This is a genomic window from Paeniglutamicibacter selenitireducens, assembly GCF_051550675.1.
Classification (GTDB): Bacteria; Actinomycetota; Actinomycetes; order Actinomycetales; family Micrococcaceae; genus Paeniglutamicibacter.
Map to the genome: position 1 here is coordinate 228,479 of NZ_JBPULF010000001.1, position 110,340 is coordinate 338,818.

Annotated in this window: 117 protein-coding genes and 3 tRNA genes (1 of these 120 running past the window's edge); 68 read left to right on the top strand and 52 right to left on the bottom strand. The window is 67.2% G+C overall.

The genetic code is table 11. The annotated features are described in order from the left end of the window. Both ACSYDW_RS00975 and ACSYDW_RS00980 read left to right on the top strand, forming a co-directional pair. Nucleotides 1-529, top strand: the 3' portion of a protein-coding gene (locus tag ACSYDW_RS00975) for an endonuclease/exonuclease/phosphatase family protein (protein WP_438336833.1). It extends 512 nt beyond the left edge of the window; the window shows 529 of its 1,041 coding nt (coding positions 513-1,041); its start codon lies beyond the left edge, outside the window; it ends in the stop codon at nucleotides 527-529. A 98-nt stretch (nucleotides 530-627) separates the two neighbouring features. Beyond that, nucleotides 628-2,352, top strand: coding sequence for an HNH endonuclease (locus ACSYDW_RS00980; RefSeq protein ID WP_438336834.1), 1,725 nt, complete (start codon nucleotides 628-630; stop codon nucleotides 2,350-2,352). A gap of 530 nt (nucleotides 2,353-2,882) precedes the next feature. On the opposite strand, the gene ACSYDW_RS00985 is transcribed toward ACSYDW_RS00980, so the two are convergent. From ACSYDW_RS00985 to ACSYDW_RS01040, 12 genes are all read right to left on the bottom strand, one after another. Then, nucleotides 2,883-4,628 (bottom strand): alpha/beta hydrolase, encoded by a 1,746-nt coding sequence (locus ACSYDW_RS00985; protein WP_438336835.1) that lies wholly within the window; start codon nucleotides 4,626-4,628, stop codon nucleotides 2,883-2,885. 52 nt (nucleotides 4,629-4,680) lie between these two features. Continuing rightward, entirely contained in the window at nucleotides 4,681-5,472 is a 792-nt protein-coding gene (locus ACSYDW_RS00990; RefSeq protein WP_438336836.1) for an SDR family oxidoreductase, read from the bottom strand. Nucleotides 5,473-5,510: 38 nt separating this feature from the next. Next, nucleotides 5,511-7,094 (bottom strand): FAD-dependent oxidoreductase, encoded by a 1,584-nt coding sequence (locus ACSYDW_RS00995; RefSeq protein WP_438336837.1) that lies wholly within the window; start codon nucleotides 7,092-7,094, stop codon nucleotides 5,511-5,513. A 100-nt stretch (nucleotides 7,095-7,194) separates the two neighbouring features. Continuing rightward, nucleotides 7,195-8,472, bottom strand: a complete 1,278-nt coding sequence (gene cobA, locus ACSYDW_RS01000; protein ID WP_438336838.1) for a uroporphyrinogen-III C-methyltransferase — start codon at nucleotides 8,470-8,472, stop codon at nucleotides 7,195-7,197. Nucleotides 8,473-8,579: 107 nt separating this feature from the next. Further along, a complete protein-coding gene (locus ACSYDW_RS01005; protein ID WP_438336839.1) occupies nucleotides 8,580-9,581 on the bottom strand; it encodes an ABC transporter permease in 1,002 nt (333 codons plus the stop codon). Then, nucleotides 9,571-10,293 carry an ABC transporter ATP-binding protein gene (locus ACSYDW_RS01010; protein ID WP_438336840.1) on the bottom strand — a complete coding sequence of 241 codons (723 nt, stop codon included), beginning with the start codon at nucleotides 10,291-10,293 and terminating at the stop codon, nucleotides 9,571-9,573. The genes ACSYDW_RS01005 and ACSYDW_RS01010 overlap by 11 nt, the downstream gene beginning before the upstream one ends. Continuing rightward, complete coding sequence (locus ACSYDW_RS01015; RefSeq protein WP_438336841.1) at nucleotides 10,290-11,474, bottom strand: ABC transporter substrate-binding protein; 1,185 nt, start codon at nucleotides 11,472-11,474, stop codon at nucleotides 10,290-10,292. Before ACSYDW_RS01015 ends, ACSYDW_RS01010 begins: the two co-directional genes overlap by 4 nt. 84 nt (nucleotides 11,475-11,558) lie before the next feature. After that, nucleotides 11,559-12,992 (bottom strand): sulfate adenylyltransferase subunit 1, encoded by a 1,434-nt coding sequence (locus tag ACSYDW_RS01020; RefSeq protein ID WP_438336842.1) that lies wholly within the window; start codon nucleotides 12,990-12,992, stop codon nucleotides 11,559-11,561. Beyond that, a complete protein-coding gene (cysD, locus tag ACSYDW_RS01025; protein ID WP_438336843.1) occupies nucleotides 12,992-13,921 on the bottom strand; it encodes a sulfate adenylyltransferase subunit CysD in 930 nt (309 codons plus the stop codon). The genes ACSYDW_RS01020 and cysD overlap by 1 nt, the downstream gene beginning before the upstream one ends. A gap of 76 nt (nucleotides 13,922-13,997) precedes the next feature. Continuing rightward, nucleotides 13,998-14,726 (bottom strand): phosphoadenylyl-sulfate reductase, encoded by a 729-nt coding sequence (locus ACSYDW_RS01030; RefSeq protein WP_438336844.1) that lies wholly within the window; start codon nucleotides 14,724-14,726, stop codon nucleotides 13,998-14,000. Beyond that, complete coding sequence (locus ACSYDW_RS01035; RefSeq protein WP_438336845.1) at nucleotides 14,723-16,438, bottom strand: nitrite/sulfite reductase; 1,716 nt, start codon at nucleotides 16,436-16,438, stop codon at nucleotides 14,723-14,725. Before ACSYDW_RS01035 ends, ACSYDW_RS01030 begins: the two co-directional genes overlap by 4 nt. A gap of 76 nt (nucleotides 16,439-16,514) precedes the next feature. Continuing rightward, nucleotides 16,515-17,276, bottom strand: a complete 762-nt coding sequence (locus ACSYDW_RS01040) for a sirohydrochlorin chelatase (RefSeq protein ID WP_438336846.1) — start codon at nucleotides 17,274-17,276, stop codon at nucleotides 16,515-16,517. 184 nt (nucleotides 17,277-17,460) lie between these two features. Here ACSYDW_RS01040 and ACSYDW_RS01045 point away from each other — a divergent pair, with 184 nt between their 5' ends. Further along, nucleotides 17,461-18,213: a helix-turn-helix transcriptional regulator gene (locus ACSYDW_RS01045; protein ID WP_438336847.1), complete on the top strand. Its 753-nt coding sequence runs from the start codon at nucleotides 17,461-17,463 to the stop codon at nucleotides 18,211-18,213. An 85-nt stretch (nucleotides 18,214-18,298) separates the two neighbouring features. Continuing rightward, on the top strand, nucleotides 18,299-19,636 hold the full coding sequence (locus tag ACSYDW_RS01050; RefSeq protein ID WP_438336848.1) for an amidase family protein: 1,338 nt from the start codon (nucleotides 18,299-18,301) through the stop codon (nucleotides 19,634-19,636). A gap of 41 nt (nucleotides 19,637-19,677) precedes the next feature. Here ACSYDW_RS01050 and ACSYDW_RS01055 read toward each other — a convergent pair whose 3' ends face one another. Next, a complete protein-coding gene (locus ACSYDW_RS01055; protein WP_438336849.1) occupies nucleotides 19,678-20,043 on the bottom strand; it encodes a DUF488 domain-containing protein in 366 nt (121 codons plus the stop codon). Nucleotides 20,044-20,105: 62 nt separating this feature from the next. Next, on the bottom strand, nucleotides 20,106-21,326 hold the full coding sequence (locus tag ACSYDW_RS01060; protein ID WP_438336850.1) for an ROK family protein: 1,221 nt from the start codon (nucleotides 21,324-21,326) through the stop codon (nucleotides 20,106-20,108). 249 nt (nucleotides 21,327-21,575) lie between these two features. On the opposite strand from ACSYDW_RS01060, the gene ACSYDW_RS01065 reads away from it, so the two are divergent. Together ACSYDW_RS01065 and valS are read left to right on the top strand one after the other, a co-directional pair. Beyond that, nucleotides 21,576-23,288, top strand: coding sequence for a glycoside hydrolase family 13 protein (locus ACSYDW_RS01065; RefSeq protein WP_438336851.1), 1,713 nt, complete (start codon nucleotides 21,576-21,578; stop codon nucleotides 23,286-23,288). A gap of 206 nt (nucleotides 23,289-23,494) precedes the next feature. Then, complete coding sequence (gene valS / locus ACSYDW_RS01070; RefSeq protein ID WP_438336852.1) at nucleotides 23,495-26,122, top strand: valine--tRNA ligase; 2,628 nt, start codon at nucleotides 23,495-23,497, stop codon at nucleotides 26,120-26,122. Nucleotides 26,123-26,544: 422 nt separating this feature from the next. On the opposite strand, the gene ACSYDW_RS01075 is transcribed toward valS, so the two are convergent. The 10 genes from ACSYDW_RS01075 to ACSYDW_RS01120 all read right to left on the bottom strand — a co-directional run bounded on the left by ACSYDW_RS01075 (nucleotide 26,545) and on the right by ACSYDW_RS01120 (nucleotide 34,550). Next, nucleotides 26,545-27,162, bottom strand: a complete 618-nt coding sequence (locus ACSYDW_RS01075) for a mycothiol-dependent nitroreductase Rv2466c family protein (protein WP_438336853.1) — start codon at nucleotides 27,160-27,162, stop codon at nucleotides 26,545-26,547. 63 nt (nucleotides 27,163-27,225) lie between these two features. Beyond that, nucleotides 27,226-28,518 (bottom strand): ATP-dependent Clp protease ATP-binding subunit ClpX, encoded by a 1,293-nt coding sequence (gene clpX / locus ACSYDW_RS01080; RefSeq protein WP_438336854.1) that lies wholly within the window; start codon nucleotides 28,516-28,518, stop codon nucleotides 27,226-27,228. Nucleotides 28,519-28,675: 157 nt separating this feature from the next. Continuing rightward, nucleotides 28,676-29,335 carry an ATP-dependent Clp protease proteolytic subunit gene (locus ACSYDW_RS01085; protein ID WP_438336855.1) on the bottom strand — a complete coding sequence of 220 codons (660 nt, stop codon included), beginning with the start codon at nucleotides 29,333-29,335 and terminating at the stop codon, nucleotides 28,676-28,678. A 44-nt stretch (nucleotides 29,336-29,379) separates the two neighbouring features. Then, nucleotides 29,380-29,973 carry an ATP-dependent Clp protease proteolytic subunit gene (locus ACSYDW_RS01090; protein WP_438337314.1) on the bottom strand — a complete coding sequence of 198 codons (594 nt, stop codon included), beginning with the start codon at nucleotides 29,971-29,973 and terminating at the stop codon, nucleotides 29,380-29,382. A 283-nt stretch (nucleotides 29,974-30,256) separates the two neighbouring features. Then, nucleotides 30,257-31,624, bottom strand: a complete 1,368-nt coding sequence (tig, locus tag ACSYDW_RS01095) for a trigger factor (RefSeq protein WP_438336856.1) — start codon at nucleotides 31,622-31,624, stop codon at nucleotides 30,257-30,259. Between the two features lie 85 nt (nucleotides 31,625-31,709). Next, nucleotides 31,710-31,784 (bottom strand) — tRNA-Pro (locus ACSYDW_RS01100). Between the two features lie 259 nt (nucleotides 31,785-32,043). Beyond that, nucleotides 32,044-32,778 (bottom strand): lysoplasmalogenase family protein, encoded by a 735-nt coding sequence (locus ACSYDW_RS01105; protein WP_438336857.1) that lies wholly within the window; start codon nucleotides 32,776-32,778, stop codon nucleotides 32,044-32,046. 97 nt (nucleotides 32,779-32,875) lie between these two features. Then, nucleotides 32,876-32,949 (bottom strand) — tRNA-Gly (locus tag ACSYDW_RS01110). A gap of 123 nt (nucleotides 32,950-33,072) precedes the next feature. Continuing rightward, nucleotides 33,073-34,041, bottom strand: coding sequence for an Fpg/Nei family DNA glycosylase (locus ACSYDW_RS01115; protein ID WP_438336858.1), 969 nt, complete (start codon nucleotides 34,039-34,041; stop codon nucleotides 33,073-33,075). Between the two features lie 35 nt (nucleotides 34,042-34,076). After that, the gene (locus tag ACSYDW_RS01120; protein ID WP_438336859.1) at nucleotides 34,077-34,550 is read right to left on the bottom strand and encodes a ribose-5-phosphate isomerase; all 474 of its coding nucleotides are present in this window, start codon (nucleotides 34,548-34,550) and stop codon (nucleotides 34,077-34,079) included. Nucleotides 34,551-34,886: 336 nt separating this feature from the next. On the opposite strand from ACSYDW_RS01120, the gene pepN reads away from it, so the two are divergent. From pepN to ACSYDW_RS01140, 4 genes are all read left to right on the top strand, one after another. After that, complete coding sequence (gene pepN, locus ACSYDW_RS01125) at nucleotides 34,887-37,430, top strand: aminopeptidase N (RefSeq protein WP_438336860.1); 2,544 nt, start codon at nucleotides 34,887-34,889, stop codon at nucleotides 37,428-37,430. 110 nt (nucleotides 37,431-37,540) lie between these two features. Then, nucleotides 37,541-38,014, top strand: a complete 474-nt coding sequence (locus ACSYDW_RS01130) for an OsmC family protein (RefSeq protein ID WP_438336861.1) — start codon at nucleotides 37,541-37,543, stop codon at nucleotides 38,012-38,014. A gap of 3 nt (nucleotides 38,015-38,017) precedes the next feature. Beyond that, nucleotides 38,018-38,719, top strand: a complete 702-nt coding sequence (locus tag ACSYDW_RS01135; RefSeq protein ID WP_438336862.1) for a DNA alkylation repair protein — start codon at nucleotides 38,018-38,020, stop codon at nucleotides 38,717-38,719. Between the two features lie 200 nt (nucleotides 38,720-38,919). Next, complete coding sequence (locus tag ACSYDW_RS01140) at nucleotides 38,920-39,393, top strand: globin (RefSeq protein WP_438337315.1); 474 nt, start codon at nucleotides 38,920-38,922, stop codon at nucleotides 39,391-39,393. A gap of 66 nt (nucleotides 39,394-39,459) precedes the next feature. On the opposite strand, the gene ACSYDW_RS01145 is transcribed toward ACSYDW_RS01140, so the two are convergent. Beyond that, on the bottom strand, nucleotides 39,460-40,119 hold the full coding sequence (locus ACSYDW_RS01145) for a DUF8185 domain-containing protein (protein WP_438336863.1): 660 nt from the start codon (nucleotides 40,117-40,119) through the stop codon (nucleotides 39,460-39,462). 153 nt (nucleotides 40,120-40,272) lie between these two features. Here ACSYDW_RS01145 and ACSYDW_RS01150 point away from each other — a divergent pair, with 153 nt between their 5' ends. Beyond that, the gene (locus ACSYDW_RS01150) at nucleotides 40,273-41,157 is read left to right on the top strand and encodes an acyl-CoA thioesterase (protein WP_438336864.1); all 885 of its coding nucleotides are present in this window, start codon (nucleotides 40,273-40,275) and stop codon (nucleotides 41,155-41,157) included. Nucleotides 41,158-41,228: 71 nt separating this feature from the next. On the opposite strand, the gene ettA is transcribed toward ACSYDW_RS01150, so the two are convergent. Continuing rightward, on the bottom strand, nucleotides 41,229-42,911 hold the full coding sequence (gene ettA, locus ACSYDW_RS01155; protein ID WP_438336865.1) for an energy-dependent translational throttle protein EttA: 1,683 nt from the start codon (nucleotides 42,909-42,911) through the stop codon (nucleotides 41,229-41,231). 125 nt (nucleotides 42,912-43,036) lie between these two features. Then, on the bottom strand, nucleotides 43,037-43,543 hold the full coding sequence (locus ACSYDW_RS01160) for a single-stranded DNA-binding protein (protein WP_438336866.1): 507 nt from the start codon (nucleotides 43,541-43,543) through the stop codon (nucleotides 43,037-43,039). A 178-nt stretch (nucleotides 43,544-43,721) separates the two neighbouring features. On the opposite strand from ACSYDW_RS01160, the gene ACSYDW_RS01165 reads away from it, so the two are divergent. Further along, complete coding sequence (locus tag ACSYDW_RS01165) at nucleotides 43,722-44,567, top strand: aldo/keto reductase (RefSeq protein WP_438336867.1); 846 nt, start codon at nucleotides 43,722-43,724, stop codon at nucleotides 44,565-44,567. A gap of 22 nt (nucleotides 44,568-44,589) precedes the next feature. Here ACSYDW_RS01165 and ACSYDW_RS01170 read toward each other — a convergent pair whose 3' ends face one another. After that, nucleotides 44,590-46,986: an ATP-binding cassette domain-containing protein gene (locus tag ACSYDW_RS01170; RefSeq protein ID WP_438336868.1), complete on the bottom strand. Its 2,397-nt coding sequence runs from the start codon at nucleotides 46,984-46,986 to the stop codon at nucleotides 44,590-44,592. 94 nt (nucleotides 46,987-47,080) lie between these two features. Continuing rightward, nucleotides 47,081-48,268, bottom strand: a complete 1,188-nt coding sequence (locus ACSYDW_RS01175; protein WP_438336869.1) for an MFS transporter — start codon at nucleotides 48,266-48,268, stop codon at nucleotides 47,081-47,083. 247 nt (nucleotides 48,269-48,515) lie between these two features. On the opposite strand from ACSYDW_RS01175, the gene ACSYDW_RS01180 reads away from it, so the two are divergent. Then, nucleotides 48,516-48,591: transfer RNA gene (locus ACSYDW_RS01180), tRNA-Arg, on the top strand. Nucleotides 48,592-48,690: 99 nt separating this feature from the next. On the opposite strand, the gene ACSYDW_RS01185 is transcribed toward ACSYDW_RS01180, so the two are convergent. The 3 genes from ACSYDW_RS01185 to ACSYDW_RS01195 form a co-directional block, all read right to left on the bottom strand. Beyond that, complete coding sequence (locus ACSYDW_RS01185; protein ID WP_438336870.1) at nucleotides 48,691-50,028, bottom strand: tyrosine-type recombinase/integrase; 1,338 nt, start codon at nucleotides 50,026-50,028, stop codon at nucleotides 48,691-48,693. Nucleotides 50,029-50,122: 94 nt separating this feature from the next. After that, nucleotides 50,123-50,527 (bottom strand): ImmA/IrrE family metallo-endopeptidase, encoded by a 405-nt coding sequence (locus ACSYDW_RS01190; RefSeq protein ID WP_438336871.1) that lies wholly within the window; start codon nucleotides 50,525-50,527, stop codon nucleotides 50,123-50,125. Nucleotides 50,528-50,593: 66 nt separating this feature from the next. Further along, complete coding sequence (locus ACSYDW_RS01195; protein ID WP_438336872.1) at nucleotides 50,594-51,205, bottom strand: hypothetical protein; 612 nt, start codon at nucleotides 51,203-51,205, stop codon at nucleotides 50,594-50,596. A 206-nt stretch (nucleotides 51,206-51,411) separates the two neighbouring features. On the opposite strand from ACSYDW_RS01195, the gene ACSYDW_RS01200 reads away from it, so the two are divergent. The 43 genes from ACSYDW_RS01200 to ACSYDW_RS01410 all read left to right on the top strand — a co-directional run bounded on the left by ACSYDW_RS01200 (nucleotide 51,412) and on the right by ACSYDW_RS01410 (nucleotide 83,004). Beyond that, nucleotides 51,412-51,708, top strand: coding sequence for a helix-turn-helix domain-containing protein (locus ACSYDW_RS01200; protein ID WP_438336873.1), 297 nt, complete (start codon nucleotides 51,412-51,414; stop codon nucleotides 51,706-51,708). Continuing rightward, entirely contained in the window at nucleotides 51,705-52,028 is a 324-nt protein-coding gene (locus ACSYDW_RS01205) for a hypothetical protein (protein ID WP_438336874.1), read from the top strand. Before ACSYDW_RS01200 ends, ACSYDW_RS01205 begins: the two co-directional genes overlap by 4 nt. 12 nt (nucleotides 52,029-52,040) lie before the next feature. After that, a complete protein-coding gene (locus ACSYDW_RS01210; RefSeq protein ID WP_438336875.1) occupies nucleotides 52,041-52,334 on the top strand; it encodes a helix-turn-helix domain-containing protein in 294 nt (97 codons plus the stop codon). Continuing rightward, nucleotides 52,331-52,642 (top strand): hypothetical protein, encoded by a 312-nt coding sequence (locus tag ACSYDW_RS01215; protein WP_438336876.1) that lies wholly within the window; start codon nucleotides 52,331-52,333, stop codon nucleotides 52,640-52,642. Before ACSYDW_RS01210 ends, ACSYDW_RS01215 begins: the two co-directional genes overlap by 4 nt. A gap of 169 nt (nucleotides 52,643-52,811) precedes the next feature. Continuing rightward, nucleotides 52,812-53,093, top strand: a complete 282-nt coding sequence (locus ACSYDW_RS01220; RefSeq protein ID WP_438336877.1) for a hypothetical protein — start codon at nucleotides 52,812-52,814, stop codon at nucleotides 53,091-53,093. Next, nucleotides 53,094-54,602: a ParB/RepB/Spo0J family partition protein gene (locus tag ACSYDW_RS01225; protein ID WP_438336878.1), complete on the top strand. Its 1,509-nt coding sequence runs from the start codon at nucleotides 53,094-53,096 to the stop codon at nucleotides 54,600-54,602. Continuing rightward, nucleotides 54,602-54,988 carry a hypothetical protein gene (locus ACSYDW_RS01230; protein ID WP_438336879.1) on the top strand — a complete coding sequence of 129 codons (387 nt, stop codon included), beginning with the start codon at nucleotides 54,602-54,604 and terminating at the stop codon, nucleotides 54,986-54,988. Before ACSYDW_RS01225 ends, ACSYDW_RS01230 begins: the two co-directional genes overlap by 1 nt. Next, a complete protein-coding gene (locus ACSYDW_RS01235) occupies nucleotides 54,982-55,332 on the top strand; it encodes a WhiB family transcriptional regulator (protein ID WP_438336880.1) in 351 nt (116 codons plus the stop codon). The genes ACSYDW_RS01230 and ACSYDW_RS01235 overlap by 7 nt, the downstream gene beginning before the upstream one ends. 176 nt (nucleotides 55,333-55,508) lie before the next feature. Next, nucleotides 55,509-55,775, top strand: a complete 267-nt coding sequence (locus ACSYDW_RS01240) for a hypothetical protein (protein WP_438336881.1) — start codon at nucleotides 55,509-55,511, stop codon at nucleotides 55,773-55,775. A 64-nt stretch (nucleotides 55,776-55,839) separates the two neighbouring features. Continuing rightward, nucleotides 55,840-56,259 (top strand): hypothetical protein, encoded by a 420-nt coding sequence (locus ACSYDW_RS01245; protein WP_438336882.1) that lies wholly within the window; start codon nucleotides 55,840-55,842, stop codon nucleotides 56,257-56,259. Nucleotides 56,260-56,270: 11 nt separating this feature from the next. Further along, entirely contained in the window at nucleotides 56,271-56,924 is a 654-nt protein-coding gene (locus ACSYDW_RS01250) for an OTU domain-containing protein (protein WP_438336883.1), read from the top strand. Nucleotides 56,925-57,327: 403 nt separating this feature from the next. Beyond that, the gene (locus ACSYDW_RS01255) at nucleotides 57,328-57,669 is read left to right on the top strand and encodes a DNA methyltransferase (protein ID WP_438336884.1); all 342 of its coding nucleotides are present in this window, start codon (nucleotides 57,328-57,330) and stop codon (nucleotides 57,667-57,669) included. A gap of 333 nt (nucleotides 57,670-58,002) precedes the next feature. Then, the gene (locus ACSYDW_RS01260) at nucleotides 58,003-58,716 is read left to right on the top strand and encodes a hypothetical protein (protein ID WP_438336885.1); all 714 of its coding nucleotides are present in this window, start codon (nucleotides 58,003-58,005) and stop codon (nucleotides 58,714-58,716) included. 3 nt (nucleotides 58,717-58,719) lie between these two features. Then, complete coding sequence (locus ACSYDW_RS01265) at nucleotides 58,720-59,820, top strand: HNH endonuclease (protein WP_438336886.1); 1,101 nt, start codon at nucleotides 58,720-58,722, stop codon at nucleotides 59,818-59,820. Beyond that, nucleotides 59,817-60,155, top strand: coding sequence for a VRR-NUC domain-containing protein (locus tag ACSYDW_RS01270; protein ID WP_438336887.1), 339 nt, complete (start codon nucleotides 59,817-59,819; stop codon nucleotides 60,153-60,155). Before ACSYDW_RS01265 ends, ACSYDW_RS01270 begins: the two co-directional genes overlap by 4 nt. Next, entirely contained in the window at nucleotides 60,148-60,888 is a 741-nt protein-coding gene (locus ACSYDW_RS01275) for a hypothetical protein (protein ID WP_438336888.1), read from the top strand. Before ACSYDW_RS01270 ends, ACSYDW_RS01275 begins: the two co-directional genes overlap by 8 nt. A 130-nt stretch (nucleotides 60,889-61,018) precedes the next feature. Next, entirely contained in the window at nucleotides 61,019-61,303 is a 285-nt protein-coding gene (locus ACSYDW_RS01280; protein ID WP_438336889.1) for an HNH endonuclease, read from the top strand. A gap of 5 nt (nucleotides 61,304-61,308) precedes the next feature. After that, the gene (locus tag ACSYDW_RS01285) at nucleotides 61,309-61,833 is read left to right on the top strand and encodes a hypothetical protein (protein ID WP_438336890.1); all 525 of its coding nucleotides are present in this window, start codon (nucleotides 61,309-61,311) and stop codon (nucleotides 61,831-61,833) included. A 130-nt stretch (nucleotides 61,834-61,963) separates the two neighbouring features. After that, complete coding sequence (locus ACSYDW_RS01290; RefSeq protein ID WP_438336891.1) at nucleotides 61,964-62,497, top strand: hypothetical protein; 534 nt, start codon at nucleotides 61,964-61,966, stop codon at nucleotides 62,495-62,497. 26 nt (nucleotides 62,498-62,523) lie between these two features. Further along, nucleotides 62,524-63,084, top strand: coding sequence for a terminase small subunit (locus ACSYDW_RS01295; protein ID WP_438336892.1), 561 nt, complete (start codon nucleotides 62,524-62,526; stop codon nucleotides 63,082-63,084). Further along, nucleotides 63,071-64,675: a terminase large subunit domain-containing protein gene (locus ACSYDW_RS01300; RefSeq protein ID WP_438336893.1), complete on the top strand. Its 1,605-nt coding sequence runs from the start codon at nucleotides 63,071-63,073 to the stop codon at nucleotides 64,673-64,675. The genes ACSYDW_RS01295 and ACSYDW_RS01300 overlap by 14 nt, the downstream gene beginning before the upstream one ends. Nucleotides 64,676-64,755: 80 nt before the next feature. Further along, entirely contained in the window at nucleotides 64,756-64,926 is a 171-nt protein-coding gene (locus ACSYDW_RS01305) for a hypothetical protein (RefSeq protein ID WP_438336894.1), read from the top strand. Beyond that, nucleotides 64,926-66,314 (top strand): phage portal protein, encoded by a 1,389-nt coding sequence (locus ACSYDW_RS01310; protein WP_438336895.1) that lies wholly within the window; start codon nucleotides 64,926-64,928, stop codon nucleotides 66,312-66,314. Before ACSYDW_RS01305 ends, ACSYDW_RS01310 begins: the two co-directional genes overlap by 1 nt. Further along, nucleotides 66,315-66,935 carry an HK97 family phage prohead protease gene (locus ACSYDW_RS01315; protein ID WP_438336896.1) on the top strand — a complete coding sequence of 207 codons (621 nt, stop codon included), beginning with the start codon at nucleotides 66,315-66,317 and terminating at the stop codon, nucleotides 66,933-66,935. Between the two features lie 67 nt (nucleotides 66,936-67,002). Further along, nucleotides 67,003-68,250 (top strand): phage major capsid protein, encoded by a 1,248-nt coding sequence (locus tag ACSYDW_RS01320; protein WP_438336897.1) that lies wholly within the window; start codon nucleotides 67,003-67,005, stop codon nucleotides 68,248-68,250. A gap of 109 nt (nucleotides 68,251-68,359) precedes the next feature. Next, nucleotides 68,360-68,935, top strand: coding sequence for a hypothetical protein (locus ACSYDW_RS01325; protein ID WP_438336898.1), 576 nt, complete (start codon nucleotides 68,360-68,362; stop codon nucleotides 68,933-68,935). A 9-nt stretch (nucleotides 68,936-68,944) separates the two neighbouring features. Then, a complete protein-coding gene (locus tag ACSYDW_RS01330; RefSeq protein WP_438336899.1) occupies nucleotides 68,945-69,298 on the top strand; it encodes a hypothetical protein in 354 nt (117 codons plus the stop codon). Beyond that, nucleotides 69,298-69,570 (top strand): HK97 gp10 family phage protein, encoded by a 273-nt coding sequence (locus tag ACSYDW_RS01335; RefSeq protein ID WP_438336900.1) that lies wholly within the window; start codon nucleotides 69,298-69,300, stop codon nucleotides 69,568-69,570. Before ACSYDW_RS01330 ends, ACSYDW_RS01335 begins: the two co-directional genes overlap by 1 nt. Next, nucleotides 69,563-69,997 (top strand): hypothetical protein, encoded by a 435-nt coding sequence (locus tag ACSYDW_RS01340; RefSeq protein ID WP_438336901.1) that lies wholly within the window; start codon nucleotides 69,563-69,565, stop codon nucleotides 69,995-69,997. Before ACSYDW_RS01335 ends, ACSYDW_RS01340 begins: the two co-directional genes overlap by 8 nt. Before the next feature lie 69 nt (nucleotides 69,998-70,066). Further along, nucleotides 70,067-70,879 (top strand): phage tail tube protein, encoded by an 813-nt coding sequence (locus ACSYDW_RS01345; RefSeq protein WP_438336902.1) that lies wholly within the window; start codon nucleotides 70,067-70,069, stop codon nucleotides 70,877-70,879. Nucleotides 70,880-70,983: 104 nt separating this feature from the next. After that, the gene (locus tag ACSYDW_RS01350) at nucleotides 70,984-71,376 is read left to right on the top strand and encodes a hypothetical protein (protein ID WP_438336903.1); all 393 of its coding nucleotides are present in this window, start codon (nucleotides 70,984-70,986) and stop codon (nucleotides 71,374-71,376) included. Between the two features lie 95 nt (nucleotides 71,377-71,471). Then, nucleotides 71,472-71,750 carry a hypothetical protein gene (locus ACSYDW_RS01355; protein WP_438336904.1) on the top strand — a complete coding sequence of 93 codons (279 nt, stop codon included), beginning with the start codon at nucleotides 71,472-71,474 and terminating at the stop codon, nucleotides 71,748-71,750. Between the two features lie 15 nt (nucleotides 71,751-71,765). After that, the gene (locus ACSYDW_RS01360; protein WP_438336905.1) at nucleotides 71,766-75,953 is read left to right on the top strand and encodes a phage tail protein; all 4,188 of its coding nucleotides are present in this window, start codon (nucleotides 71,766-71,768) and stop codon (nucleotides 75,951-75,953) included. A gap of 59 nt (nucleotides 75,954-76,012) precedes the next feature. Then, on the top strand, nucleotides 76,013-76,810 hold the full coding sequence (locus ACSYDW_RS01365; RefSeq protein ID WP_438336906.1) for a hypothetical protein: 798 nt from the start codon (nucleotides 76,013-76,015) through the stop codon (nucleotides 76,808-76,810). A gap of 9 nt (nucleotides 76,811-76,819) precedes the next feature. Beyond that, nucleotides 76,820-77,788 carry a hypothetical protein gene (locus tag ACSYDW_RS01370; RefSeq protein WP_438336907.1) on the top strand — a complete coding sequence of 323 codons (969 nt, stop codon included), beginning with the start codon at nucleotides 76,820-76,822 and terminating at the stop codon, nucleotides 77,786-77,788. Nucleotides 77,789-77,796: 8 nt separating this feature from the next. Continuing rightward, nucleotides 77,797-78,885, top strand: coding sequence for a hypothetical protein (locus ACSYDW_RS01375; protein ID WP_438336908.1), 1,089 nt, complete (start codon nucleotides 77,797-77,799; stop codon nucleotides 78,883-78,885). Between the two features lies 1 nt (nucleotide 78,886). Beyond that, a complete protein-coding gene (locus tag ACSYDW_RS01380; protein ID WP_438336909.1) occupies nucleotides 78,887-80,626 on the top strand; it encodes a hypothetical protein in 1,740 nt (579 codons plus the stop codon). A gap of 17 nt (nucleotides 80,627-80,643) precedes the next feature. Then, nucleotides 80,644-80,904, top strand: coding sequence for a hypothetical protein (locus tag ACSYDW_RS01385; RefSeq protein ID WP_438336910.1), 261 nt, complete (start codon nucleotides 80,644-80,646; stop codon nucleotides 80,902-80,904). Beyond that, nucleotides 80,901-81,101 (top strand): hypothetical protein, encoded by a 201-nt coding sequence (locus tag ACSYDW_RS01390; RefSeq protein WP_438336911.1) that lies wholly within the window; start codon nucleotides 80,901-80,903, stop codon nucleotides 81,099-81,101. Before ACSYDW_RS01385 ends, ACSYDW_RS01390 begins: the two co-directional genes overlap by 4 nt. Further along, nucleotides 81,094-81,516, top strand: coding sequence for a hypothetical protein (locus tag ACSYDW_RS01395; protein ID WP_438336912.1), 423 nt, complete (start codon nucleotides 81,094-81,096; stop codon nucleotides 81,514-81,516). Before ACSYDW_RS01390 ends, ACSYDW_RS01395 begins: the two co-directional genes overlap by 8 nt. Before the next feature lie 6 nt (nucleotides 81,517-81,522). Further along, nucleotides 81,523-81,879 carry a hypothetical protein gene (locus tag ACSYDW_RS01400; protein ID WP_438336913.1) on the top strand — a complete coding sequence of 119 codons (357 nt, stop codon included), beginning with the start codon at nucleotides 81,523-81,525 and terminating at the stop codon, nucleotides 81,877-81,879. A 27-nt stretch (nucleotides 81,880-81,906) separates the two neighbouring features. After that, a complete protein-coding gene (locus ACSYDW_RS01405; protein ID WP_438336914.1) occupies nucleotides 81,907-82,650 on the top strand; it encodes a peptidoglycan DD-metalloendopeptidase family protein in 744 nt (247 codons plus the stop codon). Nucleotides 82,651-82,659: 9 nt separating this feature from the next. After that, the gene (locus tag ACSYDW_RS01410) at nucleotides 82,660-83,004 is read left to right on the top strand and encodes a hypothetical protein (protein WP_438336915.1); all 345 of its coding nucleotides are present in this window, start codon (nucleotides 82,660-82,662) and stop codon (nucleotides 83,002-83,004) included. A 70-nt stretch (nucleotides 83,005-83,074) separates the two neighbouring features. Here ACSYDW_RS01410 and ACSYDW_RS01415 read toward each other — a convergent pair whose 3' ends face one another. The 3 genes from ACSYDW_RS01415 to ACSYDW_RS01425 all read right to left on the bottom strand — a co-directional run bounded on the left by ACSYDW_RS01415 (nucleotide 83,075) and on the right by ACSYDW_RS01425 (nucleotide 84,248). Next, nucleotides 83,075-83,269, bottom strand: coding sequence for a hypothetical protein (locus ACSYDW_RS01415; protein ID WP_438336916.1), 195 nt, complete (start codon nucleotides 83,267-83,269; stop codon nucleotides 83,075-83,077). Then, nucleotides 83,266-83,445 carry a hypothetical protein gene (locus ACSYDW_RS01420; RefSeq protein ID WP_438336917.1) on the bottom strand — a complete coding sequence of 60 codons (180 nt, stop codon included), beginning with the start codon at nucleotides 83,443-83,445 and terminating at the stop codon, nucleotides 83,266-83,268. Before ACSYDW_RS01420 ends, ACSYDW_RS01415 begins: the two co-directional genes overlap by 4 nt. Nucleotides 83,446-83,774: 329 nt before the next feature. Continuing rightward, complete coding sequence (locus ACSYDW_RS01425; RefSeq protein ID WP_438336918.1) at nucleotides 83,775-84,248, bottom strand: Ltp family lipoprotein; 474 nt, start codon at nucleotides 84,246-84,248, stop codon at nucleotides 83,775-83,777. Nucleotides 84,249-84,376: 128 nt separating this feature from the next. Between ACSYDW_RS01425 and ACSYDW_RS01430 the strand changes: the two genes are divergently transcribed. Continuing rightward, nucleotides 84,377-84,667, top strand: coding sequence for a hypothetical protein (locus ACSYDW_RS01430; RefSeq protein ID WP_438336919.1), 291 nt, complete (start codon nucleotides 84,377-84,379; stop codon nucleotides 84,665-84,667). A gap of 123 nt (nucleotides 84,668-84,790) precedes the next feature. Continuing rightward, nucleotides 84,791-85,348, top strand: a complete 558-nt coding sequence (locus tag ACSYDW_RS01435; RefSeq protein WP_438336920.1) for a hypothetical protein — start codon at nucleotides 84,791-84,793, stop codon at nucleotides 85,346-85,348. A gap of 353 nt (nucleotides 85,349-85,701) precedes the next feature. Here the strand turns inward: ACSYDW_RS01435 and ACSYDW_RS01440 are convergent, their stop codons facing one another. After that, nucleotides 85,702-86,148, bottom strand: coding sequence for an Lrp/AsnC family transcriptional regulator (locus ACSYDW_RS01440; RefSeq protein ID WP_438336921.1), 447 nt, complete (start codon nucleotides 86,146-86,148; stop codon nucleotides 85,702-85,704). Between the two features lie 183 nt (nucleotides 86,149-86,331). On the opposite strand from ACSYDW_RS01440, the gene ACSYDW_RS01445 reads away from it, so the two are divergent. Then, the gene (locus tag ACSYDW_RS01445; protein WP_438336922.1) at nucleotides 86,332-87,111 is read left to right on the top strand and encodes a LysE family translocator; all 780 of its coding nucleotides are present in this window, start codon (nucleotides 86,332-86,334) and stop codon (nucleotides 87,109-87,111) included. 83 nt (nucleotides 87,112-87,194) lie between these two features. On the opposite strand, the gene ACSYDW_RS01450 is transcribed toward ACSYDW_RS01445, so the two are convergent. From ACSYDW_RS01450 to soxR, 3 genes are all read right to left on the bottom strand, one after another. Further along, complete coding sequence (locus ACSYDW_RS01450) at nucleotides 87,195-87,824, bottom strand: superoxide dismutase (protein WP_438336923.1); 630 nt, start codon at nucleotides 87,822-87,824, stop codon at nucleotides 87,195-87,197. Between the two features lie 51 nt (nucleotides 87,825-87,875). Beyond that, a complete protein-coding gene (locus tag ACSYDW_RS01455; RefSeq protein WP_438336924.1) occupies nucleotides 87,876-88,394 on the bottom strand; it encodes a flavin reductase family protein in 519 nt (172 codons plus the stop codon). Nucleotides 88,395-88,469: 75 nt separating this feature from the next. Beyond that, complete coding sequence (gene soxR, locus ACSYDW_RS01460; protein WP_438336925.1) at nucleotides 88,470-88,940, bottom strand: redox-sensitive transcriptional activator SoxR; 471 nt, start codon at nucleotides 88,938-88,940, stop codon at nucleotides 88,470-88,472. Between the two features lie 123 nt (nucleotides 88,941-89,063). On the opposite strand from soxR, the gene ACSYDW_RS01465 reads away from it, so the two are divergent. From ACSYDW_RS01465 to ypfJ, 5 genes are all read left to right on the top strand, one after another. Then, nucleotides 89,064-90,098: an AI-2E family transporter gene (locus ACSYDW_RS01465; protein ID WP_438336926.1), complete on the top strand. Its 1,035-nt coding sequence runs from the start codon at nucleotides 89,064-89,066 to the stop codon at nucleotides 90,096-90,098. 141 nt (nucleotides 90,099-90,239) lie between these two features. Beyond that, nucleotides 90,240-90,863 carry a biotin transporter BioY gene (locus ACSYDW_RS01470; RefSeq protein WP_438336927.1) on the top strand — a complete coding sequence of 208 codons (624 nt, stop codon included), beginning with the start codon at nucleotides 90,240-90,242 and terminating at the stop codon, nucleotides 90,861-90,863. 58 nt (nucleotides 90,864-90,921) lie between these two features. Further along, complete coding sequence (locus ACSYDW_RS01475) at nucleotides 90,922-91,635, top strand: energy-coupling factor ABC transporter ATP-binding protein (protein ID WP_438336928.1); 714 nt, start codon at nucleotides 90,922-90,924, stop codon at nucleotides 91,633-91,635. After that, nucleotides 91,632-92,258 (top strand): CbiQ family ECF transporter T component, encoded by a 627-nt coding sequence (locus tag ACSYDW_RS01480; RefSeq protein WP_438336929.1) that lies wholly within the window; start codon nucleotides 91,632-91,634, stop codon nucleotides 92,256-92,258. The genes ACSYDW_RS01475 and ACSYDW_RS01480 overlap by 4 nt, the downstream gene beginning before the upstream one ends. 54 nt (nucleotides 92,259-92,312) lie before the next feature. Then, on the top strand, nucleotides 92,313-93,215 hold the full coding sequence (ypfJ, locus tag ACSYDW_RS01485; protein ID WP_438336930.1) for a KPN_02809 family neutral zinc metallopeptidase: 903 nt from the start codon (nucleotides 92,313-92,315) through the stop codon (nucleotides 93,213-93,215). An 86-nt stretch (nucleotides 93,216-93,301) separates the two neighbouring features. On the opposite strand, the gene ACSYDW_RS01490 is transcribed toward ypfJ, so the two are convergent. From ACSYDW_RS01490 to ACSYDW_RS01510, 5 genes are all read right to left on the bottom strand, one after another. Then, the gene (locus ACSYDW_RS01490) at nucleotides 93,302-93,646 is read right to left on the bottom strand and encodes a metal-sulfur cluster assembly factor (protein WP_438336931.1); all 345 of its coding nucleotides are present in this window, start codon (nucleotides 93,644-93,646) and stop codon (nucleotides 93,302-93,304) included. A 2-nt stretch (nucleotides 93,647-93,648) separates the two neighbouring features. Next, nucleotides 93,649-94,407: a Fe-S cluster assembly ATPase SufC gene (sufC, locus tag ACSYDW_RS01495; RefSeq protein WP_438336932.1), complete on the bottom strand. Its 759-nt coding sequence runs from the start codon at nucleotides 94,405-94,407 to the stop codon at nucleotides 93,649-93,651. A gap of 69 nt (nucleotides 94,408-94,476) precedes the next feature. After that, nucleotides 94,477-95,754 (bottom strand): Fe-S cluster assembly protein SufD, encoded by a 1,278-nt coding sequence (gene sufD / locus ACSYDW_RS01500; RefSeq protein WP_438336933.1) that lies wholly within the window; start codon nucleotides 95,752-95,754, stop codon nucleotides 94,477-94,479. 2 nt (nucleotides 95,755-95,756) lie between these two features. Next, nucleotides 95,757-97,217 carry a Fe-S cluster assembly protein SufB gene (gene sufB, locus ACSYDW_RS01505; RefSeq protein WP_438336934.1) on the bottom strand — a complete coding sequence of 487 codons (1,461 nt, stop codon included), beginning with the start codon at nucleotides 97,215-97,217 and terminating at the stop codon, nucleotides 95,757-95,759. Further along, nucleotides 97,214-97,999, bottom strand: coding sequence for a helix-turn-helix transcriptional regulator (locus ACSYDW_RS01510; protein ID WP_438336935.1), 786 nt, complete (start codon nucleotides 97,997-97,999; stop codon nucleotides 97,214-97,216). Before ACSYDW_RS01510 ends, sufB begins: the two co-directional genes overlap by 4 nt. Nucleotides 98,000-98,156: 157 nt before the next feature. Here ACSYDW_RS01510 and ACSYDW_RS01515 point away from each other — a divergent pair, with 157 nt between their 5' ends. The 3 genes from ACSYDW_RS01515 to ACSYDW_RS01525 are packed head-to-tail and all read left to right on the top strand — an operon-like array spanning nucleotide 98,157 to nucleotide 100,828. Beyond that, on the top strand, nucleotides 98,157-99,113 hold the full coding sequence (locus ACSYDW_RS01515) for an ABC transporter ATP-binding protein (RefSeq protein WP_438336936.1): 957 nt from the start codon (nucleotides 98,157-98,159) through the stop codon (nucleotides 99,111-99,113). Further along, nucleotides 99,103-99,876 carry an ABC transporter permease gene (locus ACSYDW_RS01520; RefSeq protein ID WP_438336937.1) on the top strand — a complete coding sequence of 258 codons (774 nt, stop codon included), beginning with the start codon at nucleotides 99,103-99,105 and terminating at the stop codon, nucleotides 99,874-99,876. Before ACSYDW_RS01515 ends, ACSYDW_RS01520 begins: the two co-directional genes overlap by 11 nt. A 19-nt stretch (nucleotides 99,877-99,895) precedes the next feature. Then, nucleotides 99,896-100,828 carry a COX15/CtaA family protein gene (locus ACSYDW_RS01525; RefSeq protein ID WP_438336938.1) on the top strand — a complete coding sequence of 311 codons (933 nt, stop codon included), beginning with the start codon at nucleotides 99,896-99,898 and terminating at the stop codon, nucleotides 100,826-100,828. Between the two features lie 115 nt (nucleotides 100,829-100,943). Here the strand turns inward: ACSYDW_RS01525 and ACSYDW_RS01530 are convergent, their stop codons facing one another. The 7 genes from ACSYDW_RS01530 to ACSYDW_RS01560 form a co-directional block, all read right to left on the bottom strand. Then, nucleotides 100,944-101,525, bottom strand: coding sequence for a dihydrofolate reductase family protein (locus tag ACSYDW_RS01530; protein WP_438336939.1), 582 nt, complete (start codon nucleotides 101,523-101,525; stop codon nucleotides 100,944-100,946). Between the two features lie 134 nt (nucleotides 101,526-101,659). Further along, nucleotides 101,660-101,938, bottom strand: coding sequence for an HPr family phosphocarrier protein (locus ACSYDW_RS01535; protein ID WP_438336940.1), 279 nt, complete (start codon nucleotides 101,936-101,938; stop codon nucleotides 101,660-101,662). An 82-nt stretch (nucleotides 101,939-102,020) separates the two neighbouring features. Then, nucleotides 102,021-103,709, bottom strand: coding sequence for a putative PEP-binding protein (locus ACSYDW_RS01540; RefSeq protein ID WP_438336941.1), 1,689 nt, complete (start codon nucleotides 103,707-103,709; stop codon nucleotides 102,021-102,023). Continuing rightward, nucleotides 103,706-105,781, bottom strand: coding sequence for a PTS fructose transporter subunit IIABC (locus tag ACSYDW_RS01545; protein WP_438336942.1), 2,076 nt, complete (start codon nucleotides 105,779-105,781; stop codon nucleotides 103,706-103,708). Before ACSYDW_RS01545 ends, ACSYDW_RS01540 begins: the two co-directional genes overlap by 4 nt. Next, nucleotides 105,778-106,764, bottom strand: a complete 987-nt coding sequence (locus ACSYDW_RS01550; protein WP_438336943.1) for a 1-phosphofructokinase family hexose kinase — start codon at nucleotides 106,762-106,764, stop codon at nucleotides 105,778-105,780. Before ACSYDW_RS01550 ends, ACSYDW_RS01545 begins: the two co-directional genes overlap by 4 nt. After that, complete coding sequence (locus tag ACSYDW_RS01555; RefSeq protein WP_438336944.1) at nucleotides 106,761-107,540, bottom strand: DeoR/GlpR family DNA-binding transcription regulator; 780 nt, start codon at nucleotides 107,538-107,540, stop codon at nucleotides 106,761-106,763. Before ACSYDW_RS01555 ends, ACSYDW_RS01550 begins: the two co-directional genes overlap by 4 nt. A gap of 747 nt (nucleotides 107,541-108,287) precedes the next feature. Then, nucleotides 108,288-108,449 (bottom strand): hypothetical protein, encoded by a 162-nt coding sequence (locus ACSYDW_RS01560; protein ID WP_438336945.1) that lies wholly within the window; start codon nucleotides 108,447-108,449, stop codon nucleotides 108,288-108,290. 362 nt (nucleotides 108,450-108,811) lie between these two features. Between ACSYDW_RS01560 and ACSYDW_RS01565 the strand changes: the two genes are divergently transcribed. Further along, complete coding sequence (locus ACSYDW_RS01565) at nucleotides 108,812-109,168, top strand: YciI family protein (protein WP_438336946.1); 357 nt, start codon at nucleotides 108,812-108,814, stop codon at nucleotides 109,166-109,168. A gap of 97 nt (nucleotides 109,169-109,265) precedes the next feature. Here the strand turns inward: ACSYDW_RS01565 and ACSYDW_RS01570 are convergent, their stop codons facing one another. After that, a complete protein-coding gene (locus ACSYDW_RS01570) occupies nucleotides 109,266-110,249 on the bottom strand; it encodes a heme o synthase (RefSeq protein WP_438336947.1) in 984 nt (327 codons plus the stop codon). Nucleotides 110,250-110,340 lie beyond the last annotated feature (91 nt).

The window sequence follows — 110,340 nt, forward strand, 5'->3', positions numbered from 1 at the left end:
CACGGTCCAGGTGCCCGAGGGCGGCGCCGCCGGGGCCGCGACCTTCTCCCGGTTCCCGCTCACGGTCCGCGACGTGCCCGGGGTGGCTGCCATGGCGTTCGGGAACCCCACCACGGCGTTCACCGTTCCCGGGCCGGACGGCGGGGAACGGCGCATGGAGATCACCAATGTGCACACCTTTCCCCCGCTGCCCGATGCCGTCGACTCCTGGCGCCACGACGTCGGCGCACTGGCCTCGGTGAATGCCGCGGGCGGCACCCGCATCCTGGCCGGGGACTTCAACGCGACCTACGACCACCGCGAGTTCCGCGACCTGCTGCGCTCCAATGCCGACGCCCCGCTGGCCGACGCCTCCACGGGCGGTTTGGCACGCCTGCAGCCGACCTGGCCGCGCGACCGGGCGTATTCCCCCGGCATCGTGATCGACCACGTGCTTACCTCCTCCGACGTGTCCACCTGCGGATACGCCACCTTGCGGATCCCCGGCAGCGACCACGCGGCGGTGCTGGTGACGCTGAACGTCGGCTGACCCGGGCACGCGCAGCTCCCCCCAAACCCGACAGCACTTATCCACATTCCCCACGCCGTGTCCCCCACCGGGGCGCGCCATCGCCCATGCTTGCTGTCATGACCAACCAGCAGGACCTCGCGGAACAGATCGCCGCCGCCATCGATGCCGCCGTCTTTACGCACGCGAACCGGGATGCCGCCGAAGACGGGTTGCGGCTGCTCGCCGTCCTGAAGCCGGCCTTCCGGGTCATCCTCGACAGGGCCGCGGCGGCCGTCGGCCCATCGCAGGTCCGCGCCGCGGCCTTCGTCTCCCTCACCGAGGACCTCTACAGGATCGCCGGCTACGGCCAGGTCCTCGCCGCCGCCCGCGCCACCGACGCCGACCTGCACACCATCACCGAGGCCCCGCTGGCCGAACTCAACGCCCTGCTCGCCGACCCCGCGGACTTCCTCTCCGGGGCACGGGAGCTGCCCGCCGATGAAACCAACCGCCCCGGCCGCAAACCGCTGTACCGCGACGAAGCAGAGTTCCTCAAGAACCAGCAGCACCTCACGCACTTCCAGGCCCTGCACCGCGTGGAAACGGCGGCCAACCTGCTGCCGCACGCCGGCTTCAATGGCCGGGAGGTCCCGCCGAAGTTCCCCCTGCTCGGCAAGGTGTTCAGCGACGCCACCGCCGATCCGCGGACCGTGGCCGGGCTCGCGAAGAAACTCGAGGCCATGGGTCCGGAGATCGGCAAGCAGGCCGACCCGGATGAGGTCGCGCGGCGCTTCGAGGCCGAGCTTGCGGACGCGGTGGCCACCCGGAATTCACAGGGCACTGCCATGCTGCTCAAGGACCAGGCCCGCCGGCTCGATGCGGGCATCGTGGAGCGCCGCGAGGAATCGGAGTCGATGTTCATCGGCGCGTACTACCTCGGGCACAGCCACAAAGGGTACGAATACAGGCTCATCACCAACGCCGAGGGGCACGAGCTGCTGGCCACCGCTGCCGACATCCTCAACAACCCCACGACCAAGGCCGGGACCACGCCCGCGCCGGAATCCGACACGCCGCCGCTTCCCATCCCGGAGTGGGCGGTCGACCCGGCCCTTCCGCCGGACATGCGGCCGGTGGAAGGATTCGGCGACACGACCGGGGTCCGGAACGGGTCTGCCGGGCTCGAGCCGGGCGTCGAGGTGCTGCCCGGGGAGACGCTCGACCAGGCGTACGCCAGGCAGCGCGCCCAGCGCCTGCACCAGTTTGTCCTCGACTCGATCCGCATCGTCACCACGAGCGGCGGAAGATCCGGGGACACAACCAGGGACAACTGCGGGGAACTCGGCGGGCAGATGCCGATGCTGCCGCACTTCTCCCTCACGGTGACCATCGACTTCAAGAGCCTGACCGGGGAACTGGAAAACGCGGGGGTGACCGACCACGGGCAGGAGATCTCGGCCTCGAATTGCCGGCGCATCGCCTGCAATGCGGGAATCATCCCCATCGTGCTCAACGGCAAGGGCGTCCCGCTGGAACTCGGACGGACCCGGAGGTACTTCAACCGCGCCCAGCGCCGCGCGATCGCAGTGAGGGACAAGGGATGCTGCAATCCGGGATGCTCGATGCCGTTGAACCGGACCGAGGCGCACCACCTTGACGAGTGGAGCGCGGGAGGCAGGACCGATGTCTCGCGCGGATGCCTGTTGTGCGTTCGGTGCCACGTGGCCCACCACGCCGGGCACTTTCGCATCGTGATGCTCAAGGGGCTGCCCCATGTCATCCAGCCGAAATCTGTGGACCCGTTGCAGATACCCCGGCGCAACTGGATTTTCCATCCCGCTGCGGAACCCCAGGCCGCTTGAACTGGGCTGGTGCCGGGCGCGTGCCGGGATCCGCCAGGAAGCAGCGCAAAGCCCGCGACGGGCACACCTAAAACAGCAACCCGTAAGGTTACCCGACCGTTCAGGGCCGGGTAACCTTACGGGTTCGGGTGCACGGCACCGTTTCAGGGCAACCGTCACGCTCCAAGGCTTAGCTCAGCACCGTGTTTTCGATTTTCCAGGCGCTAAGCCGCGGGTACACCCAGAACGAGTAGATCCCAGCGTGATGATGCACAGCAGGAACCACTTGATCCACAGCCCGAAGATCCCCCAGCCGCTTCCCTTGAAATACATGGGCCGCCCCAGCAGGTAGGTGTTTTCGCGCGCCAGCGCTCCACCAGAACCACCGCGAACGGGTAGCAAATCCCCAAGGTCGCAACCGTGATCAGCATCCCGAGGAGCTGGGTTCCAAACCAAGTCGCGGCGCCTCCGCGGAACTGGAATACCGCGGCGCCCGGCGGCAGCGTTCCCAGCGGGATGCTCCCAGCGGCGCATCCGGCACCTCCGGGTGGCTACTCCCAGATGGGGTCGTGCGTGTCGATCTGCGCAATGACCGACTGGATCGATGCCAGCTGCGCCTCGCTGCGCCCATGGCCCGGCAGCACCTGCGCCCAGCCATCGACCGCGACGTCCCCGAAGTTGTGTCCGTGGCTCGGCGGTACGGCCTCGCTGACCAGCATGTCGGTGACCAGGTGCAGGAAGGTGACGCCCGGGATCCAGCGCATGGAGTCGCTCACGTCGGCTCCGCGGCCGCCCGATGCCGCAGGCCCGGCCAGCCACTCGGGGCGCCGGAGGATGACAGCGGGGTCCAGCCAGGTGATCGGGTCGGTGGCGTGCTGCAGGTAGCCGATCCGCGGCTGTCGCCATGATCCGCCGAGCGCGGCGAAGTCGCCGGGCTTGGACTGCCAGCGTACCTGCTCCCCCTCCCGGTACACCGGCTGCCAGACGGGGCTGCCGGGATCGCGGTTCGCCTGCAGCCCGCGCCAGGGCTGCGAGTTGGACGGCGGGCCGGTGAACAGCGCTGCATCGGTGCGGGCCAGCAGGTCGTCGAGGTCCTCGAAGCCGCCGGCCATGCCCTGCGCGCCCAGGCTCAGCCCGTAGACCGCAAGCTTGGGCCGCTTGCCTTCAGGCAGCTGCTGCCAGCGGTCGTGGACGGCGTCGAAGAGCGCACGGCTGGATTCGGCCGCGAGCTGCGGGTCGAACAGGAAGGAGACCCAGCTGGGCTGGAACGAGTACTGCATCGAGGCCGTGGCGGTCCTCCCGCCGTACAAGTACTCCAGCGACGCGATGGCCTGGGGTTCGAGCCAGCCGGAGCCCGTGGGCGTGGCCACGAGCAGCACGTCGCGCTCGAAGCCGCCGGTGCGGACCAGCTCATCGACAACCAGCGCGGCACGCGCGTGGACGTCGGTCCCCTGGGACAGCCCCGCGTAGACGCGCACGGGTTCCATGGCGGGCACGCCGGTGACATCGGCAATGTTTGCGGCGCTTGGCCCGCCGCCGGCGAAGGCGCGGCCCTGCCTGCCCAGCCCGTCCCAGTCGACCAAGGACCCTGGCCCGCCGGAGCGGGAATCAAGCAACGGCCGCACGCTCCCGGCGAGGGTCCCCGCATCGCGGTCCGCGTAGATCCCGCCGACGGCGGCGAGCCCGGCACCGGTCAGCCCGGCAACCAGGGCCAGCACAGTAATCACTCCCGTGGCCCGCGAGGCCCAGCGCGCCCGGGCTTCGGTACCGCCCCGGCGCGCCACGCGGCGGCCGACCAGCGCACGCAGCGCGCCGATACCCCGGGCGATGCCGTAGAACACTGCCATCGTCGCAAACGTGCTCAGCAGGAAGGCGGCGTGTCCGGCGCCGTCGACCGGCTCCATCTCCACCAGTTCGCGGACCCGGTTCTGCCAGGAAACCACCAGGGCCCCGTAGCCGAGAACGTAGGCCAGCAGCCCGATCCCCACCGCCGCGGGGACGATGGCCGAGCTCCGTGTCCTGTCGCCCCGGAGCTCGGCTTCGGCGGCGGCTGCGACCCGTGGGTTCGTCCGCGGGAACTTCCCGGCGAGTTTCCCTGCGAGAACCCGCCACAGGCCGCGCACCGCGAAGCCCAGCTGGAAGCCGACCATGAACCACAGGCCGGCCAGGAAGCCCTGGAAGACCGTGGGCCGCGGCACCAGCGACGGGGTCAGCGCCAGGGACGCGAGCGCCAGCCCGCAGAGCAGGTTGGCCAGGTGCGCACCCAGGTAGGCGGTGACGCGGCGAAGGGGGTTCAAGACGGTGCTGCTCCGATCCGGTGGCGGGCTGTGCGGCTGGATGGCGAAACGGCTAGGCGCCCGTGCGCAGCAGCTTGTGGTTTGCCGCCTGGGCCACCGGGCGGATGACGATCTCGTCGAGGTTAACGTGGTGCGGCAGGTTCACCGCGTAGCCGATGACCCCGGCGACGTCGTCGGCCGTCAGCGGCTTCTCCACGCCGCGGTAGACGGCCGCGGCGGCCTCCGCGTTCCCGTCCAGCCGGCGCAGCGCGAACTCCTCGGTGTGCACGAGCCCGGGCAGCACCTCGATGACGCGGAGGTTGTGCTCCACCTCCTCCAGGCGCAGCGCCTTGGTCAGCGCCCGCTGGGCGGCCTTGGCGGCGTTGTAGCCGGAGCCGCCCTCGTAGCTGGCCAGCGCCGCGGTGGAGGTCAGGTTCAGCACGGTGCCCTGGCCGTGGGCGCGCAGCATCGGCAGGAACGCGCGGGTCAGCTTCATGGTGCCCATGACGTTGACCCGGAGCATGAAGTCCCAGTCCTCGTTCTGCGCGGCGCCCAGGTAGTCGGCGCCGCGTGCGCCGCCGGCGATGTTGATGAGGGTGTCGATGCCGCCGGCTGCTGCCACAGCGGCCAGCACGGCGTCGACCTGCGCGTCGTCGGTGACGTCCGCGGGCACGGCGATGGCGCCGGTTTCCTCCGCGAGGGCCTCGAGGCGGTCGGCGCGGCGGGCCACCGCGAACACGGTCCAGCCGGCGGCACGCAGGGCGCGCACCGTGGCCTCCCCGATCCCGGTGGAGGCGCCGGTGACGACCGCCGCGTGCCCCGCTGCTGCCTGTGACTGTGGTGCATGTGAAATCTGTTGTGACATGCACCAAAGTCTAGCCAGTGCGGGACGCCGCGTCGCCACTACCCGCGCGAGGCCGCAGGTTCTCCCGCCTTTTCCCCGGAGTGGTCAACGGCGTGGTCACCGGTGTGGTCCCCAACCGGGCGGGACACGGCAACCATCTCGGCGCGTTCCACGACCTTGACGCGCTCGCGCGCCACCGGCCCGTCCGGGGTCGGTGCCGGGGCGGCTGCGGCGCCGAGCACCTGCTCGTGCGCATCCAGGGCCACCCAGCCCTCCCACGTCGTGTAGGCGACGTCCTTGGCCGCCAGCAGCTCCACAACGGCTTCGGGCGCCGGGTTGGCCGCCACCGGCAACCCGCCGAGGTCCGCGAGCAGGTGGGCGATGGTTTCCGCGGCGTCGGACTTGGTGTGCCCGATCAGGCCGACCGGGCCCCGCTTGATCCAGCCCGTCGCGTAGAGCCCGGGCACCGGGGTGCCGGCGGCGTCCAGCACCTTGCCCTCGAGGTTCGGCACGGTGCCGGTGCGCCCGTCGTACTCGATCTCCGGCAGCGCCGAGCCGAAGTAGCCGATGGCACGGTACACCGCCTGGACCGGGTAGTCGACGAGCTCGCCGGTGCCGCGCGCGTTGCCGGTGCCGTCGAGTTCCTGGCGCTCGAACCTGATGCCGTCGACCTTTCCGCCGGCGCCGGTGACCTCCACCGGGGACTGCAGGAAGTGCAGGTGCAGGCGGCGGCGCGGGCGGCCGGGCCCGGTACCCCGCCCGGCGGCCTCCGCGGCTTCCGCGGCCTCCCCGCGCTCCTCGCGTTCCTCCTGCTCGATCAGCCAGTTGGTCAGCGTGCCGACCATGGTCTTGACCTGGTTGTTGGACTTGATCAGGGCGTCGGAGGCGGCATCGAACTCGAAGTCCTCCGGGTAGAGCACGATGTCCACGTCGCGGCTGTGGCTGAGCTCGCGCAGCTCCAGCGGGGTGAACTTGACCTGGGCCGGGCCGCGGCGGCCGAAGACGTGCACATCGGTGACCGGGGACGCGGCAAGGCCGGCGTAGACGTTCTCCGGGATCTCGGTGACCAGCAGGTCCTCGGCGTGCTTGGAGAGCACGCGCGCCACATCCAGGGCGACGTTGCCGTTGCCGAGCACCGCGATTTCCTTGGCCTCGAGCGGCCAGGTGCGCGGGACGTCGGGGTGCCCGTCGTACCAGGAGACGAAATCGGCACCGCCGTAGGAGCCCTCCAGCTCGATGCCCGGGATGTTCAGGTCCGCGTCGTTGATGGCGCCGGTGGCGAAGATGACGGCGTCGTAGTGCTCGCGCAGCTCGGCGATGGTGAGGTCCGTGCCGTAGTCGACGTTGCCGAAGAAGCGGATGTCCCCGCGGTCAAGCACCTTGTGCAGCGCCTTGACGATGCCCTTGATGCGCGGGTGGTCCGGGGCCACGCCGTAGCGGATCAGGCCGTAGGGCGCCGGGTAGCGGTCGAAGAGGTCGATGGCGAGCTCGAAGTCGCGCTCGGCCTTGGTGAGGATGTCCGCGGCGTAGACGCCGGCGGGCCCGGCGCCGATGATGGCCACGCGCAGCGGGCGGGCGGCGAAGGCGGCGGGCGTGGCCGTGCGTGCCCCGGTGGTGGTCGCGGGCGGGTTCTTCTCGGTCATGCTGGTCTCCTGGGGGTGTGGCAGCGGGTCGTGGCTGCGGGGTGTTGCGCCGTGTGGCTGGGGGTGGGTTTCGGGTGCGGCCATCGGTTCAGCCGGCGGGTCAAACGGCGGGCAGCAGCTCGCGGGCCGCGGGTGAAGCGGCGGGGGTGGCCGCTGCAGTTGCCGCGGGGGTCCCGGCGGCGTGCGGGCTGATGCGCACCACGTCGCCGATGACTATCACCGCGGGGTTCGCCACGCCGATCCGCTCGGCGGTGGCGGCGATGGAATCCAGCCTGTCGATGGTGATGCGCTGGTCCGGGCACCAGCCGCGCTCGATGACCGCCACCGGGGTGTCCGCGGGCAACCCGCGGCCCAGCAGCGTGGCGGTGTTGCGCGCCAGCCGGGCCACGCCCATCAGCAGCACAAGCGTGTGGTCGGGCCGGGCCGGCAGCTCGGAGAGCTCCTCGTGCCCGGTGGCCATCGAGAATCCCGTGGCCACACCGCGGTGGGTGACGGGGATCCCGGCGGCTGCCGGCACCGAGATGGCGCTGGTGACCCCGGGGACCACCGATACCTCGACGCCGTGCTCGCGGCAGTAGGCGGCCTCCTCGCCGCCGCGGCCCAGCACGAACGGGTCCCCGCCCTTGAGCCGGACCACCCGGTTGCCGGCCCTGGCCTCGGCGACAAGCACCGCGTTGATCTCGTCCTGGGTGGCCAGGTGGTCGCCCGGCGCCTTGCCGACCTCGATGATGCGCACGGACGGATCGAGCTCCTTGAGCAGCCCGCGCGGGCCCAGCCGGTCGGCGACCACCACATCGGCGGCGGCCAGCAGGCGGCGCCCGGTAACGGTGATCAACCCGGCGTCGCCCGGGCCCCCGCCGACCAGTGCCACGGACCCGGCACCCGAGCGGCGGCGGCGCAGCGGCAGCAGGCCGGTGTCGGCGGCCAGCGCAATGGCGTTGCGCAGCCCGGCCGCGCGGCGCGGGTCCCCGCCGGCGGTGACGGCCACCGTCACGCCCTCGGAGGTCCGCGTGGCCGCCGGGGTCCAGGCGCTGGAGGCAGCCTGGTCCGAGGCGTTGACACACCAGGTCTGCCGGGCGTCGGCGTCGGCGGAGACCCGCGCGTCAAGCGCCTTGTTGCCGGTGGCGGTGTGGGCCAGCCACATGCCCTCCAGGTCCCCGGGCTCGTAGCCGCGGCGCAGCCACAGGAGCTTCCCTGCGGCGGCGGCCCGGGCAATCGGCCCGGCGGCGTCCGGGGCGATGACGGTGATCTTCGCCCCGGCCTCCAGCAGTTGTTCGACGCGGCGGGCGGAGACCTTTCCCGCGCCGACGCAGAGCACGTCCTTGCCGGCCAGGCGCAGGGCCAGCGGGTGGATGGGCGACTCGGTGGGTGGTGTCATGGCCTGCTCCTTCGGGCGGGGGTTCGGGTGCAAATTCGGGTTCAAGTTCAGGTTCAAAATCGGGCGGGGCATCGGGTGGTCGGAGTCGGGGTGCGTGGAGCGCTGGTTCATCGCCCGGCCCCGGGGGCCAGGCCGCGGCGGCGCAGCAGCCGCCGTTCCAGGGGCGCGAAAACCAGCAGCTCGATCACGATGCCGACCACCAGGATCGCCAGGATCGCGCAGGCGACAACCGCCATCGAGGACAGGTCCCGGCCCTGCTGCAGCAGCGAACCCAGGCCGAAGCCGATGGAGCCGCCGACGGCGATGATCTCCGCGGCCATCAGCGAGCGCCAGGAGAATGCCCAGCCCTGCTTGAGTCCGCCCAGGTAGCCGGGCATCGCCGCCGGCAGCACGATGCGCAGCAGGCCCTGGGCGCGGCCGGCCCCCAGCACGGTGCCCAGCCGCCGGTACAGCGGCGGGACGGTGTCGATGCCGGAGAGCAGCCCGTTGATGATGGAGGGGGTCGCGCCCATGACGACGACGAAGTAGACGGTGGCGTCGGTGAGGCCGAACCAGATGATGGCCGCCGGCACCCAGGCCACCGACGGCAGCACCTGCAGGCCGGAAACCAGCGGGCCGATGCCTCGGCGCAGCAGCGGGGAGGCCGAAAGCAGCAGCCCCAGCGGGGTGCCGATGGCCAGTGCCAGCAGGAACCCGAGCACCCCGCGCTGCAGGCTGGTGGCCACGGCCTCCCCCAGCCGGCCGTCGGCAGCCAGGTCCGCTGCGGCGGCAAACACCTCGAGCGGCCCGGGGAACAGGTCGACGCGCGGGGAGGCGAACCAGGCGGCCAGCTGCCACAGGCTCAGCAGGCCGATGAGCGTGCCCAGCGGCAGCAGCACCCGCGAGGCGGCGGACCGGCGGGCGGCCGCCGGGGCACCCTGCAGGTTGTCCAGCCCGGCCTCGAGTTCCTTCAGGGTGTCGACGGGTCCGCCGGGGCTGCCGGGGCCGCCGTCCGGGTGGCCGGCGGGGGTGCCGGGCTGCCCGTCGGAGGGGGTGCCGGAGGGGGTGCCGGCACGGTTGCCGGACTGCCCGCCGGCGTGCGTGGAAACGGTGCTGGGGCTAGTGGGCATGGTGGCGGATCTCCTCGCGCAGACGCTGGGTGATGTCTTGGGTGAGCTTCGCGGCCGCGGCCGGGTCGCTGCGCACCGAGGGGTCGATCTCCCATTCCGCGGCCACGCGGCCGGGGCGGGAGGAGAGCAGCAGGACCCGCTGGCCCAGCCGCACGGCCTCGCGGACGTTGTGGGTCACGAAGACCACGGTGCGCCGGTGGGCGCGCCAGAGCCTTTCGAGCTCGTCGTGCAGAAGGTCCCGGGTTATCGCATCCAGCGCCGCGAACGGCTCGTCCATCAGCAGCACGGGCTTGTCCTGCCCGAGCGCACGCGCCAGCGAGGCGCGCTGGCGCATGCCCCCGGAGAGCTCGTGCGGGCGCTTGGACCCGGCGTCGGAAAGGTGGACTAGTTCCAGCAGCTTCCCGGCCCGCTCGCGGCGTTCGGCGCGGCCGATCCCGCGCAGTTCCAGGGCGAGCTCGATGTTGGCGCGCGCCGTCAGCCAGGGCAGCAGCGCCGCGTCCTGGAACATGAAGGCGGCGCCGCCGGCCGGGACGGTGACGGATCCGGCGGTGGGCGGCTCGAGCCCGGCTATCACGTTCAGCAGCGTGGACTTCCCGCAGCCCGAGGCCCCGAGCACCGCCACGAATTCGCCCTCGGCGATCGTGGTGGTGATGCCGGAGAGCACGGGTGCCGCGCCGTAGTCCTTGGAGAGGTTCTCGATGACGATGCTCATGCCCGTGCCCCCGTTCCGGCAGAGGTGCCGGCCGCGGAGGAAGATGCCGCTGAGCGGCTTGCTGCCGAGGGGCTCGCCGCACGGGCCGCACGGGCCCGCTCCAGGAAGGAGCCGTCCACGAGCCCGTCGAGGCTTGCCGGTTCGGCGAGCGACGCGGCGACGGCGTTGGCCTGCAGGCGCGGGTAGGCCCCGGCCAGCGGGTCCGCCGTGAAGTCCAGCTTGCCCAGCGCGCGCTCCAGCACGGCGTCGGAGAGCGCCGCACCGGCGAGCAGCTCCAGCTGCCCGTTCAGGGTCTTGAGCACCTCGGGCCGCGTGGCGGAGTTGATCCAGTCGAGCGCGGCAAGGTGCCCGCGCAGCAGGGCGTCGACGGTCCCGGGGTGGCGGGCGGCGAAGTCCGGGGAGACCGCCAGCACCGTGGTGGGGAACTTGCCCGGCGCGCCGGTGTCGGTCCCGTCCCACAGGTCGGCCTCGTCGACGAGGACCGTGGCGCCTGCCTCCAGCACCAGCCGGGAGGCCCACGGTTCGGGCAGCCAAGCCCCGTCCAGCGCCCCGGAGCGGAAGAGTTCAAGGGTCTGCGCGTTGGCCGTGGGGGTGATGGAGACTTCCCCGCCGCGCAGATCCGTTTCCAGCCCCTGCCCGGCGAGCCAGGTGCGCAGCGCGACGTCCTGCGTGCCGCCGAGCTGCGGGGTGGCCAGGGTTGCCCCGCGCAGCCCTGCGGCACCGGTGATCCCAGCGCGCACCACCAGCTGGGCGCCGCCGGAGGCAGCGCCGGCCAGTACGCGCAGCCCGCGCCCGCCGCTGGCGGTGAAGGCGGCGATCGCCGGGCTCGGCCCCAGGTAGGCGGCGTCGATGGCGCCGGCGTTCAGCGCCTCGACGGCCTCCGGCCCGGCCCCGAACGTGCTGGTTTCCAGCACGGTGCCGGAGCCGGCCAATTCCGCGGTGAAGAGCCCGCGGGCGACCCCGACGTGCGCCGGGGCGTGCGTGAGGTTCGCGAAGAAGCCCAGCCGCAGGGCGGGCGCCGGGGTGGCGGGTGCCGCAGCGGCGGTCCCGGGCCGCGGCACCGTGGTGGTTGCCGCGGCGCCGAGGACCAGCAGTCCCAGCAGTCCCGTGCCCCCGGCGAGCAGCGCGCGGCGGCCGGGGCCGCGGTGCGGTGGCTCGGCGGTGTACCTGATGGTGTCCATGGGCGGGGTGTCCTCGGGGTCTCGGGGTTGGGTTGGGTTGGGTTGGGTTGGGTTGGGGGCGGTTCGGGGTGTCCGGCCCGGTGGCTACCGGGTGGCGCGTTCGCCGGTGAGCCCGGCGGCCAGCGTGTTGCCGGACTGCTGGTCGATCACCAGGAACGCCCCGGTGCGGTGGTGGGCAGCGTACGGTTCGGTGGGCAGCGCCGCGGCAAGCCGCAGCCGAGCCGTGCCGATGTCGTTGAGTTCCAGTGTTTCCGCGGGCCGCAGCGCAAAGTCCTCGAGGTCAAGCACCCCGGTGATGGCCTCCACGCGGGCGCGCACCGTGGCAGTGCCGTGCTTCACGAGCACCGTGGCGCCCGGGCGCAGCGGCGCGGCGGCCAGCCAGCACAGCTGCGCGGTGAGTTCGGCGGAGGATTCCGGCAGCGTCCCGGCCGCGGCGATGGTGTCCCCGCGGGCGATGTCGATCTCGTCGGCCAGCCGCAGCGCCACCGAGGCGGGCGCGGCGGCCGATTCCAGCGCAACGCCCGCGGCGTCGATCCCCACCACGGTGGTCTCGCGGCGCGGGGCTCCCGGGGAGGCGACGGTGACCCGGTCCCCCACGGCGACGGTGCCCTCGGTGACCGCCCCGGCATAGGCGCGGTAGTCGCGGAACGCCTCGGCATCGAGCCCCGGGGCCAGTGCCCCCTGCGGCCGCAGCACCAGCTGCACCGGGAAGCGGAACGCCTCGGCCCGGCTCCCGCCTCGGTTCGCTTCCCCGTTCACGTCCCCGCCGGTGGCCTGCTCGTCGCGCGTCGGCAGGGATTCGAGCAGCCCCAGCAGCGTGTGCCCGGTGTACCAGGGGGTGTGTGCGGAGCGCTCCACCACGTTGTCGCCCACCAGTGCGGAGACCGGAAGGGTGTGCGGCGCCGGCAGGCCCAGCCCGGCGGCCACGCGGGCCACGTCGGCGGCGATGTCCGCGAAGCGCGCCTCGTCGTAGTCGATCAGGTCGATCTTGTTCACCGCGACGATGACGTGCGGCACGCGCAACAGGCCTATCACGCCCAGGTGGCGGCGCGTCTGCTCCAGCACGCCCTTGCGTGCGTCGATCAGCACGATGGCGGCGTCGGCCGTCGAGGCACCGGTGACGGTGTTGCGGGTGTACTGCACGTGCCCGGGGCAGTCCGCGAGCACGAAGGAGCGCGCGCCGGAGCTGAAGTAGCGGTAGGCGACGTCGATGGTGATGCCCTGCTCGCGCTCGGCGCGCAGCCCGTCGGTGAGCAGCGCCAGGTCCAGGGTGCCGTCGCCGCCGCCGAAGCCGGTCTCCGCGGAGGTGCGGGCCAGCGCCTCCAGGGTGTCGGCCAGCACGGCCTTGGCGTCGTGCAGCAGCCGGCCGACCAGCGTGGATTTGCCGTCGTCGACGGAACCGGCGGTGGCGAAGCGGAAGAGCCCGCGCGTGCCGAGGCTTGCGGGGGGTGCCGTGACAGTGGCTGCGGTGGGAGCTGCGGCAGGTGCCGCGGGGATGTCCAGGTTCGTGGTGCTCATTAGAAATAGCCGTCCTTCTTGCGGTCTTCCATGGCCGCCTCGGAGATGCGGTCATCGGCGCGGGTGGCCCCGCGTTCGGTCAGCGTGGTGGTGGCGACCTCGCGGATGACGTCGGCCACCGTGCGGGCCGCCGAAAGCACGGCCCCGGTGCAGGACATGTCCCCCACGGTGCGGTAGCGCACGGTGCGCGTTTCCACTGGCACGCCCGCTGCCGGGGCGCTGAACTCCCCGACGGCCCGCCACATGCCCGAGTGCTCGAAGACCTCGCGCTCGTGGGCGTAGTAGAGCTCCGGCAGCTCGATGCCCTCGCGTTCGATGTAGCGCCAGATGTCCAGCTCGGTCCAGTTGCTGATCGGGAACGCGCGCACGTGCTGGCCCGGGGTGTGCCGCCCGTTGTAGAGGTTCCACAGCTCGGGGCGCTGGTTGCGCGGGTCCCACTGGCCGAACTCGTCGCGCAGGGACAGGATGCGTTCCTTGGCGCGCGCCTTGTCCTCGTCGCGGCGCCCGCCGCCGAAGAGCACGTCGAAGCGGTTCGCGGAGATCGCGTCCAGCAACGGGGTGGTCTGCAGCGGGTTGCGGGTGCCGTCGGCGCGTTCGGCGAGCCGCCCGTCGTCGATGTAGTCCTGCACGCTGGCCACGACAAGGCGCAGGCCCAGCTTCTGGACGGTGCGGTCGCGGAACGCGATGACCTCGGCGAAGTTGTGCCCGGTGTCGACGTGCAGCACCGGGAAGGGCACGGTGCCGGGCCAGAAGGCCTTGGTGGCCAGGTGCAGCATGACCACGGAGTCCTTGCCGCCGGAGAAGAGCATGGCGGGGCGTTCGAACTCCGCGGCGACCTCGCGCAGGATGTGGATGGACTCCGCCTCCAGGGCGTCGAGCACATCCGTGGTGCCGGCCGGCGCGGGGGCGGCTGTCGTGGTGGCGCTCATCTCTGGCTCCTTCGTCGGTGGGAAACGCTGTGGGAAAGTCGATGGGAAAGTCGGTGGGAAACGGGGCGGGTGCGGCTCATCGGTGGATGCCGCATTCGGTCTTGGCCAGGCCCGCCCAGCGGCCCGAACGCGGGTCCTCGCCCTCGGCCACCGGGCGGGTGCATGGTGCGCAGCCGATCGAGGGGTAGCCGTGGGCCAGCAGCAGGTTCACCGGGACGTTGCGTTCCGCGGCGTAGCCGGTGAGTTCCTCGAAGCTCCAGGCGGCCAGCGGGTTGACCTTGACCAGGCCGTGCGCCTCGTCCCAGGTCACCAGCGGCGTGTCGGCGCGGGTGGGGCCCTCGTCGCGGCGCACGCCGGTGAACCAGAGCCGGTAGCCGGCCAGCGCCTTCGCCAGCGGCTCCATCTTGCGCAGCCTGCAGCAGGTGCCAGGGTCCCGCTCGTGCAGCCGGGGGCCGAGCTCGGCGTCCTGCTGCTCCACGGTGCGCTCAGGGAGCACGTCGACGATCCGCACGTCGAGCGCCGCGGCGACCTCGTTGCGCGTCGCATGGGTCTCCCCGAAGTGGTAGCCGGTCTCCAGGAAGAGCACGTCGACCCCGGGCAGCGCCTCGGCCACGACAGCCGGCAGCACCGCGTCGGCCATCGAGCAGGCGACGGCCACCTCGGCGGTCGCGAAGTTCGCCTTGACCCAGGCGATGACCTCGGCGGCCGGGGCGTCGAAGCCCAGCGCCGCGGCGCCGGCCTCCGCCAGCGCGCGGTCGGCCAGAGCACGGTCCGCGGCGTCCGCAACCACGTTCGCGGCGCTCACAGCACGTCCTCGTCCGCGGCACGGTGCGACCAGGCGGCGAAGGACTCGCCCTCGTGGCTGCCCGCCGAGTAGTTTTCCAGCACCCGCTCGACGTAGCCGGGCAGTTCGGCGGCGGTGACCTTCAGGCCGCGCACGGTGCGGCCCAGGCCGGCCTCGTCGCGCGAGGTGGAGGCCAGGCCCCCGCCCAGGTGGACCTGGAAGCCGGGGGTCTGCCCGCCGTTGCCGTCGGGCAGCAGCTGGCCCTTGAGCCCGATGTCCGCCGTCTGGATGCGGGCGCAGGAGTTCGGGCAGCCGTTCACGTGCAGGGACAGCGATGCCGGCAGGCGCACCGCCGACTTCGAGGCGAAGCGTTCCTCCAGCTCGGCGACGGCGGCGATGGTGGTGTCCTTGGTGTCGACTATCGCGAGCTTGCAGAACTCGATGCCGGTGCAGGCGATCGCCGAGCGGCGGAAGATGCTTGGCGCCGTGGCAAGGCCCAGCGCGTCGAGCTCCGCCGCGGCGGCAGCGACAGACTCCGCGGGGATGTCCAGCGCCAGCAGCTTCTGGTGCGGGGTGGTGCGCAACCGCCGGGAGCCGTGGCGCTCCAGCAGGTCGGCCAGCTCCAGCAGCAGCGTGCCGGAGAGCCGGCCCGCGTTCGGGGATGCGCCGATGAAGAAGCGCCCGTCTTTCTGCTCGTGGATGCCCACGTGGTCCCCGGGGGTCGTCGGCTTCGCCGGCGCGTCGCCGTCGGGCAGCGCGTAGCCGAGGTATTCCTCCTCAAGCACGCGGCGGAACTTCTCCGGCCCCCAGTCGTTCATCAGGAACTTCAGCCGCGCCTTGTTGCGCAGCCGGCGGTAGCCGTAGTCGCGGAAGATCGACACGACGCCCAGCCACACCTCGGCGGCCACCTCCGCGGAGACGAAAACGCCCAGGCGCTCGGCAAGCCGCGCGTTGGTGGACAGCCCGCCGCCGACCCACAGGTCGTAGCCGGCGCCGAGCTCCGGGTGGATGACGGCGATCAGCGCGATGTCGTTGATCTCGTGCACCACGTCCTGCGAGGGGTGCCCGGAGATCGCCGTCTTGAACTTGCGCGGCAGGTTCGCCAACTCGGCGTCGCCGATGAAGCGCTCGCGGATCTCGCGGATCACCGGGGTCGGGTCGATGATCTCGTCCTTGGCGATCCCAGCCACCGGGGAGCCCAGGATCACGCGCGGCACGTCCCCGCAGGCCTCGGTGGTGTCCAGCCCGACGGCCTCGAGCCGGCGCCAGATCTCCGGGACGTCGACGACGTCGATCCAGTGCAGCTGGATGTTCTGCCGGTCCGTCACGTCGGCGGTGTTGCGGCCGAAGTCGCGGGAGATCCCGCCGATGGTGCGCAGCTGTTCGGTGCTCAGCGTGCCGCCGTCGATGCGCACGCGCAGCATGAAGTAGCGGTCCTCGAGCTCGTGCGGCTCCAGCGTGGCGGTCTTGCCGCCGTCGATGCCCGGCTTGCGCTGGGTGTAGAGACCCCACCAGCGGAAGCGGCCGTGCAGGTCGGTGGGGTCGATGGAGTCGAACCCGCCGTGCGCGTAGACCTTTTCGATGCGCTCGCGCACGTTCAGCCCGTTGTCGTCCGCCTTGAACGCCTCGTTGGGGTTCAGCGGCGCGGTGCCGTCGATCTTCCACTGCCCGTGCGGCTTGGCCGCGGGGCGGGCGGGCCGCGTGCGGGCCGGGGTGTCGGTTGCCTGTGTCATGCCCCGACCCTAAGTCCGGCCCGGGGCACCCCGCCAACGCCTCCCGACCCGAAGCGTCATCTCGTCACGCGGCGACTCATTCGGTGCCCGCGGCACCATCCGCGAGTGCCTCGGCGAGTCTTCCGGCGACACATTGAGCGAGTGTTACGTCCGGCAGCAGCGCCCCGGAGACATGGTCGGCGCCGGCGCCGGAGAGCCGGTCGTGGAAGAACCCGGGGGCCAGCAGGAAGGAGGCGATGCCCACCCGCTGCGCCCCCGCCGCGCGGGCCGCGGCCACCGCATCGGGTACCGACGGCGCCGCAGCGGAGCAGTACGCCACGGCCACCGGCTGTCCCAGTTCCGCGGCCAGCAGCTGCGCCATCCGGGCCGCCTGCCGCTGCCCGGACTCGATCCGGGTGCCCGCCGCGGCGAGCACCACCGCGTCCCCGGGCCGGTGCCCGGCCTCGGCCAGGCGCCGGGCCAGCACCCCGGCCAGGCGCGGGTCCGGGCCCAGCGGGGCGGCGGTGCGGGTTGCCGGACGTGTCGCCACCGCCTCGGCGATGTCCACCGAGGTGTGGAAGCCCTCCGAGAGCAGCAACGGGACGACGACGGCGTCCTCCCCGGGCGGCAACGCGGCGAGCACCGCGCCGAGCCCGGGTTCCTGCACATCGACATAGGCCTCGTGCACCTGCGCGTGCACGCCCTGGGCCGCGAGCACCGCCGCCAGGTCCGCGCGCAGGCCGTCCACCAGCCCGCGGCCCCTCGTGTTGTCGGTGCCGTGGGCGCAGGCGACCACGTGCAGGGGCCGCGGCCCGGTGGGTGCTTCTACGTGCTGGTTCAGTGAATTCCGTGGTGACATGAGCGAAGCCTAACCACCGCCGGTGCGTTGCCCCAAGCACCGTGTCGTTTCGTTGCCCGCCCCTGCACCGGCGCGGGCGGCCTGCACACCGCCCCGTCCGGGAGCCGCGGCCCGCCGTCCGTGGCAGACTGTTCCCGGTACGCCGGTTCCCCTGTGTACCCCACCGGCAGGGAGGACCACCCCCATGGGCACGCTTGCGGATTTCTCCGGGTTCCTCGAATCACTCACCGCTGCCCCGGAATCCGATGAGCGCGGCCGCCGCCTGGCGCTCGGGCACGCGCTGCTGCGCCTCTTCGATGCCGACTTCTTCGCCTCCTGCCGGGTCGGTGCCGACGGATCCTTCGCCGCCCCGGTGTGGATCAACATGTCAGCGGAGAACATGGGCAACTACCTGGGGCACTACCAATTTCACGACCCGCTCACGCCCCGGATGCGCGCTGCGGGCCGGGCCATGCGCGTCTTCGACGCCGTCGACCCCGCCCGACTGCACGAGTCGGAGTTCCACCGCGATTTCCTGGCCGTCGACGGACTCGCCGAGGGCATGAACTACTTTCCCGCGCAGTCGCTGCCCGGGACCCTGGACCTGCGCATCTGGCGCGCGGCCGGCCGCACGCCGTTCAGCGGCGAGCAGGTGCGGCTGCTGCAAGGAAGCGGCGACCTTCTCCAGCGCCTGCTGCCGGGCGGGGGCCGGTTGCCGGGCGAGGGAGGCCGCTCCCGGCTGGATTCGCTCACCGCGCGCGAACGCGACGTGGCCCTCGCCGTGGCCCGCGGCGTGAGCGACCGCGCGGCCTGCGCCGAGCTTGGCTGCTCGTTGGGAACCCTGCGCACCCACCTGTCCCGGGTCTTCGCCAAGCTCGGGGTCGGCAGCCGCAGCGAACTCGCCGCCCGGTGGGGCCCGCTGCAGGAGGCACCGCGGTCGTCAAGTCGGCAGAACTGACGATGGCGCCGCCCCGGGTCCGCGCATAGGCTCGTGCCCGGCAGCGTTCCCCGCGGGGACTCCCCTACAGAGGCAAGGACACGGCATGAGCGAGCACGGCATAGGCACGGAAGGCACGGGCACCGGCACCGGCACCGGCACCGACGGCATGACGGGCCGTGACCTGGAGCCCGGGATCTGGACCCACCGCCCCGCCGGCGCCGGTGACGATGCCGGTGACAGAACCGAGGCCGTGGGCACCGCGGACCTCGCCGGCGGCTTCGACTTCGCGGTCAAGGCGAACATCGAGGTTCGCGGCATGCCGGCGAACGCGGCAAGCCCGGTGTTCGGCGGCCACCTGGCCGACGCCGACGCCCTGGTGGTCACGGCGCTCAAGCGCCGCGGGGGCCGCGTCGCCGGGCTGACGAACATGCACGAGCTGGCGTTCGGGATCACCAGCAACAACGCGGCCTTCGGCCCGGTGCGCAACCCCTTCGACCCGCTGCGTTCGGCCGGCGGCTCCAGCGGCGGCAGCGCGGCGGCGGTGGCCGCGGGCCTGGTCCCGGTCTCGCTGGGCACGGACACCGGTGGCTCGATCTCGGTGCCCGCCGCTTCCTGCGGCGTCGTCGGCTTCCGCCCGAGCACCGGCCGCTGGCCTAACGACGGCACCATCGGGCTCTCCTGGTCCCGCGACACCGTCGGCGTGCACACCCGCAGCGTCGCCCATGCCGCGCTGGTCGACGCCTGGGTCACCCACGAGCCGGAGGCCGCACGGGAGGGGGAACTGCCGGTGCTCGGCGTGCCCACCGCCTTCCGCCGGGACCTGGACCCGGCGGTCCGGCTGCGCTTCGAGGCGGTGCTGGAGGGGCTCGGCGCCCACGCCGACATCGTCGACATCGACCTGGATCCGGTCTTCGCGCTGACCGATGCCGCCCAGTGGGACCTTGTCGGCTGGGAAGCCCCGCGCCTGCTGGCCGCCTACCTGGCCGCGGCGGAGGACATCGCCCCCGGCGAGGCCCTGGCACAGCTGCCCGCCCGCGCGGCATCGCCCGATGTCAGGGCCATCCTGCAGGGCTACGTGGAGCACCCCGTGACGGCCGACGCCTATGCCGCGGCCCGCGGACTGACGGACATCGCCCGCGAACGGTATGCCGCCGCGATGGCCGACGCCGGCATCGCGGCGCTGCTCTTCCCGACGATGCCGACCGTCCCGCAGTTGCTGGGTCAGGACGACACCGTCGAGCACCTCGGCCGGTCCGTGCCGCTCTTCCCGCTGGTGACCCGGCACACGGGACCCGGCACCGTGCTGGGCGTGCCCTCCGTGACGCTTCCGGCCGGGCTCACGGCCGGCGGCCTGCCCGTGGGCATCACCCTGCAGGGCACCGCCCACCGGGACCGGGAACTGCTCTCGCTCGCCGCGCGCCTCGAGGCGCTGCTCGACTGAGCTGCCCTGGACCGGCGCGCCTTGCTGGCCCTGCGCTCCGTCTACCCCTCCGCCTGCCGCGCCTCGAGATAGTCGCGCAGCACCAGCGCATGGTTCTCCACCTGGTTGCGGGCGGCGAAGAGCAGCACCATGTCGGGGTGGTCGGCGGCCAGGGCCAGCAGGCGCCCGGCCCCCGCAGCCGCGGAACCCGTCTCCAGTTCCCGCAGGTAGTGTTCTCGGAATTCGGCGTAGCGTTCGGCCATGTGGTTGAAGGCGACCCGCAGCTCGGCTGACGGCGCCGCGTCCTTGGCCCAGTCGTCCAGCTGCGCGCGTTCCTTGCTGAGCCCGCGCGGCCACAATCTGTCCACCAGCACCCGGAATCCGCCGTCCGGTTCGTCGTATGCGCGCATGACGCGGAAAGTGCCCATGTCCGAACCCTAGCCCGAGCCGGGCGGTTCCTCCAGCACCGCCGACCCAGTCGACGGCGGACTCACGCGAAGGCGAACTCCCGGATGGCAACCGCCGCCGCACCGCGCGCCCACTTGTCGAAATCCCCGCCCAGCACCTCCAGGCGTACCTCTCCGGCCTCGGGGTCGCGGTCCGCGGACAGGGCGCTGCGCACTTCGCCGCCGTACCGGGTGAACAGCTCGATGCCCTCGCCGCCGAGAACCACGGTGTTCACCATGGCCAGGTTGGCGGCGGCTGCCAGGAAGCGCCCCAGCGCGTGCGCCGCGCTGCGCAGGACAGACGACGCATCGGGATCACCCGCCTCCGCCAGCCCGAACACCTCCGCGTAGCCGACCTCGCGCCCCAGCGCCGCGGAAACCTGAGCGCAAATACCTGGCATCGAGAACATCGCCGTCGAGCAGCCGCGGTGCCCTGCGGGGCACCACGGGCCGGTGGGGTCTATCGGGAAGTGGCCGCCGAGTCCCAACCCGGTGTCGCGCCCGCGCACCACCTTCCCGCCCATGGCCAGCCCGTACCCGATGCCCGCGCCCAGCGTCACCACGGCGAAGTCGTCCACCCCGCGCCCGGCGCCGAACCACTGCTCCGCCGCCACAAGCGCCGTCACGTCGTTCTCGAGAAGCACCGGCAGCCCGGTGCGTTCGCGCAGCAGCTCCCCCAGCGGCACGTTGCGCCAGCCCAGGAAGGGCGCCCGCTCCACGAGCGTCCCGCCGGAGACCTGTCCGCCGATCGAGATGCCGATGCCGGCAACGGGCTTGCCGGAGCGCACGCGCAGCTCGGCGGCCAGCGCCGCCAGGGTCCCGAGCACCTGGTCCTCGCCGTGGCCCGGCAGCTCCCGCTCCCCGCGCGCCAGGCAGTTCGCGCGCAGGTCGGTGAGCACCCCCTGGGCCGAGGTCCCGGTGAGCTTGATCCCGACGAAGAACCGGGCGTCCTGGCGGATGTCGAGCAGCCGGACCGGGCGGCCCACGCTCCCGTCCAGCACCAGGTCGATCTCGGTGGCGATCCCTGCATCGAGCAGCGGCTTGCCCAGCCGGGTGAGGCTGGCGGCGCTGAGCCCCAGCCGCCGGGAAAGCTGCGCGCGCGAGGTGGGCCCGTGGACCAGCAGGGCACGCGCCACCTCGCGCTCCTGGTCGCTGAGCACCACCGGGCCCGGATCGCCAGGTCCGCCAGGTCCGGCAGGTCCGCCAGGTCCGGCAGTCTGGCCGCGTGCGGCGCTCCTGCTTCCTCTCGTGGCTTTCGTTGACATGGGGGAAGTTTATTTCATGACGGTCGTAATTGCCGATCCACCCGATGCCGGGGTGGCCGCCCGGACCGCCGCTTCCCCCTGTACCTGCCGACTGGGCGGACCTTGACAACACAATTAGTTTCGTCATAAAAATAATCTAGGCGCGAGGCCCTTCGTCGCGCGCCGGCTGCACCATGTCCCGCCGCAGCCCCACCGCCCTGCCACACCGCCCTGCCCCGCCGGCCGGCGCCACGAGAGGACCACCGCACCGTGAACCAGACAGAACAGCCAGCCACACCGGACGGGGATTGGTGGCGCCAGGCCGCCGTCTACCAGATCTACCCGCGCAGCTTCGCTGACTCCAACGGTGACGGCATCGGCGACCTCGCCGGCGTCACCTCCCGCATCGACTACCTGTCCCGGCTGGGCATCGACGCGATCTGGCTCTCCCCCTTCTACCCCTCGGCGCTTGCCGACGGCGGCTACGACGTCGACGACTACCGGAATGTCGACCCGCGACTGGGAACCCTCGAGGACTTCGACGCCATGGTCGCCGCGGCGCATGCGGCTGGCATCAAGGTCATCGCCGACGTCGTTCCCAACCACAGCTCCAACCGCCACGAGTGGTTCACCGCGGCGCTCGCTGCGGCCCCGGGCTCACCGGAACGCGCCCGCTACCACTTCCACGACGGGCTGGGCGAGCACGGCGAACTTCCGCCCTCGGACTGGCCCTCGCACTTCGGCGGGCCCGCCTGGAGCCGCGTCACAGAATCCGCCGGGGACAACGCGGGTCGCCCGGGCCAGTGGTACCTGCACCTTTTCGCCTCCGAACAGCCCGACCTGAACTGGGAGAACCCGGAAGTGCGCGAGGACTTCCACACCACGCTGCGCTTCTGGGCGGACCGCGGCGTTGACGGGTTCCGCGTCGATGTCGCCCACGCCCTGGTCAAGGACATGAGCCTGCCGCTGCGCTCCAAGCCGGACCTGGCGATCACCGTCGACGACGGCTCCGACGTGCTCTTCGACCGCGACGCCGTCCACGAGATCTACGCGGGTTGGCGCTCGGTGCTCAACGATTACGACCCGCCGCGCACCGCGGTCGCCGAGGCCTGGGTGCCGTTCACCGAGCGCCGGCTGCGCTACGCCAGGCCCACCGGGCTGGGGCAGGCGTTCAACTTCGACCTGCTGGAGGCGCCCTTCGAGCCCGCCGCCTTCCGCGGCATCGTCGCCCGCTGCCTGGCCGAGGCCGAGGCCTCCGGCGCGTCCTCCACCTGGGTGTTCTCCAACCACGATGTCGTCCGCCATCCCTCGCGCTACGCCCTTCCCGACGGCACCGACGGCGCTGGCCGGGAAGCCTGGCTGCTCTCCGGCGGCCTGGAACCGGCGGCGGACCCGGAGCGCGGGTTGCGCCGCGCCCGCGCCGCAACGCTGTTCATGCTGGGCCTGCCCGGCTCCGCCTACCTCTACCAGGGCGAGGAGCTGGGCCTCTTCGAGGCAGCGGACCTGCCCCCGGAATCCCTGCAGGACCCCACCTGGTTCCGCACGGAACGCAAGGTCAAGGGCCGCGACGGCTGCCGGGTGCCGCTGCCGTGGGACGCCTCGGGGGAAAACCTCGGCTTCGGCGGCGCACCCTGGCTTCCCCAGCCGGCGTGGTTCTCCCGCCACGCGGTCACGGCGCAGGACGGCACGGCGGGTTCCACGCTGGAGCTCTACCGCTCGGCACTGGCGTGGCGCCGCACCCTGCAGGGAACCGAATCGCTGGAATGGGTCTCGGAGCCGGAGGCCACGCTGGCCCACTACCGGCGCCCCAACGGCTGGCGGGTGCTGACGAACTTCGGCACCGAACCGGCGGACCTGCCCGAGGGGCTCGACGCATCCCGGATCGTGCTCTCCAGCGGAGCCGGCACCGGCCCCGACACCGACCCGGGCAGCGCGCCGGCCACCCAGGTCCCCGGAGAGACCACCCTCTGGTTCGCCCCCTGACCCTGACCGTTGGCCCGCGCTGTCGGCCCGGACCCCGAAACCGCACGGGTCCCCGCCGGGTGACTCCCGGGCGGCTCCCTGGCGACTCCCCCGGGGCGCACGCTTCATCGCGCCGCGCCCCGGGGCCTGTCCCGCGGCGCGTTTGTGGCGCGCACCACCCCGGCCCCGACTGGGGGTAACGGCGCGGACATGGAAGAATGGGAGCCATGGCTGAAGACACCTTGGGCACAGACACGCCCGCAACAGTTTCCGTTCCCGACAAGCCCGCACTGGAGGGCCTGGAGGAACGCCTCGACGCCCGCTGGCGTGCCGAGGGAACCTACAAGTTCAACCCGCAGACCACGCGCGAGCAGGTCTACTCGATCGACACCCCGCCGCCGACCGCTTCGGGTTCGCTGCACGTGGGACACATGTTCTCCTACACCCAGACCGACGTGCTGGCCCGCTACCAGCGCATGAACGGCAAGAACGTCTTCTACCCCATGGGCTGGGACGACAACGGCCTGCCCACCGAACGCCGCGTGCAGAACTACTACGGCGTGCGCTGCGACCCGACCTACGCCTACGTCGAGGGCTACCGCCCGCCGGCCACCCCGGCGAAGAACCAGCGCGACTGGGACGTCGTCTCCCGCAAGAACTTCATCGAGCTGTGCGAGGAACTCGCGGTCGAGGACGAAAAGGTCTTCGAGCACCTCTTCTCCACCCTGGGCCTGTCCGTCGACTGGGACATGACCTACCGCACCATCGACGACGACTCGCGCGCAGTGTCCCAGCGCGCCTTCCTGGCGAACCTCGCCGCGGGCGACGCCTACATGTCCGAGGCCCCGACCCTGTGGGACGTCACCTTCCGCACCGCCGTCGCCCAGGCCGAGCTCGAGGACCGCGAGATGCCGGGCGCGTACTACCGCTACCCGTTCACCGCGGAGGACGGCACCCAGGTCTTCATCGAGACCACCCGCCCGGAACTGCTGGCCGCCTGCGCCGGCCTTGTCGCGAACCCGGACGACGAGCGCTACAAGCCGCTCTTCGGCAAGACCGTCACCTCCCCGCTCTTCGACGTCCCGGTCACCGTGTACCCGCACCCGCTGGCCAAGGCGGACAAGGGCTCGGGCATCGCGATGGTTTGCACCTTCGGCGATTTGACCGACGTCACCTGGTGGCGCGAGCTGCAGCTGCCGACCCGCGCGATCATCGGCCGCGACGGCCGCGTCATCGCCGAGACCCCGGAGTGGATCACCACCGAGGCCGGCCGCGAAGCCTACGCGCAGATCGCCGGCAAGACGGTGTTCTCCGCCAAGGAGGGCGTCGTCGAGCTGTTGAAGGCCGCGGAGCTGCTCGACGGCGAGCCGAAGAAGATCAGCCACCCGGTGAACTTCTTCGAAAAGGGCGACAAGCCCCTGGAAATCGTCTCCTCCCGCCAGTGGTACATCCGCAACGGCGGCCGCGACGAGGACCGCCGCGCACGCCTGATCGCCCGCGGCGAGCAGATCGAGTTCCACCCCTCCTTCATGCGCTCGCGCTACGAGAACTGGATCTCGGGCCTGAACGGCGACTGGCTGGTCTCCCGCCAGCGCTTCTTCGGCGTCCCGGTACCCGTCTGGTACCCGCTGAACGCCGCGGGCGACCCGGACTACGAGAACCCGATCCTGCCGACCGACGGGATGCTCCCGGTCGACCCGGCCGCCGACGCGGCCCCGGGCTTCGAGGAGTCCCAGCGCAACGTCGCCGGCGGCTTCATCGGCGACGCCGACGTGCTCGACACGTGGGCCACCAGCTCGCTGACCCCGCAGATCGTTGGTCGCTGGTCCCGCGAGGACGACTTCTTCAACAAGGTCTTCCCGTTCGACCTGCGCCCGCAGGGCCACGACATCATCCGCACCTGGCTCTTCTCCACCGCCGTGCGCGCCGATGCCCTGCACGATGTCGCGCCTTGGAAGCACGCCGCGATCTCCGGCTGGATCCTTGACCCGGACCGCAAGAAGATGTCCAAGTCCAAGGGCAACGTGGTGGTCCCCACCGACGTGCTCAACGACTACGGGTCCGACGCCGTGCGCTACTGGGCCGCCAGCGCCAAGCTGGGTGCCGACACCGCGTACGAGATCAACCAGATGAAGATCGGCCGCCGCCTGGCGATCAAGATCCTCAACGCCTCCAAGTTCGTGCTGAACCTCGGCGCCACCGAGGCCAACGTCATCACCGGCGATGCCTCGGTCATCACCAACGGCCTGGACAAGTCCGTGCTCGCCCGCCTGTCGCAGGTCATCGACGACGCCACGCGCGCGTTCGACGCCTACGACTACGCCCGCGCGCTGGACATCACCGAGTCGTTCTTCTGGTCGTTCACCGACGACTACGTCGAGCTCATCAAGGACCGCGCCTACGGCGCCCGCGGCGAGGAGGAGCAGGCCTCCGTGCTTGCTGCCCTGGCCACCACGCTCGATGCGGTGCTGCGTCTGTTCGCGCCGTTCCTGCCGTTTGCGACCGAAGAGGTCTGGGGCTGGTGGCGTTCCGGTTCGGTGCACCGCGCCGCATGGCCGAGCTCGGCCCACCTGGCCGATGCCGTCGCCGGCGCCGACACCGCGGTGCTGCCCATCGTCGGCGAGGCGCTCTCGGGCATCCGCAAGGCCAAGTCCGAGGCCAAGGTCAAGCAGCGCACCGAGGTACTCAGCGGTGTCGTCTCGGCACCCGAGGCCCAGCTGGAGCTGTTGCGCCGCGGGCTCGGCGACCTGCTGGCCGCCGGCAACGCCAAGGACCTGACCCTGGTGGCCGCCGAGGGCGCCATCGCCGTGAGCGATGTCGTGCTGGCCCCGGCCGAGGAACCCGTCCAGGCCTAGCAATTCCACGGCAAGAGCAAAGAGGTCGGTGACCGCCATATGGCGGTCACCGACCTCTTGGTTTGTGCGACTTCGGGCATTCCGGGTTCCTGCCCCGGACAGAGGGGAAGCCCCTTCGGCCAACAAACACTAATGTCGGAGGGGCTTCGACTCGGCAGGTCCTCTTTCAGCGATGATTCGAGAACCGGACGAAATCCTCGGTACGTAGGTCTTGTTGTATCGCTGCTACAACCGTGTTCGAAGAGATTCCACGACCACGTCTCTGCGTCTTTGGTTTTCGTTCGGCATCGTTCCGGTATCGATGCGTATATCTTTTATACGCACTCTCACGGGTACGGGCAAGGGCCGGGGCGGAAGTCTGTGCTCCACCCCAGCCCTTGCCGGAAGTTGCTGGCGATATCGCCTCTTGACGGGTTTGCCGCTTAGTTGAGGTTGAACTCCGGCATCTCGTTGCGGCTGCGCTTGAGCTCGAAGAAGTGCGGGTACGCTGCCAGCGTCACGGTGGCGTCGAACAGCGTTCCGGCTTCCTCGCCGGCCGGCACGCGCGTGATGACCGGGCCGAAGAACGCGGTGCCGTTCAACGACATGATCGGGGTTCCCACGTCCTGGCCCACCTGCGAGATACCCTTGTCGTGGCTCACGCGCAGCGCGTCGTCGAAATCGGTGCTGGAGGCAACGTCAGCGAGTTCAGCGGGGAGCCCAACGGTTTCAAGCGCCCGCGAAACGACCTCGGCGTAGTCGGTGACCTTTTCGTAGTGCAGCAGTTCGCCCATGGCCGTGTAGAGGGATCCGATGACGTCTTCACCGTGTGCCTCGGCGGCGGCGATGATCACGCGCACCGGGCCCCAGGCCTTCCCCATGAGCTCCTGGTAGTGCTCGTTCAGGTCCTCGCGGTCCTCATTGAGCACGGCAAGCGACATGACGTTCCAGGCGACTTCGATGTCCCGGACCTTTTCGACTTCCAGCACCCAGCGCGAGGTGGCCCAGGCGAATGGGCATGCGGGATCGAACCAGAAATCGACACGGGTTTTTTCAGACAAGTGCTTGCTCCTTTGTGGACTTGGTTGGGCCGCCCCGCAGGGCCGGCTTTGATCGGTGGAGGATCAGGCCGACTTCTTGCCGCGCTTGGCGGCCAGCTGCTCGGAGATCAGGGTGGGTTCTGCGCCATTGACCACGACATCCGCCGTGATGATGACCTCGGCGACGTCGTCGCGGCTGGGCATCTCAAACATCGTGGCGCTGAGGGTTTCTTCAAGTATCGCACGAAGGCCGCGTGCCCCGGTGGCGCGGGCCAAGGCCAGGTCGGCGATCGCTTCGAGGGCCCCGGGCTCGAAAGTGAGCTCGACCCCGTCCATCCTGAACATCTTCTGGTACTGCTTAATCAGGGCGTTCTTCGGTTCACTGAGGATCTTGATCAACGCGTCGCGATCGAGCTTTTCCACGGTGGTAATGACGGGCAGGCGGCCGATGAACTCGGGGATCAACCCGAACTTCAGCAGGTCCTCGGGCCGCACGTCCGCATAGGAGGCTTCCTCCGACTTGAGCGCCGAAAGCGGGGCCCCGAACCCGATTCCCTTGCGCCCGGCGCGGGAGGAAATGATCTCCTCCAAGCCGGCGAAGGCACCCGCGACAATGAACAGCACGTTTGTCGTGTCGAGCTGGATGAATTCCTGGTGCGGATGCTTGCGCCCGCCCTGCGGCGGGACCGCGGCAACGGTTCCTTCGAGGATCTTCAGCAGTGCCTGCTGTACGCCCTCGCCTGACACGTCGCGGGTGATGGAGGGGTTTTCGCTCTTGCGGGAAATCTTGTCGATCTCGTCGATGTAGATGATGCCCTGTTCGGCCTTCTTCACATCGTAGTCCGCTGCCTGGATGAGCTTGAGGAGAATGTTTTCCACGTCCTCGCCCACGTAGCCGGCCTCCGTCAGTGCCGTGGCATCGGCCACGGCAAAGGGCACGTTGAGCCGGCGGGCGAGGGTCTGGGCCAGGTAGGTCTTGCCGCAGCCGGTGGGGCCGATGAGCAGGATGTTGGACTTGGCGACTTCGACTTCATCCAGCGAGTTGGCATCGGAGAGCGCTGACACCGTCTTGGCGGCGGCACCGCCCTGGATGCGCTTGTAGTGGTTGTACACGGCCACGGCCAGGGAACGCTTGGCGCCCTCCTGCCCGATGACGTACTCCTGCATCGAGTCGAAGATCTCCTTGGGCTTGGGCAGCTCGAAGGCCGTTCCCTCCTCGACCTCGGCAAGTTCTTCCTCGATGATCTCGTTGCAGAGTTCGATGCACTCGGTGCAGATGTAGACGCCGTGCCCGGCAATGAGCTTGCGAACCTGCTTCTGGCTCTTCCCGCAGAAGGAACACTTGAGCAGATCAGACCCTTCACCCATGCGTGCCATAGTGGTGGTCCCCTTATCTGGTACCGGTAGAACCGACCCGAGGGGCCGGCGATGCTGAACTGTATTAACTCTATGACAGAGGAGCGCCGGAATGGACGAACGGGCGGTGCGTGGTGCGACTTCCCCGCACCCCACACCACCCGCTGCCGACGCTACATTAGTGCGAAATCGCCTGTGGCTTGATCTTACGCGGCGTAAGCACCTCGTCGATCAGGCCGTAGGCCTTTGCTTCCTCTGCCGTCATGTAGAGGTCGCGTTCGATGTCGTTTCCGACTTCCTCCTCGGACTTGTTGCTGTGCCCGGCAAGGGTGGTCTCCAACCAGGAGCGCATGCGCATGACTTCTTCGGCCTGGATCTGCAGGTCCGACGCGGTGCCGCGTTCGCCGCCGCCCATTGCCGGCTGGTGGATCAGGATGCGGGCGTTGGGAAGCGCGAGGCGCTTGCCCGGTGCACCGCCTGCGAGCAACACGGCGGCGGCGCTGGCTGCCTGGCCGAGGCACACGGTCTGGACCTCGGGGCGGATGAACTGCATCGTGTCGTAGATGGCCGTCATTGCCGTGAACGAGCCACCCGGGGAGTTGATGTACAGCGTGATGTCGCGTTCCGGGTCCATGGACTCGAGAACGAGCAACTGGGCCATGACGTCGTCGGCCGAGGCATCGTCGACCTGTGCACCGAGGAAGATGATGCGGTCTTCAAAGAGCTTCGCGTACGGATCCTGGCGCTTGAACCCGTAGGGGGTGCGCTCCTCGAACTGCGGAAGGATGTAGCGTGCCGAGGGCATTTCGCCGGAGGTGGCGTGCGGGGTGAAATTCATCGTTTCTCCTGGGAAATCAGTTGGGTCTGCTGGATTCCGTCGCGTTACTTCGCGACCCCGCCGCCACCGGAGACGATGCCGGAGGACTGGGCGATGTGGTCAAAGAAGCCGTATTCGAGGCCCTCGGTGGCCGTGAACCACTTGTCGCGCTCGTTGTCCTTGAGGATGGTGTCAACGGTCTGGCCGGTCTGTGCCGCGGTCAGCTCGCTCATGACCTTCTTCATGTGAAGGATCAGTTCCGCCTGGATGCGGATGTCCGAAGCCGTGCCGCCGATGCCGCCGGAAGGCTGGTGCATCAGGATGCGGGCGTTCGGGGTGGCGTAGCGCTTGCCCGGGGTGCCCGAGGAGAGCAGGAACTGTCCCATGGATGCGGCAAGGCCGGTTGCCACGGTCACCACGTCGTTCGGGATGTACTGCATGGTGTCGTAGATCGCCATGCCCGCGGTGATGGATCCGCCCGGGGAGTTGATGTACAGGTAGATATCCTTCTCCGGGTCCTCCGCGGAGAGCAGGAGCAGCTGCGAGCAAATGGCGTTCGCATTGTCGTCTCGGACTTCCGAGCCGAGCCAGATGATCCGCTCCTTGAGGAGTCGATTGTAGATGTAGTCCTCACGTGCGGCCGGGTCTACCGAAGCCATCGTGGGAGTGCGGGAGTCACTGGACATGTTCTGATACCTCTCCGTGATGCCGTGCCCCGATGTTCTGTCCGTCGGGCCACTGGCTCTTTACTTCTTTGAACATTACTGCCTTGGCAAGCGACTTTGGGAGCTCAACGGCAGCTGTTCGCTGTCGGCGCATGGGTCGCAGACGGTGTGTGCGCCCTCGGCGAAAACCCCTGTGCCGTGGGCTTAAAGAACAATCGCGGGGCCACACATGGTGACCCCGCGATCGGGAAAAGCTACCGCCGGGGCGGTGCAGGAGTTACTCTGCGGATGCTGCCGAAGCCGAGGAGGCGGAGGAAGCGGACGATGCCGAGGAAGCGGAGTCCTCGTCGCCCTCTGCGCTGACGAACGAGCTCAGGTCAACGACGTTGCCCTTGGAGTCGGTGACCACTGCCAGTTCCAGGACCTTTGCAAGTGCCTTGCGGCGGCGAACTTCGCCAACCAGCATCGGGACCTGGCCGGCACCGTCGAGCATCTGCGCGAACTGGTTCGGATCCATGCCGTACTGGCTTGCGGTCTGGACGATGTAGTCGATCAGTTCGGACTGGGCAACGCCAATCTTCTCTGCTTCGGCAACGGCGTCGAGAACGATCTCGTTCTTGAAGGCCTTTTCGGTGTTCTCGCGAACCTCGGTGCGGTGCTCTTCGGTGTCGTGCTCTTCACCTTCGTTGTGGGCACCCTGTTCGAAGTGCTGCTCAACCTGCTCGGTGATGACGGATTCCGGAACCGGAACCTCGACGAGAGCCAGCAGCTTCTCCAGAACGAGGTCGCGGGCGGCAACGCCCTGCTCCATGACCTTGGACTCTGCGGCGTCCTTGGCGAGGGATTCGCGCAGTTCGGCCATGGTGTCGAACTCGGAAGCCAGCTGAGCAAAGTCGTCGTTGGCCTCGGGAAGCTCGCGCTCCTTGACGGCGGTAACGGTGACCTTGACCTGTGCGTCGGCACCTGCGTGCTCGCCGCCGGCCAGCTTGGTCTCGAAGGTTGCATCCTCGCCGGCGGACAGGCCGGTAACGGCCTCGTCCATGCCCTCAAGCATGGTGCCCGAGCCAACCTGGTAGGAAAGGCCGGTAGCGGAGTCGATCTCTTCGCCGTCAACGCTGGCAACCAGGTCAAGGGTGATGAAGTCCTGGTCGGCGGCCGGGCGCTCGATGGTCTTCAGCGTGCCGAAGCGGCCGCGCAGGTCCTCGAGTGCCTTTTCGATGTCGTCTTCGCCGGCTTCGAGGGCTTCAACGGTAACTTCGAGGCCCTTGTATTCCGGGAGCTCGATGCTCGGACGGATGTCGATCTCGACCTGGAAGGCAAGCTGGCCCTCGCCGGCGGTCTCTGCGGACGGGGTCTCGGTGATTTCCACCTCGGGACGCGACAGCGGAACGATCTCGTTCTCGGTCACGGCCTGCTGGTAGTAGGTGTTCATGCCCTCGTTGATAGCGGTCTCCAGGACGTAGCCACGGCCCACGCGCTGATCAATCATGCGGGACGGTACCTTGCCGGCACGGAAGCCGGGAACCTGGATCTGCTTGGCGATGGTCTTGTAAGCCTCATCAATGCGCGGCTTCAATTCCTCGTAGGGAACTTCAACGGTGAGCTTGACCCGGGTAGGGTTGAGGGTTTCGACGGCGCTCTTCACAGCGTTGTACTCCTGGTGTCTGGGGTTTGGTCTAACTGGACTTCAACCCCGCAACGGCATCCGTTGCGGGGTTGAAGGTACAGAGTCGGGGTGACAGGATTCGAACCTGCGACCTCACGCTCCCAAAGCGCGCGCTCTAGCCAAGCTGAGCTACACCCCGATTAGTGCAGAAACATTCTATGCAGAACCTGCGTGTTTCCACTAATCGGCCCGTCAACCAGAAGTTTGGATTTCGTCGACGGCGCGGAACAAACATACTAGGAGTTGGCCGAAAACCCAATTCGGGTATTGCTTCCGCGGAATCCCGGTGAACACTTGGAGAAAATCCCGGTTTGACGGCCCAAAAACGCGGCTCTCCCCCGCTTGCGGCGCTCAAAACATTGATTTCCCATGCTTTTCAACGCCGCATGTGACGAGGATTACCGTGCCGGATGCGGTGTTGATCCCAGGTTGCCGCCACCCCCAGCCTCGGCGCCGGGGACGGGTGCCGCCGGCAGTTCACGAAGCATCCGGACCACGCCGTAGATGATGAGTCCCTGGCCAATCGTGTAGGTGGCCATGATGACCAGGTCGATCTGCCAAAAATCGAACCCCGGCACGAAGAGGTCAAGGGACAGGACGGAATCCGAGGCCACGAACAGCGCCGAACCCCATGCCGTTGCGCCGTTGCCTGCGCTTCCCAGCGCGGCCATCGTCAGGATCAGCGATGCATAGACGGCGACGGCCGGAGCCATGGCTCCGGCGTGGGGAAGCACCGCGGACAGGATGGCAAGGACCAAGGGCAGGTAGAGCAACGTCCATTTCCGGGCCTGGCCCAACCGCAGCCCCAGGCCCCATGAGAAGAGGACGATGTAGGCGAGGTGCGCGACGGCAAAGGCGCCCAGTCCCCGCAGGAATTCCTCGCCGCCCAGGTCCGAGTTGTCCCCGAGGCTGGATCCGAGCAAAGCCGTGGCCCCCAAGGCCGTTGTCAGCCAGGTACCGCGTGGCACCGTCAGCAGGAATGCCAGCAGCAAGGCCAGCATCAGCCAGGCCTTCGTCCAGCTTGCCAGGGCCTCTGCGCCGGTGGCCTGGGCATACAGGTGCAGAAGGGTCAATATCCCGAAGGGCGCGTAGGGCCAGCGCGGCACCCGGTCCGGGGCTGTGAATCTGAGCATGGAAGAACCCTATGCCGCCCGTTCGCGGGTGGGCCGCTGCAAAACGGCCGGTTGCACGAAAAAGCGGCCCGGTTTCCATGGAAACCGGGCCGCTCGTTGGAGGGGATGACGGGAATCGAACCCGCGTAATCAGTTTGGAAGACTGAGGCTTTACCATTAAGCTACATCCCCGTGTTGTTTCACCTCGTCGGTGGCAACGGATAAAACCTTAGCACCACATTTCCGCACTGTGCAAATCGGCGCTTCCAACCGCCCCGATCCTTGTCACCGCGCAAGTACGCACGTCCGGCCGACCTAGCGGGAGGCGCGCCGGCGGGCCTTGGGCTGGCATCCGGGGCACCAGTAGAGCTTCCGGCCGGCGACCTCCGCCAAGGCGATCCCGGCATCGCACACCCGGCATTGCAGGTTTTGGCGCTGGTAGGTGTAGTAGGCGTCGTCCGGCCAGAGGGGGCCGGTGCCGGTGCGGTCGCCGGGTCGGGTGGTGATGATCTTCCCCATCCGCACACCGTCCTCCATGATGGACACGATGTCGTCCCACAGGGCGGCGGCGCGGGGCGCGGAGAGCTGGTTGCACGGCATGAACGGGTCGATGTTGCAGCGGAAGAGCGTCTCGGCGCGGTAGATGTTGCCGACGCCTGCCAGCAGTCCCTGGTCCATCAGCGCGGTCCCGATCGGGGTCTTCTTCTTTGACAGGCGGGTGACGAATTCCACCTGTGCGGCCCGCGCATCCTCGGCAACCTCGGCGCGCGAACCGCGGCCCTTGGCCAGGTTGAATTCCCCGGCCGCGGCGGTGAGCGGGTCGGGTCCGAGCTTGGCGCGGACGACAGCCGCCTGCTCCTCGGTGAGTACCTCGCAGGCCGTGGGGCCGCGCAGGTCCGCCCAGCCGTGGGCGGAGACCATCCGGGCGCGGACCTGGCCCACGGGTTCCGGCGGGCCGTCGTAGGGCTGCCCGTCGGTCGAGGAAGCCTGCTCCGACTCCCCCACGCGGCGGGGTGCGCCGATCGAGGAAGCCCCGGAGAAGTGCCCGTCTCCCCCGAAACTCCAGGCGCCGTAGAGCCCCAGGTGCACGCGCAGGACCAGGTCGTTCCCGAAGCCCAGGAAGAGTTGCTTGCCATGGGCGTGCGAAGAGAGCAGATGCTGCCCGTCGATCAGCTTCGCGGCGGGCGCGAACCGTCCCTGCGGCGAGGACACGGCAAGGACCTGCCCGCCAAAGACGTCGTCGAACTGGCGGGCAAGTCGATGTACCGAGTGGCCTTCTGGCATGTTTCTGTGCGGTCCGGCGCGGCGGTGCGGCCCGGTTAGGCCACGACCTCGCCGGTGGTCTCGTAGGTGGCGATCTTGCCGATGCGGCGGATGTGGCGCTCGACGTTGGAGAACGGCTCGTTCAGGAACGCCTCGATGATGCCGGTGGCTTCCTCGAGGGAGTGCTGGCGGCCGCCCACGGCCACAACGTTGGCGTTGTTGTGTTCGCGGGCCAGTCGCGCGGTGTCCAGGTTCCAGGCCAGCGCCGCGCGGATGCCGACGACCTTGTTGGCCGCGATCTGTTCTCCGTTGCCCGAGCCGCCGAGCACGATGCCCAGGGAGTCGAGGCCCTCGGCCTGGTCCGCCACGACGGCCAGGGCGGCGTTGATGCAGAAGGAGGGGTAGTCGTCCTCGGCGTCGTAGGCGGTCGGACCGTGGTCGACCATCTCGTAGCCCCTGGCCGCGAGGTGCTCGATGAGGTGGGCGCTGAGCTCGAGGCCGGCGTGGTCGGTGGCGATGTGAACGCGCATGTGACAAGTCCTTAGACGCTTGTGGGGAAAGTTCGGCTCCAGTTTATCCGCACCCTCGGGACGACGCTAAGTTCGTGACACCTGGATCGGGGGCCCGTGGGCAGGCGGTGCGGCGGGGCACTGCGGAGAGGGACCGCCCCCCCCGTGGTCCGTGGCGCATGACGATTTTCGTCCGACAGGTGGTTCACACTTGCGGCCCGGTGGGGTCGTGGTGAGAGAATGGGCACATTGTTCAAGGTTTGCTTCACACCTGCGGTCCGGGTGCGTGCGGCCCGTCGAACACGCAGTCGAACCACCCATGCCGCATTTCCCGACCGAAAGGTGCCTGAGCCGACCATGCCAGGAATGAACCTCACCCGCGAAGAAGCACAGACCCGCGCGGAACTCGTCAGCGTCGATTCCTACGAGGTCGCGCTGGACCTCACCGGGTCGGACACCGTCTTCGGATCCCGCACCACCGTGCGCTTCGGCGCCGTGCCGGGATCCAGCACCTTCATCGACGCCGTGACCGCGGGCGTGCGCTCGGTGAACCTCAACGGCGTCGAACTCGACCCGGCCGTGGTTTCCGACGGCGTGCGCATCGCGCTTCCGGACCTCGCGGCCGAGAACGTCCTGGTCGTCGACGCCGACGCGCTGTACATGAACACCGGCGAGGGCCTGCACCGCTTCGTGGACCCCGTCGACGGGGAGGTCTACCTCTACTCGCAGTTCGAGGTTCCCGACTCCCGCCGGATGTTCGCCGTCTTCGAGCAGCCCGACCTGAAAGCCACCTTCGCCTTCACCGTCACCGCGCCGGAACACTGGGACGTCATCTCCAACTCCACCACCCCGGAGCCCGTCCCCGCCCACGAGGGAGCCAAGACCTGGGCCTTCGCCCCGACCGCGCGCATCTCCTCCTACATCACCGCGCTCGTCGCGGGCCCGTACCGCGCCGTGCGCTCCGAGCTGACCAGCAGCGACGGCCGCACCATCCCGCTGGGCGTCTTCGCCCGCGCCTCGCTCATGGAGCACCTGGACGCGGAGAACATCTTCACGCTCACCCGCCAGGGCTTCGAGTTCTTCGAGGCGCAGTTCGGCACCCCGTACCCGTTCGAGAAGTACGACCAGCTCTTCGTGCCGGAGTTCAACGCCGGCGCCATGGAAAACGCCGGCGCCGTGACGTTCCTCGAGTCCTACGTCTTCCGTTCCCGCCCGACCGAAGCCATGGTGGAACGCCGCGCCATCACCGTGCTGCACGAACTCGCGCACATGTGGTTCGGCGACCTGGTGACCATGCGCTGGTGGAACGACCTGTGGCTGAACGAGTCGTTCGCCGAGTTCATGTCCACGCTGGCCGCCGCGCAGAACACCGAGTTCACGCAGTCCTGGACCACGTTCAACATCATGGAGAAGACCTGGGCCTACCGCCAGGACCAGCTGCCCTCCACGCACCCGATCGTCGCCGAGATCAAGGACCTCGAGGACGTGCAGGTCAACTTCGACGGGATCACCTACGCCAAGGGCGCCTCCGTGCTGCGCCAGCTTGTCGCCTGGGTCGGCCAGGAACAGTTCATGGCCGGCGTGCGCAGCTACTTCGCCAAGCACTCCTGGAAGAACACCGAGCTGCCGGACCTCATGCGCGAGCTCGAGGATGCCTCCGGCCGCGACCTGGCCAAGTGGTCCGAGCAGTGGCTGGAGACCGCCGGGGTCAACACCCTGCGTGCACAGATCTCCACCGACGACAACGGAACCATCACCGGGTTCGAGATCACCCAGGGCGCCGTCGCCGAACACCCGGTGATCCGCCCGCACCGCCTGGCCGTCGGCTTCTACGACTTCGACGAGGCCGGCAAGCTGGTACGCGTGCACCGCGAGGAACTCGACGTCGCCGGCGATTCCACCACCGTCGAGGCCCTCATCGGGCTCAAGCGCCCGGCGCTCGTGCTGGTCAACGACGACGACCTGGCCTACGCCAAGATCCGCCTGGACGAGGACTCGCTGGCCACCGCCACCAACCACCTCAAGGACTTCGCCTCCTCGCTGCCGCGCACGCTGGTCTGGGGTGCCGCCTGGGATGCGGCGCGCGACGCCGAAACCCCGGCGCGCGCCTACGTCGACCTGGTGCTTAACAACATCGGCCACGAGTCCGACTCCTCGGTGGTCATGGTGCTGCTGCGCCAGCTGAACACCGCCCTGGACTTCTACGTCGACCGCTCGGTCGCCGCGGAGGCGGGAACCCGCGCCGCGGACCGCCTCTGGGAGCTGGCCAACGAGGCGGCGGCGGGCTCGGACTCGCAGCTGCAGTTCGCCAAGGCCTTCGCCCTGCGCGCCGGCTCGCCCGCACAGCTTGATTCCGTCGCCGCGCTGCTTGAAGGCACGCTGGTGCTCGAGGGCCTCGAGGTCGACGCCGACCTGCGCTGGGAGCTGCTCTCCTCGCTCGCCGCCGGTGGCCGCGCGGGAGTGCCGGAAATCGACGCCGAGCTGGCGCGCGACAACACGGCCAACGGCCAGCAGGCCGCACAGGCCGCACGCGCCGCCATCCCGACGGCCGAGGCCAAGGCCGCCGCGTGGCACGCCATCCTGGACGGGGAACTCTCCAACCTCGAGCAGCGCGCCGCGATCGCCGGCTTCAACCGCGTGCACGACGCCTCGCTGATCGCCGGCTACACCGGCACCTACTTCGAGGCGGCCCGCACCGCGTGGGACACCAAGAGCTACGAGATCGCCCAGCAGATCGTCGTCGGACTCTACCCCGCCGCGCAGACCAGCCAGGGGACCCTGGATGCGACGGACGCGTTCCTGGCGACGCTCGATGACGGCTCGCGCGCGCTGCGCCGCCTGGTCCTCGAGGCCCGCGACGGCGTCGTCCGCTCCCTGGCCGCCCAGGCAGCCGACAAGTAGCACCCGGCGCCATCGCCGGAAGGGGGTCGTGCGGGCAACCATCCCGCACGGCCCCCTCGCGCCTTGTCACGAGTTGCGTCCGCCGGGCGCACCTGGAAGAGAATGGAACCATGAACCTGGCACTGCACAACTACTCCGTCTCCATCCACTGGACCGGCAACCGCGGGGCGGGCACCTCCAGCTACCGCGGCTACGGCCGCGACCACGTGGTCTCCGCCGCGGGGCTCCCGGACCTCCCGGGCACCGCCGACCCGACCTTCCACGGCGACCGCGACCGCTGGAACCCCGAACAGCTGCTGCTCGCGGCGCTGAGCCAGTGCCACATGCTCTCCTACCTGCACGTGGCGGTGAAGCACGGCGTGGTGGTCACCGGGTACGACGGCGCCGCCACGGGCACGCTGCGGCTGAACCGCGACGGCAGCGGCGAGTTCCTTGAGGCCACCCTGCACCCGGTGGTGGAGCTGGCCGACGAATCCCAGCGCGGGCTTGCCGATTCGCTGCACCACGAGGCCAACTCGGTGTGCTTCATCGCCCGCAGCGTCAACTTCCCCGTGCGCCACGCGCCGCTCGCCCCCGGGTCCTGAACCGTGCCTCGCACCGGGCCCGGGGAGGGACAGGGCACCGTCGAACGCCTCACGCGGCGGCTGCTCCCGCACGTCGAGGAGGGCCGGGCCGCCGGCCAGCAGGCCTACATGAAGAGCCGGCAGCCGTTCCTCGGCGTGCGGGTTCCCCAGGTCCGCGCCGCCACCCGGGAGTTTGCCGCGGAGGCGGGGCTGGACACCGCCGCGGCCAGGCTGGGCGCGGCCACCGAGCTGTGGGAAAACGCCACGCACCGCGAGCACTGGTACGCCGCGGCGGAACTCTGCGCGCACCGGGTGTGCCGGGGCAGGCCGGAGTTCCTGCAGCTCTACGAACGCATGATCGTCGAGGGCGCCTGGTGGGACATCGTGGACGGCTGCTCCCGACGCTACGGGGAAACCCTGCTGGCCCACCCCGGGATCGTCGAGCCGATGCTGCGGGAGTGGGCCACCGACGACTTCATGTGGAAGCGGCGCATGGCGATGATCGCGCAGCTGCACCTGGGTGCCCGGACGGACACCGCGCTGCTTGACCACGCGCTGGCCAGCAACCTCGACGACCCGGAGTTCTTCATCCGCAAGGCCCTGGGCTGGTCGCTGCGCCAGTATGCAAGGACCGACCCGGACTGGGTGCTCGCTTGGGTCGATGCGCACCGGGAGCGGCTCAGCGGGCTCTCGCTGCGCGAGGCCACGAAGCACCTGGGCGGCTGAGCGCCCTGCCCCGTCGGCGGCGCCCGCCCACGCCCTGCGCGAAAGCCCGCACCGCGGTGCCGGGAAACCGGGGATAATTGAGGAACCGACGCCGGGCAGGACCGGCAGCTGAAAGGACCCGAGCCACCGTGAACGAGAACCAGGCCGAAGCAGCCACCGCCCCGAAGCCCGTGCTGCTGCCCACCGACACCCCCTTGGGAATGCCTCTGGGGCAGTTGCGCCCTGTCGGCGCCTCGCTGGGCAACCAGTTGCCGGAGGGCAAGCTCTCCCCCAATGACGACCACGACCCCGCCGCCTACGAGGGAACGTTCTACGCCCAGGTCGGCGGCCGCGAGACCTTCGCCAAGCTGACCGAGAAGTTCTACGAATCCGTGGCCGCAGATCCCGAGTTCCGCGCCATGTACCCGGAGGAGGACCTGCGCCCGGCGGCAATGCGCCTGCAGCTGTTCCTCGAGCAGTACTGGGGCGGGCCCAAGACATACGGCGAACGCCGCGGCCACCCGCGCCTGCGCATGCGCCACCACCCGTACACGATCAACTCGCACAACCGCGATGCCTGGCTCAGGCACATGCGCTACGCGCTCGATGCGCTGGCACTTCCGCCGCTGCAGGAGGAAACCCTCTGGGACTACTTCGACCGCGCCGCCCACTCGCTGGTGAACGCCGCGGACTAGCCGCGGACCAGGGGGCTCGCGCCGCTGCGCACGGCCGGCACAGGCGGGGCCGTCCGGGGAACCCGGCTAGCCCAGCACGCCGCCCTGGCGGGCCACGATGTTCCCTCCGGTGCTGCCCAGGCGCAGCCAGCCGCCGGAGCCGAAGAGCACCGAGGTCGCACCCGGGCGCAGGAAGCCCAGCGCCTGCGCGCCGAAGGCCATGCCCAGCGGCATCGAAACCTCCATGTCGCGCATGGGCGTGGCCCAGATGCGCGAGCGCACCGTGGCGAGCACCGGTTTGCCGGCGTTCTCCGGCAATGCCTGCGCCACGGCACCCATGCCCTCGGCGGCGCGCTCAAGCAGCACGTCATCGGGGATCTCGGCTAGCCGCTCCCAGCCTCCGCGCGGCACCTGCCGCCCCGCCCAGGACGCGCCGACCTCGACCGGCGGCATGACAAGGTCCAGCGAGCCGGCACCCAGCCGGGCCAGCCGCTCGGTCATCGCGGAGATCGGGTACACGCCCTCGGCCCGCGCCGGGCCGCCCAGCGCCACGGCGCGCATGCCCAGGATGGTGGGGACGGCATCCCCGAGGTTTTCCGGGAAGAGCACCGGCACGTAGAGGGCCAGCACGTTCCCCGACGCCTGCGCCAGCACCGCCCCGTCGTCGATCGAGCGGGCGCGCGCAAGGAAGGTCCCGAGGTCCGCCACGGTTTCCGGGTCTGTCAGTACAACTGTTTCACTGGCCATGCCTTCCATACTTTCATGCCGCGGGCACCGGGCGGCACTGTGCGTACCCGTGTGAATCTTCACGTTTCGCGCAATTCGGCGCCGCGGCACGGGCCTGGTGCGCCCCGGGGGCGATAGTGTCTAACCAGACCACTTTTGCGCAAGGGAGCCCGCGTGAGCACACCGAACACCACCACTGAGACCCTGCTGGAGCTTTTGTCCCTCAAGGGCGGCAGCGAGGCCCGCACCGACGAGGACATTTTCGTCGGACACACCCCGCCACAGGCCCGCGACAGGGTCTTCGGCGGCCAGGTGCTGGGCCAGTCCGTCATGGCCGCCTACCGGACCCTGGAGGGCGACCGCCCGATCCACTCGATGCACGGGTACTTCCTGCGTGCCGGCGACGCCCGGCTGCCCATCACCTTCGGCGTGCAGCGCCTGCGCGACGGGCGCTCGTTCTCCGCGCGCCGCGTGCACGCCTACCAGAACGGCGTGCCGATCCTCTCGATGATCGCCTCCTTCCAGGAGCACTCCGAGGGCCTTGACCACCAGGACGCCATGCCGCAGGGCGTGCCGGATCCGGAGACGCTGCCGACGACCGCGGACCTGATCGGCGAGATCGACCACCCGGTGGCCCAGGAGTTCGCCTACAACAGGCCCTTCGATATCCGCTATGTCGGGGAACCGCTGTACTTCCAGCAGCCCAGCGACCGCCGGGCCGTGAACGCCGTCTGGATGAAGACCACCGCGCCGATGCCCGACGATGACGCGTTGCACCGCGCGGCCCTGGCCTACGCCAGCGACTACACGCTGCTGGAGCCGATCCTGCGCCGCCACGGGCTGACCTGGATCACCCGCGGCATGTCGGTGGCGAGCCTCGACCACGCCATGTGGTGGCACCGCCCGTTCCGCGTCGACGAGTGGCTGCTCTACGTCCAGGAGTCCCCCAGCGCCTCGGGCGCCCGCGGCCTGGGCACCGGGCGCATCTTCAACCGCGCCGGCCAGCTTGTCGCCTCGGTCGCCCAGGAGGGCATGCTCCGCCTGCCGGCCGACGACTAGGGCCCCGGCACCAACGGCAACGGCCCGGCCCGCTGGAAATCCAGTAGGCCGGGCCGTTGTCTTGACCGGTATTAGTCGCGGGTCAGGCGGCGGTGGGTGACGCGGTGCGGCTTTGCAGCCTCCGGGCCCAGTCGCTCGACCTTGTTCGCTTCGTAGGATTCGAAGTTGCCCTCGTACCAGTACCAGTTCGCCGGGTTCTCATCCGTGCCCTCGTAGGCCAGGATGTGGGTGGCGACCCGGTCCAGGAACCAGCGGTCGTGCGAGACGACCACGGCGCAGCCGGGGAACTCGAGCAACGCGTTTTCCAGCGAGGACAGGGTTTCGACGTCGAGATCGTTGGTGGGCTCATCGAGGAGCAGCAGGTTGCCGCCCTGCTTGAGGGTCAGCGCCAGGTTCAGGCGGTTGCGCTCACCGCCGGAAAGCACACCTGCCTTCTTCTGCTGGTCCGGGCCCTTGAAGCCGAACGCCGAGACGTAGGCGCGGGACGGAACCTCGACCTGGCCGACGTGCATGTAGTCGAGGCCGTCGGAGACGACCTCCCACAGCGACTTGTTCGGGTCGATGCCGCCGCGGTTCTGGTCGACGTAGGAGATCTTCACGGTCTCGCCGACCTGCAGGTTGCCGCCGTCCAGCGGTTCCATGCCGACGATGGTCTTGAACAGCGTGGACTTGCCGACGCCGTTGGGGCCGATGACGCCCACGATGCCGTTGCGCGGTAGCGAGAAGGACAGGTTGTCGATCAACACGCGGTCGTCGAAGCCCTTCTTCAGGTCCTTGGCCTCGATGACCACGGAGCCCAGGCGGGGACCTGCGGGGATCTGGATTTCCTCGAAGTCGAGCTTACGGGTGCGCTCGGCCTCCGAAGCCATCTCCTCGTAGCGGGCCAGACGTGCCTTCGACTTGGTCTGGCGACCCTTGGCGTTGGAGCGGACCCACTCGAGTTCCTCCGCCAGGCGCTTGGCCAGCTTGGCGTCCTTCTTGCCCTGGACCTCGAGGCGCTCACGCTTCTTCTCCAGGTAGGTGGAGTAGTTGCCCTCGTACGGGATCAGGCGTCCGCGGTCGACCTCGGCGATCCACTGGGCCACGTGGTCCAGGAAGTAGCGGTCGTGGGTCACGGCCAGGACTGCACCGTGGTAGGCCTGCAGGTGCTGCTCGAGCCACAGCACGGACTCGGCGTCCAAGTGGTTGGTGGGCTCGTCAAGCAGCAGCAGGTCCGGCTTCTGCAGGAGCAGTTTGCACAGTGCGACGCGACGACGTTCACCACCGGAAAGGTGGGTCACATCGGAGTCTCCCGGCGGGCACTGCAGCGCGTCCATCGCCTGCTCGAGCTGGGAGTCGATGTCCCAGGCGTCGGCAGCGTCGATGGCTTCCTGCAGGTGGCCCATTTCCTCGAGCAGCGCGTCGAAGTCGGCACCGTCTTGTGCCATCTCCTCGGAGATCTGGTTGTAGCGCGTGATCTTTTCGTAGATCTCGCCGACGCCTTCCTGGACGTTGCCCAGGACCGTCTTTTCTTCGTTCAGCGGCGGCTCCTGCAGCAGGATGCCGACGCTGTATCCGTCGCTGAGGCGCGCCTCGCCGTTGGAGGGCGTGTCCAGCCCCGCCATGATCTTCAGGATGGTCGACTTGCCGGCACCGTTAGGACCCACAACGCCGATTTTTGCGCCTGGGTAGAACGACATGCTGACATCGTCGAGAATGACTTTGTCGCCAACGGCCTTGCGAGCCTTGGTCATCGTGTAAATGAATTCCGCCATGCCCTCAAGGCTAGTGCCTTGGGGAGTCTTCCTCACAATTTCCACCGGTGAGTTTCGGTGGGTCTGCCATGTTCTTGGGCACAGTGGCGGCCAAGACCCCGGTCCGGGGGCTTGGCCGCCCGCTTTCACGCGGCGTCGGTGTCGGCTTCGCCGGTGCTTTCCGCATCGTTTTCGGGCCAGCCGGTGGCGGTGAATTCTTCTTCCTGCTCCCCCGCACGCCCGTGCGGATGGCGTCCCCGCGACCCGCGGACCGCCCCGTCCTCGCTGTCCTGGCGGCGCACCCGTTCGAAGGCGCTGATGCCGAATCGCAAATCGTGGCCGAGCGCGAGCGCCTCGATGTCCGCGCTGAAACCGCGGGTCCCGTCGGCTCGGTCGAACTCCCGGAGCTGGACCTTGCCGTAGACCAGGACGTGGTCGCCCATGTGGATGCTGGCCAGCATGTTCGATGCCATGGCCCTGAAACACGAGACGGTGAACCAGTTGCTGTGCACGTCGACCCACTGGCCGGTCTCGGGATCCTGCCTCCGCTCGTTGCTGACCAGCCGGAACTTGGCGATGGACGCGCCGCTGGTGCCATTGCTCAGTCGCGGTTCGGTGCCCACCACACCGCGAATCGTCACGTGGTCGGTCATGGTGTCCTCCAGGGATCTGAAGCGGCAGGGCTTTCCTGCCGCACCTGACAAGTGTGGACGCCGCGGGGCCGTGCCGTGGCAGCCACCCGGCGGGTTGTGGACAACCTCGCTGCCGGCACCCTCGGGAGGCCTCCGGCACCCCCTACCGGTGGGCAGGAAAGTGCCATAGCATGGCCCAATGCCAGACAAACACACTTCCGTCCCGCTCCGCGAACTGAACAACGGGGCCTTCATGCCCTCGATCGGCCTTGGCACCTGGCCGCTGGATGACGCGCAGGCGGGGGCCGCGGTGGTGCACGGCCTACAGGCCGGCTACCGGCTCATCGACACCGCGGAGAACTACGGGAACGAAACGGGCATCGGCGAGGGAATCGGCAGCACGTCGGTGCCCCGCGAGGAACTGTTCATCACCTCGAAGTTCAACGTGAAGTGGCATTCGGTGACGGGTGTCCGCGATGCCTGGGAAAACAGCTGCCTGCGGTTGGGCGTCGAGTACATCGACCTGTTCCTCATCCACTGGCCGAACCCCGCCGAGGGCCGCTACGTCGAGGCCTGGGAAGGGCTCGTGAAACTGCTGAAGGCCGGACGGGTGCGCGCGATCGGCACCTCGAACTTCACCACCGGGCAGCTGCAGGAACTTATCCGCGCAACGGGCGTGGTGCCGGACGTGAACCAGATCCAGCATTCCCCGTACTGGATCGACGACGAGCGCCTGGCGTTCCATGCGGGGCACGGCATCGTGACCGAGGCATGGGGTCCTTTGGGGCGCGGGCGGAACAACCTGCTGGAATCCGAGCCGGTGCTCGCTGCAGCGCACGCGCACCAGGTCACGCCCGCACAGGCGGTGTTGCGCTGGCACGTGCAGCGGGGCGTGGTTCCCATCCCCAAGAGCGCCGACCCCGGGCGCATGGCCCGGAACCTGGACGTGTTCTCGTTCGACCTGACCGATGGGCAGGTCCAAGCGATCGACACGCTGAACGGAAGCGCCGGCGCGCCGGTGTCGCCGTTCGAGTTCGGACACTAGGAACGCGGCGGCCGCCGGCCGCCTACGCCCCTACGTACGCTGCCAGGTGCTGCCCGGTCAGCGTCGAGCGGTCGGCGACAAGCTGCGCCGGGGTTCCCTGGAAGACGATGTTGCCACCGTCGTGCCCGGCACCCGGACCCAGGTCGATGATCCAGTCGGCGTGCGCCATGACGGCCTGGTGGTGCTCGATCACGATGACGGACTTGCCCGAGTCCACGAGCTTGTCCAGCAGGCCCATGAGCTGCTGCACATCGGCCAGGTGCAAGCCGGTCGTCGGCTCGTCCAGCACGTAGATTCCGCCGGGCTCGCCCATGTGGATGGCCAGCTTGAGGCGCTGGCGTTCACCGCCGGAAAGCGTTGTCAGCGGCTGTCCGATGCTCAGGTAGCCCAGGCCGACGTCGAGCATGCGGGAGAGGATCTTGTGGGCCGCGGGGATGCGCGACTCTCCGGCGGCGAAGAACTCCTCGGCCTGCGCCACGGACATGGCCAGCACCTCTGAGATGTCCTTGCCGCCGAGCTTGTACTCGAGGACCAGCGAGTCGAAGCGCTTGCCACCGCATTCCTCGCACGGGTTGGCGACCCCGGCCATCATGCCCAGGTCCGTGTAGATGACCCCGGCGCCGTTGCAGGTGGGGCAGGCGCCCTCGGAGTTCGCGGAGAACAGCGCGGGCTTCACGCCGTTGGCCTTCGCGAAGGCCTTGCGGATCGGTTCGAGCATGCCGGTGTACGTCGCCGGGTTGGAGCGGCGGGAGCCCTTGATGGCGCCCTGGTCGATGGTCACCACGTCCTCGCGCCCGGAGACCGAGCCGCGGACCAGCGAGCTCTTGCCCGACCCCGCGACGCCGGTGAGCACCGTGAGCACGCCCAGGGGCACGTCGACATCGACGTTCTTCAGGTTGTTCATGTCCGCTCCGCGGATTTCCAGCGCTCCGGCCGCTGCGCGGGTCTCCGGCTTGAGCGTGGCACGGTCATCGAGGTGCCGCCCGGTGAGCGTGTCGGCGGCACGGAGCCCCTCGACAGTGCCCTCGAACATGACCTCGCCGCCCAGCGACCCGGCGCGCGGGCCCAGGTCGACCACATGGTCGGCGATGGCGATGGCCTCGGGCTTGTGCTCGACCACCAGGACGGTGTTGCCCTTGTCGCGCAGCTGCAGCAGCAGTTCGTTCATGCGCGCGATGTCGTGCGGGTGCAGCCCGATCGTCGGCTCGTCGAAGACGTAGGTCACGTCGGTGAGCGAGGAGCCCAGGTGGCGGATCATCTTGGTGCGCTGCGCCTCGCCGCCTGAGAGCGTGCCGGAGGGGCGTTCCAGCGACAGGTAGCCCAGACCGATGTCCACGAAGGAGTCCAGGGTCTCCCCCAGCGCCTCGAGCAGCGGTGCGACGGCCGGTTCGTCAAGCCCGCGCACCCACACGGCCAGGTCGCTGATCTGCATGGAGCAGGCGTCGGCGATCGACACCCCGTCGATCCTGGAGTTGCGGGCGTGCTCGGCCAGCCGTGTGCCGCCGCATGCGGGGCAGGCCGTGAAGGTGACGGCGCGTTCCACGAAGGCGCGGATGTGCGGCTGCATGGCGTCGACGTCCTTGGCCAGGAACGACTTCCGCATCTTCGGGATCAGGCCTTCGTAGGTGAGGTTGATGCCCTCGACCTTGATCTTGGTGGGTTCGCGGTGCAGCAGGTCGGAGAGCTCCTGCTCGCTGAAATCGCCGAGCTTCTTGTCCATGTCGAAGTAGCCGGAGCCGGCGAAGATGCGGCCGTACCAGCCGTCCATCGAGTAGCCGGGGACCGTCAGTGCGCCCTCGGAAAGGGACTTTGTCGCATCGAAGAGCGCGGTGAGGTCGAAGTCGGTGACGGTTCCGCGGCCCTCGCACTCGGGGCACATGCCGCCGGTGATGGAAAAGCTGCGGCGCTCCTTGACCTTCTTGCCGCCTTTTTCCAGGGTGACGGCACCGGCGCCGGAGACGGAAGGCACGTTGAAGGAGTAGGCCTGCGGCGAGCCGATGTGCGGGGTGGCCAGGCGGGAAAAGACGATGCGCAGCATGGCGTTTGCATCGGTGACTGTGCCGACGGTGGAGCGCGGGTTCGCACCCATGCGTTCCTGGTCCACCAGGATTGCCGTTGTCAGGCCCTCGAGCACGTCGACGTCGGGGCGGGCCAACGTGGGCATGAAGCCCTGCACGAAAGCGCTGTAGGTCTCGTTGATCATGCGCTGGGACTCGGCGGCGATGGTGCCGAAGACCAGCGAGCTCTTGCCCGAGCCCGAGACTCCCGTGAACACGGTGAGGCGGCGCTTGGGGATCTCCAGGCTGACGTCCTTGAGGTTGTTGACCCGCGCGCCGCGCACCCGGATAAGGTCGTGGCTGTCGGCCCGGTGTGCCGTGGCCTGCTGCGTGCCGCTGTCGCTGTCCGTGGTCGTGCCCATCGTGTCTCCCTCGTGTTGCGTGGTGGTGTGCGCCGAGTCGATCCTACGTGGTTCGACCGACGCTTTCGCCCTGCGGCGCGGAACCGTCCGCCGCTTAGTCGACCCGCCGGGCCGTACGCTGCGGGGTGGTCGCCCGCGGGGTGATCAGGAGCGTCGCAAAGAGCACTGCCGCGACCAGCAGGAACGCGTTGAGCAGGCCGAAGTGCTCGCCCAGGAATCCGATCACCGGCGGCCCCACCAGCATCGAGGAGTACCCGAAGATCGCCACGATGCCCACGCGCCGCGGTCCGTCGGTGGGGTGCGCGGCCGCCACGGACATTCCCACCGGGAAGCCCAGGGATCCGCCGATGCCCCAGAGCAGCGCGCCGGCGAACACGGCCCACGGCGCGGGGGCAAGGATGAACAGGGCGATTCCCGCCAGCCCCAGCGTGCCCATCGACACCAGTGCGCGCTTGTGTCCGTAACGGTCGATCAACGGGCCGCCGAAGAACCGCCCCGCGGTCATCGCCGTGACGAATGCCCCGAAGACCAGCGCGCCACCGGCCTCGGTGAACTGGTGCTCGTCCACCGATGCGATGGCGAGCCAGTCGTTGGCGGAGCCCTCCGCAAACGCGAGGCCCGCGACCATGAGCCCGATCAGCATCAGGTGCCCGTCACGGAACACCCCGAGCACCCGCCGGATCCAGGGCAGATCCTCCTTTGGCATGGCCTCGCCACCCTCGACCGTCGGTTCCAGGGCCGTCACGTTTCGGGCGAAGACCAGGCCCAGGACAACGATCAGCAGACCGACGCCGGCGAAGTTCCACAGCACCCCGATGTTCGCCCGGGCCGCCGCGGCGCCGCTGACAGCACCCACGATGGTGCCAAGGCTGAAGAATGCATGCATCATCGGCAGCAATGTTTTGCCGATGGCGCGTTCGACTGCGGCGCCGTCGACATTCATCATCACGTCGGTGGCACTGAAGACGAACCCGTAGAACACCAGGATGAGCACGGCGGCTGGCACATTGCTCGTGAGATCGGTCACGGCACCCAGGGCCGCCAGCCCCAGGCCAAGGCATACCAGGCCCGTCGCGATCCCGCGCCGAACTCCCATACGCGCCAAGATGTTTGCCGCGAAGGCCAGTCCCCCGATCGAACCGATGGCAAGGGCGAAGAGCAGGATACCGACGTCCGAGGTGGACAACGAGAGTTCCTCGCGGACGGCCGGCAACCGGGCCACCCACGTGGCGAAGGCGTATCCGCACAGGAAGAAGATCCCGAAGATTGAATTTCGCCACATGACATGGCTTTTTGGTGTGCGCGCAAGCGCGGGGGCGGCATGTTGCTCGGGCAACGGAAACCTTCCGGATCGTGAGTAAAGAGGGGGCGAATGCAGGCGCTCGCACAGTTGCGTTTGCGATTTAATTGCCTTTCATCATACTGCCGGACTAACCGCGTGGCGAGAACGCTCCGCTGTTTGGGCATACGGCGCCCCAATATGACGAAATATGAGCCCAGCACCTCATTGGGCTATGATTCTTGTGCCTGCCTCCGTAGCTCAGTGGATAGAGCAACAGCCTTCTAATCTGTCGGTCGCGCGTTCGAATCGCGCCGGGGGCACCACGAGAAAGCGGCTCCGACTAGGGATTTCCCGAGTCGGAGCCGCTTTTTTTGGTTTCCGGGTGGCCGTTTTGACCACAGTTTGACCACAGTTTTCCTTTTTCAGTCCCTCTGGCCGCGCCTCCGCCGGGCCCGTAACGCGTCCATGGTGATGACGTTCGACTCCTCTGGCTCGGGATCCCAGTGCGCCGAGAGCTTCTCCGCGGCCTCGCGTTTCATCTCGATCAGAACGTGCTGGTAGCGGCGCAACATGGCCTCTTGGGACCAGCCGAGAGTGCTCATGACCACGAGGTTAGGCACGCCGAGCAGGAGCATGGTCGTGGCCGCCGTATGCCGGCCGTCGTGCACCCGGATGGCAGGCACCCCGGCGGCCGCCAGGAATGCCTTCCAGTCACTCCAGTCGGAGCGGTGGTAGATGGGCCGGCCATCGGCATGGCTGAATACCAGGTCGACGGTTTCGCCGTTGGCGCTGACGAACGGCGCCCAGTCCTCGGCGCGGCCGGCGAGTTGGATCTCGCGGTGCTTCTTGAGCGCCCGGGCCAGCTGCGTCGGCATGACAGTTTCCCGTAACCCGGCATGCGACTTGGGATCCTCGGTGAAGTATCCCCCGCCGTGCCGTTGCGGGCAGTTGGATCCATAGCGGCGCCCACATTCATGCTCCCCCGCCTTTTCCGCGCAGCCGTGCTTCCAGGGCAGCGTGAACAGCTCCCGCTTGATCCGTAGGGTCCCGGCCTCGAAGTCGATGTCATCCCACCCCAGGCCCAGCGCCTCTCCTTGCCGCGGACCAAACACCAGGTTCAGCACCCAGCGGGCACCGTCGTCCAAGGACAGCGCGAGGTTGATCAGCTTGCGCGCGTCCTTGACGCTCAGCACGTCAGGCACGTACTCCCCCGGCTGGGGCGCATCCATCAGCGTCGCGGGATTCACCTGGAGCACGCGCCGCTGCACAGCCACGTTGAGCGCTCGCCGGAGGACGCGGTGCACGCCGGCGATGGTTGATTCGGAGAGCGGGGACTTCCTGTCCCGCATGGCCTGGTAGATGGATTCGAGGTCTTCCGGGGTGAGTTTGGCCAGACGCTTGCGCGAAGCCGGGTGCTTCCGGACGTAGTTGTTGACCTTGCCGTTGTAGTCATTGAGGCTTCGCGCCCGGAGCTTGCTGGGCGCGATGGTCGTGAGCCAGTGGTCGAGCCATTCGATGAGTCGGTAGTTGCCGCCAATGACTATTTGGCCGTTGGCGTGCTTGGCTCGGGCGTCTTTGAGGTTGGCGCTGCATTCTGCCTTGGTGGCGCCGTAGACGGTGGTGCGGATGGTTCTGCCGTCAGCTCCCACGCCGATGGCGAGGTGGGATTGCCAGCGGCCGTCGGCGCGTTGGGTGGGCATGGTGCCATCGCCGTTGCCGCGGCGCGTTTTGTCGGGTGGTGGTTCTGGGTTCTTGCTCATGATGATGCCCCTTTGAGCGGTGCAAGTCTTCTGATTTTGGGTGCACGAATGCCGCGCCGGTGCGGGGCGTGCGGGGTTGTGGATTTGTTGCCGGTCAGGCGATGTGGTGTTCGTTGGGCCAGAGCGCCTGCAGCTGGTCTCCGTCGAGGGTCTGGAAGCGGTCGATGAGGACTTCTTCGGTGACCGAGAGTTCTTCGGCCAGCTCTGCCATGGAGCGGGCCCAGCCGGCATGTTTAGCCAGGGCTTCGAAGGGCACGAGGATCCTCGCCGTCTCGAGGCACACGCTTCGTTCGACGGCCGGCGGTTGGCAGCCAGTGTGGCCGCGGCGCATGTGCACCATTTCGTGGGTGGTGAAGCAGCGGTCTTCGATTTGGGTGACCCGCGGGTCGATCCAGATGCGGCCGGCTCCATCCGTTGCTGCTGGCGCGTCCGAGAGTGGGCGCGTCCAAATGACTATTGCTTGCGCGAGCGTGCGCAGCTCCCCGAGTACTTGAGACATATCATCGAATATATATTCGAATGTTCAGGTTTGGGAAAACGAGGTCGATCAAGGTATGTCGCGCGACTACTCCCCGTCGGGGTCCTGGTTTTCCTCGCCAACATCACCGTAGACATCATCGAATTTGTCTCGATGCAGCTTCACATTTGGGTGCGCTGCCAGCTGCTCGCGTGGCGGCAGGGTTTCGAACTCCGGATCTTCCGGATCCATCTTCTGTCCCGCGACAACCTCACGGCTGGAGCCAACCGCACGGAGCGTGCGCTTGCCGGGTGGATTCGCTTCGGGTTTGTCCTGGTCTTCATGGATCGTCTCGCCTTGCGTCGCTAGCATCGCGTCGATCACCGAAAGAATTATTCGCTGGTCTCGCTTGCTTATCTCAGTAGAGGTGCGAACGACATCAACCAGGGGCGTGGAAGTATCCTGCGACTGATGGTCAATGCCCATCGAATCTAGGACGGCCCGCGTAACTCGAGCCTCCGAGAGACTCAAAACTCGGGACAGCATCCGAATGGTTTCAGCCTTGATCGTAATGATCGGATCATCCTTGATGCGCCCAAAGTTCGTGTGACTCATCGAATAGCCAGCGTCAGCTGCCCGCTTCGATAGAGCTCGGAGGGACCAGTCATTGCGGTCCATAACCTCCTGGATAAGTTTCCCCAGTGGGTGGAGTTCGTTCACAGGACAACCTTGGACTACTCGAGATGCGCGTACCAACAAGGCTGGACACCAGCTGTAACGCGTGGATGGACACTAGAAACCTACCAGATTTGGCACATTCTGCCCCGGTTCCGCGCGGGTAAGCGGAAAAACGTAAAGATTGAGTGGACACCACGCACATCGTCTAGTAACGTTCTACTGGACACAGCGACACGAAAGGAGTTACAGTGAATATCGTCAAACACCCGCGAACTACAGGAGGTCTTTGGATGGAACTCCGAGACCGGAAGATGCTTCAGCGGCTCATGATCGTCCAGGACGTATCCAACAGGCGGCTAGCACTGGCCGCAGGGTGGAAGTCCCACAGCTACATGAACCGACTGGTTAAGGGCGAGGTAAAAACACTGGAACCGGAACCGGCGCTTCGCATCGCCAAGTTCCTCGGCGTCGGGGTCGAAGATCTTTTTTTGACCCAAGTGTCAGATTTCAATGGACTGACCGGCACGGAAAAGAAGACGGCATGAATGCGCCGGACGTTCCGGCACCTCTCACTGCGTACGGCTGGCACTGCCAGACCCAACAGCGCGCCAGAGGGGCGAAAGCCTTTCAGGCCTACGTCGCAGGGGAACTCGCCAACGCTCTCGCCGACGAAGCGCCTGCCGACGAGGTTGAGGACAAGCTCGCCGCCTTCAAGTGGGCGCGCAACGAATTCGCCAAGTGCAAGGCGGTGGCCGAACTGGCGGAAGCCGAGTACGTGGCCGAGATCGACGCATCGATGGCAGACCGAAAGAAAATGCCCCCAGCCGTGGCAGCGGCTGAGGGCGTCGAAACACCAAACGACTAGGAAGGAATTTCAATGGCAACTCTACTAGAGCAGCGCAACGACTCCCCCGCGGAACCGCCGGGACAGATCGTCGAGGGCGAAGTCCCGGTGGCCACCATGCCGCTGCGCCTGGTCTACAGGTTCACCGAGGCGGCTCAGCTGCTCGGCATCGGACTGACGACTCTCTACGGCCTGGTGAACGACGGCATCTTGCCGGTCACGAACATTGGCACCGATGGCAGACATATCAACCGCGTCTCCGCGGCGTCTCTCACGGCATTCATTGAGGAGCGAACCGCCACGGCACCCAAGGAGTCTGTCGCATGAGCCAGCGGAAGTACGGCGAAGTGCTGATCACGATCCGTGGCGAGCGGTCCAAGCCTGTACGCCTCGACGTGTCTTGGACGTCAAGGGCAGACCTTCACAGCCAGGTGAAGGCGAAGGTCGCCGCGTGGGCCAAGCACATTTGGAAGCGTCAGAACGCCCAGGTCGACATCACCACGCTGGATACAGATGGAGGCGGCAAGATCCTGATCAATGGCGAGACCGAGGCTGTGGCCCGGTTCAGGGTGGAGCTGCAGAGCCTATCCGTGCCGGAGCCGGTCGCCGCGTTCGACATCGTGGGTGCGCGGTGAGCCGGGTGGCGGCACGCCGCCGGATGCTGCGCTTGTACCCGCTTCTGGCTGGGGCCGGCGGGGTTTTCTGGATCTCGAACGCGGCCGTGACCAATTCCGGGACGGTGCTCGGTCTGACGTTGATGGCTGCCGCGGCGATCGGTGCCGTACGGGATGCGGATAGGACCGCATGAGCGCGAAGCAGGGCGAGATCCCAAAGCCGCCGGCACCGGATCTGGTGCGCATCGATTTCACCACGACTCGGGAGCACGCCGAGGTGGTTGTCACCAGCGCGGTCGACGCGCTGGAGGGGATGGCCGCGAACTTCGCCAACATCCAGAGCGTCATGATCGGCCGCGGCCAAGCGGGCCCGGCCGTCTACACCAACCAGCAGCTGGGCAAGATCCTCGAGGCACTGGTCGCGGCCCAGCAACTACTAGACAAAATCACTACTCAGGGGGAACAGCAGTAAATGGCAACGACGTTCGAAGATGTCCTGATCGAGAAGATCCGGGCGAACACCGCAAATATCCGTGAGGATCTCGGCGACATGGAGACCCTGACCAACGACGTGAAGACGATGGGCATCAAGACCCCCGTCATCGTGTACCCGCACCCGGAGGTCGAGGGCGACTACCTCCTGCAGGAGGGGCACCGCAGACGGCGTGCCGCGATTCAGGCGGGCCTGTCCACCATCCCCTGCATCATCGTCGATGCGCCGAAACGTGGCCAGCGCGAAGACCTCGAGGTCATGCTCACCACGGGCAGGAACCACAAGACGCTGACCGAGGCCGAGGTAAACCACGGCATCCAGGGGCTCTTGGATCTGGACATGGATGTGACCACGATCTGCAAGAAGTTCAAGATGTCACGCTCCGAGGTCAAGGCCCGGGCGAAGCTGACCGCGGCGCCGGAAGCGCTGCAGCAGCGTTTCGAGTCGGGTTCATTGGATCTGTTGGGTATCCAGAAGATCCAGGAGCTCGAGGAGCAGGGCGCCGAGGGCGTCTTGGATACGGTGCTCTCCCAGCTTGGCGCCCCCTATGTGCGTCATGACCAGAACTCCGTAGCCCGCACCCTTGAACGGGCCAAGACCATTCACGCGTCCAAGCTTGAGACCACGCGGCTCGTAGCCCTGGGCGGGGTGGAAGCGCCGAGCGACGCGAGCTACTCCGGTGCGTTCCGTCGGGTCACCGAGGACAAGCACGAAGAGGAACACATTGCCTTGGGCCACCAGTTCCGTCGGGGCCAGTACGACGGCGAAACCGCCTGGTTCGCGAAGCAGTCCGCTTCGAAAACGGCGCCGGCCACGGATGCAGAGAAGGCGGAGAAGCAGAAGGTCCGCGCCTTCAACGGTCTGCTGGGCATCGCCTACCGCGCCCGCCAGACGTTCCTGGCCGAGGCCGTTCGCGCTAAGGACGGCGGCGCCGGCCCGGATGCCGACTTCGAGATGCTCTTCAACTACGCCCGGGCCGACATCATGCGTCTGGGCCACGATTTCCTCGGCGAGGTAACCGGCATCCATTACCCGGAGGGCGCCGACGAGTACGGCGCGGGCCACAAGCTGCACCGCGACTGGGCGGAGAAGGTAGAGAAGCGCCTGCGAACCTTCACCTGGCGGCAGATCGCCCGCATGGCCGCGCTCTACGGCGAGAAGGACACCGACAAGCAGCTCCGCTTCGCCAAGTCCTTCGAACGCACCGGAGCCGACAGCGCCGGCGCCTGGCGAAACCGGGCGCGCTGGCTGGAGAAGGTCCAGCGGCTCTTCGGGTACCAGCTGGATTCGACCGAGGTCGAGGCCCTCGAGTGGGCCAAGGTCAAGGCCGGCCCCGACCGGGACACCGACTACGACGTGGACACCGTAACCGAGGCCTGCGCCGACTGCCGGCAGTCTGTCGTCGGCGGCGAAGGCTGGGAAGGCCGCTGCGGCGAATGCGCTGACCGGGCCGAGGCCCGCACTGAGGCGAGCGGGGTCGAAGACTAGTGCCGTTCACGAAGGTTAGTGATCAGCTGCGTCTAGCTCCCGACTTCATCGCCCGCCGCCGAAGCCTAGCCATCCCACCGCCGGACTTCTTTGACCTGCGCTCGCCGTACCGCGAACTCGATGCCCGGGCTGATGCAGTGTGGCCGCGGGCCGGCATCCGCCCGATGCCGTTGCTGCAGGGGCGCCGCTGGTGGGCCGTCCAGCTCTGGGACGCCCCGGGCGTGAAGGCTCTGGTCCGGCACGAAGATGGACTGCTGATTCCCACTGGCCTCTGGCTGTGCGCGAATTTCGCGACGTTGCCAGAGGCGATGGATTGGGCGGCGGCTGAGGTGGATAAGCGCCGCCCAAAAGCCTACGCCTCGGGCCCGTGGGGCGCAGCGTGCTGAACGAGTCGATCAAGCAGGCCTTGCCAGCACCGGAGGGCAAGCGCGGCGATCAAGTTGATTGGCGCGAGCAGGCCTTGTGCGCGCCGTTCAAGTATGACCCGTCGAACGACCCGTGGTTCCCGGTCAGCGTTGCCCAGGAAAGCACGGCCATGGGCATGCAGATCTGCGCCCGGTGCCCGGTCCTAGATACCTGTTGGTCGGATGCCTTGGAGAAGGAATCCCGGGGGCAAGTACATGGCATCCGTGCCGGCCGCACTTCGGAGCAGCGCAGGAGCGTCTATCGGCGCCGGAAGCGCGACGCTGCGAAGACCAACGCTCAGGCGGCAGCCGAGCAAGCAGCATGACCCACGGTGTGGCCCTGTCTTGGGGGCAGGACCACACCACCAGGGGTGCATAGGGAAGCCAAGCGTGACCGGTGGGGATTCTTCCCCCAAGTACTGATCCACCACGTCACGCCGCGCCGGGTTCGAATCCCGGGCACCTCACGAAGCAACGCAACCAATTTGAAAGGACTCACCACATGCCCAATGAAAATGCCGGTCTCCTCGCAAGGCTGTCGGCTTCCGGTGGCCGCAACATCGACATGCTGAAACGTGCCCAGATGGCCGAAGCCGCAGTGGCCGGTGTGCGGGAGCTTCACCGTCCGGTGTGGCACACCTGGATGGGGGTGGTCGGCATTCCAGCTGCTGGCTGGATCTGTGGCCACTGCACACCCGCAGGCGCGGTCACAGAGATAACGCACCATCCCTGCCCGACGATCAACGTACTGGACGGGAGCGGGGAATGATCTGGCATCGACTCCGAGGGCACGCAATCGCTCCATTCCGCGTAGTCGTCGGCTTTGGCTCGCCGTGGCGCTGGGCATGTTCCTGCGGCAAAACCTGGGGCAGCAAATGAGCCGCCGGATGGCCGTGGTTGCCGCTGCGGTGCTTCTGCTCGCCGGGTGTGCGGCGCCGGTGTCCGGGACCGTCACCGGCAAGGACTACGACCCGCCCCGAACCGAACGCTACCTGCGTACCGACCGGCAGCCCTGCGGGACCGACACCTACTGGACCACCCAGTGGTCCGGCACCGGGTCCACCCGAGTCAGCCGCCAAGTCCGGCACACCCGCACCAAGTACTGCACGACCCAAGTCCCCGACACCAGGCATGTCCCGGCCGACTGGGACCTCACAGTCCGCGACGACGAGGGCAAGACCCACGAAGTCGACGTGAACCAGATGACCTTCAACCGCTACCAGGTCAACGACCGGTACGAACCCGAGAAGTAAGGAAGAGACCAATGGGATACGGAGCCTACACACTGCCAGATGGCCGCGAGGCCGGCTATCTGGTCGACGCGCCCTGCGACAAGAGCGGATGCGACACCAAGATCGACAGAGGTCTGGGATTCCTGTGCGGCCAGAACCCGGAGGGGTGGCGGGACGCCAACGAGCCAGGCTGCGGTAACTACTACTGCGCGCCACACCGGTACGGCGAGCACGATTGCACAAACCCGGCCTGCGATTTGTACTCCGCGGACGGCAACGCCTGCTGCGGCCTGGTGAAGGGGCACGATCTGCCGCACGAGAACGCTTTCGACGGCACGAAGTTCACCGAAACCGAAGACGATCAGGAACTGGCGGGTGAGAACCCACAGGTCACCCCCCTGGGTGAGTACGGCGAAGACTGGCTCGTTACCGGCACCAGCGACGCACACAGTGCCGAGGAAGCCGTCCGTGCCGGGTGGAAGGCCGACCTCAGCGACGAGGACTACCAAGAACAGTACGGAGACGTGCAGCTGGGCGACCTGCGGATGACGTATCGCAACGACTGGGCATGGAAACGGTACCCCGGGCGCACGCCGGAGGAACCGCTGGACGAAGGCGACGAACTTGTCTCCGGTGCCAAGGCTCACGGCCTGCCGATCTTCGCCGGCTACATGGTCACGCTCTAACGCCCAACGCTGCTCGCAAGACCAACAGACCCGGGACGGCCACCTGTTTCCCGGGACGATTCACCAACAACCAAAGCGCCATGGAAAGAGGCAAATGACAGGTTTGTATTACCAGGACGATCACGTAACGCTCTACCACGGGGACTGCATGACAGATCATCGGGAATGGCTTGACGCTGACGTTCTAGTAACTGATCCACCGTACGGAATGAGCTACCGCAGCAGCTCCAGCAAGCACAACGGCCCGACACCCGCCATCAGCGGGGACGACACGCCCCAACTCAGAGACGCTGCAATCCGTGCATGGGGACAAAAGCCCGCGTTGGTATTTGGGACGTGGCGGGTAATCCGACCCACCGCAACGAAGCAACTCATCGTTTGGGACAAAGGCGATTCGCCTGGCATGGGAGACCTCTCGATCCCATGGGGACCATCACACGAAGAATGCTACGTACTCGGCACCGGCTTCCACGGCAAACGGACCGGCTCGGTAATGCGAGTCAAGGGCCTATCCGCCGGCAGCAAGGACCGCCCAAATCATCCAACACCGAAACCGCTCTCACTCATGGAGCGACTCATCGAGAAATGCCCACCCGGCACCATCGCAGACCCATTCGCTGGCTCAGGCGCAACCCTGGTAGCCGCGAAAAACCTCGGCCGCCACGTCATCGGCGTGGAGCTCGAAGAAAAGTACTGCGAGATCATCGCCCAGCGATGCTCACAAGGCGTATTCGACTTCTCATGAAACGGAGAAAACACTGACCACGAAACCCAACCTCGAAGACCTCCTGCAGGACCGACTCACCAAACTTCAAGACCAAGACGCCGGCGCCGCCCCCGCCGCGGCCTGCACAACCTGCGGCCGCGGAAACGGTCCATGCACCCACGCGGAATCCGACTGCGAATGCTGCTGGTGCTGGCGGCAAGACCGAGGCGCGTAGTGACCGGCTGGCTAGCCGAGGTCTACGCATGGTTCTGGCACTGGTACACCACCTGGCTCTAACCAAACACACTCACCAACGACCCACCGCGCTCGCCGATGGGTCAACTACAAGAGAAATGAAATGGGGGAATCATCATGAAGTTCGTTGTATCGAACGAGGGACTGCGGGCCGCGCTGCTCGCGGTGAAGGCGCACACCTCGACGGACAAGGAAGACCTGATCGGTCGCTCGCTGGTCCTGACCGTGAACGATGCCGGCCACCTGCTGGTGACCGCATCCGATGGGTGGACTTCCGGGATGGCCCGGGTTCACATCGACCAGGACGACTGGTCCGGGGAAGTCGGAACGCTGACGATCGACCGCGACCAGGCGGCCCAGATCGCGGGGATGTTCCATAGCAAGCTCGCGATGCTCGAGGTCACGGTGTCGAGCACAGAGACGCCGCCCGAGCGAGCCGGAGAGAAGCCGGGCATCATCAACACCGTGACGGTACGCCAGCTGGGCCAGCTCTTCGGCGGGGACCAGCTCAGATTCAGCACGCCGTTCCAGAAGCGGGACGTTGAGGGCCTGTGGCACGCGGTCGGTTCCGCGCTGCGGCGCCGCCCCGCGGCCATTCCAGTCACGCTGGTGTCGCAGAAGCGGTTGGCCGCCTACAGGGCCGCGGCCACGGCCTACGACGAGGCGCTGCAGATCTCGGTGGCCGGTGAGGGCGGAAGCCTGCTGGTGCAGTGTGGCGCCGACTTCATTGGATTCTGCCACGCCGGGGTCCCGTTCAAGGATGAGATCGTGGCCAAGGAGCGCAATGCCTGGGTACGCGAGCTGCCGTTGAAGATGGAAGCGGTCAGCTAGGGGATGTCATGGCTCAAGCAATCGGATGCCGCGGCGAACCATCCCATCACTTTGCGCGTGCTGGAGATGGAGGAAGCCGATGACCGCATTCTGAACGAGGCGTACGGGTGGGTGAACCGCTGTGCCACCCAGGCCGCCGCCCACGACAAGGACTACATTGTCGAGATCGGCACCGCCCGGGCCATGGCCGGATCCTTCGCCCGTTTCACGGCCTTGCGCGAGGCGGCGCTGTTTGCCGGCTACTTCATCGAGGTCATGGTGGAGATCGACGGGGAGGTCCGCAAGGCATTCAAGCTGGTGGAGGAAAAAGACCTCTTCCACATGATCTTGAAATCCGAGAAGGAATGGACCGCCCAGCGCCAGGCCGATAACCGAAACCTGGACAAGACCGGCCCCGTTCGCCTGCGTGACGGAGATGCGTGCCGCTACTGCGGGCGCGTCGTCACCTGGAGCGGGGACAGGAAATCCGTGCGCTGGGGCAGCATCGACCACGTCGTACCCGGCGAGGAAGGCACCATCGAGACCATGGTGGTGTGCTGCGGTAGCTGCAACTCCAGCCGCAAGAACGACCCGGACAGCGTGTGGAAGACCCTTCCCGCGCCGACCGAACCCCTCATCGGGCCGGCCACCGCGAGGTTCCTCACCGAAAAGTGCGGAATCCCCACCGAGCCGACCTATCTACGCACACCGACTACCCCCGTACCTCCTGCGCCTGCCAACGGCACGCAGGTGATTGAGGAACCGACCGCTGTTGAGCCCCACCTTGTGGGCGCTCCGGCGAAGGATGACGCACCGGTAGCAGTATCCGACGCATCCATCGGCTCAATCACCGGCACTCCGGGCAGCACGGTTGAGGGACCAGAAGCAACGGCTATCCCGGCTTCACGATCAACGGAGAAATCAAAACCGGATCACAGGTCGATCAAAGTAGAGCAGTCTGGCAGATCTGGATATGCCGGGTCGGGTCGGGACGGGACGGGCTGGGTAGGTACTGGTGGTGATGGGGCAGGTCATGACGGGAGTCGACCTCCTGTACCCCGTGATCAACCCACGCCCAAACGAAGACGAAGATCCAGACCAAGGAATAGAAAGGGGACCCCGTGAGCACTGGAGGATTTGTGAGTCCTGTTCTGTCGTGGTCAGAGAAAGAGTTCCAGGATCAGGTGGTGGAAGCTGCGAAGGCCTTGGGCTGGCTGGTTTACCACACCCATGATTCGAGGAGGTCCGAACCTGGCTTCCCGGATCTGGTGCTGGTGCATGAGAGGAAGAAGACCGTGCTGTACCGGGAGCTGAAAACCCAGAAGGGAAAGGCCAGCGTGGACCAGGAGAAGTGGCTTCGTGTGCTGTCGGCTGTAGGATCCGATGCCGGCCTGTGGCGGCCCGAGCAGTGGTTGTCCAGGCAGATCCACTCCGAGCTTTCCGGAGGTGCCCGTGTCTGAACCTATCGAGGCCGTGGACTACCCGTCCGATTGCGGGGTGCACGCAGAACAGACCATCTGGGTGCCAGCCGACGCCAGGTCCAACCTGTGCACCGACTGCCGGGAATCGCTGGGGAAGGACCTGCTGGCCATCGAGTCCAGGTGGGATCAGGTGATGGATGCGCTGGCCCGTGGCCGTGGCGGCGGGGACTCGGAGCGGATGGGCAGCACCGAGGTGCATGCGCCGTTGCCGATCAATGCCGCTGCGTCAGATGCCATGCGCCTGGCGCGGGACGCGGTGTGGTCAGGGGTTGACCAGCTGGTGATGGACCGCGGCAATGTCCGGCTTCCGGATGATCAGTCAACGCCGGCCCTCGCCGGGTGGCTGGCCCGCTGGCACCTCGAGTACTTGGCCAGCCATGCCAATGGGTCCTGGACGGTCGAGTGGTACACCGAGATACAAGACGCGGCCGAGGCGATCAGCAGGGCTTCGGCCGACGGCGCCCCGGTCGAGGTGGCCACCACCTACACCTGCAAGGCCCGGGTGCCCACCGCGCTGTCGATCCTTCGCTTGGGGAATCTGGTTCCGGATCCCGAGTGCGGCGGCAGCCTGGTCATGATCGAGCAGCCCGACGGAAGCCGCACGGTCAAGTGCTCGAAGAATGCCGGCCACATGATCGCGGCTGATGCTTGGTTCGAGATGCACCGGGCCAGGAGACCGCAAAAGCGGGGGGCGCGGCCGCCGAAGCTCTAACCCGGGATTCCGGGGCTGAACAGGCGACTTGACATAGTCAGGTAAATTTATTGATGAAGTGGCATTCGTGTCACCAACGGAAGGCTCCGACCAGCGGTCGGGGCCTTCCGTGTTTCCGGGAGGTGATCCGGTGGGCGAGAACGCCGGCCGCAAGGGCGCCAGGTACCGCAAGATGCACGCGGCCCAGAAGGCCAAGAAGCTCCCGTGCTACCTCTGCGGCAACCCCATCAACTACGCGGCCAAGGACCCGAACGCCGACGATGCGTTCAGCCTCGACCACATCAAACCGTGGAAGCACTACCCGGAACTCCGCACTGATCCTGCTAACCATGCCAGTGCCCATCAGCTATGCAACAAACAAAAAGGCGACCGGGCATTGGCACCGGGCCTTGGCAATCGATCAAGAGAATGGTGAGACCCATGTCCAACGTGACAGCAGCACTTGAATGCCCCGGCTGCGAAGAGATCCTCGAAGCAGAGGAACGACCCAACATCAACTGGAAGCTGGGCACGACCCGCATCGTCCTCGTCCCAACGGCCACGGCCATCGCCCACGTGTACGAATGCACCGACCTTCACGATCGGTTCAGTGCGGTGCTCGCAGCGATCGGCATCACCGACCTTGACGAGTGGCAGAAGCGCCTCCTCATCGCCCCGAGCATCAGCGTCGCTGCCACAATCGCTTCCCCGCGACCCGAAGGCATCGACGCACTGATCGCGGCGAACCCATCCGTAGGTGCATCCCTCGACACGGCCGTCTTCGACGAGTTCTCGATCGAAGGCGCTGACCTTGCAGAGGTGGCAGCCATCGCCGAGACAACCCCAGGATCCAACGCAACGGTCACGCGCGACGAGGCCACCGGGCTGCAGGAAGTCAACGACGACAGCACTCCGGCCGCCGAGCCTGAGAAGAAGCCGGCACCGAGGAAGCGAACCACCAAGTAACCCTCCCAGGGGTAGGGGGCATTCAATCTCTGGGCCCCTCCCAGGGGAGGCTCCCCGCGTGCTCGCATCTCCCCCTCCCCGCCCTCCCCCCACCCCCCTATTTTTCCAAGTCAACTAGAGGATGAACCACATGGCACCGTTTGCAATTCGCCAAACCGATAATTCGCTGCCGACGATCGTCGAAGCGAGCACCGGTCAGAGCATCCTGGCGATCGACATCCGGACAGTTGATGGGGTCACCTACCAGACGCCCGTGTTCGCAAGCCCTGAGATCGCAGCAAAAGTACTCAACCTGCTCACCGGCGAGAGCGAACTGAGCGAACCGAGCGATGATCCGTTGTGGCAGCGTGCCCTGCGGCAAGCCATGTTTGAAGACCTCCGCGTGGCCGTCGTTGCCGGCAGCGGCGAGTACCAGGGCGAATTGTTCAGAGCGGTCATCGAGCATCTTCCTGAAGGCGCTGCCTCAAGGATTCGGCGATCCTACGGGGACCAACTCATCGAGTTCCCCGATGGCGGTCGGATCATCTTCGACGTCGGGCGAAGTGGCCTTCGTGGCCACAGCATAGACAAGCTCTACATCTCAAGGTCCATCGTCGGCGATCGAAGGATGAACCTCATCCCCTGCGTCCAATCCAGCCCGGTTGGCGAGATTAGCTACTTCTGATCGACACATGACAGCGGGAGGTGACCATGCCTCGCGCTCGCCGAACGTTCTCCGCCGAGTACAAGCGCCGCGCCGCTCTCAAGGTCATCCACGCCGACCGCACCATTGCCGAGGTCGCCCGCGAGCTTGATGTCCGCGAGCAAGTACTCGGCCGCTGGGTCAAGGCCGAACGCGAACGCCTCGGGCTGCTCGCTCCCATCGTGGAACCGGACTTCGAGGAACCCGCGCCAGCCGCCCCCGCGCCGCCGGCCATGGTTGAACCCGAGGATCCGGTTGCACCGTGGGAAGGCCCCACGCTCCGCTCCGAGATCGAAGCCGCCCTCGACAAGATGACCGACCTCGAGGACTCCGACCAGGGCCTCAAGGCGCTCGCCGTCCGGTACGCGGATCGGATCGACGCCGGGCTGGCTGCAGGCGGCAAGGACGGCATCAAGGTCATGTATCTCGGCCCGCACCTCTTCAACGTCCTCCGGGAGCTTGGTGGGTCTCCTGCTCAGCGAAAGACTGGCACTGCGACACCGGGTAAGGAGAAGCCGAAGAAGTCCAAGCTCCAACTCTTGAGGGAGGAGCGCGGTGAGTCGGCCTAAGGAAAAGCTCTACGGGTCCGAGACGCCGCGGATCTTCACGCCGCCATTGCGGGAGCTGACTCCGGAGACCTCACGCGGTCAAGAGTGCATCGATTTTGCCGAGAACGTTTTGGGCATCACGCTCTTGCCCTGGCAGAAGTGGCTCCTGATCCACGCGCTCGAACTGAACCCGGACGGCACGTTCCGCTTCCGCACCGTGGTCTTGCTGGTGGCTCGCCAGAATGGCAAGTCCACCATCCTGCAGGTGCTCACCTTGTGGCGGATGTACCTGGACGCGGCCCGCTTGGTCATCGGCACGGCCCAGAATCTGGACGTTGCGGAAGAGCAGTGGCGCGGCGCTGTGGAGCTGGCAGAGGGCGTTCCAGAGCTTGCCGAAGAGATCGCCAGGATCGACAAGACCAACGGCAAGAAAGCCCTTGAGCTTGAGTCCGGTGAGCGCTACAAGGTTCAGGCGGCCAACCGCCGTGGCGGACGTGGCCTCTCCGGCGACCTGGTCCTCATGGATGAACTTCGCGAGCATGCCTCATGGGATGCCTGGGCAGCGGTGACCAAGACGATCATGGCAAGGATGTACGCCCAGGTGTGGGCGGCATCCAACGCCGGTGACGCCGCATCCATCGTCCTGAGGTTCCTTCGCAAGCTCGCTCACCTTGCCCTGGGCAACCCGGACGGGCTGGATGAGATCGGGGCTTCGGTCCCGGTCATCGTCGATGACGAGGACACCGAGGACGCTGACTCGCTGGGCATCTTCGAGTGGTCTGCCGAACCTGGTTGCTCCATCTGGGATCGCCAGCAATGGCGACAGGCCAACCCCTCGATGAACTACACCATCAGCGAACGAGCCATCGCTGCAGCTGCACGCACCGACCCCGAGGGAACCTTCCGCACCGAGGTGTTGTGCCAGTGGCTAGACACTGTGGCCGACGGTCCTTTCCCGGGTAACTCGTGGGAGAACGCCAACGACCAAGAGTCCTACCCCATCGGCGGCATCATGTACTGCGTGGATCTCTCCTGGGATCGCACGACAGCACACATCGGCATCGCCGGCCGCCGCCCGGACGGGGCCATGCACGTCGAAGTCGTGGCAAGCATGCCACCGCAGTTCGTTGCCGGCTGGTTCGATGACCCCTGGGTCAACAGCCGCGGGGAACCGATGCCGCGGCGTGCCGACAACGAAGACGTCCTCGGCCTCGTGCTGCAGGCCAACGGCGCCCCCGTGTCCTCACTGCTGGACGATCTGCGGGCCGTCAAGGGCTTGAAGGTCATCGAGTGGGCTGGCATCGAATTGGGGCGCTGGACGGGCAAGTTCTACGACGCCGTGTGTGGCGTCGTGCCCGCAGATGACGAGGATGCCGACGAGGAATGGTCCCTGGGAGAGCCGCTGGTTTTCCACTTGGGCCAGCCTGTTCTGGATACCGCGGCCCGGCTGGCTTCCACGAAGCCGATGGGCGATTCGTGGGTGTGGGACCGCTCGAAGTCGATTGTTGACATCGCCCCGATGGTTGCCGTGACCGGCGCCTATGGGGCGTTCGTGACCATGGAGAAAGCGCCGGCACCTGCCGAGCCTCGTATCCGAATGATTGGAGGCTGAGATGCCACAGAAGAACTCGTGCCCATTGCAGGCCGTCCTGCAAGCCGTTGTTGAGATATGCCAGCGAGAGGAGACGAAAGATGACTACGCCCTCGCGATCTAGGTTCAACCTGCGCTTCCTGCAGCTCCTGTGCGAGATGCTCGGCGTCGTGGCCATCGCCTCTGCTGGATTCATGATCTGGATCCCGCTGGGCCTCCTGGTTATCGGCGCATGGCTTCTCCTGGTGGGCAACGCGAAGGTGGGCACCTGATGGCGCTTCTCCGCGATGCGTTTTCCAAGGCGCCCCAGATCCGATCCGGCCGCCGGTCGATGCCCTCGGTCTCCGGCACGGATACCGCGGCATCGGTCACGGTGACCCCGGAGAAGTCCCTGCAGGTGGCCACCGTGTACGCATCGGTCCGCACGCTCGCCGAGGACGTGGCAGCCTTGCCGGTGAACTTGTTCCAGAAGAACCCGGGTTACCGCACCAAGGCTGATGACCACCGGCTTGCTGACCTCCTCACCGAGGCCCCGAACGTCCAGATCGATTCGGGCGAGTACTGGCGCACGATGATGGGCTGGATGCTGCTGGCCGGCAACGGATGCTCCTACGTGGAGCGCAACCGTGCTGGCCTGCCGATCGCGCTCTGGCCGATCAGCCCGGCCAACGTCGATGTGCAGATCGGTTCCGGCGGCAAGCTGCTCTACAAGCTCAGCCCGGACCAGGATGCCGAGTACGTCCCGGTCAAACAGGGCTACGTGGCCCACCCGGGAGAGATCCTCCACTACCGCGGCTTCGGCCTCGGAGTGAAGGGACTGTCCCCGATCGCCATGGCACGCCAGCACATCGGCACCAGCTTCGCGGCCACGTCCTACATCGGCGGCTTTTTCGCGCGGGACGCATCCCCTGGCGGCTTGGTGTCGGTGGCCGGAGAGCTGAGCGACAAGCAGTTCGACCGCCTGGGCGAACAGTGGAAGTCCTTGCACGAGGGCTTCACCAATTCGCACCGTCTGGCCATCCTCGAAGGCGGCGCCAAGTGGGAGAAGACAACGCTCTCCCCCGCGGATGCCAGCTTCCTCGACGTGTACAAGCTCTCACGGTCGGAGATCGCCGCGATCTTCGGTGTGCCGCCCCACAAGGTCGGCGACCTGGAACGCGCGACTTTCTCCAACATCGAGCAGCAATCGCTCGAGTACGTCACCGGCTCGCTGGTCCCATGGATCACCCGCCTGGAGAAAGTCACCAAGCGGCTCTTTGACCCGGTGAGCGACAAGGGCATGTACATGAAGTTCAACGTCAACGGCCTGCTCCGCGGCGACAGCCAAGCGCGGCACGAGGGCTACACCAAGGGCCGCCAATGGGGTTACTACTCCGTCAACGACGTCCTTCGGATGGAAGACCTCGATCCCATCGGGGCCGCCGGCGACGTCTACCTGACCCCGCTGAACATGTCCAACGGGTCCGAGCCATCCGGCATGGCCGAGGCCCGCGCCATTGCCGAGGTAATCCAGAAGATGTACCTCGGCGTCGGCAAGGTCATCTCCGTCGAAGAGGCCCGAAAGATCCTCGCGGACGGCGGCGTGCCACTGGACCCCAGCGGAATAGCCGGCATCCCGCAAACACTCACCGACCCAAACACCCAGGAAGAAGGTGCATAAATGGAGCGCACATTCGAACGACGCGCCTTCGACCTCTCGGAGATCCAGATCCGGGCAGCCAACGAAGACACCGGCAAGCTGCACTTCACCGGGCGGGCCATCGTCTACGGGTCCACCTCGGTGGACTTCGGTGGCTGGTCAGAGATCGTCAACCCCGGCGCCGCGTCCCGCACGCTCGCCGCGGCCCCGGACGTCCGGTTCCTCATCAACCACGATGCGAACCGCCTGCTCGCCCGCACGACCTCCAGCACGCTCGGTCTCACCGAGGATGCGGACGGGGTCATGGTGGACGCCCAGATGGCAAACGTCTCCTACGCCCGCGACCTCGCCGAGCTCCTGGAGCGCGGCGACCTCACCCAGATGTCCTTCGGATTCTGGGTCGTGCGGGACGAGTGGTCGGCCAACTTGCACATAGTTCATGAGTTCGACCTCGACGGCGGCGACGTCTCGGCGGTCACCTTCCCGGCCTACACCCAAACCAGCGCGGGCCTGCGCTCCAACTCCGAAGTCTCCCCCGAGCTCCGGTCCATCGCCCAGGCCCACCTCGCCCAACCCGACGACGGCTTCGCCCAACGCGCTCGCCGTCGGCAGCAGCTGTTGGACTTCCAGTCCCAGCTCTAGCCCCACCATCTCCCGTTCCCATCCGGGCACGGGTCAACCAGAAGTATTTCCTTGAAAGGGGAACCCAATGGCTACCAGCATTGAACTCCGCCAGGAGCGTGCCCGGATCGTCGAGAGCCTGCGTGCTGTCAACGATGTCGCCGAGGCCGAGAACCGCAACCTCACCGGCGAAGAGCAGAACACCTACAACAACCACGAGCAGGCGTTCCGTTCGGTCAACGAACGCATTGCCCGTGCCGAGGCCCTCGAAGCCGTCGAGGCCGAGCAGGCACGTTCGCTCAACGGTCCGGAGATGCCCGGCGGCCAGCAGCACCAGCGCGGCGCCGGCACCCAGGACTCCGGCGATGATGCCCAGCAGCGACGATCCGCGTTCATGCAGTTCGTACGCAGCGGTAGCGGGAGCCTAGCTCCGGAGCAGCGCGCCCTGGTCCAGAACGCCGCGGGCGAGATCCTCGTTCCGGAGGATCTGGAAACGGAGATCCTCCGGTCCCTGCCGGACCTGACGGTGATTCGCGCCCTGGCTTCCCAGCGCCCGGTGGGAACCAACCGCATCCGCCGTCGTTCCATGGACGAGGTCTCGGTGGGCTGGGGCAAGCTGGAAACGGCGCAGCAGACGCTGACCGACTCCATGCCGGATACCCCGACCGACGAGTGGACCTACATCGAGGACCTGTACGGTCTGGCGAAGATCGGTGAGGACGAGTTCGACGACACCGATGTGAACCTCGAGATGTACCTGACCGATTCCTTCGGCCGCGCGATCGGCGAGGCCGAAGACGCCGCATTCGTCAAGGGACTGGGCCACGCCGGCAAGACGCCGGTGGGCCTGTTCTCCGCGGCCGGCGGCGTGACCGCGAACGTCTCCACCGCATCGACCTACGGCACCACCGGCGCCAACGCCCCCGGCGTCCTGGTCGATGATCTGCAGGGGCTGATCTACGGCGTCAAGGCCCAGTACCGCCGCAACGGAACCTTCCTCATGGCGTCCACCACCGAGCTTGCGGTATCCACCGTCAAGGACGGCAACGGACAGTACCTGTGGCAGCCCTCCGTGCAGGCCGGCCGCCCGAACACCTTCCGCGGCTACGCGATCGCGAACCAGGAAGACGTCGAGGCGATCGCAGCCCAGAAGGCCGTCGCCCTCTTCGGCGACTTCCAGGCCGGCTACCGCGTCTACGACCGCCTGGGCATGACGATCCAGCGTCTCGTGGAGCTGTACTCCACCGAGGGCATGATCGGATTCAAGGTCCGTGCCCGCGTCGGCGGCGACGTCGTTCGCCCGGATGCGTTCAAGATCCTCAAGACCGCAGCCTAAGTTGCGGTCATGAGCACCGACCGGGCGGCGGGGAACCCCAAGCCCCGCCGCCCTTCAACCGCGGTTCGCCGCGCCCCGAACCGAGCACTCAGTAGACAGGAGGCCACCGATGACCGAAACACCAGTGACCCTGCCGACGATGGATCTGGACTCAATCACCCCACAGACCCTGAGGGACTTCACCCAGGGCAAGATCAAGGAGACTGATCCACGCTCTGAGCTGCTCATCGCCGGTGCCGTCGCCTCCGTGCGACGGCACTGCGGTTGGCACGTCTCCCCCGCCCGTGAAGAGAGCTTCATACTTGACGGGCGCGGGGGGCGTATCCAGCGCCTCCCAACGCTCCACATCGCCAACGTCCTCAAGGTCACCGACGGCGGCCAAGAGCTCACCTACCGCACCGACTACCGCTGGTCGGAGATGGGCCTGCTGGAACGCATGCACGGCTCCTGGTCGCCGCACTTCCGCGACGTCGAAGTCACCGCCGTACACGGCATTGACGACGTGCCCGACATCGTCACCATGATCCTCTCCGTCATCGCCCGCACCATGGCATCCCCCATGGGCGCCACACGCGAGCAGGCCGGGGCAATGTCAGTCACCTGGGCGAACACCTCCCCCGGCGTCGCCGGCGGCATGGTCCTCCTCAAATCCGAGCTGGCCATGCTCTCCAGCTTCCGACTCTAAGGAGAAACCATGTTCCCGCTTGCACACGGCGAAACCGTCACCCGCCTGCGCCGCACCCTCGTCGAAGATCCGGTCTCCGGCCAGCCCGTCGCCGGCAGCTGGAAGAACCCCAACCGGCTCCTCCTCGAAGGCGTCGCCATCCAGCCCTCCTCCAGCGTCGAAACCGTCACCACGACCCAGACACAGGTAACCACCCAGATGAGCCTCTACTGCGAAACCGGCGCCGATGTACTCCCCGCCGACCGAATCGAAGCACGCTCCGGCCTCTGGGAAGTCACCGGCGAAATCCAGGACCACCGCAACGGATTCACCGGATGGTCCCCAGGCAGCGAATTCGGCCTCAGGAAAGTCGCAACCGCCTGATGGAATTCAACGACACATTCTTCGACCGCCTCGGCAAATCCGCCGAAGTCACCAACCTCTGCGTAGACGTAGCGGAGAAGATCGCGGCCGAAGCCCGGGCAACAGCCCCAGCCGACACCGAAGACTACCGCGACAGCATCAAAGTCATCACCAAGACCGTAGAGCACCGAAACGTCGCCCTCGTCGTAGCGACCGACTGGAAGGCCATCATCATCGAATCCAAGACCGGCAACCTCGTCCGCGCCCTCAACAAGGTCAAGAAAAATGGCTAAGGTCCTCCCACCCAAACCCCTCCGATACCTCTGCCACCACATCCGCACCGAACTCACCGCGCTCGCCGATGACAGGTTCCCACGGGTGTTTGTGGGTGGGCGCGAGCCGCCGGCAGCGGCGGGGCATTGGGATACGGCCGTGGTTCTCCGGGTCGATGGCAGCGTGCGGACCAGCGCGGTGACCCGTGAGGTCACGGTGGGGGTTCGGGTTCGGGCCGGGGATGACCTGGACGACCCGGGCCCCGCCGAGGATCTGGCGGGGCTGGTGCTGGCGTTCCTGGAGAACGTGGCAGGCACCCAGCCGGGGAACCCGGTGGCGGCGCTTGTCTCCTCGAGCGGTCCGTTCAATGCCACCGAGCCCGGCACCCAGCCGGTGCAGTACTTCACGATCTCGTTTTCCATGGTCGGGGAAGTACTCAACAACTAAATAGCCCGATCACTAGTTCATTCAGCCATCCGCACTTGTGGGTGGCTTCACTGTTTAAGGAGTAACACCATGGCAGCAGACGCAGCCGGAAATGATATCCAGGCAGTCGGTATTCCGATCACCGGAAACATCGGCTTCGCACCGGTCGGCACCGCCGGCCCCACCCCGGCCGAGGGAGCGTCCCGTTCCTTCACCTTGGACCCGGCCTTCCGCAAGCCCGGTCTGCAGACCGAGGACGGCGGCTTCGAGTGGACCCTCGAGGCAGACGGCGATCCCATCACCTTCTGGCAGGACGGGTATTCCCTCTCCACCGGCCTGGCCACCGCGGAGCTGGTGCTGAAGCTGGCCCAGACCGACGAGATCGTCCGGTCCATCATCCGCGGCAAGACCGCCGACGCCAACGGCTACATGACCATCGACGCCGGCGGCACCGACACCCAGTACTCGGTCTTCACCGAGGAGATCTTCAAGAACCGCGTCATCCGTCGGCGCTGGGCCCCGGTCGTCGGAATCAAGTCCGTCAAGGAAGACAAGAACGAACGCGGCAACGTCCTCGGCTACGAGGTCACCGTAAAGATCGAGCGCTCCCCGCTGGTGAACAACGAGCACTTCGGCGAGTGGCTGATCCCGGGCGACACCGTGGAGCCGGTCATTGTCGCGGCGACGCCGTCCGGCGCCGCGGCATCCGACACCGTCACGATCACGGGCACCGGCTTCACCGGAGCAACCGGCGTGAAGTTCGGAGCGTCGAATGCGACCAGCTTCCAGGTCGTCTCGGCTTCCTCGATCACTGCGGTGGTGCCTGCCGGTTCGGCCGGCTCGGCGCAGATCACGGTGTCGACCCCGAACGGCAACGCCACGTTCGCCTACACGCGCGGCTAACAGCCCCGCCCCGATTCACCGAAGGCCAGCATCCCGTGATGGGTGGGTGCTGGCCTTCGGCATAACCCATCACCTCCCATCGAACACTGCGAAGGAGCGCCACCATGGACGCCAAGGAAACCACGAACGTTGACGTTGAAACCACCGCCGAGCCTGTTGCGGAGAAGCCATTGCCCGCGGCAAAGGGCAAGAACAAGCCCAAGGCAGAGCCGGGCCCGAAGCCTGCAGTACTGGTCGTTGAAAACACCCTGAAGTGCCAGACCTCCGAGGGAGAGATCAGCCTCGACTTGCGGATCCCGCTGGGCGCGATTCGCAAGCTCATGAAGATCGAAGACCAGGACGACGACGTGATCATGGACTTCCTGCTTGACGAGGTGATCCCTGCCGACGTGGTCAGGCAGCTCGAAAACATGAAGGACGGCGCCGAGGCCATCGGCCTTGTCATGACCTACTCCGAGGCTCTGGGCGAGCGTCTGGGCGCGAGCCTGGGGAAATAGCAGCGCTCCTCCGACTGATCGAGGAGCACCGCCCCGCGCTGACCTACGACTTCCGCAAGTCATTCCAGATCAGCCTGCTCGAAGTCGGCAAGTCGGTGAGCTACGGAGAAGCCGTCCATCTGGTCGAGCAGCTGCAGCTGGACCACGGCTCGCATCTGACCATGTCCATCAACAACTGGACCTACCCGGCCAGCCGGATGGACCTCTACCAGATGGCCACGTTCGCGAAGCTCGTGAACATCCACAAGAACGAGGACGATCCGATCTTCACCTTGGAATGGCCGTGGCCAAGCGAGAACGCCGTACCCGAAGTTACGGCCGAAGAACGGGCCGATGCACGCGCCGATCTGGCAAGAAATAGCGCCTTCGGGTGAAAGGGGTGAGGATTCGTGGCAAGTGAAGTTGGCAACGGACAGGTTTCGATCTTCCCGGTTTTCAAGGGATTCCGATCCAAAACCAATGCCGAGGTTGACGGCGCTGGCCGAGAGGCATCATCCCGCTTTGGGAAGTCGTTCGCCAAGGGCGCCCAGGCGGCCGGAGGATCCGGAGGCAAATCGTTCTCTAGTGCCTTCGGCCGCGCCGCCGGCAACGTGGGCGCGGATGCGTCCAAGAAGCTCTCGGCCAATGTGGCGTCGGCTTCAAAGGCGCTGTCCCGGGCACGGCTGGCCGAGCAGGATTCAGCGGGCAAGGTCAAGGTCGCGGAAGCTGCCCTGGCCGAAGCCAGGTCCAAGGGCGCCGACGGTTCCGCCCGCGTGGTGGCCGCCGAGGAACGGCTGGCCTCCACCCAGCGCAAGCTGGCGGAGGCGCAGTCCAAGACGGCAACTTCGTCAAGCCAGCTGACCGACGCCCAGGGTGCCCTGGCCGATGCAACGCAGGACGCAGGCAGCTCTTCGGAGCAGGCCTCCGGCCGCTTCGTACGTGGCTGGGCCGGGCTGAAGGCCAAGCTCGCTGGCTCCATGCGCTCAAGCGTGGACGGGGCCAGCGAGCAGGCGGCAGCCCGTGCAGACGCCGGCGGACGCGAATCCGGGTCCCGGTTCGGCACCGCGTTCAAGGGCGCTCTGGGCGCCCTCGCTGCAGTCTTTGCTGTCGACAAGATCAAGGACTTCTTCGGGTCAGCGATCTCGGGGGCCGGTCAGCTTGAACAGTCGGTGGGTGCCATCGAGTCCGTGTTCAAGGGTTCGGCCGGCCAGATGGCCAAGTGGTCGAAGACCGCACAGAACGATGTGGGCCTGACCAAGAACGAGTTCAACGAGCTCGGAACCTTGATCGGTTCCCAGCTGAAAAATGGCGGCACCGCCATGGACCAGCTGGCACCCCAGACCAACAAGCTGATCGGCCTCGGAGCTGACCTGTCCTCGATGTTTGGTGGCTCCAGCCGCGAGGCAGTCGAGGCCTTGTCCGCGGCCCTCAAGGGCGAACGTGACCCGATCGAGCGGTACGGCGTCAGCCTCAACGACGCGAAGATCAAGGCCGAAGCCGCTGCCCTCGGCTTCAAGGCCGTCGGCGGCAACCTCTCCGATGAGGCCAAGCAGGCCGCGACCCTGTCGCTGATCATGAAGCAGACCGCCGACGCCCACGGCAACTTCGCCAAGGAAGCAAACACTTTCGAGGGCCAGAAGCAGCGCATGGCCGCGGGCTGGGTCAACATCAAGTCGGCGATCGGTGACAAGTTCCTGCCGGTCCTGACCCTGGCAGCGACCGCGATCAACACGCACGTGCTGCCAGCGGTTGCCAAGCTTGTGGACGGCATCGACTTCTCGGCCATGGGCTCCAAGCTGGCACCCTTCACCGCGCTAGTAGGTGAGGTCTCCGGCGGGGTCCGCGCCATGGTCGCGGCCTTCCAAGCCGGCGGCACCGATGTCACGTCCTCCGGGCTAGCAGGGGCCTTTGAGCGCGTCGGGCTGGTCGCCCGGGCCGCCTTCGATTTCCTGGGCCCAATGGTCGCGGACATTGCCGCCACGTTCGCGCCACTGGTTCCGCAGATCCTGAGTCTGGTTACAAACTTCTCGCCGCTCTCGATCATCTTCCAGGCCATCGCCCCCCTGCTTCCGCAGATTGGTGCCATGGTCTCGATGCTGGCCAACATGGTCGGCGGCCTGTTGGCGCAGCTCATGCCACTGGCGCAAACCTTGCTGGCCCAGATCGTGCCGGTCTTCACCACGCTGGTGCAGGCAATCCTGCCCGTGGTGATCACCTTGGTCACGACACTGGTCTCCGCGTTCGCCCCGCTGATCATGACCCTGGTGTCCTCGCTGGCGCCGATCCTGATCCAGCTGGCCTCCACGATCCTGCCGATCGTAGTCTCGGCGTTCACGGCGATCCTCGGCGCGGTCATGCCGGTGGTCAACGTGCTGCTGGCCGTGCTGATGCCGGTCATCCAGGCGCTGCTCCCAGTCATCACCACGGTGTTCGGCGCGGTGGCAACGATCATCACGGGCGTCATGCAGGTGATCCAGGGTGTCATTCAGGTGGTCACCGGGGTCATCTCGGGCAATTGGTCTCTGGTGTGGGACGGGATCAAGAACATCTTCCAGGGCATCTGGACGGCCATCGGTGGCATCTTGACAGGAGCTTGGGCTCTCATCCAGGGTGTCATCACCGCGGGACTGGCCGTGGTGACTGGCCTGTGGAACGGTGCCTGGACGGCGATCAAGACCGTCTTCGGCGGTGTCTGGAATGGCATCAAGGCGCTGCTCTCCGGTGCCATCGCGGCGGTGGTTTCCACCGTCACCGGCGGAGTCAACAACGTCAAGGCCGGATGGACGGCCGCATGGAACGCGGTCAAGACGACGCTGTCTGGTGCTTGGTCTGCGATCACGTCGTCTGTCTCGAACGGTATCGGCGATGTGGTTGGGTTCTTCACTGGCCTGCCGGGCAAGATCACCGGCAGCCTGTCTGATATCGCCGGGAAGCTGGCCACGATCGGCACCCAGATGATTCAGGGGCTGATCGGCGGCATCAAGGACATGGCACAGAGCGCCATCAATGCCGTCGGTGACGTGGTCGGCGGGGCGATCAACGGGGCCAAAGCGCTCCTGGGGATCGCTTCCCCGTCGAAGGTCTTCAAGCAGTTCGGTCGGTGGGTCTCCGAGGGTCTGGGGATCGGTGTCACCGAGTCGGCGTCCAAGGCTGTGGACGCGGTCAAGAAGCTGTCGGAGAAGGTCGCCAAGGCCGGTTCCGACGGCATCAAGGCCGAGGCCAAACGGCTGCAGGAGGAGCGCCGCAAAGCCAACAAGAGGATCGCCGACTACAACAAATCACTGGGGAAGAAGAAGCAGGATTCCCTCGGTTCGATCACGGCGGCCGAGGCGACCAAGCTTGCCAAGAACAAGCTCGGTGCCTCGGCGTCGAAGAAGGCGATCGCCGCGGAGGCGAAGGCCATTCGTGAGGCCCGCGTCCAGGCGAACAAGAAGATCGCTGCGGACAACAAAAAGCTGGGTGGGAAGAAGAAGGATTCCCTCGGGTCCCTGTCGGCGGCAGACGCTGAGAAGCAGGCCAAGAAGAATCTGAAGGCGCAGCGGGCCGGGGCGAAGAAGGCCCAGGCGCTCATCAACGCCCAGGCGAAGACAACGAAGGCGATTTGGGCGAAGGGCGCCGGGGCTGGCACCGATCGGCTGCTGGCGGCCCTCAGCGGAAAGGGGAAGTTCAAGAGGGGCACGTCCAAGGATCTGCTTTCGGCGACGATCACCGATATCGCCAAGGCTCGCGAGGTCATCGCAGGGCGCTTGGAGAAGGCCAACGGCAAGCTGAAGTCCATGTTGGAGATGCAGTCGCAGGTCCAGTCCTCCCTGATGGGGGAACTGGACTTGAAGGCCGGTCTTGGGCAGGACACTCAGAACGCGTTCGGCGACACGATCAAGGGCAAGACCACCTTTGCTTCCGTGGCCGGGCAGGTGAAGACTCTGGCGGCCAAGACCAAGGTGTTCGCCGGAAAGCTGAAGGATCTGATCAAGGCCGGCCTGCCAACCGGGCTTGTCCAGGAAGTGGCAGGGTACGGCACCGAGGCCGGCACCCAGGTTGCCAATGCCCTGCTGAGCGGATCCAAGCAGCAGATGAAGGACCTCAGCGCAGACTACTCCTCACTGACCAAGTGGTCCGGCGAGGCCGGTAAGCATGTCGCTGAGGACTTCTACGGGATCGGCTTCGACGCCCAGCGCGGGCTGATCAACGGTCTGAAGGCCGACGACAGCAAGCTCAAGGCGGCTGCCAAGCATCTGACTGACCTGCTCACCAAGGAGGTCAAGAAGAACTTGGACACCCATTCCCCCTCGAGGGTGATGGACCGCGAGGTCGGCCGGATGATCCCGGCCGGCATCAGCCAAGGCGTCAAGAAGGCAGCTCCTGCCATGAACAGGGACATCGGCAAGCTCGTAGATATTCCAGATGTCACCAAGGGCAGCAAGGTACTCGGCATGACGGTCAAGAGCGCTGCCCGCGCTGCAGGCGGCATCTACATCGAGAAGATCGAGATCAGCGGCGTCGCACCCGGAACTGAAAAGAACGTGGTCGATCAGCTGGTCGCCGAGCTGAAGCGGCTAGACCGCGGCGGAGTAATGGCAGGAGGCAAACCGCGATGATCCTCACCGACGGGGACATAGAAATCGGAGGCATCGTGACGGGCCGGCACCGGCCCGTCATGGTCTCCAACCTGGACACCGGAACGGACGCTTGGCAAACCCAAGACTCCCCCAACCCGGTGGGCGACGGAATCAACTTCGGCAGGGACTACCGCTCCGGCAGACTCTGGAAACTTGATTTCGCGGTGGGGTCGAAAGACACCGCCACCGCGCTCGCCGTGCGGGGGGATCTGCATCGTGCATGGATGAAGGATGATCGGATCCCGGGCGCGATGCAGACGCTTCGGTATTCGATTGGCGGGCGCACGCGGTTGGTCTATGGCCGGCCGCGTGACTTCACCCCGGAGACCACCCGGTCGCTGGCCGCCGGCGTGGCGCTGGCATCCGGGGAATTTCAGACGGCCGACCCGTGGCACTACGACGACGAGCTACGTTCGCTCCAGTTGAACATCGTCACGGCGTCCAGAGGCGGTGTCGTATTGCCGACGACGTGGCCCTTGATGACGGAATCCGGTGGGGAACGCCAGGGCGTCATCAGCGACGTCGGGGGCGATGCTCCGGCCCCATTCATCGTGACGTTCAACGGGCCGATCACCGACCCCTACGTCAGGGTTTCCGGTCGGGAAGTCAAACTCCTGACCACCTTGGCATACGACCAGGCGGCGACCGTGGATACCCGCCTCATGACGGCAAGACGCAATGACGGGGCGAACTTGGCTGGGGCGCTTTCACGCAAGACCCGGCTAGCAGAGGCACGTATCAGCCCGGGCCCCGCCGAGGTTGTCTTCGGCGGCGCCGATTCTTCCGGGACCGCCACGGCAACCGTGCAGTGGCGGCCCACCTACTACGGATTCTAGGAGCAAACGATGGCACTACAGCCATGGGCCATTGATGGGGCCAAGCTTTCTGCAGCGCAGGCGCGAGCCCAGGCATTCAAGGAAACCGGCGGTGCCCGCGGCATCACGCTGCCGGGTGACCTGAAGGTGACGGCGTTGCCCACTCCCGGTGCCGCCGTCAGGGTGGCCCCGGGCGGGGCCACCCTGCCGAACGACTACCCCGGCGGGGCCGGCCAATCGTACGGGACGCTCATGGTCTCGGCCGAGGATGTGAACGTCCCGGCCACGGGATCCAGCGGCGGCGCCACCAGCTACCTGATCCAGAGGATCATCGACCCGGAATACGGTGGGAATCTCGGCAACGAAGACCCGTTGACGTTCCGCTACGACCCGTTCGTGCTGGTGCCTTCGATCACGAACCTGAACTACCCGTTCGTGCCGCTGGCCAAGATCGTCCAGCCAGCGAACACGGCCACCATCACCCAGGCCATGATCACCGACATCCGCGAGGTCGCCAAGCCACGCAGGCGAACCGAGATGCGTGTCCTGCAGCTCACGGGGGTGCAAGGCGCCATCCTCGGCAACACGGGTGCCTTCCCCGATGGCGGGCAAACGTGGCCCGTGGAGACCGAAGCCGCATGGGGTGAGATCTATATCCCGTCGTGGGCTACCTACTGCAAGATCATCATGACGTGGGCTGGTGTCGGAACCCCGCAGGGCAGCGCAGTCGGATTCCTCTGGGTGCAGGTCGGGCCGACGGCCAACCCCGCGAACTTCAAGACGCAGGCGATCAAGTACGACACGCAGAACGCTGGCGGATGGACCCGCCAGTTGTACCGGGTACCGGACCAGAAGTACATTCCCGCGGCGCTGCGTGGCACGAGCCAGAAGTTCTACCCCCGCGGGAATTTCATCTCTGGACCAACCAGCGCACGACTCTCCATCGACGCAGGATCAGGCATCGACCTGTATGTGGAATTCATGGAACAAGCAGACTAGGAGACCCCATGGCCGGGTGGCGCTACATCGCCCGTCGTCTCAATGGCGACGGCACCGAAACCGGGCTCGACGGGGAAGTTCCCCTCTCCGGCGTGGAACTGACCGAAGACCTCTCCGGCCCCGGCGGAATCACCGGGAGCATATCCCCGGAGATCGCCCGTCTCAAGTCCCGAGACGCTCCACTCCTCGTGCCGTGGTCCACCGCGATCTACGCGGAGTGCGACGGCCAGATCCGGGCCGGCGCGATCCTGGTGGATCTGGATGACTCCACGCCGGAGCTGAAGCTGGATTGTGTAGGTTTCACCGGTTACGCCGCCGGCATCCCCTACACCTCCGAAAAGGTCTTCATAAAACAAGACCCGCTCGACATCGCCCGCCACATCTGGGAACACATCCAGGACCACAAAAACGGCAACCTCGGGATCAAACCAGACACCACGAGCTCGCGGGTTCGCATCGGGGATGACCCGAACGACCCGGACGCGAAAGACCCGTACCGGTTGATCTGGTTCCAGGACCACGACCTCGGCGCGGAGTTCGACAAGCTGGCAGCGGACACCCCCTTCGAGTACCGCATGCAGCACGTGTGGGCCGGTGAGGATATCGCGCATCGGCTGGTGTTGGGGTATCCGCGTCTCGGCCGCCGGCGCACGGACTTGCGGTTCGTGGTTGGTGAGAACATCGGGCTCGCCCCGCCCATCGACTATGACGGGTCTGAGTATGCGGACGAGGCCATTGTGTTGGGGGCTGGTGAGGGGCGGGAGATGATCCGCGGAACTCTGTCCAGGAACTCCGGTCGTCTCCGTCGCCCCGTGGTGGTCATGGACAAGAACATCCGTGCGGTGAAGGACGCCGTGGCTCGGGCCGGCCGTGAGGTGGCATGGCGCCTCGGTAGTGAAGACATTACCCAGATCGATGTTCGCGATCATGACCATGCGAAGTACGGGACCTACCAGGTCGGGGACGAGATCCTGATCGAGACGGCTCCAGGGTGGTCCGAGCCGCTGGCGCTGTGGTGCAGGGTCCTGTCCATCGGGTTCAAGCCAGAGTCCAATGTTGCCACCATCTCCGTGGCTCGAGCAGACAAGGTGGTGTGACATGGCAACTTCGGTGCAAATGCTGGCGCGTGAACTCAACGCGCTCAAGCGGCAGATGGCCGGCCTGTCCGGCGGCCCGCAGTTGGCCCACACCTCCCTGGAGGACGGCGCGGTCCTCGAGTACGACGGCATGGGTACGCTGGTCTCCTCCTGGGGAAAGCAGTTCGACGGCACCCACGCCCAAGTGACCCTGGGTGGACCGCCGCCGCCGGCGCCCGTACCGCCCGGTGTGACTCCGGGGCCGCTGTCGCTCACGGTTCGCTGGTCCGGCCGCTTTGCCGGTGATGCGTTGTCCCCGATGGACTTCCAGCAGGTCGAAGTCCACGTCTCAACGGATCCGGGCTTCGATGCTTCGACCACGTCCACGCTGCGTGCCACGATCCGCGGCGAGCTGGGCGACGAGGTGGTGATCTCCCCGTTGCAGGCCATCCCGCACTACGTGCGGCTGGTGGCCCGGAGCCTGTCGGGGAAGAGCTCGATCCCGTCCGAGGTAGTGGAAGCGACACCGGATGATCTGGCATCCTCGACGGCCGACGGAAAGATCACGGTGGAAGCGCGGCCTCCAGCCCTGGCCGATGCCGAGGGCAAGCCCCTGAACGCTTTGTGGAACGAGCTGGATGGTTCCGGCACCCAGGTGGCAGTGTGGCGCTGGGACGGCAACGCGTGGATGAACGTACCCATCAGCGAGACCATGCTGCCACTGGTGAACATCGCCCAAGGCACCTACGGCAAGCTGCAGGGCGTGCAACTCGAAGCCAACGCCATCGACGGCATGCGAATCACCGGCGCGATCATACAAACCAGTACAGCACCGAACCGCGGAGTGAAATTCACCGACGCGGGGATCGCTGCCTACAACACTGTCGGCACCCAGACCTTCGACCTGTCCTCGGCGACCGGCGACGTGTCCTTTCTTGGCCGGATCCGGGCCGGATCCACCATCGAAGGTGCAACCATCACCGGCTCGACGGTCTCCGCCGGAGGTTCCGGAGTCACCGTCACCCTGGGGGTCGACAGCATGTACGGCGGCTCGCTCAAATTCGCGACCACCCAGTCCGCACTCCCCGGCTCCCTCACCGCACTGTCCATCGACATGATCGACCACGAGCTCACACTTCGCAGCCCCGCCCCCACCGAGGCAGCGCAAGGCATCATGTCGATCGGATCCGCGCTCGCCGGGGGAAACCCGATCCTTGCCACCAACGCCAACATCGAGCTGGTCCCCAACAAGAGCATCGCCTGGATCTCTAGCCCTGCCAGCATCTACGAGAAGGCGGGCAACACCTTCTGGATGGAAGCCCAGAAGGAACTCCTGCTGGAGTCGATGACAGAGGCAGTCTTCATCACCGCCGCCAAGGACATCTGGCTTCAAAGCGGTACAAAGATCTACGCCAACGGCCGGGACATCAGCACCAACACCGGCAACATCAACTGCACCATCAAACCCGGCTTCACCATGCAGGGCGGGCGGCCCCCAACAGCACGCAAGGACGGGAACCGAACCTACCTCAACTGGGGCATCAACGGCGCGGGGTTCACCGCAAGCGCTGGATCAATATTCGCAACACTCCCGCCCGGGTTTGCCCCCACCGACTGGAAGTACTTTCCAATCACATCGAACAGCGTGGCCGCTGCGGGGATGCTCATCGTGAGGTCCAACGGCGATCTCGAGCTGCGCACCTCAGGCACCGTCGGGACTTACTACATCTTCGACGCGGTCAGCTGGTTCACCGATTCATAAAACGAAAGGCCCCACGAATGAGTTACAACACCGTGGCCGACATGGCCTACGACTCCTACCTGATGCGCCGCATCACCGCATGTGCCGCCCTGGAAGGCATCACCCAGCCCGACTCCTGGGGGCCCGCCCGCGTCTGGGTACTGGCATCGCAGCCGGGCTGGGCCGACCGCTACGCAACCGCTGTCCAGGCAAAGACCCCCAACCCCGGCGCGGATGAGGAAGTCATCACCGATGCCATGATCCGCACCGCCGTCCAATCCTTGAGGAGCGCCCCGTGACCCCCGATGAAATGCAAGCCGTGATTCGCCAGTACCAGCAGTGGCTCGCCAATGCCCAGCTGGAGGCCGCCACGCTCGCCGCTCAGCTGGCCACCGCGCAAGAGCAGAACACTGCGGCCAACCGGCGCATCGCCGAGCTGGAAACACCGGCTTCTCCAAAGCCGGCACCGCCACGGACCGGGACGGCCGATGCGTAGCCCGCACTGGACGCTGGCCGTGTGGCTGCGCATCCAGGAGCCGCGGATCGTGACGGTCCTGCAGTTCGTCATCTACCTGTGCGCCGCGGCCGCCGGCTACCTGGCACTGATGAATCCGCCCCGGAGCATCGAGGCCACGGCCGGGGCGGGGCTCACGTTCTACTGGTCCATCCTCCTGCTCGGTGGCGGCCTGCTGGGCGCCGCCACGGTGCTTCCGGGCTGGTGGCTGTTCGAGCGGGCGGCGACCATCGCCTGCTTCGGCGCTGCGTCCATCTACGGGGTGAACCTTTTCTCGCTGGACATCGCCCAATCGGGCAACCGCCTGACGCAGCTGCTCATGGTCGCGATCGCGGCGCTTCACTTCGCCGCCCGCTGGTTCCGCATCAGGCGCTATTCCTTCGACCCCGAAAGGTAGGGGCCTGTGGACACGCCGCAATTCATCATCACCATCCTGGGGGCAGGTACCGGCGGAGCGATCCTAAAGTCCATCGTCAGCGCATGCATCAAGTTCTTCTCCGGAACCGCTGGCCGGGAGAAGGTCCGCAACGCGGACATGAGGACCCAGCGAAACGAGGCCTGGGCCGACGCCGAGCGGGAGCGGGCCCGGGCAGATGCCAGCCAGGTGCGAGCCGACATGGAAGCCCGCAACCGCAACCGGCTCGCCGACTACGCGGCTGCGCTGCGCCGGGACTGCATGGAGCACGGGGTGACCCCGCCCGCCCTGCGGCCCTGGCCAGACCTCGAAACCGAATCCACAAGCCCCAAGGCAATTGCCTAGGGGCTTCCACTTTTAAGGAGGCCCATCGTGGTCGCACTACCCACGGTCGCCGGCGCCCGGCTGACCGACACGTTCGGCTGGCAGGACTGGCGCGGCTACTCGCACGCCGGGATCGACTTCGCCGGGATCCGCCCGGGCGAACAGCCGAAGATCTGCGCCGTCGATGACGGCGTGGTCGAGTTCGCCGGAAACAACCTGGTGCCCGGCCGCAACGGCTACCACACCGGCATCCGCCACGGCGACGGCTACCTGACCTTCTACGGGCACGTGAGCGGATCAAAGGTCAGGAAGGGCGACAAGGTCAAGAGGGGCGAGCACATCGCCACCATGGACCACGTCGGCCTGTCTGCGGCCGCGGGCATTCACTGCCACTTCGAGGTGTGGGACGCGAAGGATCGCCTGGTCGACCCGTTGAAGTGGCTTGCCGAGCGCGGCGTGCACTTCAAGACGGAGAGGCCCGGGGAGAAGAAGCGCCTGCAGCCGCCGGCGGTGATCGCCCCGGCCGGAAAGCCGAAGCCACGGCCGCCGGCTAAGCCCGCATCGAAGCCCGCCGCCAAGCCGAAGAAGTACACGACCGTGCGGCGCGGATCGAAGGGCCCGACCGTCGGCAAGGTTCAGGCAGCCCTCCACAAGCAGGGTTACTCCAAGCAGACCCGCGACAACGTCTTCGGCGCACAGACCGAGGCCAACGTCCGCGACTTCCAGCGCCGCACCGGACTCCGCCAGGACGGTGTCGCTGGACCCATCACCCAGAAACGACTAGGACTCTAGGAGGTCCACATGCTTACCGACATCCTCACCGGCCCGCTGCGCCGCAAGCTCTACATCACCTTCGCACTGATCGGCCTGACCCTCGGTGCGATCCAGGTTGGCTTCGCGTCCGCCCAGGTTGGCCAGCCCGTCTGGCTCACAGTTGCCTTCGCGGTCTTTGGCTTCGTGGCCACGGGCTTCGGGTTCACCGCGGGCGCCAACGTGCCCGGCAGCGACGGCCGCCACGAAACTCTGGACACCGAAGCCCCGGATTATGACTCGCCGACGACGGACGGCGACGAAGACCAGACCACCCCGGAGCAGCGGCAGCCGATCCCCGGCACCACGCTTCCCGGGTTGCGTATCGAGCAGTAACTAGAATGGCCCCACTCCTTCCTCGCGGAAGGGGTGGGGCCATTCTTGCGTTGCGGGAGGAAGCGCGAGGCTACCGGCGGCGGTCCCGGATCTGGTAGATCCGCGGCTTGGACAGCCCGCTTGCCTCGGCGATTCGCACGGCCGTGATTCCTTCCGCGCAGGCTTCGCGCACCAGTTCGTTCAGTGCCTCGGTGCGCTCGTCCAGGAGCGCCTGCGCTTCGGCTTTCGCGTTACCCGCAACCTGGATCCGATCGAGGATACTCACTGCTCCTTCACCGCCTTCCTGATGGCGTAGGCAGACAGCCCGGCCACCACGAACCAGGCCGCGATGAGTCCGAGCCACAGCCCGGGGTACCTGTCGCTGAACAGGATGCTGCCAGCGCCGATGACGGCACCTGCCACAATGACGGTTACTACGAGGGGGTGCTTGAAATACTTCATGACTTTTCGAGTGGATATACTGGGGGCGGGTGACCGAGCTACTTTCTTTAGCTCGGTCACCTTCTGGTTACTTCCTATGCTTTCCCTTGCCCTTGCGGGGCCATGTGGCGATCATCTGGATGATTGCCACGATCAGGGATGCTAGGGCGATTGCCAGTCCCAATATTTCTACCACTCATTCCTCCTTTCGTTGATATAAAAAGTATAGCGAGCTATACCGACAGTGTCAACAATCAAATAAGGAAAACTCCGGACTTCGATCCAACAAAAAACGAACCCCCAACCCATCCGGCTTCCCGGGCAGGCTGGGGGTTCGTTGAGCTCGGCTACTAGTCGAGGTTCTTGATTGCGTAGGCAGCCTCTGACTTGGTGAACTTGCCACCGTATGAGCTGGTCAGCTGGTCGCGGATGGCCTCCGGCGACATGGCCATGGTGTCCTGGTAGCTCTTCGCGGACTCCAGCGCGTTCTTGTTCCAGTCGGCTTCGACGTTGTCGACCGCGTACTGGGCGGCCTTCTTGGAGAACTTGCCACCGTATTCGCTGGTCAGCTGATCGTAGATGCCGTCCTTGCTCATGTGCATCATGTCGGAGTAGTTCTCGGCGCTCTTCAATGCCGACTTGTACTCGGTCGGGACATCCTTTTCCTTCTTCTCGGCCTTCTCTTTGGGCTTGTCAGCAGCCTTGGCCGAGGTACTGGACTTCGATGCCGAGGAGTCCGCGCCGGTTGCTCCTGCAGTGTCCGAGCATGCAGTCAGTCCGAATCCGAGAGCGGCAATGAGTGCGAGTGATGCCAGTTTCTTCATGGGGTATTTCCTTACAAGTGATGGATAAACATGTCGATCGTACCGACAGGAGCAGTTGCGCCGAAATCAATGACACGCCCAGCAGGGCAAGGTGTTACCGCTCCGCAACCTCGGCCTAGAATCGGGGCATGGCCTACTACCCCGGATACATGCCCACCTCCGGCCAGTGCCACCGATACCCGGGCGGGCGCCAACCATATGTCCGGATCACGCTGGAGGACGGTTCGACCGTGGACGGCCAGGCGCATGCCTGGGAAGGCAACAAGTTCTTGGCCAACTGGTTCGACGAAAAGAACAATCTGCACAGCCTGTGGATGGACAGCCAGCACGCGGTCAAGATTCCCTGGCGGGAATCGCGATGGCACGAATCCTCCAGCGCAGATGACATCATTTGGCGGATCGAGCAAGGCGAAATGTAGGACCACGCCCCAGTGGTATCCGTGGCTTCACGGGTCTATCGCGGCAGCACTGTCTGCCATCGCCAGGCGACGACGCCTCATATGATGAGCGCATGAAGATTACCATTTCGAGAGGTCGAAGCCATGAATAGCGAGATTGTTGCCGGCCTGGTCGGCGCCTTGGTCGGTGCATTCATTGGCCTAGCTGGCGTTGTCTGGCAGTTCCGGGCGAAATCAATGCGCGATAAGCGACAGCTGGGTGCGGAATTGCTCTTCCACGCGCAGCAACTTCATGACGGGTACCTCGAAGAGTTCGGCCCAGAAGAAGATCGGGTGATACGTCACACTTTGCCCGAGCTGAAGCAGCACCAGGATCAGCTCGTCCTGCTAATGAGAACTTGGGAACTGGTTTGGGACCAAGGTTCATTTGCCGCTGCCAAGAAACACGTCGCATCCGCGATTACCTACTACCAATGTGCTGCATCTCAAAGCACGATCGGGTCAAAGCCTGGCTACGGAGAGTTGCCAAAATATGAAGCCGAGTGGTTCGCAACCAGAGAACGTCTGATCGAGATATTGTCTGCTGATTTCGGCATCCGTTGGTGGCAGATCAAGCGGCGGTTCAAGGCCTGGCGAAAAGACGGGGAGGCGGACAGAATTGCGGTGAGGAAATTCGACAAGTTGATGAAGCGGCCGTCCTGAAATTGACCACAGTTTTGACCACAGTTTTCGTGAAAGTGGGCGAACGGTAGCGAAGTGCAGGAAACGCAAATTGCCGAGATTCTGCGGTTTTTGATCGTCTGCGGAACGAGGCGAAACCCGTGTTTCGAGGGTGGTGGAAACTTCTAATCTGTCGGTCGCGCGTTCGAATCGCGCCGGGGGCACCACGAGAAAGCGGCACCCACCAGGACTTTCCTGGCGGGTGCCGCTTCGTTCTTTGGCCGTGGATGGTCTACCTGGGGGGGAATCCTCACGTTCCAGGCGTCCGGGCAAAAGCTCAAACCCGTCTGACGGGCCGAGGACGCCGAAGATCCTCACCGGGATCCGCACGGCACCTAGATCGGAAGCCTGCCACCCGGCTTCAGGTGCTTCATCACGATGGTGCTGGTGACTTTCTCGACGCCGGGCAAGGCAACGAGCACTTCGTCGTAGAAGCGCTGGTAGGCGGGAAGATCGGACACCACCACCCGCAAAAGGAAATCCGGATCCCCGAAGAGCCTCTGGGCCTCCACGATCTGGGCGCTCCGCGCCACCTCTCCCTCGAAGTCCTTCAGGTTCTGGCGGTCCTTGAGCGTGACAAAGACCAAAGCCTCGAAGCCAAGGTTGATCTTTGACGGGTCCACGTCCGCCCGGTAGCCACGGATCACGCCCGAGGACTCCAGTTCCCGCAGGCGGCGATGGCAAGGGGCCAGGGTCAAGCCGACTTCCTGGGCCAGTGCAGTCGCCGTCATCCGACCATCCTCTTGCAGATGGCGCAGTATCGCGCGATCAATTCCGTCCAAACCAGCACTCCAATCGCGATCTTCTATCGAGCGTACAGGCCCTTGAGCAAGATTCTATCGTCAAATGAGTCATTGCAAGAGATTGCTTCTACAAATCGTGCTTGAACAGACAGAACTTGCAAGCACCTCTCGCGTGATTTTTCCTATGCTTACCCGGTAAGTTCCAAGCTGAAGGGAATCACCGTGGATCCGCAGGTCTACCTGGCTTTTTTGTTCGTCTCGTTTGCGCTCGCCATGACGCCGGGAGCCGACTGGGCGTATGCCATCGCGGCGGGGTTGGGCAGGTACCGCGTGGCTTCCGCCGTCGCCGGATTGTGCACGGGCTATGTCTTTCATACGCTGCTGATCGTTGCCGGAATGGCGGCCCTGATCGCAAGCTCGCCCGGGCTACTGTCGATGCTGACCCTGGCCGGCGCCGCATACCTCCTCTGGCTCGGGATTTCAACGGCGAGGAGCTGGCGGGGAGCAGGCTTCAGCGTTGCACCGGCCCAGGACCAGGAAGTTCGCGCGGCAGGCACTGCAGGCACATGGGACACGGGTTCCGGGCCGGGAGGCGGCACAGCAGTGAAGGCACGCACCCTCCCCCTGCAGGCTGCCGGCGAACCGACGGAGCGCTTCTTCGGCCCGGCGTTCTACCGCGGTCTGGGGACCAGCGGCACAAATCCGAAGGCACTGCTGCTCTACTTGGCCCTGATCCCCCAGTTCGTCCGTCCCGACGCTGCCCTTTCGGTGCCGGCGCAAACCGCAATCTTCGGGCTGTCGCACATGACCCTTTCCATCTTTATCTATTCGGGCGTTGCCATTGGCGCCCGGGTTCTCCTGCGCTCGCGACCCACAGCGGCACGCCTTGTCACCCTCTTCAGCGGACTTGTCATGATCGGGCTCGGCGTTGTGCTCGTGGTTGAGCAAGCCCCGACGGTCCTGAACTCGGTCAGATCCCTGCTTGCGGTCGTGTTCGCGTAACCCACTTAACCGCCGAGCGGGGTCGTGCGGCGAATCCGTGGATTCGTCGCCCGACCCCGCTCCGGTGCGACCCTAGGCAGGTGTTACTTGCCCGGGACGATCAACGTCGCAGCACCCGCACGCGCAGCCTCAAAACGAGCCGACACATCCGCCCAATTCACAATGTCCCAAAACGCCTTCACGTAATCCGCCTTCACGTTCACGTAATCCAGGTAGAACGCATGCTCCCACATATCCAGCATCAACAACGGAGTCGTCGCCACCGGAACATTGCCCTGCTGGTCATACAACTGCTCGATCACCAACTGGCCACCCAGCCCCTCGAACCCCAACAACGCCCAACCCGAACCCTGCAAGCTCATCGCAGCAGCAGTGAAATGCGCACGGAACGCATCAAACGAACCAAACGCATCATCGATCGCCGCAGCCAACTCACCCTCCGGCTTGTCCCCACCCTCCGGCGAAAGGTTGTTCCAGAAAATCGAGTGGTTCGTGTGACCACCCAAGTGGAACGCCAAATCCTTGGACAACTTCGGAATGCTCCCGAACTCACCCTTCTCCCGAGCCTCCGCCAACTGCTCCAACGCCGCATTCGCACCCGCCACATACGCCGCATGGTGCTTGCTGTGGTGCAATTCCATGATCCGCGCAGAAATGCTCGGCTCCAGCGCCGCGTAGTCGTACTGCAGCTCAGGCAAGGTATAAATAGCCAAAATGACTCCTCAAGTAGTGACGTGCTGAATCGGTCCCTGAAGCGGAAGCGATCAAACGGCGAGTCGTGAATGCTCGCCGATGCTGTGGTAGCCGCGCTGGTGGTAGACAAGCGGGGCGGCTGTGGATTCGCGGTCAATGACTTCCACGACCGAGGCGATGACCACGGTGGCCGGGCCGGCGGGGGTCCTTGATTGGATCCTGCATCGCAGGACAGTGCCGAGTCCGTGGATCAGCGGCTCCCCCGATGCCAGCTGCTCCCAATTCTCCATGTCCGAAAAGCGCTCGTCACCGGGCCTCGCGAAAAGCGCCGCAACTTGTGCGTTGTCGGCAGTGAGCAGATGGATCAGGATGGTTTCCGCATGCAGGATCGCGTGCGCCGAACCCTTGTCACCCGCGACGTTGAACGCGACCAAGGCCGGATCCGCAGCCACAGAGATCACCGACGATGCCGTGATTCCCGCGGGCCCAAGGTCCCCCGTTGCCGTCACAATCGCCACCCCGGCCGGATGGTTGCCAAAGGCCGCACGAAACTGGTCGGCCATGGTCCGTTCGGCGAATTGTGTCTGCACTGCGGGTGAATCCTCTCGTGGCGAGTCGCTGCGGTGCGCCCCTCATGACCTCCACGCTAGAACCTCAACCAAGGTTTAGGTCAAATCGCCCTTCTTTTCGCGAAACAGTAGTGCCCCGCCCTCGGAATCGGCCATCACGTCGTTGGGGTTCACGAACCCGCATTCGGCCAGCGACAGGCAACCGCAGCCGATGCAACCCCCGAGCCCGTCGCGCAGGGATTGCAGCTGGTGGATGCGTTCCTGCAGGTCCTCGCGCCACGCAACGGACATCGCCTGCCAGTCCTCCTTGCTCGGCGCCCCGTCCGCCGGCAGCCCGGCAAAGAGCTCCCGCACTGCACCCAGCGGGATGCCCGCCCGCTGGGCCGCCCGGATCACGGCCACTCGCCGCAGCACACTGCGGTCGAAGCGGCGCTGGTTTCCGGAGGTCCGCCAGGACTGGATCAGCCCCTCGCGCTCGTAGAAATGCAACGCCGAAACGGCGACGCCGGACCGGGCCGCCAGCTGGCCCACGCTGAGGTCGTGGGAAACGTTTTCCTCGGTGTTCATCAGTCCATTCTCCGCCCGGGGCCGTGCGCGGCGCATTTCAGAGCGCCGCCTTTTCGTCTAAAGTCACAAGGAGGGGTCCAGATCATCCACCCTTCGATGCACCTACAGAGGACAGAACACCTTATGAAACTCACATTCCGCGGTGGATTCGTGGCAACCCTCGGCGCCCTGACGGCACTTGCGCTCGGCGCAGCCGTCATGTCGCTAACCTACGCCATCACCCTGGTTTTCGCGGCGTTCTTCATCGCGCTGGGCCTGGACCCGCTGGTGCGCAAGTTCGAAAGCTGGGGCCTGAGCCGGGTCAAGGCGGTGCTCTGCGTGCTCGCCGCGTTCCTGCTCTTCGTGACGGCCATCTTCAGCCTCGTCATCCCGCTGCTTGTGACCGAGGGCCACAGGTTCCTTGTCTCGCTGCCCAGCAGCCTGGGCGTGATCGAGGAACAGGCATGGTTCATCTCGCTCAACGAGGACCTGGGCGGCGCCCTGTTGCCCGGGCTGGACTGGATCCAAAAGACCATCGCGGACCCCTCCACCTGGCTCTTCGTCGGCAACGGGGCCCTGAAGGTCGGCTTCGGCGTCGCCAACGCCATCGTCGGAACCATCTTCGTGGCGGTGCTGACGATGTACTTCGTCACCTCGCTCGAGCAGATGAAGGGCGGCTTCTACGCCCTGGTCCCGGCGTCCCGGCGCGATCGGGTGGTGGAAATCTCCGAGGAGATCGCCGCATCCGTCGGCAGCTATCTCAGCGGCATGGCGATCCTCGCGGTCATGAACGCGTCGTTCACCTTCATCCTGCTCACCATCATGAAGGTCCCGTTTGCGGGAGTCATCAGCATCGTCATCCTGCCCCTCACCATGATCCCGCTGGTGGGTTCGGTCATCGGCACCACCATCGCGACGGTCGCGGCGCTGATCACCTCGCCGTCCACCGGGCTGGTGGTGCTGATCGTGCTGATCGCCTACATGCAGATCGAGGCGTACGTCTTCACGCCGAAGATCGTGGGCAAGGCCATCCAGATCCCCGGTTCCATGGTGCTGATCGGCGCGATGGTGGGCGGCACCCTGGCCGGCCTGCTCGGTGCGCTCGTCGCCTGCCCGGCAAGCGCCGCCATCCTGCTGATCCTCAAGAAGATCGTCATCCCCGCCCAGGCCAAGCGGTAGCCACTGCGCCCCCGGTCCGGCATCGCCGGTCGTCGAAATTGAACGGCGATCAAGACTTTTGAACGGTGTTCAAGTAGGCTGGTTGGGTACGCCCGTGTGGCGTGCAACCCCATCACCGCACGAGAACACCAGGAACCTACCATGTCGCACCCCACCCAGACCCCGGCCACCCGGGACTCCGCGTCCCCGACCCCGCGCATCGGTGCCAGGGACCTGGCCCTCGTTGCGGTGTTCGCCGCCCTGATCGCAGTGCTCACCCTGGTTCCGGCGGTTCCGGTGGGCGCGCTCGGCGTGCCGATCACGCTGCAGACCCTGGGCGTCGCGCTCACGGCCTTGATCCTCGGCTCGCTGCGCGGCGCCTCCGCCGCGGCGCTCTACCTGGCCGTCGGCCTGGCCGGCGTGCCGATCTTCGCGAAGTTCTCCGGCGGCCTCGGCACGCTGGCCGGTCCGAGCGCCGGCTACCTGCTCTCCTTCCCGCTGGCCGCCCTGGTCACCGGCGCGCTGGCCACCCTGGTGCTGCGCAAGTTCACCCGCCGGCGCCTGCTCTGGCTGTTCCTGGCCGCCCTGGGCGGATCGATCCTCGTTGTCCACCCGCTGGGGATCCTGGGCATGTCCCTGAACGCCGGCATCCCCCTGCAGCAGGCCTTCCTCTACGACATGGCCTACTGGCCCGGCGACCTGGTGAAGAGCTTCATCGCCGCGAGCATCGCGCTGAGCGTTTTCAAGGCGTTCCCGAAGCTGGCCCGCCGCAACTACGGCGCCTGAGACTCCCCCGCCGGCCGGTGGATTCGGCCCGACCCCTGGACAAGGAATACCGTTAAGCGTGATCCGTTTTGAAGCCGCAGGCCTCCGCGTTCCGGCCGACGAGCCCGAGGCACCCGCACGCGTGGTGCTTGCCCCCTGCACGCTTGAGCTTTCCGAACCGCGGATCGCCGTCATCGGCGCCAATGGATCGGGCAAGTCGACGCTGCTGCGCATGGTCAACGGGCTGGCGCTCCCGAGCGAGGGAACGGTGTCCGTGCGCGGCTTCGACACCCGGACCCAGGCCAAGTCGGTCCGCCGGAGCGTCGGCTTCCTGTTCACCGACCCGCTCTCCCAGCTGGTCATGCCGGTCGTCGTCGAGGACGTCGAGCTTTCCCTGAAGGCCACCCTCAAGGACCCGGGCCAACGCCGCGAAGCAGCCCTGGGCGCCCTGGCATCGCTGGGTCTCGAACACCTGGCCCAGCGCAGCATCTACGACCTCTCCGGCGGGGAGCGCCAGCTGGTGGCCCTGTGCAGCGTGCTTGCCGCGGGGCAGGACATCCTGGTCGCCGACGAACCCACCACGCTGCTGGACCTCGCCAACAACGAGCTGCTCCAGCGGACCATCGACGCACTCGCCCAGCAGGTCATCTACGCCACGCACGACCTCGAGTTCGCCGCCCGGGCCGACCGCGGACTGCTGGTCGACGGCGGGCGCATCGTCTTCGACGGGCCCGCCGCCGACGCCGTGCAGGAGTACCGCTGCCTGGTGCGCAGCGGGGCGGTGGGCGCATGAGCGCCCCGCACCGCATGCTGCTGGGGCACTACCAGCCCGGCTCAAGCATCGTCCACCGTGCCCCGCTGTTCGCCAAGTACCTGGTGGTGCTCGGCGTCGGCACCGCGGTGGTCATCTGGCGCACCCCGACGGTGGGCCTGGGCGCCCTGCTGCTGAGCCTGCTGCTTTTCGCACTGGCCGGCCGCCGCGTGCTCGGCGCCTGGGCCGCCCCGCTGCGCCAGCTCTGGTGGGTGTTTGCGATACTTGTCGTCCACCAGTCGCTGCTCAATTCGCCCATCTTCGCACTGACCCTCGTCAGCGGCATGTTCGCCGCGATCCAGTGCGGCCGGCTGGTCCTGCTGACCACCACGCAGGCGGCGCTGCTGGCCGGGCTCGAGAAGGCCGCCACCCCCCTGCGCCTGGTGGGCGGGAACCCGGCCGCCCTGGCACTCGCGGTGGCCCTGATGCTGCGCAGCATCCCCGCGATCGCCACCTCCGTGCAGGATGTTTCCGACGCCGCCAAGGCGCGCGGCGTGGCAAGGAACCCCGCGGTGCTTGCCGCGCCCGTGGTGGTCAACACCGTGGCCTACGCCCAGCGCACCGCCGATGCCCTCGCCGCGCGCGGGATCATGGAACGCAACTAGCTTCCGCCCGGGTCCGCACCGCCGCGGCGGCCATCGGCAAGTATTGTGGTGCCCATGAGCTTCAACGACGATGCCCGGCTGGATTCCGGCCGGGTCAAGGATTCACGTGGACGCCGCGGCACCAAGATCGCGGCGGGAGGCGGCGGCATCCTGGTACTGCTGCTGGCGGCGATGTTCGGGCTGAACCCGGAGATGCTTTCCCAGCTGGGCATCGGCGATGCACCGGCCAGCGAGCAGGGACCCACCGGGGCGCCCGCCATCGAGGAGTGCCAGAGCGGTGCCGACGCCAACGCGCGGCAGGACTGCCGCATCCTGGCCACCACCCAGTCACTGGACAGCTTCTGGCTCTCCTACCTTCCGTCATTCAACGTGAAGGTCGCCAAGCCCGGCGTGGAGATCTTCAGCGGGCAGGTGGACACCGCCTGCGGGACGGCCACCAGCGCCGTGGGGCCGTTCTACTGCCCCGGCGACCGCGTCGCCTACTTCGACACCGCGTTCTTCGCCGACCTGCAGAACAACTACGGATCAGACGGCGGGCCGCTGGCAGAGGAGTATGTGGTGGCCCACGAATACGGCCACCACATCCAGAACACCATCGGCACCCTTGCCGCTTCCCAGCGCGGCGGCACCGGGCCGAACTCGGGTTCCGTGCGCGTGGAGCTTCAGGCGGACTGCTTCGCCGGGCTGTGGGCCGGCTACGCGGCGCAGACCAAGGACGCCAACGGCAACACGTTCATGAAGCCGCTGACCGAGGCGGACCTGCGCTCGGCCCTCTCAGCGGCCTCGGCCGTGGGCGACGACAGGATCCAGAAGGCAGCCACCGGGCGTGTCAGCCCCGAGGGCTGGACGCATGGCTCGGCGGCCCAGCGCGAGGCCTGGTTCCTGCAGGGCTACAAGACCCGCGACATCAACAGGTGCGACACCCTGTCGGCGAAGGACCTGAACAACCCCGGCTGACGAGCGGGCGCAGCCCGGATACGCCAAGGGCGTGCCGCCCCTCCCGCGAAGGAGGGGCGGCACGCCCTTGGTGCAGTGGGTGCCTGCTAGATGTTGAACCCGAGGGCACGCATCTGGTCACGGCCGTCGTCGGTGATCCGCTCGGGACCCCACGGCGGCATCCAGACCCAGTTCAGACGGTAGGAGTCGACGACCGACTCCAGCGCAGCCGAAACCTGCTCTTCCAACACGTCGGTCAGCGGGCAGGCGGCGGTCGTCAGGGTCATGTCGATCAGCAGGGCGCCGTCCTCGGCGTACTTCAGGCCGTAGAGCAGCCCGAGGTCCACGATGTTTACACCGAGTTCCGGGTCGATGACGTCCTTCAACGCCTCTTCGACGTCTTCGAGGTCCGTGTGGGCCGAACCGCTGGCCGTATCGTTGGAGACGCTCATGGCTAGGCCGATACGTTCAGGAAGCGGTCGTAGCCCTCTTCCTCGAGGCGGTCTGCCAGTTCCGGGCCGCCCTGTTCGGCGATCTTGCCGTCGACGAACACGTGCACGAAGTCCGGCTTGATGTAGCGCAGGATGCGGGTGTAGTGGGTGATGAGCAGGGTGCCCATCTCGTTCTCCGACTGGGCGCGGTTGACGCCCTCGGAGACGACCTTCAGCGCGTCGACGTCGAGGCCCGAGTCGGTCTCGTCGAGCACGGCGAACTTCGGCTTGAAGAGCTCGAGCTGCAGGATCTCGACGCGCTTCTTCTCGCCGCCGGAGAAGCCCTCGTTGACGTTGCGGGCCGCGAAGTCCGAATCGATCTTCAGGGCTTCCATGGCCGCCTTGACGTCCTTGGTCCAGGTGCGCAGCTTCGGTGCCTCGCCGTCGATGGCGGTCTTGGCGGTGCGCAGGAAGTTGGTCATGGTGACACCCGGGACCTCGACCGGGTACTGCATGGCCAGGAAGAGGCCGGCGCGTGCACGCTCGTCGACGCTCATTTCCAGCACGTCTTCGCCGTCGAGGGTGATGGAGCCCGAGGTGACGGTGTAGCGCGGGTGGCCGGCGATGGTCGAGGCGAGGGTGGACTTGCCCGAGCCGTTGGGGCCCATGATCGCGTGCGTCTCACCGGTGTTGATGGTCAGCGAAACGCCCTTGAGGATTTCCTTCTCGCCCTGCTCGGTCTCGATGGAGACGTGCAGGTCCTTGATTTCCAGAGTAGACATACGTAAGTCCGTTCTCTTTCGTTCTTGCCGGTTCTCACCGGCGAAATTTTCTGGTGGTGGGGGCCGGGACTAGTTGTCCGTGGCTGCGAGCTCACGCTCGATGGTCTCGGCGAGGCGTTCCTCGATCTCCGGAACACCGATCTGCTGCACGATTTCGTTGAGGAAGCCGCGAACCACCAGACGGCGGGCGGTCTTCTCGTCGATGCCGCGGGCCATCAGGTAGAACAGGTGCTCGTCGTCGAAGCGGCCGGTGGTCGACGCGTGGCCGGCACCGTCGATGAGGCCGGTCTCGATTTCCAGGTTCGGAACCGAATCGGCGCGGGCGCCGTCGGTGAGCACCAGGTTGCGGTTTGCCTCGTAGGAGTCCGTGCCCTTGGCTTCCTTGCGGATCAGCACGTCGCCGACCCACACGGTGTGTGCGTCCTTGCCCTGCAGCGCACCCTTGTAAAGCACGTTGGAGGTGCAGTTCGGGGTGGCGTGGTCGACGAAGGAGCGGTGCTCCAGGTGCTGGCCGGCGTCGGCGAAGTACAGGCCGAAGAGCTCGATCTCGCCACCCTCCGCGGTGAAGCGTGCGGTCGGGGTCACGCGCACCAGGTCGCCGCCGTAGGACACCACGACATGCTTCAGGTGGCCGTCCTTGGCAACCTGCGCCTGCTGCGAGGAGGCGTGGATCGCCGTCTCGTCCCAGGCCTGCAGGGAGATGACGGTGAGCTTGGCGCCTTCGCGGACGTCGATCTCGATGTTCTGCGAGAGCACGGCGTTGCCGACGTGGTCGATGACGACGACTGCCTCGGAATTCGGCTCCGCGACGAGCACCAGGTGTGCCGCAGCGGCCTCGGTGGAGGAACCGGTGTAGGTCATGATGACCTGGGAACCGGTGCTGCCGGCCGGGATGGTCAGGACCTTGGCCTCGGAAGCGTGCTTCCAGGCGTTGGCCGAGATGCGGTCCTCCGGGATGCCGACCGAGCCGACGCGTGCGTCGGACATGGCCACAGCCTCGAGGACGAGGTCCGCGGCGCCCTCAACGGTCAGGGCCGGGGCCGCGCCGTTGAGTTCGTCCTTGTGCAGGCCGCCCAGGCGCTTGAGCGGGGTGAAGCGGAAGTCCTCTTCACGGCCGGTCAGCACCGGGAAGTCCTCGAGGGTGTAGCTGGTCAACCGGCCGGCCCGCGAGGAGTCGGGGATGCCGGCGCCGCCGCCGTGGCTGTGTGCCTTGGAGGCGTCGCCGCCCAGCGGGGAGGCTGCTTCGTTCAGCGGCGAGAGGTTCTCGCCTTCCTCGGTGAAGCCGGCGATTGCCGGTGCGCCGATGCGGGCCTTTTCGCCCGATACGTGAGTTGCGATATCAGTCATGATTAACCGACGGACCCTTCCATCTGCAGTTCAATGAGTCGGTTCAGTTCCAGTGCGTACTCCATCGGGAGTTCGCGGGCGATCGGCTCGATGAAGCCGCGGACGATCATCGCCATGGCTTCATCCTCGGCCAGGCCGCGGCTCATCAGGTAGAAGAGCTGTTCCTCGGAAACGCGCGAGACGGTTGCCTCGTGCCCCATGGTCACGTCGTCCTCGCGGACGTCGATGTACGGGTAGGTGTCCGAACGCGAGATCTGGTCAACCAGCAGCGCGTCGCAGACGACCGAGTTCTTGGCGCCCTTGGCGCCCTCGCGCACCTGGACCAGGCCGCGGTAGGCCGAGCGGCCGCCGTTGCGGGCCACCGACTTCGCCACGATGGCGCTGGAGGTGTTCGGTGCGATGTGGACCATCTTGGACCCGGTGTCCTGGTGCTGGCCCTCGCCGGCGAAGGCGATCGACAGGGTCTCGCCCTTGGCGTGCTCGCCGACCAGGTAGACGGCCGGGTACTTCATGGTGACCTTGGAGCCGATGTTGCCATCGACCCACTCCATGGTGGCGCCCTCTTCGCAGACGGCGCGCTTGGTGACAAGGTTGTACACGTTGTTCGACCAGTTCTGGATCGTCGTGTAGCGGACGCGGGCGCCCTTCTTCACGATGATTTCCACGACGGCCGAGTGCAGCGAATCCGAGGTGTAGATCGGGGCGGTGCAGCCCTCGATGTAGTGCACGTAGGAATCCTCATCGGCGATGATGAGGGTGCGCTCGAACTGGCCCATGTTTTCCGTGTTGATGCGGAAGTATGCCTGCAGCGGGATTTCCACGTGGACGCCCTTGGGGACGTAGACGAAGGAGCCGCCGGACCAGGTCGCGGTGTTCAGCGAGGCGAACTTGTTGTCGCCCACCGGGATGATCGAGCCGAAGTACTCCTTGAAGATGTCTTCGTGCTCGCGCAGCGCGGTGTCGGTGTCCAGGAAGATGACGCCCTGGGCCTCGAGGTCCTCGCGCAGCTGGTGGTAGACGACCTCGGACTCGTACTGGGCGGCAACGCCGGAAACCAGGCGCTGCTTTTCCGCCTCGGGGATGCCGAGCTTGTCGTACGTGTTCTTGATGTCCTCGGGCAGGTCTTCCCAGCTGGTCGCCTGCTTCTCGGTGGAACGCACGAAGTACTTGATGTTGTCGAAGTCGATGCCGGAGAGGTCTGCACCCCAGGTCGGCATGGGCTTGCGGTCGAAGTACTTCAGGCCCTTCAGGCGCATGTCCAGCATCCACTCGGGCTCGTTCTTCAGCGCCGAAATGTTGCGGACGACGTCCTCGTCCAGGCCGCGGCGTGCGTTGGCACCCGCGTCGTTCTTGTCGCTCCACCCATATTCGTAATTGCCAATGCCGTGGAGTTCGGGGTTCTTCTCCAGGATCTCGGCAATCACGCCGGGGTCAGCGGACTCCTGTGCAATCTGATCCGTCATCGCGGCCTCTCCTGCTTCGTGATCTTGATTCGAGTTCTCTTCTCAGCGCGCTGAGGAGTTTGGTTCCGGCCCACGGGGATGTGGGTCGTACATACGTGCCCGCCGCTGGCGAGTGTCGAGAGCCTTCGCACGTCGACGCCGAGAAGGCGGGAAAAGGCCTGGGTTTCCATCTCGCAGAAGACGGGGAACTCCCTGGCCAGATCTTGGATGGGGCAGTGCCCCTGGCACAGCTGGACGCTGAGCATGGTGGCGGTCGGCGAGTTGGCGCCGACCTTGCGGGTGGAGGCGACGAAGCCGTCGGCGCTCAGCGCCTCGCTCAGGGCCTCGGCGCGGTCTTCGAGCGCTTCGACGTCCGCGACCACGGGTCGGTAGCGGCGCTCCATCGCCGCAAAACGGCGGGCGGCGAAGGCCTCGATGGCAGCAGGGCCGGCTGCGCGGCCCAGTTCGGCAAGCGCCTCGGTGGCGATGTCAAGGTAGTCGTTGCCCATTTTCGCCTGGCCGCGGTGGGACAGGACGTAGCGGCGCGAGGGGCGCCCGGCGCCGGTGCGCTGGTTGGCCACGAGCTTGACCTCGACCAGCCCTTCCTTGGACAGGGCGTCGAGGTGTCGACGGACAGCAGCAGGTGTGAACCCAAGACGCTCGCCCAGTTCGGCGGCGCTGACCGGGCCATCCTCAAGGACGGAATACAGGACTCGGTCGCGGGTGCGTTCTTCGGTCTCCCCTGGTGCGGGAACGATGCGCGCCGGATCGTCGACTGGCGCGGAATTTTTCGATGAATACACAACACAAGCATGCGCTAATGGGGCAAGTGAGTCTAGTAAGGCACCGCTTACTTCGCCACCGGTGGAATCGGGGGTTCCCGGGGGGCGCGCGACACCCGGTTGCGACGTGCACCACAGCATTGGGCCCTTCGACTTCTACCTAGCCTAGAATAACGGGGTGTCCAATGTGCCCCCAAGTCTCGTCATCGAGGACTTGCTCAAAGATTTCGGTCCCGTTCCCGCCCTTGACGGCCGCATGGTCCGTGTCCTGAACGGCATCAGCCTCAAGGCGGATGCCGGCAGCGTGACAACCCTGCTGGGCTCCAACGGCGCCGGGAAGTCAACCACCCTCGCCTGCGCCCAGGGCCTGTTGCGTCCCGACGGGGGGAAGGTCTCGCTGCTTGGCGAGGATCCCTACGGGGCCAGTCCCGCGCTGCGCTCCCGCGTCGGTGTCATGCTTCAGGACGGCGGGCTGCCACCCTCGCTGCGCCCGATCCCCCTGCTGCGCCACGTCGCCTCGATGTACCGGCAGCCCGCAGACATCGGCGCGTTGATCGAGCGCCTGGGCATCAACGAATTCGCCAACACCTCCATCCGCCGCCTCTCCGGCGGGCAGAAGCAGCGCGTGGCCCTGGCCGCGGCGCTGGCCGGGAACCCCGAGGTCGTCTTCCTCGACGAACCGAGCGCCGGTCTGGACCCGCAGTCGCGCCAGGTGGTCTTCGACCTGATCACCGAGCTGCGCGACGCAGGGTTGTGCATCGTCCTCACGACACACCTCATGGAAGACGCGCAACGCCTCTCCGACTACGTCTACATCATCGACGGCGGCCACAACGTGGCCGAGGGAACCGTCTCGGAGCTGACCGCACGGGCCAGCCACGAGGCCACCGCCCAGGCCGTGACCTTCACCGCGGCTCCCGCACTGGCCCTGCCAGAGCTGCCCGCGCACCTGCTGCTGCTGGAGCCGGCCCCCGGACAGTACCGGCTCGAGGGGGTTCGCGATGCGCACGACCTGGCAAGCCTCACCAGCTGGTGGGCCAGGGAGAGCATCCTGCCCGAATCGCTGCTGATGCAGCCGCGGACCCTCGAGGACGTGTTCTTGGAAATCGCCGACAAGGGAAACGATGTCAACTAGCACCCAAACCACCACCGGCAACTCCAATGCCGTAGGCACGTTCCGCCGCATCCTGCTGCAGGGCCGCTACGAGACCCTGGCCATGGTCCGCAACGGCGAACAGCTGGTGATCGCCGTGGTGCTGCCGCTGATGGCGCTCTTCGGCCTGGTCTTCACCGACCTGCTTAAGAACATCGCGGCCCGCCCGATCGATGCAGCCGTCCCGGGCGTGCTGGCGTTGTGCGTTGTCTCAACTGCTTTCACCGGGCAGGGCATCGCCACCGGGTTCGACCGCCGCTACGGCGTCATGCGTTTCCTGTCGACCACGCCACTGGGCCGCGCCGGCCTGATCTACGGCAAGGTGCTGGCCGTGTTGGCCGTGCTGGCCATGCAGATCGTCGTGATCGGCGGCACTGGTTTCCTGATGGGCTGGCAGCCCGCGCCGGGCGGAATCCCCTGGGCCGTGCTGCTGCTGGTCCTCGGCGCCTCGGCTTTCACGGCCCTGGGCCTGTTGATCGCCGGCACCGTGCGCCCTGAGGCCACGCTGGCGATCACCAACCTCGCTTGGGTCCTGCTGGCCGGCGTCGGCGGGATCCTTTTCCCGTCCACCAGCGTTCCCCCCTTCCTGCACCCGATCGTCAACGTGCTGCCCTCGGCCGCGCTGGGCGATTCGCTGCGTGCCGCCCTCATCTCCGGGACCGCATCCGGCCCCGGGATCCTGATCCTGCTGGCATGGACACTCATCGCCGGTTTCGCCGCAACACGCTGGTTCAAGTGGAACTAGAAAACTGGAGCACACGATCATGAGTACCGACTCCCCCGCGACCAACCGCTGGACGGACAGGCTGCCGGCCTCCGTCACCACGACGGTCCACCGCCTGGCCATCGCCTCCCTGGTGTCCCAGATCGGCATCATCGTCACCGGCGGCGCCGTGCGCCTGACCAAGTCGGGCCTGGGCTGTTCCCAGTGGCCCAACTGCGTGCCCGGGTCCATGACCCCGGTCCCCGAGATGGGCGTGCACGGCCTGATCGAGTTCGGCAACCGCATGCTGACCTTCGTCCTGGTGGTCATCGCCGTCGCCTTCCTGGCCTCCATCTGGCGCTTCCGCGCCACGCACCGGACGCTCTTCGGGCTCTCCATCGCGCTGCTGGCCGGGATCCCCGCCCAGGCGGTCATCGGCGGCATCACGGTGCTGACCAAGCTGAACCCGTGGGTCGTCTCGCTGCACTTCATCGTCTCGGCGGCCATGGTCATGGCGGCGACGCTGCTGGTCAACCGGACCGGCGCGCTGCGCCGCGGGGAAACCTCGCTGGGCAAGCCCGCGGGCGCCACCCAGCAGTTCCTGGCCTGGACGATCCTGGCGACCTCCGCGCTGGCCGTCGTGCTGGGCACGGTTGTCACGGGCACCGGGCCGCACGCGGGCGACGCGAATGCACCGCGCCACCTCTTCGACCCGTACATCGTCACCCGCCTGCACGTGGTGCCGGTGTACCTGCTGGTCGCGGCAACGCTTGTCGCCCTGTTCCTGGCGCTGCGCACCGGCGAGGACAAGGCCCTGCGCACCCCCCTGGTGCTGATGACCGGCGTGGTCCTGCTGCAGGGCGTGATCGGTTACACGCAGTACTTCAACGGCCTGCCGATCTTGCTGGTGCTCCTGCACATGCTAGGCGCCTCGATGCTCGCCGCGGCAGCCATCAACCTGTGGGACCGCGCCACCCAGAAGTTCCCCTTCTAGGAACCGCAGCACAACAGGCAGGGTCCCTCCCGCATTTCTGCGGGAGGGACCCTGCCTGTTGTGCGTGGTGCCGCGGCAGTGCTGCCTGCCGGGCAGGACCTCGTGTCCGGAACCCTCAACGACGCACCGGATAGCGCAGGTGAAGCACCCTGTTGCCCCGGACCACCGCGTCGGGGTCCTCCAGCAGGTGCTGTGCGCTGGCAGACCCGAAGTAGCGTTTGCCGGATCCGAACACGACGGGTGCGACATCCATGCGCACCTCGTCGACCAGACCCGCGGCAAGCACCTGGCCGCCGACGTCGCCGGCTGCGACCTCGACGATGCGGCCGCCGGCGAGTTCCTGGGCCTTGGCCACGGCCGCCTCGATGCCGTCGACGAAGTGGAACGGGGCCGCCAGGTCCCAGCCTTCGGGCATCGGCCGGTGGCTCACGACCACCACGTGGTCAACGCCTCCCGGGGGCTGCCCGTCCCAGCCGTCCGTCAGGTCGAAAACGTGGCGGCCGACGACGGTCGCCCCGATCGCGTCCCAGTAGGGCCGGGTGTAGTCGTGGGACTCCTGCGACACCTTCAGCACCCCGCCCTCGTCCAGCGGAACATCCCCGCCTGTCAGCCAGTCGAACAGCGCACCGGGATCGTCTCCCTCGTCCGCGATGAAGCCGTCCACCGACACCGAGGCGTACATGACCACCTTGCCCACGGGATTCTCCTTTGCTTGGGGGTGCCACATCCTGGAAGCCTTTCACGGTTGCGCGGGTCGAACAACGTGCAAACGCCGGGGCCCGGACCCACAATGGATCCGGACCCCGGCGTTCAGGTACCGGCGGCCTGCCCTCAGGCAGCGTCGTGGTCGGTTTCCAGCACGCGGGCCAGGGTTTCGAGGACCTCGTCGGCGCCCTCCCCCTCGGCACGAAGCACGACCTTGGTGCCGTGCTCGGCGCCCAGGCCCATCAGCGAGAGGATGCTGGAGGCGTCGAGTGCGTCCTCGGCAGGTTCGCCCTCCAGGGCGATGGTGACCTCCAGGGGTGCCTCCGCCGCGGCCTCGGCGAAGATGGCCGCCGGGCGGGCGTGGAGTCCGACGCGGCTGGCGATGGTGGCTGTACGTTCTGCCATGGTGTTGCTCCTTGCGTGAAGTGGTTCTTGGTTGATCGGTTTGCTGTTGAAACGGTTCGCTGTTGGGCTGTTTGTACGGGGCTCAGAGTCCGAAGGTGTCGAGCTCTGGCAGTTCGGTGCGGACCAGGCTGCGGGCCCGGGCCGCGGACCCGGCGCCGAGTGCCAGCGCCGCGAGGCGCCGTGCCTGGGCCAGGTCGACGGTCCGGAGGATGGCGGCGACCGCCGGCAGGGCGCGCCGGTTCATCGAGAGCGTTGCCACCCCGAGCCCGACGAGCACCACGGCCAGGGCCGGGTCGGCCGCGGCCTCCCCGCAGACCCCCACCGGGCGCGGGCCGTCGGCCGCCGCCGCTCCCCCGTCGCAGGTCGCCTTGACCAGCTGGAGGACGGCGGGCTGCCACGGGTCGTTGAGTTCGGCCAGCGCGCCGAGCTGGCGGTCGGCGGCCATCGTGTACTGGGTGAGGTCGTTGGTGCCGATGGACGCGAAGTCCACCTCGGCGAGCATCTGCCCGGCGAGCAATGCCGCGGAGGGAACCTCCACCATCACGCCCGGGGTCTTCAGCCCGGCCTGCGCGCAGAGCGCGGCGAACGCCGCGGCCTCCGCGGGTGTGGAGACCATGGGGGCCATGGTCCAGACCTCGGCGCCGGACCCGGCTGCGGCCTCAGCGATGGCGGCGAGCTGGCGGGCCAGCACACCGGGCACCGCGGCGTCGGTGCGGTAGCCGCGCACCCCGAGGGCCGGGTTGGGCTCGGAGTCGTCGGTCAGGAAGGGCAGCGGCTTGTCCGCCCCGGCATCCAGCGTCCGCACCACGACTTTGGCCCCGTCGAACGCGTCGAACACCGCCCGGTAGGCCTCCACCTGCTCGGCCCCTGTCGGCTCGGTGTCCCGGCCCAGGAAACAGAATTCGGTGCGCAGCAGGCCCACGCCCTGGGCTCCGGCGGCGGCAGCGGCCACGGCGTCCGCGCCGCTTCCCACGTTGGCCAGCAGCGGGACCCGGTGGCCGTCGGCCAGCCGTCCGTCGCCGTCGAAGTCAGGCAGCGGGACGCGGGTGGCGTAGGCGCGCGCCAGTGCGGCCTCCTCAGCGCCCGGGGCGCGGACCACCGTGCCGTCGATGCCGTCGACGAAGACCACGTCCCCGTCCGCCAGCGCCACGGTGTCCCGCGCGGCGACGATGGCCGGCAACCCGAGCGAACGGGCAATGATCGCGGTGTGCGACTGCGGGCCGCCGTCGCTCGTCACCAGCGCGAGCACGCGCGCCGGGTCCAGCGTGGCGGTGTCAGCCGGGGCCAGGTCGACGGCGCACAGCACGAACGGCTCGGGGGAATCCGGGATGCCCGGCGCCGGGACGCCGCGCAGCTGGGCGACGATCCGTGCGCGGACATCCAGCACGTCCGTGGCGCGTTCCGCCATGTAACCGCCCAGCGCCGCCAGCTGCGTGGCAACGGCGTCGGCCGCCTCCCAGATCGCGGATTCCGCACAGGTCCCGGTGGCCACCAGCTTGGTCGCCGACTTCAGCAGCGTCCGGTCCGCGGCCATCAGGGCAGTGGCCTTGAGCACCGCCGCGGCGTCCCCGGTGGCGGCCGCGGCACGTTCCTTCAGTCCCGCGGCGACAACCTGTGCCGCCTCGGCGAGCCGTGCCGATTCCTCCTCGGCGCCCACCCCCGCCGGCAGCGGTGCGCCGTCGGCCGGCGCCTGGAGGGGTTCGGGCATCCGGCGCACCGGGCCGATGACCCGGCCGGCGCTCACGCCGACCCCGCTGAACCGCGCGCTCATGCCGCCACCTGCTCGCTGGCTGCCGATGGTTCGACGGTTGCCGCGGCGCCCGCGGGGCGTCTGCGGGCGTAGCGCTTGAGCGCCACCACGGCCAGGGCGCTGATGACGGTGCCCACGACGATGGAGAGCACGAACATCGGCAGGTTGCCGATCGCGAAGAAGACGAAGATGCCGCCGTGCGGGGCCTGCGAGGTGACGCCCGTGGCCATGACCATGGTGCCTGTCACCCCGGCGCCGAGCATGCTGGCGGGGATGACGCGCAGCGGGTCGGCCGCGGCGAACGGGATCGCGCCCTCGGAGATGAAGGCCGCACCCAGCAGCCAGGCGGCCTTGCCGTTCTCGCGTTCGGCCAGCGAGAAGAGCCTGCGGTCAAGCACCGTGGCCAGGGCCATCGCCAGCGGCGGGACCATGCCGGCGGCCATGACCGCCGCCATGATCTGCCACGGGGCCTGGTTGGCGACGGCGCCGGCACCGAGTCCGGCGACGGCGAAGGAGTAGGCGACCTTGTTCACGGGTCCGCCGAGGTCGAAGGCCATCATCAGGCCCAGGATCAGGCCCAGCAGGGCCGCGGCGATGCCGGACATCGAGGACAGCCAGCCGTTCAGGCCCGCGGTCAGCGCGGCGATCGGGCCGCCGAGGACCAGGAACATCAGGCCTGAGGCGATGATCGAGCCGAGCAGCGGGGTGATGACCACGGGCATGAGCCCGCGCAGCCAGCGCGGGACGTTCCAGCTGCCGATCCAGCGGGCGGCGAGGCCCGCGATCAGGCCACCGGCGATGCCGCCGAGGAAGCCCGCGCCCATGAACCCTGCCACGGCGCCGGCGGTGAAGCCGGGCGCCAGGCCCGGTCGGTCGGCGAAGGCGTAGGCGATGTAGCCGGCCAGCGCGGGAACGAGGAAGCCCATCGACAGGGCGCCGATCTTGAAGGCCACGGCGCCCAGGTACACGCCCAGCGGTCCGAACTTGCCGTCGACCTGTGCCACAAGGTCCGCACCGGGAAGGTTGAACAGGGTGTTCGTGCCCAGGATGTCACCGGCGAAGCCGGGGATGGTGTAACCCGCGAGCAGGAAGCCCAGCGCGATCAGCAGGCCGCCTCCGGCGACGAACGGGATCATGTAGCTCACGCCGGTGAGCAGCGCACGCTTCAGGGCCGCACCGGCGCTTTCGCGACCGGCCGGCGTTCCTGAAGCATCGGCGTTTCCGGCGCCGGAGGGGACGCGGCGTGCGTCGGGGTCGGTGGCCGCGGCCAGCGCCTCGGCCACCATCACGGCCGGCTCGTCGATGCCGCGCTTGACCGGGGACTGGACGACGGGCTTGCCCGCGAAGCGTTCCTTGCCGCGCACATCGACATCCACGGCGAAGATCACTGCCTCTGCGGCGGCGATCACCGCCGGGTCCAGCGGCGTGGCGCCGGAGGACCCCTGGGTTTCCACCTGCAGGTCCACCCCCGCCTCGGCGGCCGCGGCCACCAGCGAATCGGCGGCCATGTAGGTGTGGGCGATGCCCGTGGGGCATGCGGTGACCGCCACGATCCTGCGCCGTTGGGCGGGTTCGGGGTTCGCGGCGGGAACCTCGGGCGTGGCGTTGGCCGGGACGTCGACAGCCGGCTGGGCAACCGGGGCCGGGCTCACGGCCGCCTCGACCAGCGCCACGATCTCCGCGGGGTCCGCGGCGGCGCGCAGGGCGGCGGTGAAGTCCTTCTTCACCAGCGACCGCGCCAGCTTGGAGAGCAGCTTCAGGTGTTCCTTGTCGGCACCCTCGGGGGCGGCGATGAAGAAAACGAGGTCCGCGGGGCCGTCCTTGGCGCCGAAGTCGACGGCCGGGGCCAGCCGGGCCATCGCGAGCGTGGGCTCGGTGACGGACGCCGAGCGGCAGTGCGGGATGGCAATGCCGCCGGGCACGCCGGTGGAGGTCTTCTGCTCGCGGGCCACGGCATCCCCCTGCAGGGCGGTGGCGTCCGTGGCGCGGCCGGTGGCCACCACGATGGCGGCGAGCCGGGCGATGACCTCGGTGGTCGTGCTGCCAAGGTCACTGTCCAGCAGGACAAGCTCTTCGGTGATCAGACGCGTCATGGCTTTCCTTCGGTGGGGAGAGGGGCGGGAAGCGCGGCGACGGTGACGGCGCGCGGGGTGGTGTCTTCGGGTGCCGGGATACTCGATCCGGGCAGGGCAACGGCGGCGGAACCGTGTGCGACGGCCTGGCGGAGGCAGTCGGCGGGTCCGCCGCCGGCGGCATCGGCCAGCAGGTAGCCGGCCAGTGCGGAGTCGCCGGCGCCGACGGTGCTGCGCGCGGTGACGGGCAGGTGCGTGGCGTGCCAGAGCCCGGCCGCGGTGGCCAGCACCGCCCCGCCGGAGCCGAGGGTGGCGAGCACCGCCCCGGCACCCGCGGCCACGAGCCGCAGCGCCGCGCGACCGGCACGCGCTGGATCGGCCTCGAACTCCGCTTCGCTGCCGTGCCCGGCGAGTTCGGCAAGTTCCTCGGCGTTGGGCTTGATGAGGTCCGGAACGCCGGCCGGGCCCGCCGCGAAGAGCGCGGCCAGCGGGGCACCGGAGGTGTCCACGGCAATGCGCGGGGCCCGCTCCCCGAGCCGGGAACGCACCTCGGCGACGAGTTGCGCGTAGAACCCGGGGGCGACGCCCGGGGGCAGCGAGCCCGCCATGACCAGCCAGCTGGCACCCTCCGCCGCGTCGAGCACGGCGTCGATCAGTGCGCGCTTGTGCGCGGCATCGAGCAGCGGCCCGGGGGCGTTGACCTTGGTGGTGGTGCCGTCGGCCTCGGCAAGCGTCAGGTTGCTGCGCAGGGGCTGGCCGATCGGCAGCGCCACGTGCGCAAGCCCGTCGTCCTGCAGGCCAAGCACCACGGGGTCGTGCGGGTCCCCCGGGAGCACTGCCACGGTGCGCAGTCCCCCGGCGGCAAGTGCCCGGGCGACGTTCACGCCCTTGCCTGCCGCCTGCGAGGTGAGGGAGATGGCTCGTTGGACGCCGCCGCGTTGCAGGGCCTCGTCGAGTTCGATGGTGCGGTCCATGCTGGGGTTCATGGTCAGTGTCGCAATCATGCCAGCACCACCTCGACATCGGCGGCTTCGAGGGCCGCCGCCAGCGCGGTGTCCGGCGCGCGGTCCGTGACAAGGGTGTCGATGTCGGCCAGTGCGGCGAAGCGGACCAGTGCGGTCTCACCCAGCTTGCTGGAGTCGGCAAGCACCACCACCCGCCGCGCGCAGCCGACGATCGCGGCCTTGACCGCCGCCTCGAGCGCATCGGGGGTGCTCAGGCCAAAGCCCGCCTCCACGCCGTTGGCCCCGACGAAGGCGATGTCGGGCCGCAGGGCATCAAGCTGCGCAAGGGTGTGGCTGCCGGTGGCGGCGCTGGTGAGCCCGCGGACGCGTCCGCCGATCAGTTCCAGCGGCAGTGCCGGCGAGACCCTTTGCGCAACGGGCAGTGCGTGGGTGATGACCAGGAGTTCCCCCGCCCGCTGCGGGGCAACCTCGTCGGCCAGCAGCCCGGCCAGGAGTTCGGTGGTGGTTCCGGCGTCGAGCAGGATGGAGGTGGCGCCCTGCGGAAGCAGCCCGAGCGCCCTGGCGGCGATGCGCTCCTTGGCGGCCAGGTTCTGCGTCGTGCGGGCGGTGTGGCTCTGCTCGGCGGTGCTGGCCTTGGCTGCGGCAACGGCTCCGCCGTGCACCCGGCGCAGGACCCCGGCCTCTTCCAGCTGGGCGAGGTCGCGGCGCACCGTTTCACGGGTGATGCCGAAGCGTTCGGAGAGGTCGGCGACCCCGACCTTTCCCTGCAGGGACAGCTGTTCGGTAACGAGGCGGTGGCGTTCTTCGGCAAACACTGTTCGAGGCCTTTGGGTCGGGTGACACGCGTCACGCTGATCTGTGTTCATCTGACTTTAGGCCTGTCGCCATCTCGATGTCAACAGAAAACAACACAAAAGCAGAAAAACACAGATTCTTGGGAGCGTGGATGTGCCGCCACCGAACCGCAGGCCCTGGGATCCCGAACCCACCGGACGCTGTATCGGGCCCCGAACGGACTGGTGATCCAGCCACCCGTTTACCGGTTTCACCGCATGGGCCTCGACGCGCCTGCGAACCGAAACGGCGCCGGGCGGGCATCCGGGACGGCGCACGAAGGGGCGAAGGCCAAGGACGCCGTCCCCCGACGAGTCCCCGGTGAAGCCCCTTGCGGAAGGAAGCTGGATCCGCACCGGTCCTCGCGTTCGAGTCGGGTCGGGCACGCGCCAGCTACGCGGAAATCCTGGAGAAGACAGCAGGCATCGGGCTGCGTAGTTGGCGCCTGAACGCCGTGAGAGTGACGACGGGTACACCAGGCGCCAAGTATGTGGCCGTGGCGCAGGACGGAAGACCCACGTTCAACACCGACGGGGAAAGGGATCGGCACTGCGGCGACAACGGGGGTGCCGGCGACGGCGCTTACCGCGACGGGCACACGCTCGGCCCCGCGCACCGGCCCAAGGACTCGGACGCCATCAACACCATCACCGGAGACGACGCGAACCCGAACGGCGTCGACCTCACCAACCTCGCGGTTGTCTGTGGAACCCGAAGCCGAGGATCCCCTAGAGTCCCGGGAGCATGCCGGCGGCCGAGGCCTCGGTGAACTCCGCGACGGCCTGCGGGATCATCGTGACGGCAAAGTAGACGATGCATCCGACGATAACCAGGACCACCACCACGAGGGCGATCTTGAAGAGTTCACGCAAGGTGAAGTCGAATTCCATGTCAGCTGCTTTCCGGCTGCCGTCAGGGGCAGCATTTTCCAGGGGGTGGCGGTTCCCGGACACGAACGCGGCGGGAGTCCGGCATGGCCGGGAAAACGGCCCCGGCCACACCGCAGCAGCCCGTGGTCATCCCCCAAGAAGAACCATGCGGAAACCCGTTGCCGTGGTACGTGAGACTGGCGCCGGGAATGGCCGGGCCAAAGGCCCCAACCGCAACTGCCCGCCAAAACTATCACCCGGGCGCCGGTTTTCCGTTCAACCGAAAGACGTACACCCGGGGTACGACTCCCCTGTCGCGGACGTGGGCCCGTGGGTACAGTTGCTGGCAGCCACCCGGCCAGCACCCCTGCAGGAGGATCGACATGACGCAGTACATGATCTCGGTGAGCCACAACTCGGCCGAGGCCCCCACCATGGAGACCATGGACCCGGACGTCATCGGGCCCATCATCGAGGCCGTCAACGCCTTCAACGACAGGCTCCGCGCCGCGGGCGCCTGGGTGTTTGCCGGCGGGCTGCACCCCATCCAGACGGCGACAACCGTCGACAACACCGGAGCCGCACCCCTTGTCACCGAGGGTCCCCGGGCGGTGTTTGAGGAGTACCTCGGCGGATTCTGGGTCATCGAGGCCGCCGACCCCGCGGACGCCCTGGAGTGGGCCAAGGCTGCCTCCAAGGCCTGCGCCGGAGGAGTTGAGGTGCGCGCGTTCCAGGACTGAAGCGGCCGGGGCACCGGAACCCGCCCACCTCGAGCATCGAAACGCACAACGGCCCTTCCGGAAATCCGGAAGGGCCGTCAAGGGTGCGTGGTCGGGTCTAGCCGAAGAGCGGGCCACCCACGAACGGGTCGATCGCCAAGGCGATGAACACGAGCGTCAGGTAGGTGATGGAGATGTGGAAGACCTTCATGGCCTTCTTGTTCATGTCCGCCGGCTCGTGGTCGCGCTGCGCCTCGCGGTAGAGCACGTGGCATTCGTAGATGAACCAGGCGCCGCTGACGCCGGCCAGCACGGTGTACACGATGCCCGCGTAGCCCATCGGGGCCAGCAGCAGCGAGCAGACAACGGTTGCCCAGGCATACAGGACGACCTGCACGGAGACCTTGCGGGCCGTGGAGATCGCGCCGAGCATCGGCACGTGGGCGGCGTTGTAGTCGTCCGCGTACTTCATGGACAACGGCCAGTAGTGCGGCGGGGTCCACAGGAAGATGATCAGGAACAGGATGACCGCCGGCCATTCGATCTTCTCGGTCACCGCGGCCCAGGCGATGAGCACGGGCATGCAGCCGGCGATGCCGCCCCAGACGATGTTCTGCGCCGTGCGGCGCTTGAGGATCAGCGTGTACAGCACCACGTAGAAGAGGATCGCCGCAAGGCCCAGGGCCGTGGTCAGCGGGTTCGTGCCAACCCACAGCACCACCAGCGAGGCGATGGCCAGCACCCAGGAGAAGATGAGCGCCTCGCGCGGGGTGACCTCGCCGGTGACCAGCGGGCGTCCCTTGGTGCGCTTCATGACCTTGTCCATGTCGCGGTCGATGTAGCAGTTGAATGCGCCCGATGCGCCGGCCGCCATGGCGCCGCCGAAGAGCGTGGCGAGCACCAGGGTGATCTCGGGGAAGCCGCGCTGCGCAAAGATCATGGTCGGCAGCGTGGTGACGAGCAGGAGTTCGACCACGCGCGGCTTCGTCAGCGCCAGGTACGCCTTTGACTTGCGCGAGACGAAGTCGCCCACCGATTCATTCGGCTGACGAGCTGCCCGGGCAGTCGTTGCGGATTCAACGGAAACGGTCTTCACAGACATGCACTCAGTTCTACGGGGAAATAAGACAGACAGGCCTATCATACCCTTTTACGCGGCGTAGAAATCGGCCCGCGGACACCGGCTTCGGGGA

What these genes read in the sequence shown, in the direction of transcription:
- ACSYDW_RS00980 (WP_438336834.1), top strand. Translation starts at nt 628, where the DNA reads ATGACCAACCAGCAGGACCTCGCGGAACAGATCGCCGCCGCCATCGAT.
- ACSYDW_RS00990 (WP_438336836.1), bottom strand. Translation starts at nt 5,472, where the DNA reads ATGTCACAACAGATTTCACATGCACCACAGTCACAGGCAGCAGCGGGG.
- ACSYDW_RS00995 (WP_438336837.1), bottom strand. Translation starts at nt 7,094, where the DNA reads ATGACCGAGAAGAACCCGCCCGCGACCACCACCGGGGCACGCACGGCC.
- cobA (WP_438336838.1), bottom strand. Translation starts at nt 8,472, where the DNA reads ATGACACCACCCACCGAGTCGCCCATCCACCCGCTGGCCCTGCGCCTG.
- ACSYDW_RS01005 (WP_438336839.1), bottom strand. Translation starts at nt 9,581, where the DNA reads ATGCCCACTAGCCCCAGCACCGTTTCCACGCACGCCGGCGGGCAGTCC.
- ACSYDW_RS01010 (WP_438336840.1), bottom strand. Translation starts at nt 10,293, where the DNA reads ATGAGCATCGTCATCGAGAACCTCTCCAAGGACTACGGCGCGGCACCC.
- ACSYDW_RS01015 (WP_438336841.1), bottom strand. Translation starts at nt 11,474, where the DNA reads ATGGACACCATCAGGTACACCGCCGAGCCACCGCACCGCGGCCCCGGC.
- ACSYDW_RS01020 (WP_438336842.1), bottom strand. Translation starts at nt 12,992, where the DNA reads ATGAGCACCACGAACCTGGACATCCCCGCGGCACCTGCCGCAGCTCCC.
- cysD (WP_438336843.1), bottom strand. Translation starts at nt 13,921, where the DNA reads ATGAGCGCCACCACGACAGCCGCCCCCGCGCCGGCCGGCACCACGGAT.
- ACSYDW_RS01035 (WP_438336845.1), bottom strand. Translation starts at nt 16,438, where the DNA reads ATGACACAGGCAACCGACACCCCGGCCCGCACGCGGCCCGCCCGCCCC.
- ACSYDW_RS01040 (WP_438336846.1), bottom strand. Translation starts at nt 17,276, where the DNA reads ATGTCACCACGGAATTCACTGAACCAGCACGTAGAAGCACCCACCGGG.
- ACSYDW_RS01045 (WP_438336847.1), top strand. Translation starts at nt 17,461, where the DNA reads ATGGGCACGCTTGCGGATTTCTCCGGGTTCCTCGAATCACTCACCGCT.
- ACSYDW_RS01050 (WP_438336848.1), top strand. Translation starts at nt 18,299, where the DNA reads ATGAGCGAGCACGGCATAGGCACGGAAGGCACGGGCACCGGCACCGGC.
- ACSYDW_RS01055 (WP_438336849.1), bottom strand. Translation starts at nt 20,043, where the DNA reads ATGGGCACTTTCCGCGTCATGCGCGCATACGACGAACCGGACGGCGGA.
- ACSYDW_RS01060 (WP_438336850.1), bottom strand. Translation starts at nt 21,326, where the DNA reads ATGTCAACGAAAGCCACGAGAGGAAGCAGGAGCGCCGCACGCGGCCAG.
- valS (WP_438336852.1), top strand. Translation starts at nt 23,495, where the DNA reads ATGGCTGAAGACACCTTGGGCACAGACACGCCCGCAACAGTTTCCGTT.
- clpX (WP_438336854.1), bottom strand. Translation starts at nt 28,518, where the DNA reads ATGGCACGCATGGGTGAAGGGTCTGATCTGCTCAAGTGTTCCTTCTGC.
- ACSYDW_RS01085 (WP_438336855.1), bottom strand. Translation starts at nt 29,335, where the DNA reads ATGAATTTCACCCCGCACGCCACCTCCGGCGAAATGCCCTCGGCACGC.
- ACSYDW_RS01090 (WP_438337314.1), bottom strand. Translation starts at nt 29,973, where the DNA reads ATGGCTTCGGTAGACCCGGCCGCACGTGAGGACTACATCTACAATCGA.
- ACSYDW_RS01105 (WP_438336857.1), bottom strand. Translation starts at nt 32,778, where the DNA reads ATGCTCAGATTCACAGCCCCGGACCGGGTGCCGCGCTGGCCCTACGCG.
- ACSYDW_RS01115 (WP_438336858.1), bottom strand. Translation starts at nt 34,041, where the DNA reads ATGCCAGAAGGCCACTCGGTACATCGACTTGCCCGCCAGTTCGACGAC.
- ACSYDW_RS01120 (WP_438336859.1), bottom strand. Translation starts at nt 34,550, where the DNA reads ATGCGCGTTCACATCGCCACCGACCACGCCGGCCTCGAGCTCAGCGCC.
- pepN (WP_438336860.1), top strand. Translation starts at nt 34,887, where the DNA reads ATGCCAGGAATGAACCTCACCCGCGAAGAAGCACAGACCCGCGCGGAA.
- ACSYDW_RS01130 (WP_438336861.1), top strand. Translation starts at nt 37,541, where the DNA reads ATGAACCTGGCACTGCACAACTACTCCGTCTCCATCCACTGGACCGGC.
- ACSYDW_RS01140 (WP_438337315.1), top strand. Translation starts at nt 38,920, where the DNA reads ATGCCTCTGGGGCAGTTGCGCCCTGTCGGCGCCTCGCTGGGCAACCAG.
- ACSYDW_RS01145 (WP_438336863.1), bottom strand. Translation starts at nt 40,119, where the DNA reads ATGGCCAGTGAAACAGTTGTACTGACAGACCCGGAAACCGTGGCGGAC.
- ettA (WP_438336865.1), bottom strand. Translation starts at nt 42,911, where the DNA reads ATGGCGGAATTCATTTACACGATGACCAAGGCTCGCAAGGCCGTTGGC.
- ACSYDW_RS01160 (WP_438336866.1), bottom strand. Translation starts at nt 43,543, where the DNA reads ATGACCGACCACGTGACGATTCGCGGTGTGGTGGGCACCGAACCGCGA.
- ACSYDW_RS01165 (WP_438336867.1), top strand. Translation starts at nt 43,722, where the DNA reads ATGCCAGACAAACACACTTCCGTCCCGCTCCGCGAACTGAACAACGGG.
- ACSYDW_RS01170 (WP_438336868.1), bottom strand. Translation starts at nt 46,986, where the DNA reads ATGGGCACGACCACGGACAGCGACAGCGGCACGCAGCAGGCCACGGCA.
- ACSYDW_RS01175 (WP_438336869.1), bottom strand. Translation starts at nt 48,268, where the DNA reads ATGTGGCGAAATTCAATCTTCGGGATCTTCTTCCTGTGCGGATACGCC.
- ACSYDW_RS01185 (WP_438336870.1), bottom strand. Translation starts at nt 50,028, where the DNA reads ATGAGCAAGAACCCAGAACCACCACCCGACAAAACGCGCCGCGGCAAC.
- ACSYDW_RS01190 (WP_438336871.1), bottom strand. Translation starts at nt 50,527, where the DNA reads ATGTCTCAAGTACTCGGGGAGCTGCGCACGCTCGCGCAAGCAATAGTC.
- ACSYDW_RS01205 (WP_438336874.1), top strand. Translation starts at nt 51,705, where the DNA reads ATGAATGCGCCGGACGTTCCGGCACCTCTCACTGCGTACGGCTGGCAC.
- ACSYDW_RS01210 (WP_438336875.1), top strand. Translation starts at nt 52,041, where the DNA reads ATGGCAACTCTACTAGAGCAGCGCAACGACTCCCCCGCGGAACCGCCG.
- ACSYDW_RS01215 (WP_438336876.1), top strand. Translation starts at nt 52,331, where the DNA reads ATGAGCCAGCGGAAGTACGGCGAAGTGCTGATCACGATCCGTGGCGAG.
- ACSYDW_RS01220 (WP_438336877.1), top strand. Translation starts at nt 52,812, where the DNA reads ATGAGCGCGAAGCAGGGCGAGATCCCAAAGCCGCCGGCACCGGATCTG.
- ACSYDW_RS01225 (WP_438336878.1), top strand. Translation starts at nt 53,094, where the DNA reads ATGGCAACGACGTTCGAAGATGTCCTGATCGAGAAGATCCGGGCGAAC.
- ACSYDW_RS01240 (WP_438336881.1), top strand. Translation starts at nt 55,509, where the DNA reads ATGCCCAATGAAAATGCCGGTCTCCTCGCAAGGCTGTCGGCTTCCGGT.
- ACSYDW_RS01250 (WP_438336883.1), top strand. Translation starts at nt 56,271, where the DNA reads ATGGGATACGGAGCCTACACACTGCCAGATGGCCGCGAGGCCGGCTAT.
- ACSYDW_RS01255 (WP_438336884.1), top strand. Translation starts at nt 57,328, where the DNA reads ATGGGAGACCTCTCGATCCCATGGGGACCATCACACGAAGAATGCTAC.
- ACSYDW_RS01260 (WP_438336885.1), top strand. Translation starts at nt 58,003, where the DNA reads ATGAAGTTCGTTGTATCGAACGAGGGACTGCGGGCCGCGCTGCTCGCG.
- ACSYDW_RS01265 (WP_438336886.1), top strand. Translation starts at nt 58,720, where the DNA reads ATGTCATGGCTCAAGCAATCGGATGCCGCGGCGAACCATCCCATCACT.
- ACSYDW_RS01285 (WP_438336890.1), top strand. Translation starts at nt 61,309, where the DNA reads ATGTCCAACGTGACAGCAGCACTTGAATGCCCCGGCTGCGAAGAGATC.
- ACSYDW_RS01290 (WP_438336891.1), top strand. Translation starts at nt 61,964, where the DNA reads ATGGCACCGTTTGCAATTCGCCAAACCGATAATTCGCTGCCGACGATC.
- ACSYDW_RS01295 (WP_438336892.1), top strand. Translation starts at nt 62,524, where the DNA reads ATGCCTCGCGCTCGCCGAACGTTCTCCGCCGAGTACAAGCGCCGCGCC.
- ACSYDW_RS01305 (WP_438336894.1), top strand. Translation starts at nt 64,756, where the DNA reads ATGACTACGCCCTCGCGATCTAGGTTCAACCTGCGCTTCCTGCAGCTC.
- ACSYDW_RS01310 (WP_438336895.1), top strand. Translation starts at nt 64,926, where the DNA reads ATGGCGCTTCTCCGCGATGCGTTTTCCAAGGCGCCCCAGATCCGATCC.
- ACSYDW_RS01315 (WP_438336896.1), top strand. Translation starts at nt 66,315, where the DNA reads ATGGAGCGCACATTCGAACGACGCGCCTTCGACCTCTCGGAGATCCAG.
- ACSYDW_RS01320 (WP_438336897.1), top strand. Translation starts at nt 67,003, where the DNA reads ATGGCTACCAGCATTGAACTCCGCCAGGAGCGTGCCCGGATCGTCGAG.
- ACSYDW_RS01325 (WP_438336898.1), top strand. Translation starts at nt 68,360, where the DNA reads ATGACCGAAACACCAGTGACCCTGCCGACGATGGATCTGGACTCAATC.
- ACSYDW_RS01330 (WP_438336899.1), top strand. Translation starts at nt 68,945, where the DNA reads ATGTTCCCGCTTGCACACGGCGAAACCGTCACCCGCCTGCGCCGCACC.
- ACSYDW_RS01335 (WP_438336900.1), top strand. Translation starts at nt 69,298, where the DNA reads ATGGAATTCAACGACACATTCTTCGACCGCCTCGGCAAATCCGCCGAA.
- ACSYDW_RS01340 (WP_438336901.1), top strand. Translation starts at nt 69,563, where the DNA reads ATGGCTAAGGTCCTCCCACCCAAACCCCTCCGATACCTCTGCCACCAC.
- ACSYDW_RS01345 (WP_438336902.1), top strand. Translation starts at nt 70,067, where the DNA reads ATGGCAGCAGACGCAGCCGGAAATGATATCCAGGCAGTCGGTATTCCG.
- ACSYDW_RS01350 (WP_438336903.1), top strand. Translation starts at nt 70,984, where the DNA reads ATGGACGCCAAGGAAACCACGAACGTTGACGTTGAAACCACCGCCGAG.
- ACSYDW_RS01365 (WP_438336906.1), top strand. Translation starts at nt 76,013, where the DNA reads ATGGTCTCCAACCTGGACACCGGAACGGACGCTTGGCAAACCCAAGAC.
- ACSYDW_RS01370 (WP_438336907.1), top strand. Translation starts at nt 76,820, where the DNA reads ATGGCACTACAGCCATGGGCCATTGATGGGGCCAAGCTTTCTGCAGCG.
- ACSYDW_RS01375 (WP_438336908.1), top strand. Translation starts at nt 77,797, where the DNA reads ATGGCCGGGTGGCGCTACATCGCCCGTCGTCTCAATGGCGACGGCACC.
- ACSYDW_RS01380 (WP_438336909.1), top strand. Translation starts at nt 78,887, where the DNA reads ATGGCAACTTCGGTGCAAATGCTGGCGCGTGAACTCAACGCGCTCAAG.
- ACSYDW_RS01385 (WP_438336910.1), top strand. Translation starts at nt 80,644, where the DNA reads ATGAGTTACAACACCGTGGCCGACATGGCCTACGACTCCTACCTGATG.
- ACSYDW_RS01395 (WP_438336912.1), top strand. Translation starts at nt 81,094, where the DNA reads ATGCGTAGCCCGCACTGGACGCTGGCCGTGTGGCTGCGCATCCAGGAG.
- ACSYDW_RS01410 (WP_438336915.1), top strand. Translation starts at nt 82,660, where the DNA reads ATGCTTACCGACATCCTCACCGGCCCGCTGCGCCGCAAGCTCTACATC.
- ACSYDW_RS01420 (WP_438336917.1), bottom strand. Translation starts at nt 83,445, where the DNA reads ATGAAGTATTTCAAGCACCCCCTCGTAGTAACCGTCATTGTGGCAGGT.
- ACSYDW_RS01425 (WP_438336918.1), bottom strand. Translation starts at nt 84,248, where the DNA reads ATGAAGAAACTGGCATCACTCGCACTCATTGCCGCTCTCGGATTCGGA.
- ACSYDW_RS01430 (WP_438336919.1), top strand. Translation starts at nt 84,377, where the DNA reads ATGGCCTACTACCCCGGATACATGCCCACCTCCGGCCAGTGCCACCGA.
- ACSYDW_RS01435 (WP_438336920.1), top strand. Translation starts at nt 84,791, where the DNA reads ATGAATAGCGAGATTGTTGCCGGCCTGGTCGGCGCCTTGGTCGGTGCA.
- soxR (WP_438336925.1), bottom strand. Translation starts at nt 88,940, where the DNA reads ATGAACACCGAGGAAAACGTTTCCCACGACCTCAGCGTGGGCCAGCTG.
- ACSYDW_RS01465 (WP_438336926.1), top strand. Translation starts at nt 89,064, where the DNA reads ATGAAACTCACATTCCGCGGTGGATTCGTGGCAACCCTCGGCGCCCTG.
- ACSYDW_RS01470 (WP_438336927.1), top strand. Translation starts at nt 90,240, where the DNA reads ATGTCGCACCCCACCCAGACCCCGGCCACCCGGGACTCCGCGTCCCCG.
- ACSYDW_RS01480 (WP_438336929.1), top strand. Translation starts at nt 91,632, where the DNA reads ATGAGCGCCCCGCACCGCATGCTGCTGGGGCACTACCAGCCCGGCTCA.
- ypfJ (WP_438336930.1), top strand. Translation starts at nt 92,313, where the DNA reads ATGAGCTTCAACGACGATGCCCGGCTGGATTCCGGCCGGGTCAAGGAT.
- ACSYDW_RS01490 (WP_438336931.1), bottom strand. Translation starts at nt 93,646, where the DNA reads ATGAGCGTCTCCAACGATACGGCCAGCGGTTCGGCCCACACGGACCTC.
- sufC (WP_438336932.1), bottom strand. Translation starts at nt 94,407, where the DNA reads ATGTCTACTCTGGAAATCAAGGACCTGCACGTCTCCATCGAGACCGAG.
- sufD (WP_438336933.1), bottom strand. Translation starts at nt 95,754, where the DNA reads ATGACTGATATCGCAACTCACGTATCGGGCGAAAAGGCCCGCATCGGC.
- sufB (WP_438336934.1), bottom strand. Translation starts at nt 97,217, where the DNA reads ATGACGGATCAGATTGCACAGGAGTCCGCTGACCCCGGCGTGATTGCC.
- ACSYDW_RS01520 (WP_438336937.1), top strand. Translation starts at nt 99,103, where the DNA reads ATGTCAACTAGCACCCAAACCACCACCGGCAACTCCAATGCCGTAGGC.
- ACSYDW_RS01525 (WP_438336938.1), top strand. Translation starts at nt 99,896, where the DNA reads ATGAGTACCGACTCCCCCGCGACCAACCGCTGGACGGACAGGCTGCCG.
- ACSYDW_RS01535 (WP_438336940.1), bottom strand. Translation starts at nt 101,938, where the DNA reads ATGGCAGAACGTACAGCCACCATCGCCAGCCGCGTCGGACTCCACGCC.
- ACSYDW_RS01540 (WP_438336941.1), bottom strand. Translation starts at nt 103,709, where the DNA reads ATGAGCGCGCGGTTCAGCGGGGTCGGCGTGAGCGCCGGCCGGGTCATC.
- ACSYDW_RS01545 (WP_438336942.1), bottom strand. Translation starts at nt 105,781, where the DNA reads ATGACGCGTCTGATCACCGAAGAGCTTGTCCTGCTGGACAGTGACCTT.
- ACSYDW_RS01550 (WP_438336943.1), bottom strand. Translation starts at nt 106,764, where the DNA reads ATGATTGCGACACTGACCATGAACCCCAGCATGGACCGCACCATCGAA.
- ACSYDW_RS01560 (WP_438336945.1), bottom strand. Translation starts at nt 108,449, where the DNA reads ATGGAATTCGACTTCACCTTGCGTGAACTCTTCAAGATCGCCCTCGTG.
- ACSYDW_RS01565 (WP_438336946.1), top strand. Translation starts at nt 108,812, where the DNA reads ATGACGCAGTACATGATCTCGGTGAGCCACAACTCGGCCGAGGCCCCC.
- ACSYDW_RS01570 (WP_438336947.1), bottom strand. Translation starts at nt 110,249, where the DNA reads ATGTCTGTGAAGACCGTTTCCGTTGAATCCGCAACGACTGCCCGGGCA.